The sequence below is a fragment of the Pseudarthrobacter sp. NCCP-2145 genome, from assembly GCF_023708005.1.
Taxonomy (GTDB): Bacteria; Actinomycetota; Actinomycetes; order Actinomycetales; family Micrococcaceae; genus Arthrobacter; species Arthrobacter oxydans.
In genome coordinates this window covers 1-109,425 of record NZ_BRCG01000016.1, presented here as the reverse complement: position 1 = coordinate 109,425, position 109,425 = coordinate 1, and the positions used below count along the sequence as shown (strand labels likewise).

99 protein-coding genes and 3 pseudogenes are annotated in these 109,425 nt (G+C 64.0%); 59 read left to right on the top strand and 43 right to left on the bottom strand.

The features are described 5' to 3' along the window. Positions 1-120: 120 nt before the first annotated feature. Positions 121-765: pseudogene (locus NFU08_RS14700) on the bottom strand (MFS transporter); the annotation flags it as partial. Positions 766-914: 149 nt separating this feature from the next. Between NFU08_RS14700 and NFU08_RS14695 the strand changes: the two are divergent. From NFU08_RS14695 to NFU08_RS20870, 3 genes are all read left to right on the top strand, one after another. Next, a complete protein-coding gene (locus NFU08_RS14695) occupies positions 915-1,784 on the top strand; it encodes a ribokinase (protein ID WP_251424371.1) in 870 nt (289 codons plus the stop codon). Beyond that, positions 1,781-2,275, top strand: coding sequence for an N-acetyltransferase (locus tag NFU08_RS14690; protein WP_251424369.1), 495 nt, complete (start codon positions 1,781-1,783; stop codon positions 2,273-2,275). The genes NFU08_RS14695 and NFU08_RS14690 overlap by 4 nt, the downstream gene beginning before the upstream one ends. 97 nt (positions 2,276-2,372) lie before the next feature. After that, a complete protein-coding gene (locus NFU08_RS20870; protein WP_285835602.1) occupies positions 2,373-2,495 on the top strand; it encodes a hypothetical protein in 123 nt (40 codons plus the stop codon). A gap of 308 nt (positions 2,496-2,803) precedes the next feature. Here the strand turns inward: NFU08_RS20870 and NFU08_RS14685 are convergent, their stop codons facing one another. Beyond that, positions 2,804-2,959, bottom strand: coding sequence for a hypothetical protein (locus NFU08_RS14685; protein WP_251424367.1), 156 nt, complete (start codon positions 2,957-2,959; stop codon positions 2,804-2,806). A gap of 283 nt (positions 2,960-3,242) precedes the next feature. Here NFU08_RS14685 and NFU08_RS14680 point away from each other — a divergent pair, with 283 nt between their 5' ends. The 8 genes and pseudogenes from NFU08_RS14680 to NFU08_RS21030 all read left to right on the top strand — a co-directional run bounded on the left by NFU08_RS14680 (position 3,243) and on the right by NFU08_RS21030 (position 19,004). Then, complete coding sequence (locus NFU08_RS14680) at positions 3,243-4,544, top strand: DUF262 domain-containing protein (RefSeq protein WP_251424365.1); 1,302 nt, start codon at positions 3,243-3,245, stop codon at positions 4,542-4,544. 320 nt (positions 4,545-4,864) lie between these two features. Further along, a pseudogene (locus NFU08_RS14675) lies at positions 4,865-5,134 on the top strand (DNA cytosine methyltransferase); the annotation flags it as partial. A gap of 45 nt (positions 5,135-5,179) precedes the next feature. Next, positions 5,180-5,980, top strand: coding sequence for a DNA cytosine methyltransferase (locus NFU08_RS14670; RefSeq protein WP_251424373.1), 801 nt, complete (start codon positions 5,180-5,182; stop codon positions 5,978-5,980). A gap of 328 nt (positions 5,981-6,308) precedes the next feature. After that, the gene (locus NFU08_RS14665) at positions 6,309-11,030 is read left to right on the top strand and encodes a DEAD/DEAH box helicase (protein WP_251424363.1); all 4,722 of its coding nucleotides are present in this window, start codon (positions 6,309-6,311) and stop codon (positions 11,028-11,030) included. Next, positions 11,027-12,628, top strand: a complete 1,602-nt coding sequence (locus NFU08_RS14660; protein WP_251424361.1) for an NERD domain-containing protein — start codon at positions 11,027-11,029, stop codon at positions 12,626-12,628. The genes NFU08_RS14665 and NFU08_RS14660 overlap by 4 nt, the downstream gene beginning before the upstream one ends. Further along, entirely contained in the window at positions 12,621-15,755 is a 3,135-nt protein-coding gene (locus NFU08_RS14655) for a helicase-related protein (RefSeq protein ID WP_251424359.1), read from the top strand. Before NFU08_RS14660 ends, NFU08_RS14655 begins: the two co-directional genes overlap by 8 nt. Next, the gene (drmB, locus tag NFU08_RS14650; protein ID WP_251424357.1) at positions 15,752-17,584 is read left to right on the top strand and encodes a DrmB family protein; all 1,833 of its coding nucleotides are present in this window, start codon (positions 15,752-15,754) and stop codon (positions 17,582-17,584) included. The genes NFU08_RS14655 and drmB overlap by 4 nt, the downstream gene beginning before the upstream one ends. Before the next feature lie 307 nt (positions 17,585-17,891). After that, the gene (locus NFU08_RS21030; protein ID WP_397425901.1) at positions 17,892-19,004 is read left to right on the top strand and encodes a NaeI family type II restriction endonuclease; all 1,113 of its coding nucleotides are present in this window, start codon (positions 17,892-17,894) and stop codon (positions 19,002-19,004) included. 198 nt (positions 19,005-19,202) lie between these two features. Here the strand turns inward: NFU08_RS21030 and NFU08_RS14645 are convergent, their stop codons facing one another. From NFU08_RS14645 to NFU08_RS14615, 8 genes are all read right to left on the bottom strand, one after another. Then, positions 19,203-20,837: a response regulator receiver domain gene (locus NFU08_RS14645; RefSeq protein WP_285835601.1), complete on the bottom strand. Its 1,635-nt coding sequence runs from the start codon at positions 20,835-20,837 to the stop codon at positions 19,203-19,205. Continuing rightward, positions 20,838-23,777, bottom strand: a complete 2,940-nt coding sequence (locus tag NFU08_RS14640; protein WP_251424353.1) for an ATP-binding protein — start codon at positions 23,775-23,777, stop codon at positions 20,838-20,840. It lies immediately after the preceding gene. Continuing rightward, positions 23,770-24,873, bottom strand: coding sequence for a DNA cytosine methyltransferase (locus NFU08_RS21025; protein WP_397425898.1), 1,104 nt, complete (start codon positions 24,871-24,873; stop codon positions 23,770-23,772). Before NFU08_RS21025 ends, NFU08_RS14640 begins: the two co-directional genes overlap by 8 nt. Next, positions 24,870-25,073 (bottom strand): helix-turn-helix domain-containing protein, encoded by a 204-nt coding sequence (locus NFU08_RS14635; protein ID WP_251424351.1) that lies wholly within the window; start codon positions 25,071-25,073, stop codon positions 24,870-24,872. Before NFU08_RS14635 ends, NFU08_RS21025 begins: the two co-directional genes overlap by 4 nt. Before the next feature lie 373 nt (positions 25,074-25,446). Then, positions 25,447-27,135: a hypothetical protein gene (locus tag NFU08_RS14630; RefSeq protein ID WP_251424349.1), complete on the bottom strand. Its 1,689-nt coding sequence runs from the start codon at positions 27,133-27,135 to the stop codon at positions 25,447-25,449. Positions 27,136-27,759: 624 nt separating this feature from the next. Then, positions 27,760-28,539 carry a carbon-nitrogen hydrolase family protein gene (locus NFU08_RS14625; protein ID WP_251424348.1) on the bottom strand — a complete coding sequence of 260 codons (780 nt, stop codon included), beginning with the start codon at positions 28,537-28,539 and terminating at the stop codon, positions 27,760-27,762. A 48-nt stretch (positions 28,540-28,587) separates the two neighbouring features. Continuing rightward, positions 28,588-29,937 carry an APC family permease gene (locus NFU08_RS14620; protein ID WP_251424346.1) on the bottom strand — a complete coding sequence of 450 codons (1,350 nt, stop codon included), beginning with the start codon at positions 29,935-29,937 and terminating at the stop codon, positions 28,588-28,590. 9 nt (positions 29,938-29,946) lie between these two features. Further along, a complete protein-coding gene (locus NFU08_RS14615; protein WP_251424344.1) occupies positions 29,947-30,825 on the bottom strand; it encodes a carbon-nitrogen hydrolase family protein in 879 nt (292 codons plus the stop codon). Positions 30,826-30,921: 96 nt separating this feature from the next. On the opposite strand from NFU08_RS14615, the gene NFU08_RS14610 reads away from it, so the two are divergent. The 8 genes from NFU08_RS14610 to NFU08_RS14575 all read left to right on the top strand — a co-directional run bounded on the left by NFU08_RS14610 (position 30,922) and on the right by NFU08_RS14575 (position 37,882). Then, a complete protein-coding gene (locus NFU08_RS14610; RefSeq protein WP_251424342.1) occupies positions 30,922-31,689 on the top strand; it encodes a FadR/GntR family transcriptional regulator in 768 nt (255 codons plus the stop codon). Between the two features lie 349 nt (positions 31,690-32,038). Continuing rightward, a complete protein-coding gene (locus NFU08_RS14605; RefSeq protein WP_251424340.1) occupies positions 32,039-32,953 on the top strand; it encodes an Ltp family lipoprotein in 915 nt (304 codons plus the stop codon). A gap of 118 nt (positions 32,954-33,071) precedes the next feature. Beyond that, positions 33,072-33,503: a hypothetical protein gene (locus NFU08_RS14600; RefSeq protein WP_251424338.1), complete on the top strand. Its 432-nt coding sequence runs from the start codon at positions 33,072-33,074 to the stop codon at positions 33,501-33,503. 404 nt (positions 33,504-33,907) lie between these two features. Continuing rightward, positions 33,908-35,086: an ROK family protein gene (locus NFU08_RS14595; RefSeq protein WP_251424336.1), complete on the top strand. Its 1,179-nt coding sequence runs from the start codon at positions 33,908-33,910 to the stop codon at positions 35,084-35,086. 113 nt (positions 35,087-35,199) lie between these two features. Next, complete coding sequence (locus NFU08_RS14590) at positions 35,200-35,658, top strand: PTS sugar transporter subunit IIA (RefSeq protein WP_251424334.1); 459 nt, start codon at positions 35,200-35,202, stop codon at positions 35,656-35,658. 40 nt (positions 35,659-35,698) lie between these two features. Next, a complete protein-coding gene (locus tag NFU08_RS14585) occupies positions 35,699-35,971 on the top strand; it encodes a PTS sugar transporter subunit IIB (RefSeq protein ID WP_251424332.1) in 273 nt (90 codons plus the stop codon). A 75-nt stretch (positions 35,972-36,046) separates the two neighbouring features. Next, positions 36,047-37,540 (top strand): PTS ascorbate transporter subunit IIC, encoded by a 1,494-nt coding sequence (locus NFU08_RS14580; RefSeq protein ID WP_251424330.1) that lies wholly within the window; start codon positions 36,047-36,049, stop codon positions 37,538-37,540. A gap of 57 nt (positions 37,541-37,597) precedes the next feature. Beyond that, positions 37,598-37,882: an HPr family phosphocarrier protein gene (locus tag NFU08_RS14575; protein WP_251424328.1), complete on the top strand. Its 285-nt coding sequence runs from the start codon at positions 37,598-37,600 to the stop codon at positions 37,880-37,882. 168 nt (positions 37,883-38,050) lie between these two features. Here NFU08_RS14575 and NFU08_RS14570 read toward each other — a convergent pair whose 3' ends face one another. Further along, positions 38,051-39,460, bottom strand: a complete 1,410-nt coding sequence (locus NFU08_RS14570; RefSeq protein ID WP_251424326.1) for an amino acid permease — start codon at positions 39,458-39,460, stop codon at positions 38,051-38,053. Positions 39,461-39,502: 42 nt separating this feature from the next. Beyond that, positions 39,503-40,600 (bottom strand): histidinol-phosphate transaminase, encoded by a 1,098-nt coding sequence (gene hisC / locus NFU08_RS14565; protein ID WP_251424324.1) that lies wholly within the window; start codon positions 40,598-40,600, stop codon positions 39,503-39,505. Between the two features lie 93 nt (positions 40,601-40,693). On the opposite strand from hisC, the gene NFU08_RS14560 reads away from it, so the two are divergent. The 3 genes from NFU08_RS14560 to NFU08_RS14550 all read left to right on the top strand — a co-directional run bounded on the left by NFU08_RS14560 (position 40,694) and on the right by NFU08_RS14550 (position 43,335). Next, a complete protein-coding gene (locus NFU08_RS14560) occupies positions 40,694-41,197 on the top strand; it encodes an Lrp/AsnC family transcriptional regulator (protein ID WP_251424322.1) in 504 nt (167 codons plus the stop codon). A gap of 119 nt (positions 41,198-41,316) precedes the next feature. Next, positions 41,317-42,975 (top strand): thiamine pyrophosphate-binding protein, encoded by a 1,659-nt coding sequence (locus NFU08_RS14555; protein ID WP_251424320.1) that lies wholly within the window; start codon positions 41,317-41,319, stop codon positions 42,973-42,975. A gap of 66 nt (positions 42,976-43,041) precedes the next feature. Next, positions 43,042-43,335 carry a hypothetical protein gene (locus tag NFU08_RS14550; RefSeq protein WP_251424317.1) on the top strand — a complete coding sequence of 98 codons (294 nt, stop codon included), beginning with the start codon at positions 43,042-43,044 and terminating at the stop codon, positions 43,333-43,335. An 8-nt stretch (positions 43,336-43,343) separates the two neighbouring features. Here the strand turns inward: NFU08_RS14550 and NFU08_RS20865 are convergent, their stop codons facing one another. Both NFU08_RS20865 and NFU08_RS14545 read right to left on the bottom strand, forming a co-directional pair. Beyond that, positions 43,344-43,466, bottom strand: coding sequence for a hypothetical protein (locus NFU08_RS20865; protein WP_285835600.1), 123 nt, complete (start codon positions 43,464-43,466; stop codon positions 43,344-43,346). A 618-nt stretch (positions 43,467-44,084) separates the two neighbouring features. Then, positions 44,085-45,338: an ROK family transcriptional regulator gene (locus tag NFU08_RS14545; protein ID WP_251424315.1), complete on the bottom strand. Its 1,254-nt coding sequence runs from the start codon at positions 45,336-45,338 to the stop codon at positions 44,085-44,087. A 151-nt stretch (positions 45,339-45,489) separates the two neighbouring features. Between NFU08_RS14545 and NFU08_RS14540 the strand changes: the two genes are divergently transcribed. From NFU08_RS14540 to NFU08_RS14500, 9 genes are all read left to right on the top strand, one after another. Then, entirely contained in the window at positions 45,490-46,968 is a 1,479-nt protein-coding gene (locus tag NFU08_RS14540) for a sugar ABC transporter ATP-binding protein (RefSeq protein WP_251424313.1), read from the top strand. Positions 46,969-46,970: 2 nt separating this feature from the next. Next, the gene (locus NFU08_RS14535) at positions 46,971-48,074 is read left to right on the top strand and encodes an ABC transporter permease (protein ID WP_251424311.1); all 1,104 of its coding nucleotides are present in this window, start codon (positions 46,971-46,973) and stop codon (positions 48,072-48,074) included. Between the two features lie 56 nt (positions 48,075-48,130). Next, entirely contained in the window at positions 48,131-49,189 is a 1,059-nt protein-coding gene (locus NFU08_RS14530) for a substrate-binding domain-containing protein (RefSeq protein ID WP_251424309.1), read from the top strand. A gap of 29 nt (positions 49,190-49,218) precedes the next feature. After that, on the top strand, positions 49,219-50,079 hold the full coding sequence (locus tag NFU08_RS14525; protein ID WP_159824383.1) for a sugar phosphate isomerase/epimerase: 861 nt from the start codon (positions 49,219-49,221) through the stop codon (positions 50,077-50,079). Between the two features lie 13 nt (positions 50,080-50,092). Beyond that, positions 50,093-50,638: a gluconate 2-dehydrogenase subunit 3 family protein gene (locus NFU08_RS14520; protein ID WP_251424307.1), complete on the top strand. Its 546-nt coding sequence runs from the start codon at positions 50,093-50,095 to the stop codon at positions 50,636-50,638. Continuing rightward, on the top strand, positions 50,635-52,368 hold the full coding sequence (locus tag NFU08_RS14515; RefSeq protein WP_251424305.1) for a GMC family oxidoreductase: 1,734 nt from the start codon (positions 50,635-50,637) through the stop codon (positions 52,366-52,368). The genes NFU08_RS14520 and NFU08_RS14515 overlap by 4 nt, the downstream gene beginning before the upstream one ends. Then, the gene (locus NFU08_RS14510) at positions 52,358-53,215 is read left to right on the top strand and encodes a mycofactocin-coupled SDR family oxidoreductase (protein WP_251424303.1); all 858 of its coding nucleotides are present in this window, start codon (positions 52,358-52,360) and stop codon (positions 53,213-53,215) included. Before NFU08_RS14515 ends, NFU08_RS14510 begins: the two co-directional genes overlap by 11 nt. A 29-nt stretch (positions 53,216-53,244) precedes the next feature. Then, positions 53,245-54,438, top strand: a complete 1,194-nt coding sequence (locus NFU08_RS14505) for a Gfo/Idh/MocA family protein (protein ID WP_251424302.1) — start codon at positions 53,245-53,247, stop codon at positions 54,436-54,438. 138 nt (positions 54,439-54,576) lie between these two features. Next, the gene (locus tag NFU08_RS14500) at positions 54,577-54,813 is read left to right on the top strand and encodes a hypothetical protein (RefSeq protein ID WP_251424300.1); all 237 of its coding nucleotides are present in this window, start codon (positions 54,577-54,579) and stop codon (positions 54,811-54,813) included. A gap of 259 nt (positions 54,814-55,072) precedes the next feature. Here the strand turns inward: NFU08_RS14500 and NFU08_RS14495 are convergent, their stop codons facing one another. Beyond that, positions 55,073-55,732 carry a dihydrofolate reductase family protein gene (locus NFU08_RS14495; RefSeq protein ID WP_251424298.1) on the bottom strand — a complete coding sequence of 220 codons (660 nt, stop codon included), beginning with the start codon at positions 55,730-55,732 and terminating at the stop codon, positions 55,073-55,075. 117 nt (positions 55,733-55,849) lie between these two features. Here NFU08_RS14495 and NFU08_RS14490 point away from each other — a divergent pair, with 117 nt between their 5' ends. Then, positions 55,850-56,068: a hypothetical protein gene (locus NFU08_RS14490; RefSeq protein ID WP_066274063.1), complete on the top strand. Its 219-nt coding sequence runs from the start codon at positions 55,850-55,852 to the stop codon at positions 56,066-56,068. A gap of 90 nt (positions 56,069-56,158) precedes the next feature. Here the strand turns inward: NFU08_RS14490 and NFU08_RS20860 are convergent, their stop codons facing one another. The 3 genes from NFU08_RS20860 to NFU08_RS14480 all read right to left on the bottom strand — a co-directional run bounded on the left by NFU08_RS20860 (position 56,159) and on the right by NFU08_RS14480 (position 58,044). Continuing rightward, entirely contained in the window at positions 56,159-56,284 is a 126-nt protein-coding gene (locus NFU08_RS20860) for a hypothetical protein (RefSeq protein WP_285835599.1), read from the bottom strand. Positions 56,285-56,381: 97 nt separating this feature from the next. After that, on the bottom strand, positions 56,382-57,152 hold the full coding sequence (locus NFU08_RS14485; protein WP_174175751.1) for a type 1 glutamine amidotransferase domain-containing protein: 771 nt from the start codon (positions 57,150-57,152) through the stop codon (positions 56,382-56,384). Between the two features lie 64 nt (positions 57,153-57,216). Then, positions 57,217-58,044, bottom strand: coding sequence for a hypothetical protein (locus NFU08_RS14480; RefSeq protein ID WP_251424296.1), 828 nt, complete (start codon positions 58,042-58,044; stop codon positions 57,217-57,219). Positions 58,045-58,185: 141 nt separating this feature from the next. Here NFU08_RS14480 and NFU08_RS14475 point away from each other — a divergent pair, with 141 nt between their 5' ends. Both NFU08_RS14475 and NFU08_RS14470 read left to right on the top strand, forming a co-directional pair. Then, positions 58,186-59,115 carry an NADP-dependent oxidoreductase gene (locus tag NFU08_RS14475; RefSeq protein ID WP_251424294.1) on the top strand — a complete coding sequence of 310 codons (930 nt, stop codon included), beginning with the start codon at positions 58,186-58,188 and terminating at the stop codon, positions 59,113-59,115. 199 nt (positions 59,116-59,314) lie between these two features. Then, positions 59,315-59,713: a hypothetical protein gene (locus tag NFU08_RS14470; RefSeq protein ID WP_251424292.1), complete on the top strand. Its 399-nt coding sequence runs from the start codon at positions 59,315-59,317 to the stop codon at positions 59,711-59,713. 74 nt (positions 59,714-59,787) lie between these two features. Here NFU08_RS14470 and NFU08_RS14465 read toward each other — a convergent pair whose 3' ends face one another. Further along, the gene (locus tag NFU08_RS14465) at positions 59,788-60,108 is read right to left on the bottom strand and encodes a GYD domain-containing protein (RefSeq protein WP_251424290.1); all 321 of its coding nucleotides are present in this window, start codon (positions 60,106-60,108) and stop codon (positions 59,788-59,790) included. A 315-nt stretch (positions 60,109-60,423) separates the two neighbouring features. On the opposite strand from NFU08_RS14465, the gene NFU08_RS14460 reads away from it, so the two are divergent. The 6 genes from NFU08_RS14460 to NFU08_RS14435 all read left to right on the top strand — a co-directional run bounded on the left by NFU08_RS14460 (position 60,424) and on the right by NFU08_RS14435 (position 67,688). Beyond that, positions 60,424-61,122, top strand: a complete 699-nt coding sequence (locus NFU08_RS14460; RefSeq protein WP_251424288.1) for a DUF998 domain-containing protein — start codon at positions 60,424-60,426, stop codon at positions 61,120-61,122. A 6-nt stretch (positions 61,123-61,128) separates the two neighbouring features. Continuing rightward, positions 61,129-61,701 carry a DM13 domain-containing protein gene (locus NFU08_RS14455; RefSeq protein WP_251424285.1) on the top strand — a complete coding sequence of 191 codons (573 nt, stop codon included), beginning with the start codon at positions 61,129-61,131 and terminating at the stop codon, positions 61,699-61,701. A 129-nt stretch (positions 61,702-61,830) separates the two neighbouring features. Continuing rightward, positions 61,831-62,148 (top strand): hypothetical protein, encoded by a 318-nt coding sequence (locus tag NFU08_RS14450; protein ID WP_251424283.1) that lies wholly within the window; start codon positions 61,831-61,833, stop codon positions 62,146-62,148. Between the two features lie 109 nt (positions 62,149-62,257). Next, positions 62,258-63,262 carry an IS481 family transposase gene (locus NFU08_RS14445; protein ID WP_251424281.1) on the top strand — a complete coding sequence of 335 codons (1,005 nt, stop codon included), beginning with the start codon at positions 62,258-62,260 and terminating at the stop codon, positions 63,260-63,262. Between the two features lie 17 nt (positions 63,263-63,279). Further along, positions 63,280-66,033 carry a PEP/pyruvate-binding domain-containing protein gene (locus tag NFU08_RS14440; protein ID WP_251424279.1) on the top strand — a complete coding sequence of 918 codons (2,754 nt, stop codon included), beginning with the start codon at positions 63,280-63,282 and terminating at the stop codon, positions 66,031-66,033. Beyond that, on the top strand, positions 66,030-67,688 hold the full coding sequence (locus tag NFU08_RS14435) for a SulP family inorganic anion transporter (protein WP_251424277.1): 1,659 nt from the start codon (positions 66,030-66,032) through the stop codon (positions 67,686-67,688). The genes NFU08_RS14440 and NFU08_RS14435 overlap by 4 nt, the downstream gene beginning before the upstream one ends. 44 nt (positions 67,689-67,732) lie before the next feature. Here NFU08_RS14435 and NFU08_RS14430 read toward each other — a convergent pair whose 3' ends face one another. From NFU08_RS14430 to NFU08_RS14420, 3 genes are all read right to left on the bottom strand, one after another. Continuing rightward, positions 67,733-67,876, bottom strand: a complete 144-nt coding sequence (locus NFU08_RS14430; RefSeq protein WP_174175771.1) for a hypothetical protein — start codon at positions 67,874-67,876, stop codon at positions 67,733-67,735. A gap of 1 nt (position 67,877) precedes the next feature. Further along, positions 67,878-69,272, bottom strand: coding sequence for an OFA family MFS transporter (locus NFU08_RS14425; RefSeq protein WP_251424276.1), 1,395 nt, complete (start codon positions 69,270-69,272; stop codon positions 67,878-67,880). Between the two features lie 132 nt (positions 69,273-69,404). Next, on the bottom strand, positions 69,405-70,628 hold the full coding sequence (locus NFU08_RS14420; protein ID WP_251424274.1) for a hypothetical protein: 1,224 nt from the start codon (positions 70,626-70,628) through the stop codon (positions 69,405-69,407). A 173-nt stretch (positions 70,629-70,801) separates the two neighbouring features. Here NFU08_RS14420 and NFU08_RS14415 point away from each other — a divergent pair, with 173 nt between their 5' ends. Both NFU08_RS14415 and NFU08_RS14410 read left to right on the top strand, forming a co-directional pair. Then, positions 70,802-73,441 carry a PEP/pyruvate-binding domain-containing protein gene (locus NFU08_RS14415; RefSeq protein WP_251424271.1) on the top strand — a complete coding sequence of 880 codons (2,640 nt, stop codon included), beginning with the start codon at positions 70,802-70,804 and terminating at the stop codon, positions 73,439-73,441. A gap of 13 nt (positions 73,442-73,454) precedes the next feature. Further along, positions 73,455-74,841: pseudogene (locus NFU08_RS14410) on the top strand (MBL fold metallo-hydrolase RNA specificity domain-containing protein). Between the two features lie 37 nt (positions 74,842-74,878). On the opposite strand, the gene NFU08_RS14405 reads toward NFU08_RS14410, so the two are convergent. Next, a complete protein-coding gene (locus NFU08_RS14405; protein WP_251424269.1) occupies positions 74,879-75,148 on the bottom strand; it encodes a hypothetical protein in 270 nt (89 codons plus the stop codon). 233 nt (positions 75,149-75,381) lie between these two features. Here NFU08_RS14405 and NFU08_RS14400 point away from each other — a divergent pair, with 233 nt between their 5' ends. Together NFU08_RS14400 and NFU08_RS14395 are read left to right on the top strand one after the other, a co-directional pair. Beyond that, on the top strand, positions 75,382-76,923 hold the full coding sequence (locus tag NFU08_RS14400) for a sodium:alanine symporter family protein (RefSeq protein ID WP_251424267.1): 1,542 nt from the start codon (positions 75,382-75,384) through the stop codon (positions 76,921-76,923). Positions 76,924-77,119: 196 nt separating this feature from the next. Further along, a complete protein-coding gene (locus tag NFU08_RS14395; RefSeq protein ID WP_251424265.1) occupies positions 77,120-78,124 on the top strand; it encodes a bile acid:sodium symporter family protein in 1,005 nt (334 codons plus the stop codon). Here the strand turns inward: NFU08_RS14395 and NFU08_RS14390 are convergent. From NFU08_RS14390 to NFU08_RS14375, 4 genes are read right to left on the bottom strand one after another with little or no spacing between them, the layout of a single operon-like run. Beyond that, on the bottom strand, positions 78,114-78,977 hold the full coding sequence (locus NFU08_RS14390) for a bifunctional 2-polyprenyl-6-hydroxyphenol methylase/3-demethylubiquinol 3-O-methyltransferase UbiG (protein WP_251424263.1): 864 nt from the start codon (positions 78,975-78,977) through the stop codon (positions 78,114-78,116). The genes NFU08_RS14395 and NFU08_RS14390 overlap by 11 nt on opposite strands. 10 nt (positions 78,978-78,987) lie before the next feature. Further along, positions 78,988-79,503, bottom strand: coding sequence for a GNAT family N-acetyltransferase (locus NFU08_RS14385; RefSeq protein ID WP_174175787.1), 516 nt, complete (start codon positions 79,501-79,503; stop codon positions 78,988-78,990). A gap of 23 nt (positions 79,504-79,526) precedes the next feature. Next, a complete protein-coding gene (locus NFU08_RS14380; RefSeq protein WP_174175789.1) occupies positions 79,527-80,420 on the bottom strand; it encodes an SDR family oxidoreductase in 894 nt (297 codons plus the stop codon). Further along, a complete protein-coding gene (locus NFU08_RS14375) occupies positions 80,417-80,866 on the bottom strand; it encodes a nuclear transport factor 2 family protein (protein WP_174175791.1) in 450 nt (149 codons plus the stop codon). Before NFU08_RS14375 ends, NFU08_RS14380 begins: the two co-directional genes overlap by 4 nt. Before the next feature lie 62 nt (positions 80,867-80,928). On the opposite strand from NFU08_RS14375, the gene NFU08_RS14370 reads away from it, so the two are divergent. Then, positions 80,929-81,621: a TetR/AcrR family transcriptional regulator gene (locus tag NFU08_RS14370; protein ID WP_174175793.1), complete on the top strand. Its 693-nt coding sequence runs from the start codon at positions 80,929-80,931 to the stop codon at positions 81,619-81,621. A gap of 149 nt (positions 81,622-81,770) precedes the next feature. Here NFU08_RS14370 and NFU08_RS14365 read toward each other — a convergent pair whose 3' ends face one another. Both NFU08_RS14365 and NFU08_RS14360 read right to left on the bottom strand, forming a co-directional pair. After that, positions 81,771-82,106 (bottom strand): cupin domain-containing protein, encoded by a 336-nt coding sequence (locus NFU08_RS14365; RefSeq protein WP_251424261.1) that lies wholly within the window; start codon positions 82,104-82,106, stop codon positions 81,771-81,773. An 84-nt stretch (positions 82,107-82,190) separates the two neighbouring features. Beyond that, positions 82,191-83,057 carry a DUF1295 domain-containing protein gene (locus tag NFU08_RS14360; protein WP_174175797.1) on the bottom strand — a complete coding sequence of 289 codons (867 nt, stop codon included), beginning with the start codon at positions 83,055-83,057 and terminating at the stop codon, positions 82,191-82,193. Between the two features lie 125 nt (positions 83,058-83,182). Here NFU08_RS14360 and NFU08_RS14355 point away from each other — a divergent pair, with 125 nt between their 5' ends. Genes NFU08_RS14355 through NFU08_RS14345 form a run of 3 tightly spaced genes read left to right on the top strand, consistent with a single transcriptional unit; the run spans position 83,183 to position 85,937 of the window. Next, complete coding sequence (locus NFU08_RS14355) at positions 83,183-83,644, top strand: MarR family winged helix-turn-helix transcriptional regulator (protein ID WP_174175799.1); 462 nt, start codon at positions 83,183-83,185, stop codon at positions 83,642-83,644. Further along, on the top strand, positions 83,641-85,509 hold the full coding sequence (locus NFU08_RS14350; protein WP_397425879.1) for a long-chain fatty acid--CoA ligase: 1,869 nt from the start codon (positions 83,641-83,643) through the stop codon (positions 85,507-85,509). The genes NFU08_RS14355 and NFU08_RS14350 overlap by 4 nt, the downstream gene beginning before the upstream one ends. Next, positions 85,506-85,937: a DUF2177 family protein gene (locus NFU08_RS14345; protein WP_251424259.1), complete on the top strand. Its 432-nt coding sequence runs from the start codon at positions 85,506-85,508 to the stop codon at positions 85,935-85,937. The genes NFU08_RS14350 and NFU08_RS14345 overlap by 4 nt, the downstream gene beginning before the upstream one ends. Before the next feature lie 74 nt (positions 85,938-86,011). On the opposite strand, the gene NFU08_RS14340 is transcribed toward NFU08_RS14345, so the two are convergent. Then, positions 86,012-86,587 carry a heme-binding protein gene (locus NFU08_RS14340; RefSeq protein WP_251424257.1) on the bottom strand — a complete coding sequence of 192 codons (576 nt, stop codon included), beginning with the start codon at positions 86,585-86,587 and terminating at the stop codon, positions 86,012-86,014. A gap of 70 nt (positions 86,588-86,657) precedes the next feature. Between NFU08_RS14340 and NFU08_RS14335 the strand changes: the two genes are divergently transcribed. Next, the gene (locus NFU08_RS14335; RefSeq protein WP_251424255.1) at positions 86,658-87,956 is read left to right on the top strand and encodes a hemolysin family protein; all 1,299 of its coding nucleotides are present in this window, start codon (positions 86,658-86,660) and stop codon (positions 87,954-87,956) included. A gap of 28 nt (positions 87,957-87,984) precedes the next feature. On the opposite strand, the gene NFU08_RS14330 is transcribed toward NFU08_RS14335, so the two are convergent. The 6 genes from NFU08_RS14330 to NFU08_RS14305 all read right to left on the bottom strand — a co-directional run bounded on the left by NFU08_RS14330 (position 87,985) and on the right by NFU08_RS14305 (position 95,002). Then, positions 87,985-89,001: a hypothetical protein gene (locus tag NFU08_RS14330; protein ID WP_251424253.1), complete on the bottom strand. Its 1,017-nt coding sequence runs from the start codon at positions 88,999-89,001 to the stop codon at positions 87,985-87,987. 50 nt (positions 89,002-89,051) lie between these two features. Continuing rightward, positions 89,052-89,885 carry a hypothetical protein gene (locus NFU08_RS14325; protein ID WP_251424250.1) on the bottom strand — a complete coding sequence of 278 codons (834 nt, stop codon included), beginning with the start codon at positions 89,883-89,885 and terminating at the stop codon, positions 89,052-89,054. A 53-nt stretch (positions 89,886-89,938) separates the two neighbouring features. Continuing rightward, complete coding sequence (locus NFU08_RS14320) at positions 89,939-91,135, bottom strand: glycosyltransferase (RefSeq protein ID WP_251424248.1); 1,197 nt, start codon at positions 91,133-91,135, stop codon at positions 89,939-89,941. Between the two features lie 37 nt (positions 91,136-91,172). Further along, complete coding sequence (locus NFU08_RS14315; protein WP_251424246.1) at positions 91,173-92,792, bottom strand: ABC transporter permease; 1,620 nt, start codon at positions 92,790-92,792, stop codon at positions 91,173-91,175. Then, a complete protein-coding gene (locus NFU08_RS14310) occupies positions 92,792-93,766 on the bottom strand; it encodes an ABC transporter ATP-binding protein (RefSeq protein WP_251424244.1) in 975 nt (324 codons plus the stop codon). Before NFU08_RS14310 ends, NFU08_RS14315 begins: the two co-directional genes overlap by 1 nt. Before the next feature lie 186 nt (positions 93,767-93,952). Further along, complete coding sequence (locus NFU08_RS14305; RefSeq protein WP_251424242.1) at positions 93,953-95,002, bottom strand: helix-turn-helix transcriptional regulator; 1,050 nt, start codon at positions 95,000-95,002, stop codon at positions 93,953-93,955. Between the two features lie 120 nt (positions 95,003-95,122). On the opposite strand from NFU08_RS14305, the gene NFU08_RS14300 reads away from it, so the two are divergent. Together NFU08_RS14300 and NFU08_RS14295 are read left to right on the top strand one after the other, a co-directional pair. Then, positions 95,123-95,521 carry a DUF1304 family protein gene (locus tag NFU08_RS14300; protein WP_104186288.1) on the top strand — a complete coding sequence of 133 codons (399 nt, stop codon included), beginning with the start codon at positions 95,123-95,125 and terminating at the stop codon, positions 95,519-95,521. Between the two features lie 131 nt (positions 95,522-95,652). Next, positions 95,653-96,087: an ester cyclase gene (locus NFU08_RS14295; protein WP_174175814.1), complete on the top strand. Its 435-nt coding sequence runs from the start codon at positions 95,653-95,655 to the stop codon at positions 96,085-96,087. Positions 96,088-96,190: 103 nt separating this feature from the next. On the opposite strand, the gene NFU08_RS14290 is transcribed toward NFU08_RS14295, so the two are convergent. From NFU08_RS14290 to NFU08_RS14270, 5 genes are all read right to left on the bottom strand, one after another. Next, the gene (locus tag NFU08_RS14290; RefSeq protein ID WP_174175816.1) at positions 96,191-96,568 is read right to left on the bottom strand and encodes a VOC family protein; all 378 of its coding nucleotides are present in this window, start codon (positions 96,566-96,568) and stop codon (positions 96,191-96,193) included. Positions 96,569-96,788: 220 nt separating this feature from the next. Next, complete coding sequence (locus NFU08_RS14285) at positions 96,789-97,301, bottom strand: mycothiol transferase (protein WP_251424241.1); 513 nt, start codon at positions 97,299-97,301, stop codon at positions 96,789-96,791. A 46-nt stretch (positions 97,302-97,347) separates the two neighbouring features. After that, positions 97,348-97,692, bottom strand: coding sequence for an iron chaperone (locus NFU08_RS14280; protein ID WP_174175820.1), 345 nt, complete (start codon positions 97,690-97,692; stop codon positions 97,348-97,350). A 48-nt stretch (positions 97,693-97,740) separates the two neighbouring features. Continuing rightward, entirely contained in the window at positions 97,741-98,067 is a 327-nt protein-coding gene (locus NFU08_RS14275; RefSeq protein ID WP_251424239.1) for a hypothetical protein, read from the bottom strand. A 57-nt stretch (positions 98,068-98,124) separates the two neighbouring features. Then, positions 98,125-99,048 (bottom strand): AraC family transcriptional regulator, encoded by a 924-nt coding sequence (locus NFU08_RS14270; protein ID WP_251424237.1) that lies wholly within the window; start codon positions 99,046-99,048, stop codon positions 98,125-98,127. A 277-nt stretch (positions 99,049-99,325) separates the two neighbouring features. Here NFU08_RS14270 and NFU08_RS14265 point away from each other — a divergent pair, with 277 nt between their 5' ends. From NFU08_RS14265 to NFU08_RS14240, 6 genes are all read left to right on the top strand, one after another. Next, positions 99,326-100,678 (top strand): sugar ABC transporter substrate-binding protein, encoded by a 1,353-nt coding sequence (locus NFU08_RS14265; protein WP_251424235.1) that lies wholly within the window; start codon positions 99,326-99,328, stop codon positions 100,676-100,678. A gap of 20 nt (positions 100,679-100,698) precedes the next feature. Continuing rightward, positions 100,699-101,667 carry a carbohydrate ABC transporter permease gene (locus NFU08_RS14260; protein ID WP_174175828.1) on the top strand — a complete coding sequence of 323 codons (969 nt, stop codon included), beginning with the start codon at positions 100,699-100,701 and terminating at the stop codon, positions 101,665-101,667. Further along, on the top strand, positions 101,664-102,596 hold the full coding sequence (locus tag NFU08_RS14255) for a carbohydrate ABC transporter permease (protein ID WP_251424233.1): 933 nt from the start codon (positions 101,664-101,666) through the stop codon (positions 102,594-102,596). Before NFU08_RS14260 ends, NFU08_RS14255 begins: the two co-directional genes overlap by 4 nt. Before the next feature lie 52 nt (positions 102,597-102,648). Then, entirely contained in the window at positions 102,649-103,710 is a 1,062-nt protein-coding gene (locus NFU08_RS14250; protein WP_251424231.1) for an NAD(P)-dependent alcohol dehydrogenase, read from the top strand. Between the two features lie 2 nt (positions 103,711-103,712). Then, on the top strand, positions 103,713-104,678 hold the full coding sequence (locus tag NFU08_RS14245; RefSeq protein WP_251424229.1) for a carbohydrate kinase: 966 nt from the start codon (positions 103,713-103,715) through the stop codon (positions 104,676-104,678). A gap of 109 nt (positions 104,679-104,787) precedes the next feature. Beyond that, positions 104,788-105,351, top strand: coding sequence for a dihydrofolate reductase family protein (locus tag NFU08_RS14240; RefSeq protein ID WP_174175836.1), 564 nt, complete (start codon positions 104,788-104,790; stop codon positions 105,349-105,351). Positions 105,352-105,450: 99 nt separating this feature from the next. Here the strand turns inward: NFU08_RS14240 and NFU08_RS14235 are convergent, their stop codons facing one another. Together NFU08_RS14235 and NFU08_RS14230 are read right to left on the bottom strand one after the other, a co-directional pair. Further along, entirely contained in the window at positions 105,451-105,900 is a 450-nt protein-coding gene (locus NFU08_RS14235; protein ID WP_251424227.1) for a hypothetical protein, read from the bottom strand. A 368-nt stretch (positions 105,901-106,268) separates the two neighbouring features. Beyond that, a complete protein-coding gene (locus NFU08_RS14230; RefSeq protein ID WP_251424225.1) occupies positions 106,269-106,841 on the bottom strand; it encodes an RNA polymerase sigma factor in 573 nt (190 codons plus the stop codon). Positions 106,842-107,178: 337 nt separating this feature from the next. Between NFU08_RS14230 and NFU08_RS14225 the strand changes: the two genes are divergently transcribed. Together NFU08_RS14225 and NFU08_RS14220 are read left to right on the top strand one after the other, a co-directional pair. Next, positions 107,179-107,556, top strand: a complete 378-nt coding sequence (locus tag NFU08_RS14225; protein ID WP_397425906.1) for a MarR family winged helix-turn-helix transcriptional regulator — start codon at positions 107,179-107,181, stop codon at positions 107,554-107,556. Beyond that, complete coding sequence (locus tag NFU08_RS14220) at positions 107,553-108,812, top strand: MFS transporter (RefSeq protein WP_251424221.1); 1,260 nt, start codon at positions 107,553-107,555, stop codon at positions 108,810-108,812. The genes NFU08_RS14225 and NFU08_RS14220 overlap by 4 nt, the downstream gene beginning before the upstream one ends. The last annotated feature ends 613 nt before the right edge of the window (positions 108,813-109,425 follow it).

Genomic DNA, 109,425 nt, shown 5'->3' with positions numbered 1-109,425 from the left:
CCTCCACATCCAAATACCCGCGTTGCGCGTCCTCGCGTCCCTGCATAAGACCAGTCTTAACCACCAGCCTCACCAGTCCAGCCGACGCGCCTAAACCAGCGGATATTTCAGCAGTCTCCTAGGCCGTCCGGCGGGCACCAGGCGGAAGATGCGGAGAGCGGCGATGGCGGTGAGGACGAGGACGACGACGAAGATGGACCGGAAGCCGAGGGTCTCGGCCATGAGCCCGCCCACGTAGCCGTCCACGCCGCCCACTCCCCCGTTGATGGCGGCGATGATGCCGACGGAGGTGCCGGAGACCTTGGCCTGCAGGTTCTCGCTGAGCACGATGTAGGCGAGCGCGAACACGGCGCTGGAGACGCCCTGCAGGAACCGGCCGGTGACCAGCAGCGGCAGGGTGGGCGCGGCGATGCAGAGGATGGTGCCGGCGCCCATGATGCCCAGGACCAGCAGCAGCGCGGCGCGGCGGCCGATGAAGTCGCTCCACCGGCCGATCACGGGCCCGGCGATGGCCCCGGCCAGGAAGAACATGGACTGGACGGGGGCGGCGCTGTCCGCGCTTTCGCCGAAGCTCGCGGCGATCTGCGGCAACGCGGGGGTGACCATGCTGGCGTTCAGCTGGAAGGACAGCACGCCCAGCAGCAGGGTGGAGATCAGCAGGGCGGCGCGTCGGCCCGAGAGCCTGGCTGCCTCGTCGTCGGGGATTACGACGGCGGCGCCTCCTTCAGTGGGCGGCGCGGCTGCGGCGGGGGTGGGGGTATTCACATCAAACTCCTTTGTTCGAGCAGAAGGGGATCGTCTTTCAAGGCGATTCAGGTTGTTATACAACCATGTATGACTCACAAGTACAACCATGCGCTACACTTTTTCGAAAACCCGGCCGCTTCCGGCCCTCCTCCTGAGAGAGTTTTCCCATGAACACAACACGTCCTGCCGTCACCGTGGTCGGCAGCATCAACCTGGACCTGATCGCTACCGCCGAGCGGCTTCCGACCGCGGGCGAAACCATCGGCGGCGCCGCCTTGTCCGAGCAGCCCGGCGGCAAGGGCGCCAACCAGGCCGCGGCCGCCGCACGCTTGGGTGGCAGTGCACGGATGGTCGGCGCCGTGGGCCAGGACGCGTCCGGGCAGCGGATGCTCGACGCACTGGCCGCCGCCGGCGTTGATACCCCCGACGTTGCTCGCCTGCCCCAGCCGACCGCGACGGCGCTGATCGTGGTGGACCGCGACGGCGAGAACCAGATTGTCGTGTGCCCGGGCGCCAACTCGCACCTGTCCTTGGACAGGGTGGAGTTCGGTCCGGAGGAGACGGTGCTGTGCCAGCTGGAGGTTGGCCTGGAGGTGGTGCTGGAGGCGGCCCGGAAGGTGCAGGGTTTCTTTGTGCTGAACGCCGCGCCGGCCATGGATCTGCCGGCGGAGCTGCTGGAGCGGTGCGACCTGGTGATCGTCAACGAGAGCGAGTACGCCCTGATCCCGGCCCTCGCGGAGGCGAAGCTTGTGGCAGTGACGTACGGCAAGGACGGTTCGGCGATGTTCGAGCACGGCCGGAAGGTGGCCGAGGCTCCGTCTGCTGCAGTAGCGGTGGCGAACACCGTGGGGGCGGGTGATGCGTTCTGCGCCGCCCTGGTCCTGGCGCTGCGCAGCGGGCTGGACTATGCGCGGGCTCTGGCCGTGGCAAACGCCGTGGGTGCCGATGCGGTGGGCGATCCGTCGTCACAGCCGGATTTGGCACAGCTGGGTCACTACGTGGAGCGGGCGGCTACTGCTTCGGGCGCTTCCTCGTGACTGTTGTTTTCCGGCGGGCGGTGCCGGCGGACTTTCCGGAGGTCCGGCGCATCACCCGCGACGCCTACCTTCGGGCCGGGCACTTCGCCGCGGACCATCCGTACATGAGCGTTCTCGAGGACGTGGAACACCGGGCCGAGCACGCGCAGGTGTGGGTGGCGGAGGCCGCCGGGCGCGCGGTGGCGGCGGTGACACTGACGTTCGCCGGCCAGCCGTACAGCGAGATCGCGCAGGACGGGGACCTGGAGTTCCGGATGCTGGCCGTTGACCCCGCGCAGCAGGCCCGCGGCGTGGGCAGGGCCGTGGTGCGCGAGATCATCGAGCACGCCCGGCAGCTGCCCGGCATCTCGGCGATCAGCATCACCAGCGCCACGTTCATGGAACGTGCGCACGCCCTGTACCGGTCCTTGGGCTTCCGCCGGGCGCCGGAGCGGGACTGGTACGTGCCGGGCGAGGACCTGCTGTTGTGGGTGTTCCAGGTGGAGCTTTGATATCCAATTGCACCACCCCGGACCAGCACAGCCCGCGGCACCTGCACGATGCGTCCCAGGTGCTGAGCTGCGACGGGGGCGCCAGCTGCAGGAGGTGATGCCGGCGCTGCAGGACCTGCTGACCGAAGAATCCAGTTTCAGCCCCCACCTGCTGGCTGCTCACCCGCTAACGGCGAAGTCCTTCGGGGGCGTCGGCGGCCCGGACGTGCCGGACGAGTGAGCGGCTGCGGTTCTCCGCGGGAGCGGCATCGAGGTGCGGATCGGCACCCATGAGGTCAGAAGGGCGCTGCTCACCGACGCTCCACGCGGCTACTCCCCTCGAACACTCACGGCTGGCTGCTGGCCGCGCTGGACGCCTTCGGGCCGAGGGACGACTCCCGGCCACTGGACACTACCGGGGCAAACGCCCGCGGTGGCGTGGTGCGCGGTCCATATTATGGAGTCCCTGCTGGTAACGTCCGACGACCGCGCCTGCCTCGACGCTTCGCCTTCCGCGCGTACATCCCGGCTTGGGATGCTCAGCCAGCCTCATGTTGCGATTTCGTCGCCGGGGCCGGCCAATGACCAGCCGGCCACGATGTTTGCCGACGGCAGCTGGTCGCTGCTGGATTCGTGGTCGCAGGGCTGGGGCGTCGAGGAACTCGCATACGCGCTGCCCGGTGACGCGGGCACGCCGCGGGTCATCTGGAACGAGATGTTTCGGATAGGTCGACGGGGTGGAGTTGAACCCGTACCGGCTGGCGGGTTGCACAGACTTGGAGTGTGAGATGCGGCTGCCCTGGGTGAAGTAGTCAAGGCTGTCAAGACTTCCGTGACCAACAAGGTCGGATCGAGCGTTATGGACCATTACATTTGACCATCGGATGTGATCGTCGCGAGAGTCACGACGCGGCGGCGTTGATGTAACCGGCGGAAACGCCGCCAGCCATGGGCCTTCTTTTGCCCATCGACTTGCTAGCGTGAGCGAATGGAATGCATCAAGAAGCCACTAAGCGTCGCTGAAATAAGCCGTGAGCGCCGCGTCATTAACATGGATCCCGTATATCAACGCGAAGGAGGGGTCTGGTCGAAGGACAAGAAACAGCTGTTTATCGACTCACTCGTTAACCGCTTCGATATCCCAAAGATCTACGTGCATGTGGTCAGCGCAGACGATGCCGGGTTCAAGTACGCCGTGGTTGATGGGAAGCAACGTATCTCAACTGTGCTTGCTTTCATGGATTCCTCACTCGAGTTTGCACCGGATTTTTCGTACTCTGGACGCCCCTGTGCGGAACCACCAAAACCAGGTCAAACGTTCAAAGACCTGACTGAAGAAGCCCGCGACATCATCAAGGAGATCTTTCTCGATTTTGTACTCGTGGAAGCCAACGACGAAGACGAGATTGAAGAGCTTTTCTCCCGCCTGAACAACGGTGAGAAGCTGAATGCAGCAGAGAGCCGGAACGCCTTCGGCGGCAACATGGCTCGATTGGTCCGCGCTCTTGCCGAGGAACCATTTTTCAAGGAAAAGATCGCCTTCGCCAACAAGCGATATTCCCACTATGAGATCACGTGCAAACTCCTTTACCTTGAGCATTCTCTTGCCAGGTCAGGGGGCGATGGACTCGTCGACCTGAAGAAGAAACACCTTGACCAGTTCGTCAATGACTATAAGAACATCTCGGAAGCCGATGGGAAAAAGCTCTTTGACGCAGTCGCGACGAACCTGAAAGCGATGTCACCAATCTTTGAGCTCCGAGATATCGAACTTTCTAAGCAGTCCTACCCGCAACTCATGTACGTCTTTACCCGACATATGTTGGGTCGTTACGGTGCGGCAAATCTGAAAGACAAGATAAAGACTTTCTTGGCAGAATTCAGATTGGACAGGATGACCAATCTGAAAAAGGACGAAGACAGCAGAGACGCGGAACTGACGGATTTCGGGCGGCTAATGCAGCAGGGAACCAATGACGCCAGCAGCATGACTAAGCGCCTGGAGATACTTGTGAAACGCTTCCTGCGCAGTCATCCTGACGTAGCCCTGAAAGATACTCGTAGAGGATTCAACACCGAAGAACGCTGGGCACTTTGGCAGCTCGCCGATAAGCGGTGCAGTCTTTGCGGCACTGAGCTGGAGTCTCTAAGCGAGCTCGACGCGGATCACATCCAGTGGCACGTCGAGGGCGGTCCTACTTCGCTGGCCAACGCTCGCGCTCTTTGCGTGCCATGCAACCGTGGCCATGCCGGGGTCTCGTCCAACCCAGACTCTGTCGGGGTACCGTAACAACCAGCTGGCCCATCCCGAGGAGCCGACGCGAGTTCGTGCGCTCCCCCATGCACTCCAACCCCCGGGAGCCCAACCGGTTATGTGTGTTCAAGGTGTGGACGCCTATATGGCGTATCAGACTTCCTCCTCAGTTTTCAATCTGCAATATTCGGCTTTGGCGAGGAAGGGCGATTCAAGTAACGCAGTGGAGCGGTCCGAAGGTGAGCGCGAGGGTTGAGGCGGGAACACGCACGAAAAGTACGCCCTTTTTCAATGTTCGCTTGAAAACCCGGGGTGATGGCCTGCTGGTGAGGTGTCGACCGATATGATCGTGTCCCATGACCTTCGTGCAATCGGACCCAACTCCTTCTGGCGCTCAAATGGTGGATCTCTTCGCCGGTCCGGGTGGATTGGATGTCGCTGCACGCTGGTTGGGATTGTCTGTGGCTGGTATCGAGTGGGACGCTAATGCCTGCGCAACCAGAAGGGCTGCAGGGCTAGAAACCGTGCAAGGTGATGTACGGGAGCACGGTCCTGCGGAGTTCCCTTATGCTTCTATTCTCGCAGGGGGGCCTCCGTGTCAGACGTACACTGTGGCCGGGGCAGGCGCAGGTCGTAAGGCATTGGACCAGGTCCTGTCTTTCATTGCTCGCATGGCCGATGGCGACGACGTCATGACCGAGCTAGCCGCGTTGGAGGATGAACGCACCGGCCTGGTGCTGCAGCCGTTGCGATGGGCTCTTGAGGCCCACCAGGCGGGCAACGCGTACGAGGTGATTGTCTTAGAGCAGGTGCCTGCGGTCCTGCCCGTCTGGGATGCCATGGCGAGGGTCCTGGGACCACTGGGTTATCAGACGGCAACCGGGATACTTCACGCTGAAGAGTACGGCGTTCCGCAGACCCGGCGCCGCGCGATCCTGATTGCGAATCGGTACCGGACGCCCGTTCTTCCTGCCCCGACGCACCAAAAATTCAGAAGAAAAGCGTTGAAGGAATCCACGGACCAATCGCTGTTGCTGCCGTGCCGGAGCATGGGCGAAACGCTGGCCCGAGCAGAGCCCTTCGAACTCGTGTCCAACTATGGGACCGGCGGTGATCCCAAGGCCCGCGGTAGACGCAGCTCCAGGGAGCCTGCTTTCACGGTTACTGGGAAGGTCTCAAGGAATCGCCTGTTCTCAAAAAAAGGTGAACTCGATCGTCTAAACGTGTCAGAGGCGGGCCGGCTGCAGACGTTCCCCGCTGATTACCCGTGGTCGGGTAAAGACGTCTCCCAACAAATTGGCAACGCCATTCCACCCCGGTTGGCCGCTCACGTTCTTGCAGCAGCGCTAGGTCGAGAACTTCCTGCAGATTTCCTCGACTCGATGACGAGAACAAAATGGACGGACATCGTCGATGAGGCTATAGATAGATCGCACCTCATTGCGGATGCCTACGACCCAGCGATGGTGTGACCCAAGAAGGTTAGAGTAGCGGTAGATCGAGTGGGGTCCTCGATTCCGAAGGGGCGCTTCCACATTCTTTAGCCGGTCCATATTCTCAAGGCTGAGACTTTCTCGCTCTGATGGCCTCGTCATCACGTAAAGAAGCGTCTTCATTGATGGCTTTCATTTTCTGCCGCATGCATAAGGACCTGATGCAGCCCAACCAGGAGCCTGCGCTGGTGGCTCCTCGAAGCGCTATGACAAACACGCCACACCCCAAATGTTTGGATGATCATCCGCGTGAAGTCTCCTCTGCATCGTTAGGATCGAGAAGTCTATTTGGGAAGGGAAATCAGCAGTGTCGCACGATTTTATTTGGAACGAGCCGAATGCTGTGCTCCTGAATTTTCTCGAGAACTGGCGTGCGGTGGTCCCTCGGATCTACCAAGAAGATCCCAAGATGCTCGAGGAGCACGTGGGGCAGGAGAACTCTTTCCGAACGAGTGGGTACTCTCGTCGTCAGGTCACAGAACTGGTCCAGAACGCAGCTGACGCAATTTTCAGGTCAGGAAAGACGGGAAGAATCAAGCTCATTCTGACCGATCGATACCTTTACTGTGCTAACGACGGCAAGGAATTCGACCAGGCAGGAATCGACGCGATTACTCATGCCTACCTCAGCGACAAGAGGGGCGAAGAAATCGGCCGGTACGGCAACGGGTTCAAGTCGGTCCTGGCCGTGACCGAAAACCCGCAGGTCTTTAGCCGTTCAGTCAGTTTCCAATTCGGGGCGCCGGAGGCTCGTGCGATCCTTGCTAGAGTTGCTGCGCGCGACAACGACCTGCCGATACTCCGCCTACCCACGGTCTTGAAGGCAATGGACGCGATTGGCGAAGATGCCACGCTTCAGGAACTGACGGAATGGGCGACCACAGTAGTACGGCTTCCGCTTCACCAGAATGTGGAGCTTGAGGAACAGCTACTCGGCTTCCAAACTCAGTTCCTGCTCTTCACGCCCCACGTGGAGAAGTTGACCATTACCATACGTCGGAATGGCGGTCAGCCGGAGGTTGAGCACTCGTGTCGATCAATTGGACGTTCGTCCTACGAACTGCAGGGGCCCCGTCTCGCGACGCAGAGGTGGGCGATCTTCAAAAGGGCACACGAACCCTCGCTATCGGCACGACAAGAGGTGGATGATGCGATCGCCCGGAAGTCGATCAACGTTACCTGCGCCATGCCTCTAGACAACCCCGGCAGAGAAGGGGAATTCTGGGCCAACTTCCCCCTGTCCGACCGGACCTCCGCCGTCGGCATTTTTAACGCGCCCTGGGCCCTGAGTGAAGACCGAAGCCATATTCTGACAGAGAAGAAATACAACGCCGAGATTTTTGACACCCTGGCTCAACTTTTCGTCGATTCCTTGCCGAACCTTCGCACAAAAGAGCAACCCGCTCGGCATCTCAGATACCTACCTAGCCGGCCCCAGGAGTACCACTCTCTGGCCGACAAGGCCTTAATCTCGCATATCCATCGCAAGGCTTCCGAATCCGCTCTAATCCCCGACGCCACCGGGCAACTCCACCACGGTTGCGATATCATCGCTCTAAACTACGGGGTGGTATTACCCGAGAGTGCCATGGCCGTGTGGGCTGCTGCCCCACATACACCCGACAATGTGCCTCACTTGTCGTGTTACCAAGACGACAAGAGCGGAACTATTAGGGTCCGCTTACGAGAATTGCATCGACGGGCGTTCGCCGACGCCGGGGCGCTCTTACAACGAGATTTGCCGGCGTCGAGAAACGAACTCCACCCCTCAAAGTGGTTGAATATGCTTGGCGATGTTGACGATCTCAGGTATTCACGAGCAGCCCTTGCTTTGATTCCCAGCATCGAGGTGGAGAAGGCACGCGTAAGCTTCTCCGCAGCCCGCATCGTTCCTACTGACAGGGGCCGAAGAGTCGCCCTGAACGAGTATGCGAACGTTTACCTTCCTCCCGATGGCGGACAGGAACTACCTGGCTATGAACTCGTTGCTGGCGACATTGCCAAAAACGTCTCCTTCCGCAAGATTCTCGAGAATTTCGGGTTCAAAGTGCTCGACGCTGAGGTCGTCTTTACCTCTATGCTCTCTAGCTTGGGGCCACGCTCCGCGGATCGTCAGTGGGAAGACCTTTGGGACCAGTCACTCAATCTCGAACCACGCCGCTTAGCCCTCATACTCAAAAGCTGGAGACATGGGGGCAACATCGTCAAAGTTATGACGCAGGCTTCGACGTGGCGCAATTCTGAAGAGGTCTTCGCTTTTCAGAACCCGGCCGTGGATATCCCCTGGCCGGATCGAGTGCTGCTACCTAACTTCCTTACCAAGGAACTTATTGAGGTCCTCGGCGTTGTCACCGGATTCTCGCCCCGGTATCCCGTTATCGAGGAGGCCGAGTTCTCGCTCTACCGCGCCTGGGCAGTCGAACAGGCCTGGGAGGCAGGCGCGGGGGACCAAAATTCAGCACCGGAAGATTGGTACTTCGCGGAAGAACGAGGGGGCGGGCCCATTGGGCTCCTCAAAGATCTGTTCCAAGTTAGCCCTCAACCAACCGTTCACTTGGTGCAGTTGACTGCTGCCCTGCTTAGGACCAATACGTCTCGAGAGTGGAATCTCCACAGCCCTGATGGGTCCGAGAGCTTCCTAGTCCTGGCCCCGCATCTTTGGGCGGTTATGACATGGGGTCTGGCAGACACCTCCTTCGGCAGTGTCCTCCCGGCCTCACGCGTGGTGTCTCCCCTCCTGCAACAGTATCTTCCCTGGGTACCCCTACCCAAGGATTCGCACTTCGGTATCCTGCCGCTGCCTGGGTCGATCGAGGAGATCGACCCTGAGGTTCTCGTCGAGGGCATGAAAGCAGGCCGGGGCATGCAGGCCACGGCTGCAGTCACCAGCTCCCTCGTGAGCTTCCTGTCCAAAGCTCTTCCGAGAACACATGACGAACAACGTTGGGCGGGCGAGGTTCCAGCGGTGGTGGGTACTGAGATCGAGCTGGTCCCCGCAGGGCAGATCTTCATCGCATCTCAAGAGGCGCAGGTCCAGGTTCTGAAACGATCAAAGAATCCGTATCTTTTCGTCGAGGACGACACTGTCCGAAACATCCTTTTCGAGCACGCTGACTTCCAGGACGCCGCGAGCGCCATTCAGTTCGAGTTGATTCCCCAGCAGCCTGCCGAGTCTGTGCTCCTTACAGACTGCATTCCGACCGTCTACCGTCTGCTTGACCGCAAAGATCGACGACTTACCATCACGGAATGCTCCGGAATCGTGGCCCGTCAGTTGACGCCGGCGGGTACCCAAGAGCAACTTCTGACGCGGGCCTTCCACGACGGGACGGTATATGTAACCAGTGACCCTTCCGTGAGGAAGAATGCTTACGACCTGCTTGCCTGGATCAATCAGGAAGTCGGTCTAGGGTTGAGTGCCGCGGACGCTCAGAGTGCTGTACAGGAGCTCTTCGACGCTGATTTAGACGAGTTGAGGCAGCGGTCTCGTGCCGCATCTTCTAACGAGGACCGCTTGAAAATTCTGGCGTCCCCCGATCAGCTGAACGCGAAGCTTCCTCCTGGTCTTTCGGATACTCTCAGGGCCATGGGAACCCCTGTCCAGGACGAAGATATGGCAGGCCTGTTCCTCGATTCCTTCGGGACTGACTCCTTGAGTCTTCTCACGGATGAGTTGAGGGCTCTCGGATTGACGCCACCTGACAAATGGGGTGGTCTGGGCCCTGCTCGCAGGTTCGTAACGGATTTGGGGTTTACGCCAGACTTCGCTGGGACGTCCAAGCCTTCGCGGCCACCAGCGGAGATCGTGATGGGCAAACCTGGACTGGGAGAGTTGCACGACTACCAGCAGGAGGCTCTGCGGGAACTCCGGTTTTGCCTTCGTTCAAACCCTGGCCATGCCGACAAGGCCCTGTTGGAATTGCCGACTGGTGCGGGTAAGACCCGCGTCGCCGTGGAGTCGTTGGTCAGGGCATTCCTGAACAACGATTTCGCGTCCATCGGCCCCGTCTTGTGGATCGCGCAGTCCGAGGAATTATGCGAGCAGGCAATCACCACGTGGAGTGAGGTATGGCGGGAGTTCTCCGATCAGCGGTCGTTAAGTATTAACCGATTCTTTGGTACCCATCGACCGCAGGCACCCGAACTGGAGTTAAGCGTGGTCGTGGCGACAGATGCAATGCTCTACGAGCACATCGATGATGATTCGTACGACTGGATCTATGCTCCTGTCGCTGTAATTGTCGACGAAGCGCATAGGGCGGCGGACAACAAAATGTACAGGAGGATTTTTCAGAGACTCGGTGTAGACCTTGGAAACCGCGAGCGTCCACTTATCGGTCTTTCGGCCACCCCGTACCGGGGACGGAACCCCGAGGTGACGAGTCTGTTGGCGAAGCGGTTCGGGAACAATCTTGTCCAGACGTTGGGCCCTGATCCAATCAAGGAACTTCAGGACCGTGAAGTTCTGGCACGTATTGATCATCAGGTCCTTCCCGGTACCCGCCTGGATGTCGGAATGTCGGAGATCGAACGCAAGAACTTGTCGCAGGACACTTTGAACCGAGTGGGTGAAGACCAAACGAGGACCAAAGGCATCGTCAATCACATCATGGCATTACCGGAGGAATGGAAGGTTTTGGTGTTCATGCCGTCGGTGCTCTCGGCGCAGGTCCTAGCGACCATCTTGAAGAGTAAGGGTGTGCAGGCGGGATCGGTAAGTGGCCGGAGTTCGCGCGGGGAGCGAGCGAAAGTGATCTCCGATTTCAAGCAAGGATCGCTCCAAGTCCTTGTCAATTGCGAGCTGTTAACGCAGGGGTTCGACGCGCCGCAGGTCCGGGCCCTTTACGTTGCCCGGCCGACCCTGAGCGAAAGCCAGTACGTGCAGATGGTCGGTCGGGGATTGCGTGGACCCAAGAACCGTGGTTCCGAGCGGTGTTTGGTTGTGAACCTCGAGGACACGATCGCGAATGTCGACGTTGATCTTGCCTACCGAGGGTTCACCCAGTACTGGGGGGTCGAGGGATCATGAGGTTAATCCCACCGACGGATTACATTGACGCCCAGAGTCGTGCGGAACGGAAAGTCGCGCAACTCCTCACAGCGATCCGCTCCGACGAAGGTGTCGCATATCATTCGGTCCACCTTCCTCGCCACCGCAAGCAGGTTATGGGTGAGGCGGACTTTGTTGTGCTGTGGAAAGGAACCATCCTCGTGCTGGAGGTCAAGGGTGGGCGAATCGGGCGGACCGATAACGGCCTCTGGTACTCGGTGGACCGTCAGGGCACCCGTCATCTTTTGAAACGCAGCCCGTGGGTTCAGGCAAAGGACGCTTCATTCGCCTTACTCGACATCCTCGCCGAGCACACGCACGAGGGTTTGCCGTTCGCATATGCCGTTGTGACCCCTGACCAGAACCTTCCCGCTGACGTCGAATGGGTTCCGCAGCAACACATCGGGTTGGAACGGATGACTCCGGCAGCACTGGAGCGGAGCCTGGACGCGCTAGCTCGCCTGGCGCGCACACCGCCAGGTAACTCCGACACCTCCCGTCACCTTCGTCCGATGGCAAACCTCTCGACTTTGATCACCTTCCTCCGTCGCGAGGTGGACGCTATGCGGACAGTGCCAGACACCGAAATGCTCATCGACCGAAACATTGTGACCATGACCGACGAGCAGGTCGATGCGATGCGGGCATTCGAACGAAATCCACGGGTCATGGTCCTTGGCGGCGCCGGGACGGGTAAAACAGTTGTGGCGATAGAAGCGGCTCGCCGTGCCGCGATCGACGGGAGTTCCGTCGCTTTCGTCTGCGGCTCCCCTGGCGTGTTGAAACTCGCCTCGGAATTGCTAATCAACAGCCCAGTGCAGTTGGTGTCCTTCGATTCGATTCCCAGCGAACCCGTGTTCGACGTGGTCGTAGTCGACGAGGCACAGGACCTTCTCAATCTGGAAGACATGAGCAGGCTTTCGGAATCCGTTCGCGGCGGATTGCAGGGCGGTAGGTGGTGGATCTTCCTGGACCCCAACAATCAGACTCACTTGAGCGGGGTGTTCGACGAGATGGTGTACAAGGAGATCCAGGCTAGTGCTGTCATTGTCGACCTGACGAAGAACGTCAGGAACGCCCGAACCATCGTGACTGCAGTGCAGTCCCATCTCGGGGCGGACCTCGGAAGTCCACGCATCGGCGAAGGACCGGACGCTTCGATCGTAAAGGCACGAAGCCCCGAGGAAGCCCTCCGCCTTCTTGACGCTCGCCTTAGTAACCTCCGTGACCAAGACGTCAGTCGTAAGAAGATCACCATCATCAGTGCCGCAAATGATCCCTCGTCGTCTGTCCTTGTGGTCGAAGGCCGCCTATCGGCGAGTTACACCTTGGGAAACCAGTCCTACGAGGTAGCCACAGCAGCGAACATTAAAGGCCTAGAGCGGGAGCACGTCATTGTCGTGGACGTCGGTGACCTGGAAACCACTGGAGGCCGGGCCGCCGCCTATGTGGCCATGACCCGGCCTCGTTACTCGCTCTACGTAATCAGTTCCCCCGGCGCCTACCAGATCATGGGACAAAATGCGCTGCGGTACCTACAGCAAGAGGTGGGAAAGGTCGGTGCCCGCAATGAATGAAGCTGTCGAACGCCAGAAGCGCGTAATCGAGCACCTTGAACAGCAATACCTGGGCCCGATTGATGGGCCGGAGGAGCTACTAAGGAACCGACCAGACGCCACCTACCTCGTCGGAGTCCTCTACCCCGCCGGTATTGGGGTAGAGGAGGAGCTACAAGCCTCAATCGAGGACACCCCCGGTGAAGAAGACCTCGATGGTAAGGAGGAATCCCCCATCGACATGGCAAACGCATACCAGCCCACGTCCAGCGCCCTGTCGTTCATCCATGATGGCGAGGCAGTAGACATCGATCTGGGATACGCCACCTACATCGAGGAGAAAACCGATACCCACAGCGCTTGGCGGCGCCAGGGGCACCAGTTCTCCGGTATCCGGTGCGATCAGCGAGCCATCGCGGTGGCCCCCGGAGACGGGCGTGTGGCATTGGACGTACGATCGCGGCCTTTCGGTCTAAACAGTTCCCTGGTCACCGTTGCCATCAGCAATACGCGAGTAGCCCCGAAGAACGACCAAGGAGAAGGACTACTACGCACCGAGGACTGTCTGTACCAAGTTGACATGACCGTACGCTCGATCGGGGGCCGGATCCTGCCCTACAGGTCGGTGGAGGATCTCCGACTAGATAGAGAACAGGAAGAACTAGCGGTGCGCTACCGACACCGGCAGGTCTTCGCTGTGGGCCACGGGACGTCGGTGCGCTGGGAACATGATGCGAGCAGCGGATGCTCCTCGGTGTCCCTGGACCCACTACCTCGCTATACAGTCCCAACCGTCAAGGCCATGGCAAGTGACTCCAGTATCTTGCGACTACATCGACTCATCCAGATTCAGGACGACACTGCAGAAGTTCTCGAGGAACTAAGAACCTTCGTCGACGAATACGGAATCTGGACCCAAGAACAACAGGACCAGGCACGAAGACTCGAAAAACACCACCAAGCGGCAGCCGGAAGGATTACGGACCGACAGCGCACCGCCGTCGAGCGTATGCACGAAGGAATCACTCTGCTCGAAGGCTCCTCGAGGTGCAGGGACGCCTTTCGTCTGGCCATGTCCGCCATGCACGAGCAAATGCTCCAATCAGATCGCGCGAAAGCCTCTGGTTCCGATGGAAACGAGCCTAGGCGGGAACCGGCATGGCGGCCGTTCCAGTTGGGATTCATCCTCGTCTCCCTCGCAAGCACCGCAGATGCCGATAACCCCCACCGGGACCTCGTAGACCTGATCTGGTTCCCCACTGGTGGAGGCAAGACAGAGGCCTACCTAGGTTTGGCGGCCTTCGAAATCTTCAGGCGCCGGCTCGAGCACGGGATCAGGGGCGGCGGTACTGCCGTCATCACCCGTTATACCCTGCGCCTACTGACTACGCAGCAGTTCCAACGCGCTGCGACCCTGGTGTGCGCCATGGAACGCCTCCGCGCGAGTGATCCACTGGTCCGGGGCATGGCACCGTTCACCATCGGACTCTGGGTCGGGAATGAGACCACTCCGGGGACCCAGAAGAAAGCCATCAAACGCCTAGAGCTCACCAGGAGAAGGGAGATCCCTGACAACCCCTTCCAGCTCACCGAATGCCCTTGGTGCGGCCACCGGATGATGCCAGAAACCAGGTCGGAACAGGCCGCGGACTATGGGGCCGTACACTCAGCCGGGGACATCTGGCTCCGCTGCCCCGATCGGAGCTGCCACTTCCACGAGCGGCTTCCCGTCGAAGTCGTCGACGAGAGGATCTACAGATATCCGCCCACTATCTTGCTCGCGACTGTCGACAAATTCGCGCGGCTCCCCTTCAAGCAGGAAGCTGGCGTTCTGCTAGGCGCCGGCACTACGGCGAACGACCCCCCCTCGTTGATACTCCAGGACGAGATGCATCTGCTCTCCGGTCCTCTAGGCACAACAGTCGCGATCTACGACGCCGCCGTCCTTGGCATCATAGGAGAGGTCGGCGGACGCCCGAAGATCGTCGCGTCCACCGCGACAATCCGTTCCGCGGAAGATCAGGTGAAAGGGCTCATGGCCAGGAACGTCCAACTGTTCCCACCATCTGGACTCAATGAGGAGGACAGCTACTTCGCCCGCCCAGTCCACGACCCCCACGCCCCTGGCAGGACCTACATCGGGCTCATGCCCCAAGCCTTTACCCAATCTACCTCGGTAGTACGTGCCATGGGCGCCATGCTCGAAGCACCTGGGCAAGCCGCCCAGGGACCACAGGACCTCAAGGGAACCGATGCCTACTGGACGGCAGTGGCTTATCACAACAGCCTGCGCGAGCTTGGGCGTACTGTGACCCTTGTCCGCGATGACGTCAACAGCCTGCTGGCTACCCGACGTGGACCAGAAGGCAGGTCACGGCAGATTCGCGGTGACGGCATAGTGGAGCTGACCAGCCACGTGGACGCCGAGGACCTTCCCAAGGCGCTGCGGCGCTTAGGGCGTGGCCTCGACAAATGCGATGCCGTGGACGTGGTCGCCTGTACAAACATGCTGTCAGTGGGTATAGACGTCCCACGGCTGGCCCTCATGCTAATGAACGGTCAACCTAAGACCACCTCCGAGTACATACAGGCCACTAGTCGTGTGGGACGCGGTGACGTTCCGGGGGTGATCGTAACGTTGTACCGAGCCTCACGCCCACGCGATCGTTCTCACTACGAGTCGTTCCTCGGCTATCACCAGGCGCTTTACCGCAGTGTTGAACCGACCAGTGTTACCCCCTGGTCCACCGCGTCCAGACACCGTTCCCTGGCAGCCGTTCTGGTGATCATGGTGCGGCACCTGAGCCCCTGGCGCGAGGATTCGCAAGCTGTACTCTTCCGGGCCGATTCCAACGTGGTCCGTAACGTCCGGGAGACAATCCTGGACGTCGTGGGACGTGCGGACCCTGACGAGTATAAGGCAACGCAGGAGCACCTCGAGCGATTGATCGACCAATGGCGTATTCGTACGTCACCGGATCCCGACACCGGGAAATCGACGCTGCGCTATCAGCCCCTACAAGCAAAGTATGGAGAGCCTGCCTTGATGCGCGCCTTCGACGAGGAACGAGATGGGTGGGCCGTGATGAATTCGATGCGCAGCGTCGATTCCAACGTCAACATGAAGATCATCGGGGAGAAGGCATGAGCTCGAAAGCCAAAGTCGCACAGGGCAACGCACCGGAGATGCGTCAGCTGAGACTGCAGGAGACCATCTACCCGTTCGGAGTCGGCGCCATCGTCGATATCAACAGCGAATCGTTCATCGGCATGGACACAGGTACGTGGAACGAGAAAACCTGCGAGCCCCTGTCCTGCCCACCTTTGGAACGGGCGTTGGGGGTTCTGCAGCTGCGTCGACCCCCGACGGCCAGCGAATACAGTAACAATTCCAACTTCGCCTTGCCCTACCGCAGGTTTCCCAAGTGGCGTTTCTGCCAGGACTGCGCACTAATGTCCAACCGGATCCATCACAAGAACGGGGCCAGCACGAACAGCTGTTCCAGATGTGCAGGGCCAATGGTCCCTATGCGTTTCGTCGCCGTCTGTGAGGCGGGAGGTCATATCCAGGATCTCGACTGGCGGCGGTGGTCCCACTTCGAGTCCTCAAACGATGAGCAGCGCCAGTGCAAGGATTTCGAGCACCTAGAACTGCGAACCACGCCAGGGTCCGGTGAAGGACTGCGCTCGTTGCGAGTCCTGTGTCGCTCCTGTGACGCCTCGAGGCACCTGGGTTCGTTGGGACGCAACACGTCGTTGTCCGAGGAGGGGTACAAATGCTGGGGCCTGCAGCCCTGGGAACCGCAGGACACCGCCAAGGAATGCACACAGGAACTGCGGGTTGTCCAACGGGGCTCCACTAGCGTCTATCAAGCGGAGACAGCTTCGGCTATCGACATCCCCGAAGTGGAATCGGCCATGGTAGCCCTTCGGGACAAAGTCCTCCAGAACGACATGTTTAAAGCTGTCTTCGGACAGCAAGCGGGACCATTGCTTGATCATGCCGTCCCCGTCGTCTCCATCCAGACCGGCGCCCCGGAACACATGGTCCGTCACTTGCTGACGACCGACCCGGCGACCGACACCGCCGAACTGCAGAGCAACTTGCACTCAGGCGAGTGGGCGGCGTTCGACAGGGTCCTGGCAGGGGACACACAAGTGACGAACCCCGATTTCGACGTTCGTCCATCCGACTACCCTGGAGAACCAGGCGTGCTGCCGTCCCTGGCGGGACTGGTTGCGGACGTCGGTCTGGTTCGCCGGTTACGGGAGGTGCGAGCCCTGAGGGGTTTCCGCCGCTACGAGCAAGAAGACTTCACACGGGTGGACCTCGGAAGCATCGACGGCCTCAAGTGGTACCCGGCTATCGAGCAGTTCGGGGAAGGCATCTTCCTCCGATTCAACGAGCAGGCCCTCCGTACATGGGAGGAGGACCCCGCCGTCCAGCGACGGACCCAACACTGGATCGATCGAGGGGCGAAGCTTGCTAACCGTAGGGGTGTCATCGCCAATCTGCATCCCCGCTACGTGCTCCTGCACACCCTGGCGCACCTGTTGATGCGGCGATTGGAGTTCCAGAGCGGCTACTCCGCGTCGTCTCTATCCGAGCGTATCTACGCCTCGAATGACGGTCCGGACCCTCAAGGCGGTCTCTTGATCTACACCAGCAGCGGGGATGTCCAGGGCACACTTGGAGGTCTTGTCCGGTTAGGCGAGGCGCGGTACTTCTCCCGGCTGCTCCTAGGTGCGGTCGAGGACGCAGATCGGTGCTCCAACAACCCGGTGTGCGCCGAGAGCCGGGGACAAGGTATGAACAGCCTCAACCTCGCAGCTTGCCACGCATGCAGTCTCATCTCTGAAACCTCCTGCGAGCGCAACAACATCTATTTGGATCGTAGGCTCCTTGTTGGCGATGAGTCCGTGCCGGGTTTCTTCCGTACAGTCCTGATGGATGCCCGGGCTAGTATCCAGGGATGAACTGCGGGGATGATTGGAGAGCAGTGCTGGTTCATCACCTGGGTCCCTCCCCGACCTCTCCGGTACGTGGGGATCTCAGGGACCGTGGAGCCCGTGTTCAAAGGCATGGGACCTTTGAACACCGCCGCGGAGGACTTGCGTTTGTTCCCTCAAGTCAATGAGACGTGTGAGCGGCTGATCCACATCCTATATCCAACGACCCTGATCAATGGGCCGGAGCAAGGCCGCCGTCATCAGTCTCCAACTGACTGGAAACATCTTCCCCGTTCGAGAATGAGCATCTCGATCACATGTAAGGTGTTGGACGATGGCTGCTGATGTCTATGATGACCCGTTCACTCTTTTTAGCGAGCCACAATGGGCCGCAGAGGAACAAAGGAGTGCGAGAGACACTGCTGGATCCCCGAGGGCACGACGGGCCCGACCCCCTTCCCCGGACCCTGGCAAACGTCCCGAGCCGGCGCTGAGGTCGCGTCCCCGCAGGACTACAGCCGTTCCACCCACTCCGACCCAGGACCCGGAAATCCACCACATCAAGGGCTCGATTCAAGCTGGCGACCCAGGGGGGGATCGGTGCGGACATGCCATCCGAAACGCTCTCGACCAAGCCTACGACGGGCGCCGGACGGGGAGGTGGGATTTGACCCAGCTGACAAAAGCAGAATCAGCCCATGTCGGACCACTCATCGAGGTCTGGCTCCAAAGGGTTCTAAATCTCGACGACGGCATCACTACCTCACTCCAGATCGCTGGAGTCGACGTGGCCTGCACATGGAGTGAGAGGCTCGACGGCTGGACACTCGACCGCCCAGGTCCCGAGCAACGTGAAATACCCTACTTGGTGACATGGGCCAACGAAGAGACCTCGCGGTTCAGCCTTGGTATCCTCCGCCCCGGCCCCGACTCGCGCGGAGTGGCATCTATGGACCGCGGACGCCCCCGTTTGTCTCAAGTGGGGATCGATCAGATTCTATGGGTCTTCGACGGATGTGTCTTACCAGCCAACGTACTTGCTAAACATCCCGGAACGGCCATGTCGGCCGTGACTCAATCCTCGGGCCAGAAAGCCGTCAACATGTTGTTCCGTCAGTTACAAGGTGAACTTGTGCAACATTCCGCAGTGGAGACGGTCGCCCAGCAGATAGACTCCTCCAAGCGGGTCCGTGAAGCGCGAGACCAGCTGAGAGCCGAGGGGATCGTCATTCTGGGCCCTTATCATCCTCAACCCGAAATCGCGGCCGCACTCGGAGTACCGTCGCCAAGAGCGGGGACTTTCGTGAGTCACCGTTTGGTCCCTATGGCGGCCGGGGAAGTCGGAACTGGCGCGATGATCGACGGTGGAAGGTGGCGTCTTGCCGTCCCAGGTGATCCGATTACCACGGCACCTGTGCTCCCCGTTCAAGGCAAAGAAAGAAAATGACCTTTGGGCGCTAAGCAGGTCGCACGGAAGTCTGCTCGACCTGCATACAGAATGTCGCGTGTGTACTGCGTGATCGAGGCACTTGTGGTCACCGCCGGAAAAGGTGGACGACCAGTATGCGTTGGTACATGCCCGAATCACCATTTGCAGAGTCTTGATCCTTATTCGACGCTTACGGGGACGTCTACCGCCGAGGCGTCAGAATCCCTGGCGTAGAACTTCGGCTTCCTCGAGGCCAACTCGAGAGAACTCGGCGGACAAGCGTTCCACCACCCTCTGCGCATGGTCGCTCTTAAGATCACCAACCCATCGCCAAGTCTTTGCTTTTCCTTTTCCGTTGACCACTGGAAACCGTCCGACATCCCGATACCAGCGGACCTGGACGGTTCCAGCAGCAGAGGCCTTGAACTCGTGCATCACGATTCCAGAGGGTTTCGGTACCACCCGCAGGCGTACGTAGCCACTCGATAGCCGAGGGTCGGATATTGTTACGTCACTCGGTCTACGGTCACCGTCCTCAACGATCTCAAGCGGCAACAACGGAAACATCCGGGATCCTACGATCCTGGCGCTGTCACAGAGCGGCTGGACGCATACAGCGTATGTTCCTCCTTGTTCGACTATCGTTCCAAGCTGAAGGACGGGGGCCGGTTTAGCGTATCTGCTCCGCAAGGACATGCGCATGGAAAACAATTGGTCGGACACAAGCTTCTCTTCCGCCGTCTTTACAAACAGATGAGTTGCCTCGGCCGTCAATTTTCTCTTGCTCACTCCCGCATTTGACAGCTTCTGCTGCATCTCTTCGCTGAAGCCGTCGGCAAGGAGCTGAAGTCGAAGGTCTGCCGTCATCGCTTCAATAGTTGAAGCACCTCGCGGACCAATCCTGCTGTTGTACGTCAACCATTCCCGTATCCGAGGTATGGCTACGTGGCTACCGACCTCGTGGTCTTGCACAATCGCCAAAAGCTCGGAGCCGATTAGGCTCTCTACTTGACGTTCAACGTCCTCGGGATGGGGCAAGGAGACCCGCTGCCCTAAAACTGCAGCATCGATCTCAGGGCCCAAAGCGGCCAGCAGCCGATGTGCATCATTTCTAATCCCCGCCAGTGCGGAGAGGGAGGCCGTGGTAACAAGGCCTAAACTATGGCGCCCAAACTCTTCCACAACCACCTTCGGCAGTTCGACTATCGCTCGCCGGCGATCGGCCAACTCCGGAGGGATATTCTGTACGTGCTCTTTTGCGAAAACGGCAACGCGCAGGGGACCACGACTGAATGCGACTTGCCGGTCATCGTCCCAAAGCAGCTCATCGTGGGCGAGACTTTCCTTCGTCACCTTCGCAACGCGATCAGATATTTTCCTTAGATCAGGCTCACCCGTGTAAATCAGAGTCAGCCGGAGGCGCCGCCGGGGAGACTTAGTGTCGTCCCGCAGCACCGCGCGAATCAGTTTCTCTGTGGTCGCCCCGTTGTCGTTATTAAGGTTCCAGTCAAGGATTAGTGCGTCCGCTCGCTTTGCTGCCCGCACAAAGGCGGGCTTGAACTCCTCGTTCTCCTCAGCAGTTTGAGGGGAGAGTATGGCGCAAGATAGTGCTGACTCGGCAAAGCTCCGCGACAAAGCTTGGACATCAAGTTCGTCAGCTTGAGCTGACGTTCCCGGGGCAGCGAGTTTCAGTACAGGTCCTAGTGACGGCACCTCTGCGTCATTCCAGTCGTCGTCGCTTTCTTCGTTGGGGGCCGGCTCCCGACGAAAGGCTTCGTCATCGACCATAAGGATGGTCTGCAAAAAATCCAAGACCTGTCGTTGCACATGAAGCTCAAACCTCGTTGGCATCTAAGCCTCACTTTCATCCGGAAGGAAAACTCTGAACCGTGCTCCTCGATCGGCACTTGGAGAGTCGAGACGGACGTCAGCACCGTCTCGCCGCAACACCTGACGTGCCACGTACAGCCCATAACCCGAGCCTGAAGGCTTCCGCGAGAAGCCCTGCTCGAAGACGGCCTCTTCATCCCCCAGGCTGACGCCCGGCCCTGAGTCCGTAACGGTGATCGCTCCTGGCACCTTGTCCAAAGAGACAGTTCGGTCCCCGGAGTAGCTGGCGAGCCAATACACGGCGTTGTCGATTAAGTTGACCAGTACTGGATACAAAGTCGAGGGATACATGCGGACACGCATCTCCTCGAAAGCAGTAGAAATCCTGAACTCAATTCGTTGTTCTTCGAAACGTTTATCGAAAACGTCGTGCAGATAACGCTGTACGTCTGAGCCGCGAATCTCGACGGGCTCGCGATAAAGCCTTCTATGAAGCGGAGTAAAGAGCTTGAGGTATCCATCCAGATGATCAAAAGAGACACGCAAGTCCGTATACAGCGGTCGTAAGCCGGGGTTCTGCTGCGCCCAAGTTCTGAGCCTTCGAAGGTTGTCTCTAACCGACTTGATGCTGTTCTCGAACTCGTGCGTAACGATGTTAACTGCCATGCCGATTTGCACAAGCTCAAAGTCCTGCGCTGCGCGGTCAGTCAGGGCTTCGACACGCGCTTCAAGCTGTTCGACCTGGTCCATCAAGGACACGTGGTCGGCGTCGATTCCTCCCGGCGACCAGTCAACAGCTCGCAATTGCTCCGCTATATCGCTAAGTTCGTCGGCTTGCGTAGCTGCCGCCGCCCTCACACGCCCCTCAAGTGCATTCCGCAATAACGTGAACTCATCGTCCGTCATGCTCGATAAATCTGTTGCTGAAGCCTCTTGAAGGACTTTGACGGCTATGTCTTCGAGTGCGCGATAAGCATCTCGGGCTAGCTCTTTGCCCCGTCTACCGACATCGTCCACGACCGCAGAAAGCTCGCGCCTGGTCTCCGCTGCCGCGTCCCGTGCTTCAGCAACTGCCTGACCGACTGCATGGTCAAACCTGAGACGTCTATGTAGTGCTGTGTCGAGGGCTAATCCTGCTTCGCCCAGCGCGGACTCGATCTCATGTTCGGCCGGCTCGATGATTGACGAGAGAACATCAGATCGAGTGGCTTCATAGGCTACCGAACGACGATTCAACTCAGCGCTCAGTGCAATACCACGAGGCCTCTTGACTTGGAGGGCTGACGCCAGGTCGCGAAGCTGCATGCGCGCGTCCAACTCAGCCCTTACAAGCCGGTCTGCACCTATTGCCGGGTCACCGTCCCGGTGGGCCGTTTCTATGGCAGCTAGGATGCCGCTACGTATTTCCTCAACTTTGGTTTCAGGGACTCGGGAATCAATGGAGTCGAAGAAGTTTTCTAGCGCAGTACTATATTCTGATCGACGCGCTCTGACCTGTTTGCTGCGAGCTCGGCGCGCCTTCTCCATTCGCTCATTTGCGACACGGCCCTCCTCATAAAGTTCGGCTTGAGCGCCCCCTTCGCGGAAAAACTCGGCAGCGACTTGCAAGAGAAAGTTTTGTAGGATGGCGCGAAACTGCCGATAGGCTTCGTTAGTTGCGAATCCTTCACGACCAGCCTTTTCGCGCAGCCGACTGTTGTTCTCACGCGAAATTTCCACTGCGCCAAACATTCGGCGGTAAGAGAAGAAGTGGTCTGAAGCTGATTTGGTACGTCTGAGCTCGACATCTAGCCAATCGAATCTGCTGTCACCGTACGGCAGGACCCGAATGCCATCACGGTAGATGTATAGACCCCCATACCTGTCAAGCTTCTCTGTTATAAGGAAGTAGTCGTTCGGTTCAAGCTTCGACTGTCTAGCCCTCCCTTGGATGTAGGCCAAGTTGAGCTTGAATGGCCCACACTGGGTTTTCACGCCACGGGCGGAACTCCAGGCGAGAGGGAATGGGATAGCGTCACCTCCGAAGATGGAAACTGTTCCCGAAAACTGCCCGTACTCGTCAAATTCTCCTTGGAAGTGGTGATCAGCGTTCAAGAACTCATCGACAGTGAAGAATTCTTGCTCCTCGATCAGGTCTCGTATGTTGTCCAGTGCACGATGATCTCGGAAGGCTGTCCGCAACTCGGGCATAGCATGCCCAGGAGTCATGGTATTGGCAAATCCGATCAAAGTTCTTAGTAATGGAGCTGCTTCCTTAGGCCCGGGAGCATCTAAGTCTGCCTCGAGGTCGGGCGAAGTCGGCAGAATAACAAAGGCGGTTCCAGCGTCAAAGTGGGCTAGGTCGAATCCCGCGAAGCGAGCCATCTCATCGAGATCCACATCGGCCCAGCGTTTTATGTCATCCTCGATGCGCTCGTACAGACCTTTGTCGTCTGCGGTAACAAGCTCGCGCAAGTTTGACAGGATTTGACTTCCCATCCCTACGACGTCAGGAAGGTCGCCCACTGCTAGCTCTTCAATCGGCACGATCAGCTGCGACAAGTCCGCGTGTGCAAGCTCAAAAACTCCCCAATGAATCAGCGCAGCAACGCGTGCGTGCCCGTCAGCCTTGGTGACCACAAGAGTCTGTGGGCCGATAGCAGCAATGGCGAGACGCCCAATCCCCTTTTCACCCAAAATTGCTCTTTTCGGGCGGGTCCGGCTTCGAGAGGAGGAGCTTTGTGCATATTTAGACGAGGTTCCAAGCGTGAGCCACCTTTGCTCAAAGTCTTGCCGTGACATTCCGTCGCCGTCATCCCTGACGATGAACGCATTCTGAAACCGGATGAAATCAGCTTCTGCATTAGAAGCGTATGCGTCATGGGCATTCTTAAATAGCTCGCTAATTGCACTCGGAATTCCCGCAATTTGCTGGCGTCCCAACATGTCGACAGCACGGGCACTCGTCCTAAACTCAGCCACAATTTTCTATCTTAGACGTTTGAAGGTGCTCGATGATGTGCTGTCCCATCGCCTTCGAAACAAGCACGGGAACCGCGTTTCCGATTTGTCGCGTCATGGATTTGAGACCTCCTAGGAACTTGAAATCCTTGGGAAATGTCTGCAGTAGGGCTGCCTCACGCGCGCTGATAGCGCGGTTCTGCGTTGGATGTCCGTATCGGCCGTTAGTAATGTCAGTGCATTTCGTAGTCAGTACAGGCGCCGTATCGTCGTACCGCATGCGTCCGTACGAATCTTGGTGCCCCTTACTCTTCCGATGACAGTCAAGCCAAAGTTCCGATGGCCATTCCGACCTACTTCCGCCTTCGGTAATTGCCATGATACGACGTAGATTTAAGTCCCCAAGTGCTCCTGAGCGATGAATAGGGTCACCTGAGTACGTCTCACCGGCCTGGATGGCGGGAAGATCTCCGATCCAGTCACGTACCGTGGAGTAGGGCAGCAGGTCCTTACCGTGGGTTTCCTCGGGAAAATCGATTGTGCCATGCCGGGATGCAAGCAAAACGAGTCTTTTGCGCCTTTGAGGAACACCGTAGGCCCTGCAATCAATTACTTCCCACCGTGTTGAGTACCCAGATCGTTCGAGGTAGCGCAGAAATCTGTTCCAGGTAGAACCTCCTGGAATTTTTTGGAGTCCCGGAACATTTTCGACAATAAGCGCGTCGGGCTTCAGCCGATCCATGAAGGGGATGAGGGTAAGCAGCAGAGAACGTTCTTGCGGACGCGATTTTGATCCAGAATGCCTCATAGAACTATACGGCTGACAGGGGGCGCAAGCAGAAAATACGAGGGGTGAGTCACTCGTTACTAAGTGGTCGAACGCGTTATGGTCAAGCTTACGAATATCCACTTCGTAGAATTCCGAATCAGGGAAATTTTTCCGGTAAGTCGCGGCCGCCGCCGCATCAAGATCTACTGCCGCAGCTATACGCATCCCGGCGGCACGTAGGCCCGCGCTTGTCCCTCCGCAACCTGAAAAAAAGTCAATAACCGCTGGCCGGGCAGGCGTTTTCTCGGATGCGGCGTACGGCGAGGTATCGAAAGACAACGCGGTCATTCAGCTTCTCCTGTCCGTCCACGCTGACTTTCAGTTCCTCGAACGAAGGAGAGCACATCGCTTCGCAAAAATCGCCACGCCCGCCCAACTTTCTCTCCAGCCAAAGCGCCTGAATTAGCAAGGGATAACACAGTCTTTGTGCTGACGCGGAGCAAGGCCGCTGCCTCCTCCGTAGTGAGGACCTCGTGCTGTTCTGCCATCTTCCCGCAACCTCTCACCCGCGACTGTAAGTTCAGTCTAACCACCTTGGGGGTGTCATGTTCGCTTAGTCCACACTGACTTAGCCCGTCAGCGCCTCCGCCAGCTCGATCACGAACAAATGCTAGGTGTCCAGTAGCCAAGCCAAAGAGCAGAGGTGGACTTCAGCGGGGGTTGCGCGGGCGCTTGGTGCTTTGTCTGCTGTTATCCGCTCGCTGGAGGACCTTTCCTCGCTGCAGGACTGGATCAACGCCGGCGCGAAGGGCACCTTCGTGGTCGACTGCCGGATCACCTCCTCCGTCCGGGCTCCGTGGTTGACCGAATGGATGAACGCATCCCGAGCTACGAAGGCGGATAGATCTAATCGACAAGCATTCAGCGATTGAAATCAGTTGAATCACGCATCACTCCATGCATGGGGAGTAAGTGATATTCCTCCACCCAATCAGTTAGTTGTTTCACTGCCTCGACCCCGTCTCGTGAAACGGAAACAGAGACTGGAAATACAATGTGCTCCTTGTCCGCCGCAGAAAGAGAAGCCCTGATTGCAAGGACCGGATCTGCCGTCCCGGCAGTAAGTTCGATATCCACTTGACTGGCCTGGCCAGTGTTCCCTGCACTAGCTATCCATCGATAATCAGCAAGCGAATGGAAGACTAGGAAGATACTCGCCTTAGCCAATTCTGACTGCCTGGGAAAGCTTAGATCTTGTATGCATCTTGTTTGAGTCTCAAACCAGCGAGCGAAGACCTCATCCCATTTAGGTTCAGAACTGTCGTTTTGAAGATCGCGCACTGCTCTTGTATATCTGCCCCGACGCTTCAGACCCTCGACGCCAATCATAGATAGAGCGGTCCTTGCATATTTTTTTAGATTTCCACCGTGGGCCAATCTGTCTCCACAGAAGCTCACAAAATTGTTAAGGGTACTAAGAGAGGAGCGGGCCTCCTCCATGGAGGGCTTGTAGCCAGCATGAACGACCCTGTGACGTATGGCAGCCACCTGTCGCTCCCAGTCCTGTACGGGTCCCGGCACACTTACATTCCAGACGCCCCCAAGCCTGTTGTGGAATGAGTTCTTAATACGATGTTCCAAGCTTGGTGACCACTCTTGAACGCTTAATTCCGGCGTAAGACACTCTTCCCACTGCATATGAGCAAGGAGTACATTGACGAAAGACTCCGCTGCAGTCGCCAGCATCACCACGCATTCCCTAGTGTTGCCGCGAGCGAGTGCAACACACCCTTGCCTGTAGAGGTCGAGGTGACGGGTGAACGGCGAGACAACACTCGACGCATGCCGAAATGTGAGCATTTCGTCTTCATTCAGGTCATGGACGGGACCTATGTGACTTGGCGTGTTGCCAGTCACAAACGCACTCGGTGTAACCGGCACCTCGTCATTTATGTCACGCAAGGAACGAACGGCAACAAGAATAACCGGAGGCAGCAACTCGTACTCCACCAGAGTCACTGCGCGTCTTGTTGCCTCATAGTACGCTGATTGCCACGACCGAAGCACCTCCAACGCGCGCTCAAGCGCCGAGCGCATAAACTCATGAGTAATGCTTCTCTTGTCACGGATTAGCATTCCCGAAATCGCGTCGCTCAAGTAAGCCTCATAAGCTAGATGATCCAGCGGTATCGCCACTTCAGCCACAGACCGGAAGAGGCTAGGAGCGTCAGGGCCGGGCGTCATATTCGCAGCTCCCTTCGCACCAGGCGTATGCCTAGCGAACATCTCAGCCATGAGCGGCAGATCCGAAATCTGTGCAGCGTCTGCTTTATACCGGCGAAATACCGTAGAACCAATCAGTAGCGCTGTATTAACAAGATTCACGGAATTCGGAAACCTCGAGTGCGTCGAGTCTCTTGGTGGCATTGGCCCAAACTCTTCAATCCACCGAATTACCGAGGAATCAATTGGGCGATAAGACGCCAAAATGGTGTTATCAGGAATCCGCATGAAGTCGGGTAATGGAATAAAGAAGGTGACTAAGAGTTCCTCCATATCGATCAGAACATCTGGCCCATCATCCGTCAGTTTCTGCCAGTGCCGTTCCACATGTCCCCCACATCATTATGCCTAACCGATTGAAAGCCGGCATCAAGTCTTCAAGAAAGATACATAAATCTCAACTGCGCACTATCCCTGGAGGTGCAACCGTCCGTAAAACACAGTCTCGTCCCGTACGCACAAAGTTTGCGGCCGGTACTGGCGGAGACGATGCGGTCCACCACTAGCTGCTGCGACTTCGTCACCCCAACATCCTGAGTGGCACCGCCGTGGTGAAGAAGTGGCAGACCCGGATCCCATCCACGGATACCGTGCCTGGATCCGCTCGGGCCGGGGCGGGTGAAATGGTGTTTACTCTTACGTAAGGAACTCGGCCGTCCGGCCTCCCACCGTCCGACATACGGCAGCGGAGAACCCCGCCGCACAGCACGCGATGAGGCGGCAATGACCATCACGACCCCCGGACCCACCTTCTGCCGCCCGGAAGCTGTGGCAACGGGTGCACTAGGAGCCACAGCGTCGCGGAAGCCGGAGCAAACGCGGGGCGAGGAGCGAAGGCCCCTAAGCTGGATGGCGAATGTTTCCGACGGAGCCGTCGCCGGAACCACGGAGACACCCTCAGCTAATCCCATCGGCAATGCTGGCCACACCTGGGACGTGGTGCCCTTGGCCCTACAACCGCCGTTGCCGGAACATCGGGAACGATTCCCGCACCCGCTCCACCGTCTCCAGCGAAACCTCCACCGCCCGCACCCCAGCGGCAAGCCCAAGGTCAGCTTCCACAACCCCCATAGGATCCACCAGCACACTCCGCCCCACGGACACCGGCGGCGCCTGGCACACCCCCGCCACGTACACGCTGTTCTCGATCGCGCGGGCCGCGTTCAGTGCCAGCCACTGCTCGGTCTTGTGCTCGCCCGGCACCCAGGACGAGCAGACCAGCAGGACCTGTGCGCCGGCGTCGCCCAATGACCTGGCGAGCTCCGGGAACCGCAGGTCGTAGCAGGTCATCAGCCCGAACCGCACTCCCCCGTGCTCGAACACCACCGGCTCCAGGGACTCACCCGGCTTGATAAACGTAGACTCCCCGAAGCCCTGCGCGTCGAAAAGGTGGATCTTCCGGTAGGAAGCCAGCCGGCCGCCGTCGGGCCCGAACGCCACCAAAGTGTTGTACGCTCGGCCCGGCTCCTCCGAGGTTTCCACCACGCCCGCCACCAGCGCGATGCGGTGGCGGCGGGCGATAGCGGCGAGCTCCCGGCAGACTGGCCCGTCCAGCGGCTCGGCCACCGCCGGGAACGACGAGTCCACCTTCTTCTTCTCGTAGGTGGCGTACTCCGGGAAGGCCACCAGCGCGGCACCGTCGCGCGCTGCCCCGGCGGCGAACCGGTCGATCACGGCGAGGTTGGCCGCGATGTCGGCGCCCGACTCCAGCTGCCCCAGCGCTACCTTCACGAGTGTTCCTTCCCTCGGCCCAACAGCCGGCACCAAACTAACCAAAACTCAGGCGGCGGCCTCGACCGTTGCCTTCTCCGTGGCCGTCATCTCCGGCGGCGCCGTCTTGAAGCCGCGGGTGATCAGGGCCAGGACCACCACGCCCAGCACCAGCCAGGACACCCCCAGCGTAATGGCGTTGCTGTCCAGCTGGGAGAGCAGGTAGGCGCAGACGACGGCGCCGATCACCGGAACCACCACGTAGGACACCACATTCAGCTGCTGCCCGGCCCGGCGCTGGCGCACATAGTGGAACACCACCGAGGCGTTCACCAGCGTGAAGGCGGTGAAGGCACCAAAGTTGATGAACGACGTCGACGTGGCCACATCCAGGAAGATGGCGATCAGGCCCACGATGCCGGTAATCACCAGGTTCGCCACCGGGGTGTGGAACTTCTCGCTGAGCCGGCCGAAGACGGCCTTGGGCAGGACGGAGTCGCGGCCCATCGCGTACAGCAGGCGGGAGGCGCTGGCCTGCGCGGCGAGGCCGGAGGCGAACTGCGCCACCACCAGGCCGGCCAGGAACACGGCGCCGAACAGCTGCCCGCCGATCTGCAGGGCGATGGAACTGGCCGCGGAGGCCGAGTCCTCGAACACGCCGCCCGGGTGCACCAGCTGGGTCACATAGGACACCGCCACGAAGATGCCGCCGCCGATCAAAGCCACCAGCATGATGGCGCGCGGCACGGTGCGGCGCGGGTTGATGGTCTCCTCGGTGAGGGTGGTGACGGCGTCGAACCCCAGGAACGAGTACGCGGCGATCGCCGCGCCGGCGGAGATGGTGGCGAAGCTGGCGGTGTCGTTAAAGAACGGCTGCCCGCTAACCAGTCCCCCGGCGCCGTTGGCGGACACCACGCCGCCGATGCCCAGCGCCACGAAGAACACCAGGACCAGCAGCTGGAACGCCATCAGCACGTAGTTGGCCTTGTCCGCCACCTTGATGCCCAGGATGTTCAGCAGCGTGGTGATCACGATGAAGCCCACGATCCAGACGCCGATGGGGATGCCCGGGAACTGGGCGCTCAGGTAGGAGCCGCCGATGAGCCAGATGACCATGGGCAGGAAGAGGTAGTCCAGCAGCACGGCCCAGCCCACCAGGAACCCGACCCGGGGATCGATGGAGCGGCGGACGTAGGTGTAGGCGGAGCCGGCCACGGGGTAGGCGATGGCCATCCGCCCGTAGCTATGCGCGGTGAACAGCATGGCCACGAGCGCCACGAGGTACGCGGCGGGCGCGGCGCCGCCGGTGGTTTCGGCGATGATGCCGAAGATCCCCAGGACGATGATGGGGGTCAGGTACGCCAGCCCGAACAGGACCAGCGAGGGCAGCTTCAGCGTGCGGGTGAGGGTGGTTGTCACGGTGTTTCCTTAGGGCTTGTAGGACGGCGGTGTCCAGGTGGCCGGGTTGATGCGGCCTTGGTAGACGGAAAGTTCGACGGCGGGCTCCCCCTCGCGGAACTGCGACCAGGGGCGGTTGAGGTTCTCCGTGCCGTGCGTGCGGACATGCTCGACGGCGGCAAGGTCCAGTTCCGCGGTGAGCAGCTGAGGTTGATCGTCCGGGGCCTCGGCGAGGGTGTTGCCCTCCGGGTCCACGATGATGCTCTTGCCCTGGCCGGTGGGGCCGGCGCAGTTGACGCTGACCATGAAGACCTGGTTCACGATGGCGTTGGCCTTGGCGAGGATCAGTTCCTGTTTCCGGTCCGGGGTCGTGGTTTTGACGACGTTAAGGATCACCTCGGCGCCCATCCAGGCGAGCTGGCGGGACACCTCGGGGTACCAGGCGTCGTAGCAGATGTTCAGGCCCACCCTGCCGATGCCGGGCAGGTCCACGGTGGTGAACCTGTCGCCGGGGTCGTAGGGCTCGAACGGGCGCCAGGGAAAGATCTTCCGGTAGTAGCCGGCGAGCTCCCCTTCCGGGGACAGGACCAGCTGGGTGTTGAACAGTTGGCCTTCCGGGCCGCGCTCGCAGACGCTGCCGGGGACCAGCCAAATGTTGAGGTCCTTCGCCAGTTGCTTGAGTTCCTTGACCCGTGGGCCGTCCAGGGGTTCGGCGGATGCCTGGAGTATTTCGGTTCTTTGCAGGTCAGGTTGTTCGTCGCCGAAGAGGTGCAGTTCGGGGAAGACGACCAGCTCGCTCTGCGGCTGGGCCTGGAGGGCTGCTTTGACCTCGTCGGCGAAGGCCGAGACGGGTTCGCCGATGAGCCGCGGCCGGGCCTGGGCAGCGATGAGGGGAAGGATGCGTTGCATGGGTAATCTCCGCGATTGGGTGTGATCCGGGTTATATTAGATCAGAATGATCCAATAAAGGGAAGGGGTGCGTGCGTGGGCCGTAAAGTAGCGGATATGACCCGTCAGCTGGAGGACACCGTCGAGCCCCCGCCCCTCGGCGCCGGCAGGATGTCCGGGATGGAACGTCGCAGTGCCATGGATGCCGTGCGAATGCGGATCGGGATGGCGATTTCGCTCGGGCTGCTGAAGCCGGGTGAGCGGCTGCCGGACCAGGAGGACGTTGCTTTGGGTCTCTCGGTCAGCCCGATCACGGCGCGGCGAGCTTTGGCGAGCCTGGCGGAGCAGGGCGTGGTAGTGCGACGGCGCGGACGGGCCGGCGGAACCTTCGTGGCCGATGCGCCGCCTACGGATGTTCTGGCGGAACTTTCGGCTTCCCCGGCTGAATCCCAGGCGGTGAACCGGCTGGTGGACCGAAGGCTGCTGTTCGAATGCGCGGTGACGCACTATGCGGCCGTCAACGCCTCGCCGGAGCAGCTGGATGAGTTGGAGCGGCTGACTCGTGAGATGGCCGAGGCGACCGACTGGTCCTACTACCACCGGATGGACGAGCAGTTCCATCAACTGGTGGGTACTGCGTCATGCCTGGACTCCGCCGTCGAGGTTTATCACGAGACCCTCGCCGAGCTCTACGACTACTTCATCCCCTACCCCATCGAGAAGCTGCACACGTCCAACCAGGATCACATCGCGCTTGTGGCAGCCCTCCGTGCCGGCCGTGTTGAGGAAGCTGTGGAGGTCTCCCGGAAGCACGTGGACATCCTGCACCGGACGATGTTTATGGGACTAGCTCAGGGCGAACCCTCAGCCACGATCTCGGACTGATAGTGGCTGCGATGGCTAGTATCAGTCGGCTATCGACGTACGAATTTCCAACCAGGGCTTGGAATGAGGGCCCAAAAAAAGCATCAATAAATCGTCAAGATTCGCGACTAACAATCAGGATTCGCGCAGTTTTCTCCCAGAAACCAAAAAGGCGGCATTTTCTCAGATCTAATGAAATGACTTTGACGCTATTGGGGGAAGCGAAAATGTTGTTTCTGTCGGCTGGCTCGGTGTACCGCTTCTGCGGTCCACGCTCCACGCTGGATTTCCTCCATGTGTGTCCATCACCGCACCCAACCCCGCACGCTTTTTATCGCACGTCGGTCAGGTGTCCTATGGAAGGACTCTCATGAGCCAGCAACCCTATACCGCCCCCTATCCTCCGAACTACGGCTATGGTCTACCGCCGGTAAGCAACAAGTCGTTCCTGGTGACCTGGCTGCTCTCGCTGCTCCTTGGTGTCTTCGGTGTTGACCGCTTCTACCTTGGCAAGGTGGGAACCGGCATCCTGAAGCTCGTCACCTTTGGTGGGCTTGGCATCTGGGCCTTGATTGACCTCATCTTGGTGCTTGCCAACAAGACCCGCGACAAGCAGGGGCTGCCGCTGGAAGGTTATGACAGGCATAAGAAGGTAGCCCTCATCGTCACCGGCGTTGTCTTTCTCCTCAGCATCGTCGTCAACTCGGCCCGCGCGGGCTCTGCACCCTCGTCAGCGCCCGTCGTCTCCACTCCCAAGGTCGCCACTGCAGCTCAGACCGCGTCTGCCACCCCAGCTCCCACAAAGGACCCCGCTGTTGCAGCGGCCGAAGCTGAGGCCGCTGCGAAAGCGAAGGCTGAGGCTGATGCAACGGCTAAGGCAAAAGCCGAAGCCGACGCTGCCGCCAAAGCGGAGGCAGATGCAGCGGCCAAGGCAAAAGCCGAAGCCGACGCTGCCGCCAAGGCCCAGGCTGAGGCTGAAGCCGCTGCCAAGAGGGGGACGGTCAGTCAGCAGAACGCTCTGCGTAAAGCTGCTGATTATCTCGACTACACCGCTTTCTCGCGCACGGGCTTGATTGAGCAGCTGGTGTACGAAAAGTATTCGGCCGAGGACTCTACCTGGGCAGTGGACCGCGTAACGGTTGACTGGAACGAGCAGGCGGCCAAGAAAGCCAAAGACTACCTCGACTACACCTCCTTCTCTCGCAGCGGCTTGGTCGAACAACTGCTTTACGAGGGTTTCACCCCTGAGCAGGCCGAATATGGAGTGAGCACCACCGGACTCTAGCTGGTCCAAAGACAATCCGTCCCATCGCGGCGCCGCGAAGAGGCTTCGGTGCCGAACTGGACAGCGAGCCGCAACGGGGCATCCAGATTTGCCAATACATTACGAGGGGAAATTAGGTTTGAAACTCACGACAACACTGGCCAGCGGCGCGCTCCTGTGCTTGGCCCTTTCGAGCTGCGCGGGATCACCGCAAGCAGCTCCGACCGTCACCCACACCGTAACTCAAACGGCCACGGCACCCGTCACTGCAACGGCAACAGTGACGGCGACCGCCACGGTCACCGCCGAACCTGTTGCTCCTGCCGTTGTGGCGGCCCCGGCACCGGCTCCTGCTGCACCAGCGACCGCCGTTATCCCGGCCAACGCCGCTGGAATGAATGCGGAAGCACTCGACGATGAATTGACCGCGCTTGGCTTCAAAAAGATCGTCTATAACTCTGACACCGGAAAGACCGTGCTGTTGCTCAGCAACTGGACAGTTACTGGAATCGACAACGCAGGAGCGGAACAAGCCGTCGATAAGGCAGTGGTAGTGCACGTAACCAAATAGCTCTGTCTCACGAAGGGGCGCGCCCGGCCAAAGCCGGACGCGCCCCTTCGTGGGCTCTGAACCCGCAACCGGGCCAACTCTACGACTACTTCATCCCCTACCCCATCGAGAAGCCCCACAAGTCCAACCAGCACCGCATCGCCCTCGGCACCGGCGATGTCCCTGACGCTCGCTCCCGACCCGCCTCCGCCGTCGTACTTCCCGCCGTAAGGCGTGCTGCTGCCGACATGTCCCGCCTCCCGCCTTCCATGCAGATTCCACCACGGGACAATGCCGCTCTCCGTGCACAGGCACGGCCCCCAGACTACGGCCAGGTGTCCCGGGTCACGATAGACTTTCGGTTACTAGTATGCATAAACGGAATCCGCTCGTATTCCTGCGTGGCGATCAAACGAGAGGTTGGAATGGCACAATCACTTTCGACAGGATCGGGCGTTGTCCTGGACCTGATCAGGTCCGGCCAGGCAACTACAAGGAATGACCTTCTGGAGCGGCTGGGGTGGTCGCGTATCACCCTTGCCCGGCGGCTCGAAGAGCTACTGAACGCCTCCATCATCATGAGCGTAGGTCAACTGGACTCCCGCGGCGGACGCCCACCCGAAACATTCGCGGTCAAGCCGGATTCCGGCGTGCTTCTGGCCCTTGATATCAGCGGCTCACACAGCATGGTGGCCATCACGGACCTGGTCTCCACCATCCTCAGCGTTGACGAGGCAGACATCGGGCCAAGCCAGGGGCCTGCTGAGATTTTCGAATGGGCAGGCCAGGTTTTCGACCACATGCTGCTCCGCCTGGGGAAGACCAGGGCTGACGTCGTGGGGATCGGCGTCGGCGTCCCCGGGCCCGTGGATGTCACAACCGGATGCCTGGCATCACCGCAAGTCGATAAGCAATGGGACGGCGTGGCTGTCCGCGACTACTTCGCAAGCAGATATGGACATGCCGTTCTGGCAGTTGACCGGGACGTAAACACCATGGCCCTGGCGGAAGCAAGGCGGGGCAGGGTGGGATACCGGGACATCGTGGGCGTGAAAGCCGGCATCGGGATCGGGCTGGGGTTCGTGCTGGACGGGGCCGTGTACCGCGGCGCGCGGGGAGGAGCCGGCGACCTGAGCCGACCCCGAATCGGTGGCGGGCGTCTCCAACGGCTAGAAACCGTAGCCAGCGGAGCGGTGATACGCGCCGAACTAGTGGCCCGCGGCTACAAAGTCAGGACAGGAGCGGACATTGTTGAGCTCGCGAACAACGGGGACCACCGGACCCTGACCCTCCTGGAGGAAACGGGAACCGCCCTTGGTCAGACGCTGGCCGACATCGTTGGACTGATCAATCCCGAGGCCGTCATTATCGGCGGAAGTCTCGCCGCAGCGGGCGAACCCTTCCTCAGACCCATCCGCGAGGCCATCTTCGCCGGTGCGCGTGAATTCGCCACCCAGGAGCTTGTCGTCGAACGCTCCGGCCTTGGAGATGTGGCCGGCCTGACCGGAGCATCGCTGCTTGCCCAGGACACACTCTTCGCACCCGACAGAATCAGCCGGCTTACCCACAGCGGAGCCAACTCTCTTGTCCTGGCATCCGGCTAAGAAGGCCCGTCAACAAAATACTTTGGTCTACTAATAGACTTAAGCCACTAACCCTTGCTACGGTGATATACCTCACATCGTCGTGATGTGATCCGTTACCTGAAGGATCCCCCGTGGCTTTAAACCTCGCTGAAGAACTCTCGTCCATCGCCACCAATGTCGCCGCTTCCGACTGGAGGGAAGCCATCCGCTGTGCCGGAGATGGCCTGGTGGCAGGCGGAGTCACAACAGAGGACTACACCGAACAGATGATCGAGGCCGTCGAAGAGCACGGCCCCTACATCGTCATCGCCCCCGGAGTCGCCCTCGCCCACGCACGCCCCTCCGAATCCGTCAAAAAGGGAGGGCTCAGCTGGGTCAGCTTGGCCTCCCCTGTGGAGTTCGGGCACAAATCCAACGACCCCGTCTCCCTGGTCATCGGCCTGGCAGCCCTTGACCACACTGCCCACATCGAAGTCCTCAGGGCGGTCGCCGGAATCCTTTCGAATCCGGCCACCCGTTGTGGCCTTGACGCCGCGGCGAGTCCGGAAGAAGTTCGCTCCCTCCTGGCACGCGCCGCCTCACCGAAATAAGCAACTCCAACATCACCCCTGAATTGAAAGGCAACGAACCATGAAGATCGTCGCTGTATGTGGAATGGGCATTGGGACATCAGTGCTCTTGAAAATGAACGCAGAAAAGGTTCTCCAGGATCTCGGCATCGAGGCCGATATTGAGGCCGCTGACATTGGGGTGGCCCGCGGTGCCGCCCAAACGGCGGACGTCGTGCTGACTTCCGAGGAGCTCGCACCTGAAATTGGCGACGTCCCCGCAGAAGTCATCGTTATCGAGAACTTCTTTGACCTCGATGAAATCCACAAGAAACTATCTGCCGCTGTCCGATAGTCACTGCCGGTGGTTCCGCCACCTGCAAGAACACAAGACCAATCAACTTTTCAGCAATAAGGGAGTGCCTACGGCATGGACTGGCTCGTAGTAGTACTGAATTTCATAGGGCAGCAAATTCTCAATGTGCCCGCGTACCTGATCGGCATCATCACCGCAGCAGGCCTGATCGCATTGCGGCGCAACTCGGGCCAGGTCATCGGAGGTGCGCTCAAGGCAACCTTGGGCTTCTTCATCCTTGGCGTGGGCGCCACCGTCGTCACCGGATCACTTGATCCCCTCGGTCAACTGATCCTCACCGTTACCGGCGCCCAGGGTGTCATCCCGACGAACGAGGTCATTACTGCAATGGCCCAGGAACAGTTCGGCGCCCAGAGCGCATACGTCCTGACCCTTGGCTTCCTCATCATGCTGGTACTGGCGCGCTTCACTCCGTTGAAGTACGTCTTCCTGACAGGTCACCACATGGTGTTCATGGCCACCATGCTCACCGTGATCCTGTCCGTTGGCCTGGGAGAAGGCCTTGACTGGCTGGTGGTTCTCCTCGGAGCTGTCCTGCTGGGCGTGATCATGGTGGTCATGCCAGCATTCCTCCACCCGTGGACAAAGAAGATCACCGGCAATGACACCATCGCAATCGGCCACTTCGGTTCTTTGGGTTACATCGCAGCGGGCGCAGTCGGACAGGCCGCGGGCAAGCGCAGCAAGTCAGCCGAAGACATCCAGTTTCCCCAGGGGCTGAAGTTCCTCCGCGACTCCATGGTGGCCACGTCGCTGTCCATGGTCCTCATTTACATGGTTTTCGCCATCTGGGGTCTGATCGCCCTTCCGCTTTCCGAAGCGCTGGCAATCTTTGACGCCCCTGACGCGGGAGCCTTCATCATGGCGGGCTTCGAACAGGCGCTGCTGTTCGGCGTCGGTGTGGCCGTCATCCTCTATGGCGTCCGGACTGTTTTGGGCGAGCTCGTTCCGGCCTTCCAGGGCATTGCAGCCAAGGTGGTCCCAGGAGCCAAAGCGGCCCTAGATATCCCCATCGTTTTCCCGTTCGGCGCCAACGCCGTGCTCATCGGCTTCCTGAGCTCCTTCACCGGCGGCCTGATCGCCCTCGGCATTCTTGCTCTCTGGCTGAACCCCGCCTTCGGACTGGCCCTGATCCTTCCCGGAATGGTGCCGCACTTCTTCACGGGCGGCGGCGCCGGTGTGTACGGCAACGCAACCGGCGGGCGCCGGGGAGCCATGCTCGGCGGTTTCGTGAACGGCATTATCATCACCATCCTGCCCGCCATCCTGCTTCTCGTTTTGGGCCAGTTCGGACTCGCAAACAGCACCTTCGGTGACGCCGACTTCGGCTGGTTTGGCACCCTCATCGGCGTCAGCCTGACCGGCGGCCCCGCACTCGGCGCCGTGCTTTGCATCCTTATTGCCACCGTCCTCGTTGCAGCCGCCATCGTCTTCCAACGGCGTGTTGTCAATACCGGATGGGTCCCGGGCGCGAGGCGTGATGCCTGGCTCGCGGAAGTCAAGGAAGCCGAAAAGAGCGAAACCGAACAAAAGAGTCCCGCCGCATAGCGGCACTCTCCCGGCCCTCCTCGCTAACCCCACCCGAACTCCGAAACAAGGAATCAAATGCCCGAACGTACCGCAACGATCGCCAGCCGCGTGGGCCTCCACGCACGCCCCGCATCAGTTTTCGCTGAAGCGGTCAGCCAACTCGGACTGGAGGTCACCATCGCCTCCGAAGGTGCGAGCCCCGACGAAGCACTCGATGCGGCCAGCATCCTCTCCCTGATGAGCCTCGGCGCTTCCTACGGCGACGTCGTCGTACTTCGTGCTGATGGGCCTGGATCGGATCAGGCCCTCAATCGCTTGGTTGCGCTTTTGGAGACAGACCTCGACGCAGAAGCGCACTAACCAGGACTGCGCTTTCAGGGGTGGCATGCACACGGTGCATGCCACCCCTGATGCTTTCCCCACGCTCCTGGAACGATGCCCCGCATTTACACCGAAGGGCGTGCCCGGCCAAGGCCGGACGCGCCCTTCGTGGGCTCTGATCCCGCAAGCCGGGTCAAAGCGGATTATTCAGTCGATGAGCACCGGCTGCTTGGCGTCCTCCGACGCTTCAACAGGCGCGACCCTCCGCTTTCGCTGGTTCAACCAGTTAGCCACCGCCAGCAGCGCCACGAGTCCGAACGTACTCAGGAGCTGGGGACGGGAATCCTCGCCGATGAAGCCCACCGTGAAGATCGCCGCGAGGATGAGCAGGCCGAACCCTGTGAGCCACGGGAAGCCGGGCATCCGCAGCGGAAGCTCCGTCCCCTCGCGGTCAGCGCGGAGGCGCAGCGCGAGCTGGGCCAGGAGCGCAGACGTCCAGACCAGCAGGCACGTCGAACCCACGATGTTCAGCAGGACGCCAAGGACCATCTCAGGGAACATCAGCTCCAGCACCACCGTGGCAACGCCGAAGGCGACGCTCGCCAGGACTGCGACCACCGGAACCCGTGCCTTGGACACCGCAGCAAGCACGCGAGGTGCTTCGCCCCGCTCGGCGAGGGAGTAGGCCATCCGGGAGGCACCGTAGAGGTTGGCGTTCAACGCTGACAGCAGTGCTGCCACAGCCACCAGGGTGATGGCCGTGGCTGCACCGGGCATGCCGGCAGCCTCCAGCACCGCGGCGAACGGGCTCTTCAGCCCCTCCGAACCAACCGGAACCACGGCCGCGATGATGAAGATGGCACCGATGTAGAACACCAGGATGCGCCACAGCACCGTCCGGACAGCCTTCTTCACGCTCCGGGCCGGCTCAGCGGTCTCAGCTGCCGCCACGGACACGATCTCGGTGCCGCCAAACGCGAACGCCACCACAAACAGTGCCGTGGCTATACCGGCAAAACCGCTCGGCGCGAAGCCCTCGCCCATGAAGTTGGACAGGCCCGGCGACGTCACGCCCGGTACCAAGCCGAAGAGCAGCGCGAAGCCCACCAGCAGGAACACGACGATGGCCGCCACCTTGAGCAGCGCGAACCAGAACTCGAACTCGCCGAAGTTCTTCACGCTTGTCAGGTTCACAGCCGTGAGCACCACGATGAACACGAAGGCCATCAGCCACACCGGCAGCGCCGGGAAGATGGTGGCCAGCAGGCCTGCCGCCCCCAGCGCTTCGGCGGCGATGACCACCACCAGCTGGATCCACCACAGCCAGCCGACCGTAGCGCCGGCCACCGGACCGTAGGCCTTGGCGGTATATACGGAGAAGGCGCCGCTGTCCGGGTTGGCCGCGGCCATCTCGCCAAGCGCCCACATCACCAGGATGATCAGGGTGCCGGCCACGAGGTACGAGATCAGTACGGCCGGGCCGGCAGCCTGGATGCCGGCGCCGGATCCGATGAACAGGCCGGCGCCGATGGCGCTGCCCAGTCCCATCATCGTGAGCTGGCGGGGTTTGAGGGCCGCGCCGAGGGCGCGGGCAGACGTCTTTGTCTGTTGTTCCATGGGGATTCCTCTTAGTTGTTGGTAACTGTTGGGGAGAAAAGTTCAGGACGCGTGGGCTGCCAGGATCCGGAGCACGCGGTCGTTGGAGGCGGCATCGGCAACAGTGATCCGAACGCCGTCGCCCTGGTACGCCCGGACCATGATGCCCGCGCCATTGAACGCCTCCACGAGCCGCACCAGGAGGTCCTCACCGGCACGGATCCACAGGAAGTTGCCCTGGCTCGGCTGCAGCTTCCAACCCTGGGCTTCAAGCTCCGCGGCCATCCGTGCACGCTCCTGCCGAACGGCGGCGACCCGCACTTCCATCTCCTCCCCCGCGTCCAGCGATGCGACGGCCGCCTTCTGGGCCAGCGCGCTCACGGCGAAGGGCAGGGCGGTCCGGCGCAACCCCTCGGCGATGGCCGGCGACGCCACGGCGTATCCCACGCGCAGGCCGGCGAGCCCGTAGGCCTTGGAGAAGGTGCGCAGGATGCAGACGTTGGGGTAACGGCGGTAGAGCGCCAGGGAATCGGGGCCGCTGGCCGCCTCGGCGTACTCCACGTAGGCCTCGTCGATCACCACGAGGATGTCGGAGCGGACAGCACCCAGGAAGGCCTCAAGGTGGCTGTGGCTGATCGGAACGCCGGTGGGGTTGTTGGGGGTGCAGAGCAGGATGACCTTGGTGCGGTCGGTGACGGCGGCGGCCATGGCATCGAGGTCGTGGCCCTCGAGATGATCCAGCGGGATGCGGACCGGCCGGGCGCCCGCCAGCTCTACCAGGATGGGGTAGGCCTCAAACGAGCGCCACGCGAAAATCACTTCGTCCCCGGCGTCGCACAGTCCGGTGATGATCTGCTGGAGGACGCCCACGCTGCCGGGTCCCACGGCAACCTCTTCGGCGGTGACGCCCAGGTGCCGGGCGATCCGTTCGCGGAGTTCGACGGCGGCCATGTCCGGGTAGCGGTTCATCCTGCCCGCCGCCTCGGCCACCGCAGTGATGGCTGCGGGCAGCGGCTCGTAATGGCTTTCGTTGCTGGCGAGGGCTGCAATGTCCGGGCCGGCGCTGCGCCGGCCCGGGACGTAGGACGGAAGGCCGGTGACGGCGCCACGAAGGGTGGGCAGCGCAGTGGCGGGAGCGGCCAAGAGTTGTTCAGCGGTCATGAGGACTGACTATGGAAGTGACCCGGCCCACATTGCAAGATACGCTCTAGCCATTGGGACTTCTGCTCAACTTCTAGTAACACGGGTGAAAATATGACCATCGCGAACTCTCGCACCCTTGATTCGCTCGACGGCCGGATCATCCTTGCGCTGGACAAGGATCCCGAAGCCAGCGCCCTGGCACTCTCCCGGACACTCGGCGTCGCACGCAACACCGTCCACGCCCGGCTGGCACGGCTGGAACGCAGCGGCGCCCTCCGCTCCTTCAGCCGCAGGCTGGACCCCGCCGCACTCGGCTACGAACTGATGGCCTTCCTCTCGCTGGAAATCAGCCAGACGCGGTTTGGCTCGGTGGAAAGCGGGCTCGCCGCCATCCCGGAGGTCATCGAGGTGCACGCCACCACCGGGGACGCGGATCTCATGGCCAAAGTAGTGGCCCGCGGCACCGCCGACCTCTACCGCATCACCAACCAGATCCTGGAGATCGACGGGATCCAGCGGACCAGCACCGCCATCTCCGTCATGGAACTCATGCCGCCACGCTACGACGGGCTCATCAGCCGGCTGTCCGAGCAGGAATCCCGCCCAGCGGACTAAGTGCGGGTGACGTGCACCACATTTGGGCATTTTGTCACTTCTCCCGCTTTATGCTGCCAAAAGTCCCAGCAGTATCCATGGGTATTGCAAATGTGGGATTCAGGCCCCACGCTTCCTGCATGACTACTCTCACCGTCTCCGGCCGCGTGGCACAGGTTCTCAGCAGCTATGTCAGCGACGTCTTCGGCGTCATGGGCAACGGCAACGTCTACTTCCTGGACGCCGCGGAGAAGCAGGGCCTCCGCTTCACGCCCGTCCGGCACGAGGGTGCCGCCATCGCCGCGGCCGACGCGTACTACCGCACCTCGGGACGGCTCGCCGCGGGCACCACCACCTACGGCCCCGGGTACACCAACGCGCTCACCGCCCTCGCGGAGGCCGTCCAGGCGCAGATCCCCGTGGTGCTGGTCACCGGGGACGCCCCCACCTCCGGCGCCCGGCCCTGGGACGTGGACCAGGCGGCCATCGCCGCCGGCCTCGGCGCGGCCACTTTCACCGTCACCCGCGACGCCGCCGGCGCCATCACCCGGCAGGCGGTGGAGTACGCACTCACCCGGCGCACCGCCGTCGTGCTTGCCATTCCCTACGACCTCGCGGCTATCGAGGCTGGGGACGAGGAGCTTCCGGTGCCGCTCGCCCCGAAGGTGACGGACGACGTCGACGGCGGCCTTGGGCAGATTGTCCGCCTGCTCGCCGGTGCCAGGCGGCCGCTGATCCTGGCCGGCCGCGGTGCGCACCTCGCCGGTGCCGGCCCGGAGCTCCGCGAGCTCGCCGACCGGCTCGGCGCACTGACCGCCGGAACCGCCCTTGCGCTCAACCTCCTCAACGGCGAGGGGTACCTGGGCGTGGCCGGCGGTTTCGGCCCCGACACCGCGGCCGGGCTCATGGGCGAGGCGGACGTGGTCCTGGTGGCCGGGGCGAGCCTGAGCCCGTTCACCATGCGGTTCGGGCACCTGCTCGGCCCGGACAGCACGGTCATCCAGATCGACGCCGGCCTGCAGCCGACGCACCCGCGGGTGGACCTGTTCGTCAGCGCGGACGCGAAGACGGCTGCGGCACGCCTACTGTCATTGCTTGATGGCGAGGCTGCGGCGGAAGGCTGGCGGGCGGAAGCCTCTCGGCGTCTGGCCGTCGGCCCGGGGCACCACCCGGGCTCTGAGGAGACCCCGGACGGGCGGCTGGACCCGCGCGCCCTTGCCACCGCGCTGGACGCCGTGCTGCCGGAACGCCGCACGGTGGTCCAGGACGGCGGGCACTTCATCGGCTGGGCACCCATGTACTGGAACATCCCGCGGCCGCAGGACCTGGTGATGGTGGGCACCGCGTTCCAGTCCATCGGGCTGGGACTTGCGAGCGCCGTCGGGGCAGCCCGTGCCGTGGAGGACGGCCGCACCCTGGTGCTGGCCTCCGGCGACGGTGGTTTCCTGATGGGCCTGGCCGACCTCGAATCGCTGATCGGTGCGGCCCGAAGCGCGATTGTGGTGATCTACAACGATGCCGCCTATGGAGCCGAAATCCACCAGTACGGCTCCCAGGGCCTGACCGAAAAGCCCATGCTGATCCCCGAGGTGGACTTCAGCGGTGTTGCCCGCGCGTTGGGTGCAGAGTCGGCGGTCATCCGGTCTCTTGCGGACTTGTCAGCCCTGCAGGCGTGGATCGACGCCGGCGCCCAGGGAACCTTCGTGGCCGACTGCCGGATCACGTCCGCCGTCCGCGCCCCGTGGCTGAGCGAGTGGATGCAGGCCTCCCGGGCAGCGAAGGCTGAAGTTCCTGGGTAGCTGCACAGGTACTATCGAACTCAACTGGCGCTTTCCCGGCGGGTGGCCGAATTATCGGGATTGCACATGAGAGGCACGGCCGATGAGGGCATCGACCGGGCTGCGACTCGGACGCATACGTCGAAATGCGGAGATCAAAAGTACCCACAGCGTTGGCCTGCCGCGGCCGGGCTCACCGCCTTCCAGGTGCTTAACCGGCTGGGCCTGAAGGCCGGCGAGACGGTCCTGATCCACGGCGGTTCCGGCGGTTCCGGCGGCGAAGGCTCGCTTGGCATTCAGATCGCCGTGGCCCTTGGCGCCCGCGTCACCGCAACCGCATCGGAGAGGAACCACAAATTCCTCCGCTCCCTGGGCGCCTAACCGGTGGCCTACGGGGACGGCTCGCGGACCGCGTCCGCGCGCTGCGCACTGACGGTGTGGACGTCGGGGCCGTCTTCGTGGGCAGAAACCTCGAGTCCACCCAGGCCGTCCTGACCGGCGGAGGACGGCACGCCTCCATGCTGAAAGTGAAGTGGAACCGCATGGCGGCGACTCGATGTGGGTCGACCCAGTGGCAGCGGACTTGCAGGAACTCGCGGGCCCGGTGGACAGCCGCAAAATGCGGGTGAAAGTTGCAGGGTTCGTCCCGCTGGAAAAGGCGGCAACGCCTTCCAATCCAAAATGGAGGGGCACACCCGCGGCAAGATCGTTGTGTTCGTAGACCAGGATTCCTCATTGTTTGGCTAAATGAATGCCCCGCCCCTGGCGACCAAGCCTTTGTTGTTTCCAGCGACTCACCCCGGGTCCTTTCCCGACTACACGGAGACTGGGAAAACTGAAATCAGCGACCCTGAGGGCGGCAGGCGCCCCCAGATCCCAACGGGCCACCGGCAATGTACGTTCAGGTCCTTCGGTCTGCCAGCGGCGTGCTATGCACATTGCGACCCGGCGCATGTGAGGTTTGACACCCCATCTCGTAAACGCTTACGATCGCTCCGTAAACGTTTACGGAGCCGTGACTTTACAACTGACCCATTCAAGGATGAAGGAGCGAAGTATGCCTGGCTGTATTGCAGACTCACTTCCGCTTGACCTCTCGTCCAGCCCTCGAAATTCTCGCCCAGCGCCGGCTAAAGTCCAAGCGGCTGCATCGTCGAGCCGGCTGGGCGGGTGTGGTATGCGATCCCTCGCGGGGACAGCACCTGTTCGATTCCCGAGATCATCCCCCCAATCAGGCCCGCTTCGTTACCCAAAGTGCTGTGCACCAGGGACAGATTGCGTGTCGCCAGGGGTTGTGCCTGCTGGTAAACGACGCTCCGGACTTGGGCAAGTATGTCTTCGGTGCATTGCGTGATCGCACCTCCCAGGACAATGCGGGCCGGATTACAGAAGTTCACCAAATCGGCAACAACCTGCCCAACAAGGGTTGCACTGTCCCGCACCACGCTTACGGTTGCGGGGTCACCCCGTACGAGCAGTTCAAAAAGTTGCTCCTCCCTTACGTCCTCGTGGCGTACGGCTGACACACGCGCAGCCATTGCACTGATTGACGCCACCGCCTCCAGGCAGCCGTGGCTGCCGCAGCGGCAAAGCAGGTCCTTCATGTCAGGTACTTTGCTGTGGCCGATGTCAGCAGCCGCGCCGTCGGCTCCGTGGAGAAGATGGCCACTCTCGCTTACAAACCCTCCGCCCACTCCTGTGCCGATACTGATCATCAGGAGAGGCAAATGCTCACCCCGATACGAGCGGGCCTCGCCGAGGGCCATCAAGTGAACGTCATTATCCACGATCACATCGCATCGGAAATGACGAGCAAAGTAGCCGCAGACCCCGAAACCGTCCCAGCCCGGCATCAGCGGAGGGCGAACGGCCATTCCAAGCTTGGCATCAACGGGTCCTGGCAGGCCGACCGAAATGACGAGAACATCCTGCGCACCCAGACCGCCTTCCGCGAGCATGGCCTCGAAGGCCGATGCTATCTCGCCCAGCAGCTGGTCAGGACCGACGGTGACTTCCATGTTGATTTCGCCACGCGAAACGACCTGCTTGTCCAAGGTGGTAACAGCCAACCTGGTGGTGCGCGAGGAAACGTCGGCCACGAGGACCACGCCCTTGCCGGGGCTGACCCGAAAAGCCTGGGCGGGCCGCCCCCGGCTGCCCTGCGGGCCAGGTCCGGCGTCTTCAATCAGCCCGTATTCCAGCAAGGTGCTGAGGTGGTTCTCGATGGTAGAGCGGGCGAGCCCAGTGGCTTTAACCAGATCCGTTCGCGTCACTTGTTCGTCATCGGCTATCAACCGGGCAACGACGCTGCGCGCAGCCACAGCATCTGGCGCCAGGTTCGGATCCTGATGCAGGAGGCCGACTTCCGTCCATAAGGATCCCACAGGCACGCTCCATTTTTCGTTGTAATTATGTCGAAAATAAAATTAATCAGGCAGTTTTTTTCAGTTATCGAGCTCTTTTAGGGTGAACTCATGACCTATTCGATGATAGACGCAGTCGTCTACACCATCCAACGGCCCACGGAGGTGTGAAATGGCCCCACGTTTAGCCGTTCAAAATCTTTCCAAGCACTTCCTAGGCGTCCAGGCCCTCCACGACGTAAGTTTCGAACTTCATCCAGGCCAGGTTCTGGCCCTCATCGGCGAGAACGGTGCCGGCAAGTCCACGCTGATCCGTATCCTTTCCGGAGCCCACCAGCCCGACACAGGTGAGGTGAAGATGAATGGAAAACCTGTCCAGATCCACGGCCCCAAAGACTCTGAAGCACACGGCATCGCCACCGTCTACCAGGAGCTAAATCTTTTCCCGGACCTCACGGTCGCGGAAAACCTGGTGTTCGGTGCATACCCGCGCAAAGGCGTCATCGACTGGAAGGCCGCAAAGCGCGAAGCCCGGGATTTCCTGGGAAGCCTTGGACTCAACGTCGACGTCAACCTTAAGGTGCGTGAGTTGAGTGTGGCCGAGAAGCAGATGCTGGAGATCGCCAAATCGCTCCACCGCAACGCCCAGGTTCTCATTCTGGATGAACCCACCGCTGTGCTCGGCGGTGACGATGTAGACCATCTTCTGCAGCTGGTCCACGGTCTAAAGGAACGCGGCGTCAGCATCATCTTTGTATCTCACCGCCTGGAGGAAGTCTTCGACCTGGCCGACCGCTACATAGTCCTGAAAGACGGCAAACTCACCGGCGCCGGAAAGATCTCAGAGACCGATCACGACGACCTCGTCTCGAAAATGGTGGGCAGAAACTTCACTCGCGGGGAGCGTGAAGTCTCGGGAACGCTGGGAGAGACCGCTCTCGAAGTCAAGAACCTGACCCGCGAAGGCGTCCTGAACGACATTTCCTTCAATGTTCGATCTGGAGAAGTAGTCGGTGTGGCCGGCCTCAGAGGCGCAGGACGTACGGAACTGGCACGGGCGATCTACGGCGCCGATCCCTACACCAGCGGCGAAGTCATCGTTAAGGGCCGGAAACTGAAAGCCGGAAAGCCACTTCAGGCCATCGACGCCGGGATCGGCCTCGTGCCCGAAGAGCGGAAAACCCAAGGACTGTTCACCGCCTTGTCCACCGCCATGAACATCCCCCTTGTCAGCATGCTCAAGAACCGCACAGCCACGGCCTCGCCCAGCCGGGACCGGAGCCTGGCGAAGGGCTACGTCGACAAACTGCGGATTAAACTCCCGGACGTGTCCTCGCCCGTGGCGACACTTTCGGGCGGAAACCAGCAGAAGGTTGTACTGGCGAAGTGGCTGGAAGCCGGTGTGGACGTCCTCATCCTTGATGAGCCCACCCGCGGCATCGATATCGGTGCCAAGCAGGAAATCTACGAATTGATCCACGAACTGTGCCGTCAAGGCCTGGCCATCATAGTCATCTCCTCGGAACTGCCCGAGGTCCTGGCCCTTAGCAATCGCATTCTGGTCATGTACCACGGCGAGGTTGCGGCCGAACTCGAAGGCGCCACAGCCACAGAAGAACAAATCATGTTTTACGCCGTCGGAGGTAAATAGAAGTGACAACCCAAGCGCCAACGGAGCCCTGGGCCAAAAGCCTGTCCCTGAAACTGCGCAGTAACCTGCTGCCGATCATCATCCTGCTGGTTATGGTCGCCGCCGTGGCCCTATTGGTCCCCTCGTTCTTCCAGCCCAGCAACTTGCTCAATGTCGGCCGCCAGTCAGCAATTGTGGGGATCATTGCGGTCGGCATGACGTTCGTCATCCTCACTGGGGGAATTGACCTTTCGGTTGGTTCCATCCTCGCCCTATCCGGCGTTACCACCGCGATCCTGATCAACAACGGCCTGATCGTTCCATTGGCCATTGTTGCGGGCATGCTTGTGGGGGTGGTTGCAGGCATCATCAACGGTATCGGCGTTGCAGTTCTAAAGGTGCAGCCGTTCATCATGACCCTGGCCACCATGGTGGCCATCCAGGGGCTTTCGCTCCGCCTCACGGACGGAGGACCCCGGCAGTTCTCCAACCGTGAACCATTCTTCAACTTCATCGGAAGCGGCAGCTTCCTGGGCGTACCCGGGCCGTTCATCGTGTTCCTGTTGATCGCCGCCGCCGGAATCCTTGTCCTGCGCTACCTTGCCTTCGGACGGTACATCTACGCCATCGGCGGCAGCATAGAAGCCGCGCGCCTTTCGGGAGTCCGGACCACCCGCACCGTCATTCTGGCCTATTCAATCAGCGGGTTGTGTGCCGGCCTGGCCGGAGTCATGACCGCGGCCCGCCTCGGCGTCGGAGATCCGACGGCCGGCAGCCTGTCCAACCTGGATGCGATCACCGCCGTCGTCATCGGCGGAACCAGCCTCATGGGTGGCATCGGCGGTGCTGTTGGAACCGTGTTCGGGGCCATCCTGCTGGCCATCTTGTCCAACGTCATGAATCTTCTCGGGATCTCCCCGTTCGACCAGCAAGTGGTTAAGGGAGCGGTCATCGTCATAGCCGTCCTGGTCGCCGCCAAAGCAACCGTGAAGCGGTTCAAAGAGCGGCGCACTGACTCCCCGAAGGCGGCCACCACCCAACAACCCGCCATCCCCACGTCTTCAGCAAGTCCGCACTTCCCTGAGCGGGACGAATCCTCACCCGCTGAACAGACGTCGCCCCGCTGAGTTCATCCCATTCCAAACGCAGTCCCACTACCACTACAACGAAAGTGAAAAATGCAATGACGCACGCCACAAAACAGCGCACCCGGTCTTTTGCCGCCATGGCCGCCGCAGGAGTCGCAGCGACTCTACTTACCGCCTGCACCGGCCAAGCCACCGCGACATCTTCAAACGAAGCCGTCGGCGACAAGCTTGCTCCGAGCATCTACTGCGGTGATACCTGCCAAGGGCAGCTCGAGTTGAAGGCTGATCCGGCGGGCATTGAGTGTAAGGTCGGCGTCTCCTGGAGCAGCGCTTCCTTCCCCTACGGAGCGAAATCAACGCAGCAGATTCCTGAATTCGCAAAAGCCTTCTTCCCAAAAATGAACGTGACCGTCAGTGACGGGCGCGGGGATGCGACCAACCAGTCAAACCAGGTGTCAGAGATGATCGCCCAGGGAATCAAGGTGCTCATCCTTTCGCCCCAGGATGCGAACGCGCTGGCAGGAGTTGCGAAACAGGCCACGGCAGCCGGCATCAAAGTCATCGCCGCCGACCGCCAGGTCAACGCAGAAGTCTCCACCTACATCGGCTCGGACAACGAGGAAGCCGGAGTGGTCGATGGCAAGGCCGTGGCGGAGGCCCTTGGCGGAACCGGCAGCGTCGTGGAACTCTCTGGAAGCCTTGGCGCATCCCCGACAATCGCCCGGGCGGCCGGATTCCGCAAGGGACTTGAAGGATCAAACGTCGAGGTCATCGCGTCCCAGACCGCAAACTACGACCGCGCCACAGGTTTGAAGGTCATGGAGGACCTCCTGCAGCGCTTCGGAACAGGCAAGATCCAGGCAGTCTACGCACACAACGACCAGATGGCCTTCGGCGCCATCCAAGCGATCAAGGAAGCCGGCCGCGAAGGCGAAATCAAGGTGTTCGGCATCGACGGAGAGGCCGAAGCGCTGGATCTGGTCAAGGACGGAAGCTATGCAGCCACCGTCGGCTACCCGCTCGTGGTCAAGGAATCCACTATTGCCGCAGCCAAGCTCTGCGCCGGCGAGCCCGTCGAGCCGCGCATCAAGCTCGACTCCACCCTTATCGACCAAACCAACGTGGACCAGTACCTGGGCAAAGCACCCCAGTAAACCCCTGACTGCCAAGAAAAGGAACCGTAATGAAAATTTCGTACAACACCTGGGCCTATTCCAGCTTCTTCGTCTGGGTCCCCTCCTACACGCTGGAGGAGACCATCAAGCGGATCGCCAAAATGGGCTACGACGGCATTGAGATCGGCGGTGCAGCCCCGCACGCCTACCCGGCCTACCTGGGAGCCGAACGGCGGGCTGAGATCAAGGATCTCCTCGACGAACACGGTCTGTCGCTTTCCAGCATGTTGCCCGCTCCGTCCGGCGGCCCGGGAAACAACCCGGCCTCGCCCTACATTGAGGAACGCCGCGCCACCATCGAACACTACGTCGAGCTGGCCGAACTCACTGCCCAGTGGGGCGGCAAGACCTTGATCTACCTGCCGGGTTGGATGATCTTCGGCACCAGCCGCAGGCAGGCCTGGGCGTGGACCCGTGAATGCCTCACGGAGATCGCGGACCGGATCGCGCACACGGGCGTGACCTTGGTGATCGAACCGACCTCGCACGACACGAACTTGTGTGAAAGCGCCGACGACGCCATCGAGCTGATGGAGGACGTCAACCGGGACAACGTGAAGCTGATGTTCGACACCTTCCACGTCATGTACCGCCGCGAAGTCAACACCGACTACGTCTACAAAATGGGGAAAAACCTGAAGCACATTCACATCTCCGACAACGACCGGCTGCCGCCTGGTAAAGGCATCGGCGACTGGCCGGCGCTGGTGGACGCAATGCTCGACATCAATTTCGACGGATACCTGACCATGGAAACCGGCTTCCACCAGCGTGGAATTGAACCGGATGAGGACGCGCGGTCCAGCATTGAGTTCCTGCGCCCCCTCGTAGAGGAACGCAAGAAGTTGCGCCTCGGCGCGCAGGTATAGGAGGACGGCGTAGATGGCGTCGAAGTTTGTGCTCGACTTTCCGTTGACGTTCCTCAACCCTGAGGAGGCGTCCGTGATCGATGCCCTTGCGGCTCACATCATCCCGTCCGAACCCGGTTCGCCCGGTTCCAGGGAAGCAGGAGTAACGGAATACATTGACAAAGCTCTTGGTGGGTTCCTTCGGGAGCTGCAGCCCGTGTATCGCAGCGGACTGATCGCATTGGCGGATTTCACAGCGGGCGTTACCGAAGGACGGTTCCACGAGCTGTCCGACGAGCAGCAGGAAGAGGTGGTCCGCCAGTTGGCTGAGCTGAGCGAAAGGGATCCTTCGGACTTCGCCGGCCAGTTCTTCCGCATCGTCCGGGAACACACGGTGCAGGGCTTCTTTGGGGACCCGGCCTACGGCGGCAATCGCGGGCTGGTCGGCTGGGAGCTAGTCGGTTTCCCGGGCGCCCAGTGGGGGTACACGGCTGAGCAGATGGCGCCGGACTTCAACACGCGGACCATTCCGATGCTGACCATCAAGGATCTTTACTCCCGTATTGGAGGAGCACAATGAGCGAGAACTTCGACGCCATCATCGTCGGCATGGGGTCCACTGGTGGAATCCTGGCCGAACAACTGACTAAAGCCGGCCTGAAGGTTCTGGGACTGGACAAGGGCCAGGACTACACTCAAGAAGATTTCGCCATCAAGCAGGACGAAATCCGGTACTACCAGCGGGGAGCCATCGTCGCCGGCGTGAACGTGGACCCGGTGACCTGGCGCGCCTCAGACGGCGAGACCGCGCGCGTCCTGCCCTGGTCCGCCGGCGCCCTGGGCAACGACGAGCCCTTGTACGGCCTCCCCTCCATTGGAACCGGTGGAGGCACCCTCCACTGGGGGGCCGCCGCCTACAGGTTCAGGGAAGCAGACTTCCGGATGAAGAGCGCCATCGCCGAGCGTTTCGGCGCTCAGGCGCTGCCGGAGGGCTCCACGCTGAAGGACTGGCCCATCAGCTACGCGGACCTGGAACCCTACTACGACCGGGTGGAATACGAACAGGGCATCTCCGGGCTGGGCAACACCGGCGGCGTGGTGCCCCCAGGCGGTAACCCGTTCGAACCCCCGCGCAGCCGGGACTACCCGATGCCGCCGGTAACACAGGGCCCAGGTGACGTGCCGTTCGTGGCGGCGACCAAGCGGCTGGGGCTGCACCCCTTCCGCCAGCCCCTGGCCATAAACTCCGAGGAATACAAGGGGCGGCCGGCTTGCGTGAACTGCGGCTTCTGTCACGGCTACCCGTGCCACGTCAAGGCGAAGTCCACAACACAGGTCACGTCGGTGCCCGCCGCCAAAGCCACCGGCAACCTGGACCTCCGCCCCCTTAGCCGCGTCCTGCGGATCAACCGGACTGCAGACGGCAAGCGCGCCACGGGTGTGAGCTACCTTGACAGCACTGGCACGTACCGGGAGGCGACAGCCGACAAGGTCATCCTGACGGCTTACTCCCTTGAGAACGTCCGTCTGCTGCTGCTCTCGGACATCAACAGCAACGGGCAGGTGGGCCAGCACTTCATGACCCACAACTTCGGCTGGTTCACTTCCATCCTGCCTGAGCCGACCAACCCGTTCCTGGGCACGTTCAACGCCTCGAGCGCGGTGGATGACTTCACCTCGGAGCTTGTCCCCGACAACGACCTTGGAGTCCTTTGGGGTTCCCCGATCATCAGCGTCGTAGGGGACCTTCAGCCTATCGAGGCTTACCACAACATGGATCCGCGGACCCGCAAGTGGGGCCTGGACCTCAAGCACTGGCTGCGGGACAACTACACGCACATGCACCGCATGTACTCCCAAACCACAAACTTCCCCTACGCCCGCCATTACGCGGACCTTGACCCGATTGTCAAGGACCGCTGGGGGCAGCCGGCGCTGCGCATCACCCATGACTGGGACGACCATGACGCGAATTCAGTCATTCTGATGGGCCGGTACAAGGAGAAAATCGCGCGCGAGATGGGGGCGAAGGATTACTGGATGGATTCGCCGCGACCCCCGTACCACCTCTCAACGCACGACGTCGGGGTGCACAGGATGGGCGAGGACCCGGCCACGTCCGTCACCGACATCTACGGCGAGGTCCACGAGTGCGCGGGGTTGTATGCCATTGGCGGCGGCGGATTCGTCAGCTATGGCGGGTACAACCCGAACCAGACCATCCAGGCGTTGGCTTACTTCAGCGCCGAGCACATGCTTAAGAAAATGGGTGTGAACGGCGCGGACATGGGACTCGTTCGTGCCTCCTGAGCGCGTCGACGGGCCCATCGCTCCATCCGCGCCACCCAGGTTTTCAGGCAAGGTCGCGTTCATCACGGGCGGGGCGCGCGGACAGGGCCGAAGCCATGCCCTGCGCCTGGCACGTGAGGGGGCCGATATCGCCTTGGTGGATATGGGTTCGGCGGGCCGCGTGGACGATCCAACCTATAACACGTCCACCAGCGCCGACCTGGAGCAGACCCGGGAGGACGTCCTCGCCCTGGGCCGGCGCTGCCTGTCCTTCGAAGTAGATGTGCGTGACTACGACGGGCTTGCCCTGGCGGCGAAAGACACCGCAGCCCGACTGGGCGGGATTGATCATGTCATTGCCAACGCCGGCATCACCGACAGATTCCACCGCACGTGGGAGCTGCCGGTCGAGAACTGGCAAACGATGATAGACATCAACCTCACCGGAGTCTTCCATACCTGCAAAGCAACCGTGCCGCACCTGATAGAGCGGGGAGCAGGTTCGTCGCTGGTGTTGATCAGCTCAGGGGTTGGCTTGAAGGTCGTACCCCGCCTGGCCCACTACGTGGCCGCGAAGATGGCCTTACGGGGCCTGAGCACTTCACTGGCGCAGGAGCTGGGGGAATACGGCATCCGCTGCAACACCGTCCTTCCCGGGGGCATCAATACGGAGATGACCACGGCGATGGTGGAACTGAATGGAGTGCCTCGGGAGCAACTGCTGGCGGGCTTCCGCGCCGGGCAGTTGATCAATGAAGACCTGGAAGTAGCGGACACCACCGCTGCCGTCCTGTGGCTGCTGTCCGACGAAGCGCGCCTGGTCACCGGCCTGGAAATGACCGTTGATGCGGGCGAGAGCAAAAAATAACCACTTGTATTATCAGAAAGGGGCACCCTGTGTCATCCGAAAAAGTCCTTAAGGTCGGCATCGTCGGCTTGGAGTTCGGCGCCGAATTCATTCCTATTTATCAGCAGCACCCGAACGCTGAAATGTATGCGATCTGCCAGCGCACCGAATCCAAGTTGAACGAGGTCGGTGACCAGTACGGGGTCGAGGTCAGGTACACCGACTACGACAAAATGCTGGCCGACCCCAATATTGACATCATCCACATCAACACGCCTCTGCAACTGCACGCCGACCAGGTGGTCGCGGCACTGGAAGCCGGCAAGCACGTTGGCTGCACCATCCCGATGGCCACCTCCGTGGAGGACTGCAAGCGCATCGTCGACGCTCAACAGCGCACCGGGCTGACGTACATGATGATGGAGACCACCCTCTACAGCAGGGAATTCCTGTACCTCCAGGAGCTCTACCGGACGGGCGCCCTCGGGAAAGTCCAGTTCCTTCGCGCCTCACACCATCAGGACATGACCGGCTGGCCTTCCTACTGGGATGGCATGCCGCCCATGTATAACGGCACGCATGCCATCGGACCCACCCTTGGGCTGGCCGGAAACCAGGCCGAGTACGTCCAGTGCCTGGGTTCCGGGAGCGTCTTCGACCGTATGAAGGAACAGTACGGCTCCCCCTTCGCCCTCGAATCGACGCACATCAAATTCCTTGACAGCGATACAGGTGCGGAAGTAACAAGGCACCTTTGGGCCGTAGCCCGTGAATACCGCGAAAGTTTCGACGTATACGGTTCTATCCGGTCCTTCGAATGGGCACAGACAGAAGATGCAGCACACGTGCTGTATCTCGGAGAAACACCTGAACGCATCACGGTTCCCGACTTTGCAGACCGTCTTCCCGAACCCATCCGGCACTTTACGACAGCCGGGGTCTACACCGCGGGAGGCGAAACGGAGCACCGTTCCTTCGTTCAGGGTGGAGGCCATGGCGGTTCCCACCCGCACCTGGCCGACCGTCTGTTGCAGGCCGTCCTCGGCACCGCGGAGCCGTTCCCGAACGCCGTTCAGGCGGCGAACATCACCTGTTCGGGCATCCTCTCGCACGAATCGGCGATGCGGGGCGGTGAACGCGTCTACCTTCCGGAGTGGACCCTGACCGACGCGAAGGCCACCGTGATCGAACTTGACCAGGACGTACAGCCGCCCTGGGCGAAGGAAGATGCGTTGACCCGCTAACAGAACCTCGAAGCCGGCCGCTCTGAGGAAATCGCGCTTTCCTCAGAGCGGCCGGGCCTCGGGTATTTGCCACCAGCTCCTATCGATGTAACCGACTGGGGCGCCAGCCAATTGACGCAGAGACAAGGAAGAGACACCATGCCTGGTAGCCATGCTGCAACTGCTGACCTCGGCCGTTTTCCGGGGATGATTGAGGTACAGGTGGAAAAGGCGGCAGAACTCGACCAAGCCCTGGCTAAGGCTGTCGACATCATTTCGAAAGCTGCGCACGAACACCGCACCGGAATCATGATCACCCGTATAGGCGCAGGCCAATACGTAGTACGCGCTCACCCTGACGTTCCGTTCGGACTGACACGCCAGGTTTACACCTGACAGCATGCGACCCCGGTGCCGCCGCTCCCCCCATGCAGAGCACACGCTTAGACAGAGCGTGAAAAATAGTCCAACACCCAAGCTTCCTTCGCCGCTGCCCCGGCTGCCATCCTCCAGGAGCTCCGCGCCGGCCAGGTGGTCTGGCAAGCCGGGCGATGCGTTCCGGATGAACGAGATGTTGCGGGGAACAGAAGCAGTGGTGGAAGAAGCGCCGGGCGCATATGTACCTGAAGGCGAGCGCCCACAGAAGGAGCCCTGTCTACACCACCGCGCGGCGGGTGAAGACCAGATGCACCACCCCGCTCGGGGACGGAGTCGCTTCAATGTCGAAGCGTTCTTCGAGGCCCTCGAGTCCGTCCCAGAGCCGTTCACCCCTGCCCAGCAGGATCGGCACGAGGACACAATGCATGTGGTCTATGAGGCCGGCCTCGAGGAACTGCCGGACCGTGCTGGCGCCGCCGCCAATCCTGACGTCCATGCCGGGTGCAAGGGCACGGGCCTGTTCCAGGGCGGAGGCAGGGTCCGCGTCAACAAAATGGAAGGTTGTCCCGCCTTCCATTTCGAGGACCGGCCGGGGATGGTGTGTCAGGACAACCACTGGCGTGTGGAACACAGGGTTATCGCCCCACCACCCCTTCCAGTCCTCGTTTTCCCAGGGACCGCGCTGGGGACCGAACTTGTTGCGCCCCATGATTTCGACGCCGACCCCGGGTCCCCACTGGCTGGCGAAAGCCTCGTCGACGCCGAAGGATCCCTCCGACTCCCCGTGGAGGCCCATCGCGCGGAAGGTCCGCGTCTCGAAGGCCCACTCAAGCAGCCGCGTGCCCGCGTGGCCGAAGGGAGCGTCCAGCTGCTGGCCTTCGCCGGTGCCGAAGCCATCGAGGGAGACCGAGAAGTTATGTACGCGGACAAGGGACATGGCGTCTCTCCTGAAGTGGTCGTTGGCTGTCACTGTAGGGCGGGCGGCGCCCACCATTCAAGGGCTAATGCAGGACTCTTTGGTGCTGCTGATCCCGGCGCCGGTACCCTGTTTCCCATGAGCACCCGAGACACCCCTGCACAGATCGGGGACCTGCCTCCCCTGGGCCGACCGGCCAACAGCGCCCTGCTGCAGGCAGGCATCACGACGCTGGCGCAGGTGGCGTCGCACGGTCCTGGTGAGCTGCTCGCCCTACATGGCGTGGGACCCAGGGCAATTCGACTCCTCGAAGCCGCGCTGAAAGAGCGCGGACTCGAGTTCACCGACCCTTCCTAGCGGACAAACGGACGTCACAGCGCCCCCCGCTGCTAAGCCCCCGGGCCGCTGTACCGGCGGCACCCAACCCGTGCGCCGCCGTCGTGCTTATTAGTCCTTGGGTTCGTCGGCCCCTGCCTCACGGTCATTCGTGACTGGCTTGTCGTGGACCTTTTTCGGGATCTTGCCCTCAACGTCAGCGGGGACGGGAGGGTCCTTCTCTTCATCAGTAGACATAGGCCAAGCCTAGGGCTGCACCCCGGCTGCCGCCGCCCGGACGCAAAACTGACGGCCACCTCATCCGGGTGGCCGCCAGTTTCAGTGCCTGCTGGTGTTACTGCTCAGCTTCCGCGGCCGCAGCCGCCTTGACGGCGTCCTTCTCGGCCCGGAGCGCCTCAGCGTCGTGCTGTTCCTCGGCCTTTTCCTGGTGGATGACCACTGCGAAGAGCTTCTCCATCTCCTTGGCCACACCCGCAGCCGACGCCGGGTTCTGCCCGGTCACCAGGCGCTCGTCAACAACAACCTTTTCCTCGAAGACACCCGCGGAGACGTGGGTGGCGCCCTGCTCCTCAAGCCGGTCTGCCAGGAAGAACGGAATGACCTTGTCCTTGCCTGCAGCAACTTCCTCGTCATTGGTGAAGGCGGCCACCTTGCGGCCCTCCACGAGGCGGAGCCCGTTCTCCAGCTCCACGTTCAGCAGGCCGGCCGGCCCATGGCAGACCGCGCCCACCAGCCCGCCGTTGTTGTAGACGCTGGCCACCAGGTTCTGCAGGCCTTCGCTGTCCGGGAAGTCCCACATGGTGCCGTGTCCGCCCACGAGATAGACGGCGTCGTACTGTTCCGGATCAACAACGTCCACGCGGGCCGTGTTGTAGAGGCCGGCGCGCGTGGTCTCATCCTCCGTAAAGGCGACCTGGATGGGATCCTTCGTGTCCACCTCGTCGCGCGGCGGCTGGCCGCCCTGGATGGACGCAAAGTCGACGAAATGCCCGGAATCCTTGAACACCTTCCAGGGATGCGCAGCCTCGGCCACGTTGTAGCCGGTCTTCTCTCCCGTATCGCCGATCTCGGAAACGCTGGTCAAAACCATGAGGATTTTCTTCATGAAATGCTCCTTTCGTCCGCCTCCCACCCTACGCCCAGGCCGGTCCGCGGCCCCCGGGCTGGGTTTAGGGCTGGCCTGTGGGGACGAGCCGGTACGCGAACCGGCTGTCCAGGCCGCCGGGTCCCATCGTGAGGTCGGCACCCTCGGTGGGCAACACCACCGGCGCCTTGAACACGCTCCCGCTGCAAGGGACCTGCACGGGGGCGAGGACTTCCGCTCCGTTCCAGGTGGAAACGGACAGCTCGGCTACCGGCAGTCCGGCACAGACCAGGTGCAGTTCATACTGGCCCGGCGGGGCCGACAGGCCGGCGGTGGTGGTGGTGTTCCCGCGGCTGGTGCCCCGCAGTTCGCCGGGCAAACCTGGTTGCAGCTGCTGTGCTGCCCAGTCTGAAAGGTCTTCGAGCTCCGATGCCCTGCGGTCAGGGTTGACCTGCACCTTGACGCCCGTTGCGGCGGGCCTGCCCGTGGGCGGCACCGCGCTGATGGTGAGGGCCCCGCCGTCGTGCCTGACAAAGCGGTCCAGCGTGGAGGTGCACTCGAAACTGGTCACTTCGGGGACGCCGTCCGCCTTCACAAGGGTGAGCTTGGCCCCGTAGACCCCTGCGCAGGCGCCGGTGACCAGGTAGTCTCCGGGCGCCAGCTCAAGGGACAGCTTCCCGGCAGGTTCAGCCTCCGACGGCATGCCGGGGTCCGTAGGGGACGCCTCGAGCAAACGGGCCACTTCGCTGACGTTGTCCTTGAAGGACGCGGCCGACGGCGTTGCGGGCGGCGGGGATGAAGGTGCCGGCGGCTCGTCCGGGCCGCTGTACTCACACCCCGCCAGCGACATGGCCAGAACGGCCGCAACCATGGACATTTTTATGCGCCGGACCGGCATCCCCCCAAGAGACATGACCCCGAGTCTACGGGTCCTGCCTCGCACGCCCAGGCGCGGACTCCATGCCCGCTCCGTTGCCCGTCCCTGTCCCGTGCGGTTCGCCACTTTGCGCGGGGAACCGGAATACCGAAGCGCCGCCATGCCGTTGTGGCAGTCATGAAGGCAATTACTTACAACACTTACGGAAACCCGGACGTCCTCGAATTTGGCGATCAGCCGATGCCAAAAGTGGGGCCCGGCATGGTCCTGGTCAAAGTCAAGGCAGCCGCTGTGAACCCGGTGGACTGGAAGATCATGGCCGGCGGACTCGACGCCGTCATGGACCTGGAGTTCCCCGCCATCCCCGGCTGGGATGTGGCAGGGGTAGTGGAGTCGGTGGGCATCGATGCCCGGCAGTTCCAGCCCGGCGACGAGGTCATCGCCTACGGCCGCAAGGACTACGTCCACGGCGGAAGCTTTGCCGAGTACATCGCGCTGCCGGAGCGGCTCCTGGCCCGGAAGCCGGCCTCTCTCGGGTGGAACGAATCGGCAGGGCTGCCGCTGGCCGGACTGACCGCCTACCAGGTCCTCAACCGGCTGGGCCTGAAAGCAGGCGAAACCGTCCTGATCCACGGCGGTTCCGGAGGCGTGGGCTCCCTGGGCATCCAGATCGCGGTGGCCCGCGGCGCGAGTGTTATAGCCACAGCCTCGGAGAAGAACCACGAATTCCTCCGCTCCCTGGGAGCCGAGCCGGTTGCGTACGGGGAAGGGCTCGTGGAGCGCGTGCGGGCACTGCGCCCGGACGGCGTGGACGTGATTGCCGACTTTGTGGGCGGGAATCTCGACGCGACGCTGGCGGTGCTGGCCGAGGCAGGCCGGCACGCCTCGATCGCGGACAGTGACGTGGAACAGCACGGGGGCGACTGGATGTGGGTCAATCCCGTGGGAACCGACCTCCAGGAACTCGCCGATCTGGTGGACAGCAGGAATATCCGTGTGGAGGTTGCCGAGGTCTTCCCGCTGGACAAGGCCGCGGATGCCTTCCGCTCAAACATGGAGGGGCACACCCGCGGCAAGATTGTGGTTGCGGTAGACCAGGTTTCCTGAGTCCAGCAACAGGTTGGCGCCGCCGGGGCCACCGCCCGGGCCGCCGTCGTCAATGTACGACGGCGGCCCGCTGGCCGGGTGCCGGGCCGCCCGGTGTCCGAGTGCCATACTGAGCCATGGCTTTAGGGATGACCCGGGTGGAACAGCGCTGAGGTACGCCGCGGTCTCGGTCCTGCTGATCGCGGCCCAGGTGGGCAGCATGTGGTTTCACTCGGCCGGTGTCTACCAGGGCGACGCGAACGTTCCGCTCAGGAAATTCCCGGAGGACCTGGACGTCTTCTTCGTTCTGACTTTCGCCCCCACGATCGTCGGCCTCAAATACCTTGCCTACGACGCAGCCGTGAGGGCGTTCACCAAGGACTACAGGACCCCTGCACTGCTCCTCTGCTTCGGTGCCAGCTACGCGGCCGCCTTCGCGATGGACGTTGCCTGCCTGTTCGCGGCGTCCAGGCCCGTGTCCGATTCAGGGCTGGCCATCCTGGGCACAATCCTGCAGAGCCCGCTGGCCCTCGTCGCAGCCGGGGGCGTCATCGCCGCGACTGTCCTGCTGAAGGACAGGCCCCCGCACACCGGAGCCACCCGCCCTTACAGACCCTAGGCAGCCGCCGTCGTAAATTTGCGACGGCGGTCCGCTGGGTCGTGTGCCAAACTGCGCCCTGCTGTCCCGGCCCTTTACTGTCCCGGCGCCCGGTAGGTCGGCGTCTTCTTGGCGGCTTCGTCCAGGTCCTCCACCGTCAGGAGCGGCTTCAGGCGGACGTTGACGTTCCCGCTCGAATTGATCAACAGCGACAGGGCCGCGGCACTTGCCTCGTCCGGCGCCTCGAAAACGCCCAGGACGTCGTAGTAGCCAAAGGCGTAGTAAAAGCTCTCCAGCGTTCCGCCGACGGACTTGAGGGCCTCCACCAGCGCCTCGCGCCGCTTGGTGCCGCCCTCCTGCATGAGCCCCTTGATTCCCTGGCCCACGTAGGTCGCTTCAAACAGATACTTCGGCATGATTTTTTCCTCCTGTGTTCGCGGTGCAGGAGCGGCCCAGATCCGGCCCTATATTCCGTGGAAACGGGGTGTTGGACCCCGCTACCGCAGAAACTATTCCTCTGGCCCTTGGCCGTCAATATGCCGCGGAATACCACCACCTGACTGCCTGCTGATTCCGGGACTGCCCCGCGTGACCGTATGGCAGGGACACTTGGCCCTACCCGTATCCGGCACCCCCGGCACAGACTGAAACACACAGGCCATCAGGGCCTCACGCCCGCGGGCCCTGCACCAAATGCTTACCAAGCTGCGGGCTCTGAGGAACGTTCCACAATGCCAATCGCAGAAGGGCGCCACCCCCACCAAGGGCGGGCCGCAGACACCAGGAGCGTACGGGACGGCACCCTCCGGAGGGTCCTCCTGGCAGCCGGGCCGGTCTCCTCGCTGCTCTACGTGGTTGCCACGGACGGGCTGGCGGCATCCCGATGGGACGGGTACCTCCGCACCGAACAGATGGTCAGCGAACTGTTCGCGGTGGGATCCCCCGGCCGCGAAGTCCTGGTCCCGTTCACGTGGCTCTACACAGCCCTGTTCGTCGCTTTCGGAGCAGGCGTGTGGATGGCCGTCCACGGGAACCGCGCCCTGCGCATCGCCGGCGGCCTGCTGACCGCGTACGGGCTGTGGAACATCATGGGAGCGTTGTACCCGCTGACGCTGGGAGACGAGACGTCCGTTCCCATGCACATCCTCGCCACCAACATCCAGCTCGCGCTGATGGTGGCCGCGATGTGCTTCGTGGCGGCGGGGTTCCACGGGCGGATGCGGTGGTACTCGATCCTCTCGCTCCTTGCCTCTGCGCTCATGGGCATGGTGGCGTTCATGGCAGCCCCGGGGCCGAACCCCGTGCTCGGCATCGGGGAGAGAATCAGCATCGGGGCGTTCCTGCTGTGGGTGGCAGTCCTCGCGGTGGCGCTGTGGAGGGGGCCGCTGCCCGCCCCTGCGGAGGAACGGCGCCACCAGTCCGCTCGTTGAGGTGTTATGGGAAAGCGCGCTGCCATCCTGGCGGGTTTGTTTGTGGCTGCAATTGCGGTGGCTGTGGGACTCTACCTGTTCCAGCCCTGGCGGATCTTCACCAGCTCCACCGTGACCGAGGACATCCCGTCCGCTGCCCCGCTCCCCGTGTCGTCCCAGGCGCCAACGGCGGAGCCCAGCGCCCCTGCTGCCTCCGCCACGCCCGACGCACCGGCCGGACCCGCCGCCCCGCGGGAACTGGCGACCGGCCAGCTCATCAGCCACGAACATGCCAGCTCCGGAACGGTGAGGATTCTTGAGCTCGCCGACGGGAGCCGGATCCTCCGGCTCGAGGGCCTTGACACGTCTGACGGGCCGGACCTGAAGGTGTGGCTGAGCGACGCCCCCGTCATAGCGGGCCTCGCAGGCTGGCACGTCTTCGACGACGGCGCCTACCTGGACCTGGGCGCGCTCAAAGCCAACAAAGGCGACCAAAACTACGAGATTCCGGCCGCAGCTGTTCTGGGCGACTACACCTCGGTCAGCATCTGGTGTGCCCGTTTCGCTGTGTCCTTCGCAGCTGCCGAGCTGAAGACATGACCTGCCGGCCGCACAGACCGCACAGCATCATCCGGCTGCTGCCGCATTAGGGCACTTCTCCCCTGTGCACCGGCCGCGTTGGGGGCTAGCCTGTTCGGCATCAGCGTCCACCGCCGTCGAGGAGCCGTTATGCCCGGGTTTGTGCAGATCATCGAATTCAGGACCTCCCGCATCGAGGAGATCGAGGAGCTGGGCCGTCCTTCACGAACCGGCGGAAGCACCCCGGCCACGTTCCGCAGCATTGTTGCCACCGCGGACCGGGACCACCCGGGGACCTACTTCACCATCGTCGAGTTCGATTCCTTCGACTCTGCCATGGAGAACTCCGGCCGGCCCGAGACGTCCGAGTTCGCGGCCAAGATGGCCAAACTCTGCGACGGACCCGTGATCTTCCACAACCTGGATGTCCTGTGGGAGGACACCGGCAACGGTGCGGACCACGGCTAGGTGTACTGTCCCGGCTGGTTGATGACACGGGGATTGATTTGACGCAATAAGAGGACCTCCGGGTGTTGTGTGGTGCTTGTCGAGAGCGAACACAAACCAGGAGGTCCTCGTGTCCCACCGTAACGCGTTTTTGGCCTATTCGGGGCGTCTTCAGCTGGCCCGGTGCATCGTGGTTGATGGTTGGCCTTTGCGCCGTGCTGCCGAGAGATTCAACGTTTCCGTCCCGACAGCCGCGCGCTGGTCCCGCCGCTATCGGGAGTTGGGTGAGGCTGCGCTGGAAGACCGCAGGAGCCGGCCCCTGACGTGCCCGCACCGGACCCGGATGCGCACCGAACGGCGTGTGCTGGGACTGCGCGTGAACCGTCGCTGGGGTCCGGCCCGGATCGCGTACCACCTGCACCTGAATGTCTCCACGGTCCACCGCATCCTGACCCGCTACCTGTGTCCGCCGCTGCGCTTCACCGACCCGGCCACAGGGATCAGGATCCGCGGCCGAGACCACGCCCGCCGATACGAATATGCCTGGCCCGGGGAAATGATCCACGTGGACATCAAGAAGCTCGGCCGCATACCCAACGGCGGCGGACACCGCGTTCAGGGCCGGGTACAAGGCGAAGCGAACTCCCGGGCCAGGAACCTCGCAGAAGGCCGGTCCAAGGACCGCGGCCAGGTCCGGGGCTATACCTTCCTCCATCACGCAGTGGATGACCATTCCCGATTCGTATACTCCGAGATCCTGCCCGACGAAACCAAAGAGACAGCCTCGGCGTTCATGCGCAACGCCATCACAGCGTTCACCGCCCGGGGCGTCAAAATCCAGCGGGTGCTCACCGATAACGGCTCCTGCTACCGCTCCCGCGCCTTCGCCGCTGTCCTGGCCGAGGCCGGCATCAAGCACAAACGCACACGCCCCTACCGGCCCCAAACCAACGGCAAGGTCGAACGCTTCAACCGCATCCTCCAAGAGGAATGGGCCTACGCCAAGGCCTACAACTCAGAAGCCGAACGGCAAGCCTGTTACCCAGACTTCATCGAGTACTACAATCAGCGCAGGCCCCACACCGCACTCAAAGGCGCCTCACCGGCCAGCCGTGTCACCAACCAACCGGGTTAGTACAGCTAGGGCCGGCCATGGCCTCTGAAAGTGCCGGGCAGGGCGGCGACGGCCCGGGCCTGGTTGTTGATCTCAGCCGGCTGGCATCAGCCTCGCTGGCCACGGCGGGCGGCAAGGCCCTCAACCTTGGCCGGCTCGCCGCTGCGGACTTTCCGGTCCCGCCGGGTTTCTGCCTCACCACCGCCGGCTACCGGGCCGCCGCGCCCCCGGAACTGGACGCCATCGCAGCCCGCCTGGACGGCGCCGGGCTCGATGGGACTGGAGCGGGAAGCTTTGACGGGGCGCGGAGTCCTGAGGAGACGGGAAGGTACGACGGCGGCCGCGGACTTGCCGACGACGACCGGAACCATCTCGCGCGGCAGGCACGTGAGGCGGTGCTGGCGGCGCCTGTACCGCCCGGCGTCGAGGCCGCCGTCCGCGGCGCCTACGCCGCGCTGGGCAGCGGCCAGGTGGCGGTGCGCTCCTCCGCCACCGCCGAAGACCTCCCCTTCGCCAGCTTCGCAGGGCAGCAGGACTCCTTCATGGACGTGGACGGGGCTGACGCCGTCGTCCAGGCTGTCCGGCGCTGCTGGGCCTCCCTCTGGACGGACCGCGCCGTGGCCTACCGCTCCACGAACGGGATCAGCCACCGCGAGGTGGGCCTCGCCGTCGTGGTTCAACGCATGGTGGACGCAACCACGGCCGGCGTGCTGTTCACCGCCAACCCCGTGACCGGCACCCGGCCCCAGACAGTCATCAATGCCAGCGCGGGGCCCGGACAGGCGGTGGTGTCCGGGGCCGTGAACCCGGACCACTTCGTGGTGGAAACGGCCTCGGGCCGGATCCTGCAGCAGCCAAAGGACCAACCGCCCACCCTGACCGGGGCGCAGCTTCGCGAACTGACCTCCCTCGGTGACGATGCCCAGCAGCTGTTCGGCGCACCCCAGGACGTGGAATGGGTGATCGACGGCGGCGGCAAGGCCTGGCTGACCCAGTCGCGGCCCATCACCACGCTGTACCCGCTGCCGGACGACGATCCGCTCAACGGGCAGGCCGCCCCAGACGCCACGGACGGCGCAGATACCCGCGTTTACCTGTGCGGGACACTGCTCCAGGGCCTCACGCGCCCCATCACCCCGATGGGCCTCCATGTTTTGGGCCTCATGCGGGGCAGCAACAAGGGCCCGTGGAAATACGCGAACCCTGGATTGCGGATGTACGTGGAGCTCACGCCGATCTTCCGCAACAAATCCGGCCGCCAGGCACTGGAAAAAATGCTGCCCCTCGCGGACGGACGATCAGCCGCCGTCCTCCCTGCCCTCCTGGAGGATCCGCGGTTCAGCGTTACCCGGCCTCCCCGCAGGAAATCCGGCCGCAGGGGCAAAGCCGCACCGGCACGGAAGCAGGCCAAAGGCAGCGAAGGCACCCAGAGCCTGGGCCTGGTCCTGGGGCTCATCCCCGCCATGGTCCGGGCGCTGCTGTGGCCGGACCGGGAACTGCGGCGCGCGCAGCGGTACCAGGACCGCCTGGCGGACCAGCTGGTCCTCCCCCTGCCGGCCACCGCGGCCAGGCGGCTCCAGCACACCGAGGACATCCTGGCCACCTCCATCAATAAGCTGATCCAGGCCACGCTGCCGGCCCCGTCCGTGGGCTACCTGACGCTGGCCATGGCCCGCAGGCTGCTGCGCGGAATTGCCAAGCCGCGTGAGCTTGAGGCTGTGCTGCGCGGGCTCCCCCACAACGTGACCACCACGATGGACCTGGAGCTGTGGCACCTGGCGGTGTCCCTGGGCCGTGATCCGGAGGGCCGCCGCGCCTTCATGGAGCTGAAGCCCAGAGAGCTTGCCGCCCGCTACCGGGCGGGCACACTCCCTGTCCCAGCCCAGTCCGCGCTGCAGGCATTCCTGTCCACGTACGGCCACAGGGCCGTGGCGGAGATCGACCTGGGCATGCCCAGGTGGTCCGAGGAACCGGACCACATCCTCGGAATGGTCTCCAACTATCTCCGTGTGGAGGACCCCGAACTGGCCCCGGACCGCCAGTTCGCCAGGGCCGCCGAGCACGCAGAAGCCCGCATCAGCGAGCTGGTGGAGCGTGCCGGGGCAAAGAGCCGGCTGCGGGGGCGGCTGGTGGCGCTGTGCCTGCGCCGCACACGGCAGCTCGCCGGCCTGCGGGAACTGCCCAAATACTGCATCGTGCTGGTGCTCGCGGAGATGCACCGGCAGCTGGCGGAGGTGGGCGCCGAACTGGTGAAGAACGGCACCCTCGGCGCCGCCGGCGACGCGTTCTTCCTGGACTTCGACGAACTCCTCGTGGGCCTCCGCGGCGCGGACCTGAGAGGCATCGTCGCCGCCCGCCGCCGGCTGTACGACGTCGAACTCCGCCGGCGGCGCGTCCCGCGCCTTCTGCTCTCGGACGGCACGGACGTGGAAGCCGCCATGATGGCGGCAGAGGCCGCCAAGCCCCGACCGGCTTCCGCGGACCGCCTGGCCGGGACGCCGGCTTCCGCGGGCACCGCCACCGGGAAGGTCAGGGTGGTGATGGATCCTGTGGGCGCCCGCCTGGAACCCGGGGAAATCCTGGTGGCGCCCTCCACCGATCCCGGCTGGACGCCGCTGTTCATGACCGCAGGCGCGCTGGTGATGGAGATGGGCGGCGTCATCTCGCACGGTGCGGTGGTGGCCCGCGAGTACGGCATCCCCGCGGTGGTGGGTGTTGCCGACGCCACCACGCGGCTGCACGACGGCCAGAGCATCACAGTGGACGGTGCGGCCGGAACCATTACATGGTGAGGCGGTTCACCGGTCATTCCGGCTCCCGATCCTGGTGGGTTCCGCCAGCCCTGCGCGGTTACCGGAGGGAGTGGCTGCGCCACGACCTGCTGGCAGGCACCGCGCTGTTCGCGATCCTGGTCCCCGCGGGCATGGCGTACGCCCAGGCCGCCGGCCTGCCACCGGTGACCGGCCTCTACGCGACGGTGGTGCCCCTTATTGTCTACGCAATTGTCGGGCCGTCACGCGTGCTGGTGCTGGGGCCGGATTCGTCGCTGGCCCCGATGATCGTTGCAGCCCTTGTTCCCCTGGCCGCGGCCAACGACCAGAAATCCGTGGCCCTTGCGGGCCTCCTGGCCATTCTGATCGGCGCCATTCTGCTGTGCGGTTCGGCGCTGCGGCTGGGAATCGTCACGGGACTCCTGTCCAAGCCCATCCGGCTGGGCTACCTCAACGGCATCGCCTTGCTGGTGGCCGTGTCCCAGGTTCCCACCCTCCTGGGGATCTCCGTGGAAGGCGGCACGCCCTGGGAACGACTCATCGCCGCGGTACCCAAGGTTCTCGCCGGTGAGACCAACATGGTGGCACTGCTGATTGGCCTGGCCTCGCTGGCGCTCATCGTGGTCCCCCGCTGGCTGAAATGGAGAATACCGGGCGTGCTCCTTGCCGTGGTCGCGTCCTGCATCGCAGTGGCCCTGCTGGAGCTCCAGGGGCGCGTCAAGGTGACGGGCGCCCTCCCGCAGGGGCTCCCCGCACCGGCCCTCGGCGGCATCGGTTGGGCCGACGTCCTGGCTTTGCTGCCCGCGGCCGCGGCCATCGCCCTCATTGTCTTTGTGGATACCGGAACCCTGTCCCAGTCCCTCGCCGCGGCGGAGGACAAAAGGGTCTCCGGCAACCATGAGATGGCTGCCCTGGGTGCGGCCAACGCCGCCAGCGGGCTGCTGGGCGGCTTCCCGATCTCGGCCAGTACGTCCCGCACGCCGGTGGCCGTGGAGTCCGGGGCAAAAACCCAGGTCACCGGGGTGGTGGGCGCCGTCCTGGTGCTCGGCTTCATGCTCCTGGCGCCGGGCACCACCGAGTTCCTGCCGGCCGCCACCCTCGCCGCCATTGTCATCGCCGCAGCCGCAGCACTGGCCGACCCTGCAGGCGTGCGGCGGCTCATCGGCATGAGCCGCAGCGAGTCGCTGGTGATGCTCGCGGCGTTCCTGGGCGTCACGATCCTGGGTGTCCTCACGGGCATCGCGGTTGCGGTTGGCCTGGCAATCCTGGACTTCCTGCGCCGGGCCTGGGAGCCCTACCGCGCTGAACTGGTGGACGTGCCCGGGGTGCCCGGCTACCACGACGTGAGCCGCCATCCGGACGGGGAACGCATTCCAGGCATGCTGATCCTGCGCTTCGACGCACCGCTGTTCTTCGGCAACGGGGCACTCCTGGGGTCCTTCGTGCGCAACAAGCTGGACCAGGCGCCGCCCGGCACCGAACGCGTGGTGCTGGCGGCAGAGCCCGTGACCGGAATCGACACCACCGCACTGGATGAGCTGGTGCAGCTTGACGAATGGCTGGAACGGCACGGCGTGGACCTGGTGTTTGCCGAACTCAAGGGTCCGGTCAAGGACAGGCTGTGCAGTACGGCATGGGCGCCCGCTTCTCGCCCGAGCACTTCTACCCGACAGTGAGCGAGGCTGTGCGGGCGTTCCAGCGGCGCTGACCGCAGGATCCCCTACCCGAACAGCGCCGCCACCCGGGTCAGGGTCTGGTAGATCCCGTACGCCAGCGGGACACCCACCAGCGCCCAGGCCACGGCGAGCTTACCGGTGGACATTGTGGCGGGCGCCTTCGCGCCGGGGTTGTGTGCGGTGCTCATCTCAGGCCTCCATGGCAGGTTCGTGTGTCCGTCCGCGGTCCGGGCGGGGTTCGTGGAATCGTGCGTCCACCGGTTTGACCATCAGGTTGGCCAGGAAGCCGATCACCAGCAGCACCACCATGGTCAGCAGAGCCGGCTGGTAGGACACGGCGTTCAGCTGGCCGGGCTTGCCCTGGGCGTCCAGGAACGCGTTGACGATCAGCGGCCCGGCCACGCCGGCGGCGGACCAGGCGGTCAGCAGCCGGCCGTGGATGGCCCCCACCTGGTAGGTCCCGAAGAGGTCCCGCAGGTAGGCCGGCACGGTGGCGAAACCGCCGCCGTAGAAGGAGATGATGACGAACGCCAGCGCGACGTAGAGGACCGTGGTGGTGGACCCGGCCAGCGCCAGCACCGTGTAGAGCACGGCGCCGACGCCCAGGTACACCATGTAGATGCGCTTGCGGCCGGTGACGTCGGAGGTGGCGGACCAGGCGAAGCGTCCTGCCATGTTGCCGATGGAGAGAAGCCCCACGAAGCCCGCGGCGACGGCGGCACTCACCAGGGAGACGCCGTCGGACTGGCGGAAGAAGTCCTGGATCATGGGCGCTGCCTGCTCCAGGATGCCGATGCCCGCGGTCACGTTGCAGAACAGCGCGATCCACACCAGCCAGAACTGCCTGGTCTTGACGGCGTTCTTGGCTGAGACGTTCTCCGTGGTGACCAGCTTGGCGGCCTTGACCTTGGCGGGGTCGAACCCGGCCGGCCTCCAGCCGTCCGCGGGGACCTTGATGGTGAAGGCGCCGAACAGCATGTAGGCGAGGTAGACGACGGCGAGCGTCAGGAAGAGCCTGCCCACGGCATCGCCGCTGGCCACCCAGTCCTTGGCGCCGGAGTTGGGATCGTACATTTTGAGCAGCGCAGTGGAAACGGGGCTGGCGATAAGCGCGCCGCCGCCGAAGCCCATGATGGCCATGCCGGTGGCCAGGCCCGGGCGGTCCGGGAACCACTTGATCAGGGTGGACACCGGCGAGATGTAGCCGATGCCCAGGCCGATGCCGCCCACCACGCCGTAGCCGAGGTATACGAGCCAGAGCTGCTGCGTGAAGATGCCAAGCGAACCGATCAGGAAGCCGCCCGCCCAGAACATGGCGGACGTGAACATGGCCTTGCGCGGGCCGTTCCGGTCCACCCAGGTGCCCATGATGGCCGCGGACAGGCCCAGCATCACGATGGCGATGGAGAAGATCACGCCGATCTCGGTCAGGCTGGCGCCGAAATGCTTGACCAGTGCCGTCTTGTACACGCTCGTGGCATAGGCCTGGCCGATGCAGAGGTGGACGGCGAGCGCCGCTGGCGGCACCAGCCAGCGGTTGAATCCCGGCGGGGCAACGGTTCGTTCTCGGTCCAGCCAGCCCATGGTGCTCCCTTGCTCGTCAAAGACGTCAGTGTCCTGTAGCTGCCGCAGCGCATACCCCTCCAGAGGCGAAAGTCCCTCTTACGCCGCTGCGGCCTCCGGCAATCATGGGGCAGATAGTAAGCAAACGTATCTTTAATGCGGTGGGCGGTAGGTAATCCGCGACGAACGGCGCCGCCGGAGTCCGGCGACAAGGAAGGTGGCTCCAGCCAGCACCAGCGCACCAGCACCGGCGGCGACAGCAGGAAGCCCAATATCGAAGGAACCCCTGGCGACGACAGCGCCCTCGGATGGATGCGCTGAATTAGTGGCGGTGGCCGCCTCCGGGTCTCCCCTGCCCGCGGCGGCCGCAGCGGCGGAGCCGTCCGATCCGCCGTCGAACACGGTGACTGTCCTGCTTCCCCTGTTGACCACGGCCACCGAACCATCGGCCCCAATCGCCAGGCGGCCGGGGTCCCTGCCCGTGGGAAGCGTTTGGGCCACTGCATCAGCGCCGGGCGGGATCACCGAGACTGTGTTGTCCACACTGTTGGTCACGTACACCGTCCCGTCTGGACCAACCGCCACCTCCTGCGGTCCGCGGCCCACCCGGATCCGCTGCGACACGGTGGTGCCGGCCGGCTCGATGACGGCGACGTCGCCGGAAAGGACGTTCGCCACGTAGACAGTTCCGTCCGGCGCGACGGCGATGCCGTGCGGGCTGGACGTCCTGCCCACATCAACGGTGTGCGAGGGGCCGGCGGCACCGGCGGGAATCACGGCGACGGTCCCGGCGTGCTGGTTGGCAGCGTAGGATGTGCCGTCCCTGGCCACCGCCACCTCCACCGGGAAGGGGCCGGCGTCCAGGACGCGCTCCACATGGGTTCCACCCGGCGGCACCACCGAAACGGTCCCCTCGGAGGGGCTGGCCACATACAGCGACCCGTCCGGTGCTGCCGCCAGCCAATGGCTGCCCTGCGTCAACGGAATGGTCGCGGACACCCCGCTGGCACCGGGCGCCACGACTCCCAGCTCCGTCTGCTGGGACTCGGTGTGCTGGAGCACGTATACCGTTCCGCCGGCAGTGACGGCCAGGGACGTTGAAAAATGGCCCACCGTGATGTGACGGGAGGCCTGGGCCTCCCCCGGCTGGTGGACGCTGACGCCGCCCACCCAGTTGTAGTCGCTGACATACAACGCCCCGTCAGGACCGTACGCAATGCCCAACGGCTGCCCGACGGCGTCAATCACCGTGGCATCGGCGGCGGACGCCGGAACGGCTGCGACGGCGGATGCGAGCACGAGTGCGGCGCCGGCCAGCAGCGCCGTCCGCACGGAAGAGACCATGCCGGCGGCACGGCGGAACAGCTTGTGAAGCACGGTGTTTCCCCCAAAACTGCTGCCGACCCCCGCGGCAACCCTCCGATCCTACCGCCGGCCGCCGGGTTCGGAACCTGACTTTGGACCCATGGCCAGCCGCCGACTGCAGTGCCAGTATGTGAGCATCAGGTTCACCCCCAGGCGCCCCAGCCGGGCAGCAAGGACGCACGGCCATGACCTATATCAGGGACCTCAGCGACGTGGGGCCAGGCGACGTCGCCGTGGCGGGCGGCAAGGCTGTGGGCCTGGGCGGCCTCCTCCGGGCCGGGCTGCCGGTCCCGCCCGGGTTCGTGCTTACCACCGCCGCGTACTCAAGGTTCGTGGACGCCAACAACCTCGCTGCCGGCATCCAGGAACTTGCCGCCCTGCCACCGGACGCGGAGCCGCAGGCGTACGAGGATGCCTCCCGGCGGATCAGCGCCCTGTTCACCACCGGCACCATGCCCGCCGGGATCGCCGCAGAACTCGGTGCCGCCTACGGGCGCCTCGGCAACGGAACACCCGTGGCAGTCCGCTCCTCGGCCACTGCCGAGGACCTCGCCTCGGCCAGTTTCGCGGGGCAGCAGGAAACCTCCCTGAACGTCCGCGGCCTGGTGGAACTGGCCACGGCCGTGATCGGCTGCTGGGCCTCGCTCTGGACGGCGCGCGCCATGTCCTACCGCGCGCGTGAAGGCGTGGAACCCGGCCAGGTGCGCCTCGCCGTCGTCATCCAGCAGATGGTGGAGGCCGACGCCGCCGGGGTCATGTTCACCGCCAACCCCGCCAACGGCCGGCGGGAGCAGACGGTGATCAGTGCCGCGTGGGGCCTGGGCGAGTCGGTGGTCAGCGGGACGGTCACCAGCGACGACGTGGTGGTGGACGCCGGGACCGGGTCCGTGCTGTCGCGGCGGACAGCGGACAAGGACGTCATGACTGTCTATGCGGAGAACGGCACCCGGGAGCAGCCGGTGGCGGCAGCCCGCCGTCGCGAACCCGTGCTCGATGACCGGGAGGCGGCGGAACTTGCCGGCCACGGCCGGCGGGCCGCCGCGCACTTCGGCGCCCCGCAGGACATCGAATGGGCGCGGGCCGGGGGCAAATTCTTCATCCTGCAGTCCCGCCCCATCACCGCGCTGCCCGAACCGACGGCAGACACCCCGGAGGCGTGGCCCGTGCCGTACCCGAACGGGCTCTACTTCCGAGCGAGCATCGTGGAACAGCTTCCGGACCCGCTCTCGCCGCTGTTCGCCGACCTGGTGGACGGCTCCGTGGCAAGGTCGCTGCAGGCCCTGATGGCGGAGGCCCTGGGCAAGAACGTCATCCGCGAAGGCGACGTCGGGCTGCCCACCGTCAACGGCTACGCCTACTACTATTACCGCAGCTCGGGCATGTGGCGGATGATGGGCAGACTGCTGACGGCGGTGCGTGCCCTGGCCCGCGGCAAGGCGCACATGGGCATCGCCGGCTGGCGCGAGTTCTCCCACCCGCGCTACAAACAGGCCATCAAGGACTGGCAGGAAAAGCCGCCGGCGGAACTCACCGGGGCGGAATTGCTGGCGGGCGCGCAGGCGCTGCTGGACGCCGGTACCGTCTACTACACGGCCGTGCAGTCCATCATTCCGCTGGCCACCAGCAGCGAGCTGGCCTTCCGCACCTTCTACGACAAGCTGGTCCGTCGCGCCGGGGACCCGCCGGCCCAGACGTTCCTCCTGGGGTACGACAGCGAACCCATCCGGGCGGAGAAGTCGCTCTGGGACCTGGCCGCCTGGGCCCGCAGTGACCCCGGGCTGGCATCAGTGCTGCTGGAACGGCCGACGGCGGAGCTCGCCGAGTGCCAGCGCACCGGATCGCCGCCCGCAGGGGTGGACGACGCCCTGTGGCAGGAGTGGCGCTTCGCCTTCCGGGAGCACCTGGACCTCTACGGCCACGCGGTCTACAACCTGGACTTCGCCACCCCGGTGGCCACGGATGATCCGTCCACCCTCCTGGCGACGGTGAAGTTCTACCTGCGGGGGCAGGGCACCGACCCGCACGAGCGGCAGCGGCTGTTGACCAGGCGCCGGGAAGAGCTGACTGAACAAGTGGCCGCCCGGCTGGGGCCGCGCCGCCGGGCCGCCTTCCTCCGGCTGCTCCGGTGGGCCCAGGACACCGCGCCGGTCCGCGAGGACGCGCTGGCCGACGTCGGGCTCGCCTGGCCGCTGCTGCGGCAGATGCTGCTGGAACTCGGGCGCCGGCTGGTGGCATCCGGCGTCATCGCGGAGCCCGCCGACGTGTTCTGGCTGCGCTTCCAGGAGGTGCGGACCGCCGTCGAGTTCGGCCTCGCCGCCCCCGGGGCGCACGCCGCCATCACCGGAGCGGACCGCCCCGTCCGCGCCGCCGCCGTCGAGGAACGCAGGATGCTGTGGCGGGGCCAGGCGAGGGCCGCCGCCCCGCAGATGCTCCCGGAGCGCCCGTGGATGGAGAAGGCCTTCGGGTCCATGATGCCGGCGGCGTCGCAACGCCAGCACGGCGACGTGATCAAAGGCGTGGGTGCCAGTTCGGGGCGGGTCACCGCTCCGGCCCGCGTCCTGAGCGGGCCCCGGGACTTCGGCCGGATGGAGCCCGGGGACGTCCTCGTTGCCCGGATCACCACGCCCGCCTGGACCCCGCTGTTCGCCATGGCCTCCGCCATCGTCACCGACGTGGGCGGCCCGCTGAGCCACAGCTCCATCGTGGCCCGCGAGTACGGCATCCCCGCCGTCCTGGGCACCGGCGCGGCCACGCAGCGGCTGGCCACCGGCCAGCAGGTCACAGTTGATGGCGACGCCGGCACGGTCACTATCGAGCACCCATGAGTAAGGAGCCGGCATGAGGGAGCAGCATCCTCCGACCCTGCGTTTCCTGGGGGCCAACGGACACCGTAACCGGATCCCGGTACCTGGTCCGGTCCCAGGGCCGGCACGTCCTGGTGGACTGCGGGCTCTTCCAGGGATACAAACGCCTCCGCGACCGCAACCGCGTGCCTTTCCCGGTCAATCCCGCAAACATCGACGCCGTTGTCCTGACGCATGCGCACCTGGACCACACCGGGTACATCCCCGCGCTGGTCCGGGACGGTTTCCGCGGCCCCGTGTACGCAACGGCCGGCACCACCGAGCTGTGCAAGCTGCTGCTTCCGGACAGCGGATACCTCCAGGAAGAGGAGGCCCGCTACGCCGACCACACCGGATCCACGTCGCACCACCCTCCCGTGCCCCTCTACACGGCAGCCGACGCCGTCCGGTCCCTCGACAGTTTCATCACCCGCGACTTCGACGCTTTGTTCCAGCTGCCCGGAGGCATCGAGGCAACGTTCCTGCCCGCCGGCCACATCCTCGGCGCGGCACAGGTGCACCTCAAAGTGGGCGGCCGGACCGTCCACTTCACCGGGGATCTGGGCCGCGCCCAGGACCCCCTGATGTACCCGCCCCGGGCACTGGAACCGGTCAACGTGCTGGTCGCCGAGTCAACCTACGGCAACCGCGAACACCCGGCGGGGAATCCGGAGGCCGAACTGGGCGAGGTCATCACGCGGGTGGCCAAGCGGCAGGGGGTCATCATGATCGCAGCGTTTGCGGTGGGCCGGGCAGAGACGGTGCTGCTGCACCTCTCACGCCTCCTGGCCAAGGGCGCCATTCCGCCGGTCCCCGTCTACCTGAACAGCCCTATGGCCATCGACGCGTCCGGCATGTACCAGCGGCACCGCGAGGAACACCGGCTCAAAGACCAAGAATTCGAGGCCATGTACAAAGTGGCCGTCCCGGTCCGCAGCCCTGACGATTCCAAGCTGCTCAACCTCCGGGGCGGGCCCATGATCATTATCTCCGCCAGCGGCATGCTCACCGGCGGCAGGATCCTCCACCACCTGGCAAGCTATGGACCCGACAGGCGGAACGCCATCATCCTCAGCGGCTACCAGGCAGGCGGCACCAGGGGCGCCTCCCTGGCCGCGGGCGAAAAGTACCTGCGCATTTACGGCCAGGAAGTCAGGGTGGAGGCGGAGGTCATCCAGATGGAAGGACTGTCCGCGCACGCCGACGCCAACGAAATCATCCAATGGATGAAGGCTGCCCCCCAGGCGCCGTCCATGACGTACATCACGCACGGGGAACCGGATGCCTCGGACACCCTCCGGGCACGCATCAAGCACCAGCTCGGATGGAAAGTCCGCGTCCCGGAACATCTGGAGACGGTCTCGCTCGAGAACCCCCGCTGACCAACCGCCGGCAGGCCACATCCCGGGCGCGGGTGTCCTACTCCTTGCTCATCCCGGGGTGCACCGGAACAAAATCGATCTTGTTGCCCGAGTTCGAGCGGCCTGCGGTCGTCCGGGAGTACCCGCGCGCGTCGAGGTTGTTCTTTGCCCGGAATTCGGCAAGGGCGGCGTCGTAGGCGTGGTTGAGGGCCTTGCCTGAGAACTCGCCGGTGCTGCCGTCGTTGAAATTGATCCTGATGCGGACGCTGGCGGGGTAGAGCCGGTTCATCCGGATGAAGCCATCTGCGTCCTGCTGGAGAGTAATCACGGAGAAACTGCTTTCGTTGTGGCCGGACTCCAGTCTGGCGCATAGTGCACCGATTACCACAAATTCGCCAATGTGACCTGGGGAACAGTCTGGGCGATGACCAAATGGACTCGCACCAGCGTTTTGTGCGACACTTCACAAGTTTTCGTGTGGTGTGCGCCACTCCGTTCACCCAACATCGTGCACCACCGAACCGCACCACCCGCGCTCTTCCATGGAGGGAACCCACACTTATGAGCGATGTCTTATCAGCCATCAACGGCGTGATCTGGAGCGACTGGCTCGTCTATCTCTGCCTCGCCACCGGCGTCTACTTCTCCATCCGCACCCGCTTCCTGCAGGTCCGGCACGTCAAGGGGATGTTCCAGCAGCTGGTCCACGGTGAAAAGTCCGCCTCCGGCGTCTCCTCGTTCCAGGCCCTGGCAATGTCCCTGTCCGGCCGCGTCGGCACCGGCAACGTCGCCGGCGTCGCCACCGCGATCGCCTTCGGCGGACCGGGCGCGCTGTTCTGGATGTGGACCGTCGCCTTCCTCGGCGCGTCCACATCCTTCGTTGAGTCCACCCTCGGCCAGATGTACAAGACCCGCGACCCGCTGACCGGCGAATACCGCGGCGGCCCGGCCTACTACTTCTCCCGCGCCTTCGCCCACACCAAGGGCGCCGGCTTTTTCAAGGTCTACGGCTACGTCTTCGCCGCCGTGACCGTCCTGGCCTGCGGCGTCCTGATGCCCGGCGTCCAGACCAACTCCATGGCCACCGCAATCAGCGGCGCCTGGACCATCCCGTCCTGGGCTGTGGCCGTAGGCTCCGTCATCCTCCTGTCCCTCGTGGTCATGGGCGGCGTGAAGCGCATCGCCAGCGTTGCGGCGTTCGTGGTCCCGTTCATGGCCGCCGGCTACATCATCCTCGCCCTGATCGTCGTCGTCATCAACGCCGCACAGCTCCCGGGAATCCTCTCACTGGTGTTCCGCAGCGCCTTCGGCATGGATTCGGCCCTCGGCGCCATCATCGGCCTGGCCGTGATGTGGGGCGTCAAGCGCGGCGTCTACTCCAACGAGGCAGGCCAGGGCACCGGCCCGCACGCCGCTGCCGCCGCCGAGGTATCCCACCCGGCCAAGCAGGGCCTGGTCCAGGCCTTCGCGGTGTACATCGACACGCTGTTCGTCTGCTCGGCCACCGGCTTCCTGATCCTCTCCACCGGCGCCTACCGCGTCTTCTCCGGAGGCAGCGAAGACGGCGAAGTGCTCGCCGAGGGCGGCCTGCTGTCCGCAAGCGCCGTGGTGGGGCCGCAGTACGTGCAGACCGGATTCGACTCCGTCTTCCCCGGCGTCGGCGCCGCGTTCATCGCCATCACGCTGGTCTTCTTCTGCCTGACCACCGTCATCGCCTACTACTACATGGCCGAAACCAACCTGCGCTTCCTGCTGGGCAACTCGTCGAGCAGGAAGATTCCTGGCCTCGGCACCAGCCTCGGCCGCGCCACCACCGTCGCCCTGCAGGTGGCCATCCTCGTCGCCGCCGCCTACGGCTGCGTGAACACCGCCGCTGACGCCTGGGTGATGGGCGATATCGGCGTCGGGCTCATGGCGTGGCTGAACATCGTGGGCATCCTGGTCCTGCAGAAGCCGGCCTTCAAGGCGCTCAAGGACTTTGAGCGCCAGCAGAAGCTCGGCCTCGACCCGGTCTTCGACCCCCGGCCCCTCGGAATCACGGGGGCAACCTTCTGGGAGTCCTACAAGCCGGCCGAGCGCGAGAAGGAATCCGCCCGCGTCTAGCACGCACCGCGCAGTAGCACTGGACCAAGTACACACTGGGCCTGGTACACACTGGACCGTGCGCCGCGCCGCTTGCGCGGCGCGCGGTCACACCCCCATCAGCAGGACGCCATCAGGGCGCAGCCTCACCAAGGCCCGGCGTCATCAAGGACCCCTGATTCTGGAACGCAACCTCCGCTGTGATAATCCGGTAGGTATGTCTTCCTTACCCGAATCTTCGACGACGGCTTCAGCCGCCGAAGAGCGCAGCGCCCGCATCGCCGTCACACTCTTCCCCGTGCTGATCCTGGCCGGAGGTGCCGTGGCGCTTGCCACCCCCACCTCCTTCACCGGACTCGGCCCCTGGATCAACCCCCTGCTGGGGCTCATCATGTTCGGCATGGGGCTGACCCTCACTCCCCCTGACTTTGCCGTCATCGCCAAACGCCCCATCCCGGTCGTCATCGGCGTGGTGGCGCAGTACGCAATCATGCCGCTCCTGGGCTGGCTGATCGCGGCGGCCCTGGGGCTCCCGCCGGCGCTGGCAGCCGGCGTGATCCTGGTGGGCTGCTGCCCTGGCGGTACAGCCTCCAACGTGGTCTCCTACCTGGCCCGGGGCGACGTCGCCCTGTCCGTGGCCATGACCACCGTGTCCACGCTGCTTGCTCCGCTGCTGACCCCCGTCCTCGCCCTGTGGCTGGCCGGCCAGTACATGCCGGTGGATGCAGGCTCCATGGCGTGGTCCATCGTGCAGATTGTGCTGTTCCCCGTGCTGCTGGGGCTCGTTATTCGGCTCTTCCTGCCGCGCCTGGTCAACAAAGCGCTGCCCGCCCTTCCCTGGATTTCGGTCCTCGCCATCACGGCCGTGGTGGTTGCGGTGGTTGCCGCCAGCGCGAAGGCGATCTTCGCCGCAGGGCTGCTGGTCCTTTTGGCCGTGATCCTGCACAACGGCCTGGGCTATGCCCTCGGCTACGGCGCCGCCCGCCTGTTCAAGCTGCCGGTTCCTTCCCGGCGCACAACCGCCATTGAGGTGGGCATGCAGAACTCCGGCCTCGCGGCAGGTCTGGCCCGGCAGTACCTCACCCCCGAATCGGCACTGCCCGGCGCCATCTTCTCCGTCTGGCACAACGTGTCCGGCGCCGTCCTGGCCGCCTACTGGCGCCGCCGCAGCACTCCCGCTTCCCGCGCCGGCGAGCCGGCTCCCGTGGCAGTTACGGAGTAGGCAACTCCCCCGTCTTGCGGGCGACGATGGTGTAGGTGCAGGGCACGAGGTCGCGCTCAGCTTCGGGCCAGGCGAAACCGTCCGGCACCTCCATCATGCGGGGCGAGAACTTCCACGGAAGGGTTTTCCCCTCCTCTAGGCGGAGAATCTGCAGGCCGGCTCCTATAAGGGAGTTGATGATTTCGGACAAGGGTTGCGCCCACTCGTAAGTCCGCGGGTGGGCCACCTTGCCGTCACCCGCGTAGGTGCTTTCGTCGTCCCATATCAGCGCCTCGCCGGTGCCGAAGTACGGGTAGCGGAGCTGCAGCCCCTCGGCGTTCTCATCAAGGGCGTACAGGATGGGATGGCCGTCCCGGATGTAGAAGGTGCCTCCGGCCCGCAGAAGCCCTGCCACCTGGGCAGCCCAGCGGTCCAGGTCCGGCAGCCAGGTGATGGTTCCGATGCTGGTGTACACCAGGTCAAAACAGCCCACGACGGCGGCCCGGGCGTCGAGGACGTCCGTCTCCACCCACGTGGCGTCAAGGCCAAGACGCGCGGCCAGGTTGGCTGCGGACGCCAGTGCGGCCGGGGAGAAGTCGACGCCGGTGACCCGGGCCCCAGCCCTGGCCAGGGACAGCGTGTCCGTTCCGATGTGGCACTGAAGGTGGCACACATCCAGGCCTGAGACCGTCCCGTCCGGGAGGAACGGCGCCAGTGCAGCCAGGTCCGTCCGGACCACGCTGGTCAGGTGGTCCGGATCGTCCAGAGCACCGGTGCCGTACGCCTCCTCGTGCAGGGGGACCCGGTCCTCCCAGTTGGCCAGGTTGCTGGCACGTGCGGAATCCCAGTCGATGTCACTGTGGCCTTCACTCATGCTGGCGAGTCTATGCCGGGCCTGCAGGACGTGTGCCGTCCCGGACCATGCGGAATTCAGGCAGCGACTCCCACTCCGGTGGCAGCGTGTTGCGCTTACCGTCAGGCCGGAAGCCCTGCTTGACGTAGAAGGCCAGCGCTCGCGGGTTGTCCTCCACCACCCAGAGGTAGGCCGGTCCGTCGCCGATGGCGGCACGCATCAGCGCTGCGCCGAGCCCTGTTCCGTACGTCCGGCGGAGGGTGTAGATCGAGTACAGCTCCAGCGCTTCGGGGCCGTCGTCGTCGCGGCCGGGCCCGGCGTCCGCGAAGCCCACCAGTTCGTTGTTGGCATCCACGGCGATGATCCGCGGATCGGGAACGGCCAGGTGCGGCCGGCGCCGTTCCACCCGTTCCGGGATGCTGGCCCTGCGTCCGCGGAAGAAACCGGGTGAGAGCAGGTGCGGGTAGCACTCCTCATGCGCCAGCGTCTGCATGAGGACCACTGCCTCCGCGTCCTCCGCCGCGGCCTGGCGAAGCTGAAAGTCCATGGCGCCAGCCTAACCAGTAGCGGTCACGCCTTATGAACCGCCCCGGCCGGAGAGCCGGAAGACTCCAGTACAAAGCGGTGCGCCCAGGACCTGAGACGTGTAGGCACCACTCCGTATTGCGCGGCCAGATCTGCCACCTCCAGCCGTGAATCGTAGGTCTCCAGCAGCGCAAGGAACCCGGCCAGCAGGTCCGGCATGCCGGGGATGGGCTGACCCGGGGGAACCGTCCGCACCGGAATACTGCGCCTGAGCTCCTGCTCAAAAGCCTCCACCACATCACGCCAGGACACCGCCTCCGGCCCGCCGAGGACCAGTACCCGGCCGTCCCATTCCGGGTGTTCCACCGCCGCCAGCACGTACTGTGCCACATCCCGCATGGCCACCAGGGAATGCTGACGCCTGCCCTCCCCCACGAGCGTGACTGGCTGGCCGGAAAGAGCCGGTATCCCCACCACGAGGACCGGCAGCTTATCCATGAAAAGGTTGGGCTGGATGATGGTCCAGGACATCGTGCTGCCGCGCAGCAGCAGCTCGGTCTCACCTTTGGCGGCCATGAAGGGGTTCGGACTGGCGGGGCTGGCGCCGAGGTTGGACACAAAGATAAAACGGCCGACGCCGGCACTGCTGGCTGCCTCAATAAGGTTCCGGTTGCCGAGGCGGTCCACGGAGTCCACAGTGTCCCCGCCGCGGCGGGCAGAGGAATTGGCTGTGGTCACCACGGTGTCCACCCCGTCACAGGCCACCGCGAGGGAGGCAGGGTCCTTCAAATCACCGGTGACTGGCTCGGCGCCGGCCATCACCAGGGCCTCCTGCGCCGCCCCTTGACGGACCAGGATCCTCACCCGGAACCCTTTGGCGAGCAATGTATGGACAATCAGGCCACCCAACTGGCCGGTGGCCCCCGCGACAAGAATCATGATGGTGCCTGCTCCCTGGAGTCCGGGGTGTTCCCCAGCACCCGGCTGACTGCTGCGTTGACGTCGCCGCTGGCGTCCTCCACCGGTTCGAGGTAGAACCGGGCGGACGAAACGAGCCCGTTGGTGACGCTGAAAATGACCACGCCGCGCATCAGGAAGGGAGCGCCGTCGTGCCGTGTCCCGGCCATCTCCCACTCGGTCCACAGGGTGTCATCCTGTAAGGCGGTCCCGCGGACGCGCGCGCGAATATCCGGAACCTGGGAGAAAATCTCCACCCAGTTCTTGCGGACCTGGTCCTGACCGCGGAAGCCGCGCTGCGGGTGGGCGGGGGTCTCATTGAAGTAGTCCGGGGAGAAGCAGGCCGCAAGATCGTCCAGCCGGTGGGCGTTCACGGCACCGAGCAATCGCTGCAATACCTCTTCCGCGGGAGCTGCCGTTCCCATCATTCCCACTCCTCGAATGATTTGATACAGTCGCCTGTATCTGATACTCCAGCATGGAACGAATAATGGCAGACGTCAAGGGTAAGCGCCGGTACAACGCCAGCGGGCGGCAGGAGCAGGCCCGGCGGAACAGGGCCGCCATCCTCCAGGCAGCCGAGCGGCAGCTCAATAGGGGTGGTTACGCCGGCACCACGGTTGCAGCCGTGGCCGGCGAGGCCGGCGTTTCGGTGGAAACGGTATACAAGGCCTTCGGCGGCAAGGCGGGCCTGGTCCGTGCCCTCTACGAGCGGAATCTGGCCGGCGCCGGCACTGTTTCCGCGTATATGCGCTCAGATGCCATGCGGGAACGTGAATCCGAGCCGGCGGCGGTCCTGCGGGAGTGGGGCCTCCTTACCGCCGAGGTGGGTTCGATGGTTACGCCGGTCCGGCTGCTGATGCGTGCGGCCGCCGTCAACGACCAAGAAATGGCTGCGCTTCTCGAGGACATCGAGCATGACCGCCTCAGACGAATGCGGCACCACGCCCGGTATCTTAGGGCCCGCGGCTACCTCCGCGATGGCGTCTCAGCGGCTGAGGCAGCCGACGTCCTCTGGGTCTGCAGCTCGGCCGAGCTTTACGAGCTCCTCGTGCTGAAGCGCGGCTGGTCCCAGCCACGCTTCGCCCGGTACATCACCAGCTACATGTCGGCTTCCCTGCTGCCGGTGACCGCCCAGGGCGGGCCCGGCGGAAGGCCTGCCCCGCCCGAAGAAACCACGTAAGGCGAAAGCCCCGGTTCAGCACCCACCTGGTTGTCATCGTCCCCAGTTCCCCGAGGCCGGTATCTCATTGGTGCCGGTGCTCGGGCTGGCCCTCGTCTGGTCCGTCCCGCGAACAGTATGGCTGTTCGCGCGGCTTCGCGTCACCGAGACTACCGGTCGGTCTTGACCACCGTGAACAGCACCGCTGAGTCCTCCTCGGCCTCGAGACTGTGCAGCCCGTCCGGAACGATCAGGAGGTCCCCGGCTTTGCCCTGCCATGCCTCGCCGCCGGACTTCAGCCACACAGACCCCCTAATCACGTACACCGTGGCCTCTCCCGGGTTCTGGTGTTCGCTGAGCTGGGTGCCGGCGCGGAAGGCCATAACGGTCTGGCGTAGCTTTTTCTCATGGCCGCCGAACGCCGTATCCGCCGCCCGCCCGCTGGAAGCCGCCACCGCTGCCTCAAGCTGTTGGCGTGCCAGGGCATCAATCGATATCTTCTGCATGCGGACACCGTACCCATCAGGGACAGCCAGAGCTAGGGCCCAGCGTCCCTATCACTGGCCTTAGCAAGCTTGTCCGCCAGCCCCTTACAGCTTCGGGATCAGGACCGGGGTATTTTTCTTATATTCCTCGTACTCGCGCTCGCCGCCCCACTTCTTGTCCGCCTTCTTCTCCAGGAGCGGGATGCCGCTGCCCTTGATCAGCAGCAGCGCCACGAACACCGGGGACAGCAGTGCCACCCACTGCCAGCCCTCCAGCACCGGCACGGCGATCAGGAGCACCCCGACCCAGAGCACAATCTCGCCGAAGTAATTGGGGTGCCGGGACTTTGACCACAGGCCCGTGGAGATGAACCTGCCCTCATTGGCCGGGTCGGCCTTGAACCGGCCCTTCTGGTTGTCCGCCACAGCCTCAATGCCGAAGCCAACAGCCCACACCAGGAAGCCTGCCAGCGCCCACCAGTCCAGCCCCACCCGGGTGGCGGAGGTAATCGCGATCCAGGCCGCTGCCGCGGTGAGGACAACCCACAGGCCCTGCACGGTCCAGGTGTTCAGGAAGCGGAGGAAGGACGGCTTGATTTCGTCGAAGCGGTCGTCCTTGCCGTGCTTGCTGACGCGGCGGAAGAGGAAGCTTCCCAGCCGGAGGGCCCACACCACCACCATGGCCGCCAGCAGCAGGCCGCGCGCATCGACGCCCGGCGTGAGCAGGACCAGGAGGACGGTGATGGAGATGTAGGTCAGGGCGCCGGTGAGGTCGTAGTACTTCTCGGTCTGCGCCTTGAACGCGGGAATAAAGGCCAGCCATTGAATGAGGAACGCCGCCGCCACCCCCAGCGCAAAGAGGGGGAAACCGCCCACGGCGGCACCACCCTGGCTGCCGGCGACGGCAACGAGAGCCCCCACCAGCACCGCAATGACAAAAATGATGAGCGCCTTACGGTCCGAGTCCTTCATGAGGATGTTCCTTTCGCACGCCGGGCCGGAAGCCGCAGGAGGCACCGGCGCAACCGCCTATTCAAACTGATTTGATTACAAGCTTATCTAATTACTATATAGACTAGCGAAGGAGAGGAGGAACCATGAGCGCACGCACGTACCATCCGGCCGCCCTTGCCCTTCAGGCAGTGCTGGCACTGGCCAACGAGACCGAACGCGAAGTGGCAGGCAGGCTGGGGCTGAACCTCACCGACTACCGCGCCCTCTCCGCCCTGTCCCAGTCCGGACCCCTGACGGTGGGGAACCTCGCTGTGAAGCTGGGCGCCACGGCCGCCACCACCACCGCGATCGTCAACCGGCTGCAAACCCGTGGCTACGCCGAACGCCTCCGGGGCGGAGGCGACCGCCGCCATGTCAACGTCAGCGCCACCGCCGCCGCCTCCCGGGACATCATGCACCTGATGCGGCCCCTCATGGACGCCACCAACCGGCACATCGAATCGCTGCCCGCCGCCCAGCAGGACGCCGTGGCCGGGTTCCTCCACACCGCCCAGCGCCTCATGCAGGACCACCTGCACACGCTTACACCAAAGGACACCGCTTGAGAGAGTTCTCCACCCCGCTGCTGGTTGAACCGTCCAGCCACCGGAACGCCACGGAGCTGCTGATGCAGCGGTTCCGGACGTCCCCGGACCACGTCGCCTTCGAGGTGCGCGCTTCCGAAGGCGCCATCACGGACCCGTGGCGCCAGGTGACCACCCGGCAGTTCGTCGGGGAGGTGCGCGCCCTTGCCAAAGGCCTCATCGCCGCCGGACTGCAGCCCGGCGAATCCCTCGCCATCATGTCGCCCACCCGGTACGAGTGGGCGGTGGCGGACATGGCAGCGTGGTTCGCCGCCGCCGTCGTGGTCCCCGTCTACGAAACCTCCGCCCTGCCCCAGGTGGCCGCGGTCCTCGACGACGCCGCCGTCCGCCTGGCCATCGCTGGCACCGCCGGGCATGCCCTCCTGCTGGAACAGGGCTTTGAACAGGCCGGACGGACCAGCCTGGGCGTCTGGACCATGGACCCGCGCCCCGGCGCGGACCTTGCCGAGCTGACGCAGCGCGGCGCCGGCGTCCCGGACAGCGCCGTCGAGGAGCGGCGCCTGCTGCCGGACCTCGACTCGGTGGCCACCATCGTCTACACCTCCGGCACCACCGCCGCCCCCAAGGGCGCCCTTATCACCCACGGCAACTTCGTGGGCCAGGTGCTCAACGTGGGCGCCGCCTACACGGGCGTGGTCCGCGAAGGCGGCAACACCGTCATCTTCCTGCCCATGGCCCACGTGCTGGCCCGCGGCCTGCAGCTGATCTGCCTGGCCAACGGCATGCGCATCGCCCACCTCTCCGATCCCAGGGACGTGGTGCCCGCCCTCGGCGTCCTGAAGCCCACGTTCCTGGTGGTGGTCCCCCGCGTGCTCCAGAAGATCCAGGCGTCCGCTGCCGCCGCCGCAGCCCGTAAGCACCTGGGGCGGGTGTGGGTGGTGGCGCAGCAGACCGCGGTGGAGTGGGGCCGGTTCGCCGAAGCGCACGACGCCGACCCCTCCGTCCGCGCCCCGCTCGGCCTGCGTGCCAGGCATGCAGTGTTCGACCGCCTTTTCTACGCTCGGCTGCGCGCGCTGGTGGGCGGCCGCCTGGACTACCTGCTCTCCGGCGCCGCCGCACTGGACGCCGAGCTGTCCCTGTTCTTCCGCGGCCTGGGCCTGCCCGTCATCGAGGGCTACGGCCTCACGGAAACCACCGCGCCGCTCACCGGGAACATGCCGGACGCCATCAGCGCCGGAACGGTGGGCGTCCCGATGCCCGGAACCACCGTGCGCATCTCGGACCGCGGCGAGGTGCTGGCCCGCGGCGTGGGCGTGTTCGCCGGCTACCGCAGGCCGGCGGACAACCAGGACGCGTTCACGGACGGGTACTTCCACACAGGGGACCTCGGAGAGCTCGACGAGCTGGGACGGCTCACCCTCAAGGGCCGGATCAAGGACGTGATTGTCACCGCCGGCGGCAAGACCATCACCCCGGCCATCTGGGAAGGCTATGTGGAGGGCGATCCGCTCGTGGCCCACGCCGTCATGGTGGGCGAGGGTAAACCGTACCTGGGCGGCCTGGTGCTGCTGGACCCCGAGTCGGTCACGGCGTGGGCCGAGCGCGAGGGCATCAACGATCTCGCCGGGCTGCGGGTCCCGGACGACGGTTGCGCCGTCCAGATCGAGGACGCGCGCCTCCTCAGCACCATCGGCAAAGCGGTCAGTGCCGCCAACGCAAAGCTGGCCCGCTCCGAGCAGGTGCGCACGTTCGTGCTGCTGCTGGCCGACCTCAGCGAAGCCAACGGAATGGTCACACCCACCATGAAACTCAAACGCACCGCGTTCACCGAACGCGCCCGCCACATCGTGGAGAACCTCTACGCCGAGTCAAGGAGCCAAGCATGAACACCCGGACCAAAAGATGGCTGCTCTCCTACGCGGTCACCGCCGTGATCTTCGCTGTGCTGGACCTCGTCTGGATCAGCTTTGTGGCGAGCAACCTCTACCAAAGCCAGATCGGCCACCTGATTGCCCCCAGGCCCAACGCTGCCGGAGCCGTGGCCTTCTACCTCATCTTCGTGGCCGGGATGGTGCACTACGGCGTCCGCCCCAACGACGCGCACGCCACCCTGCGGCAGCGGGTCACGGGCGCGGCGCTGTTCGGCTTCTTCACCTATGCCACCTGGGCGCTCACGGCGTTTGCCGTGCTCAAGGACTTCCCCGCCGTCGTCGCCGTGACGGACATCCTCTGGGGCGCCGCGGCCTGCAGCCTGGTCACCTGGCTGACGGCCACCGTCCTGCGCCGGTTCCTCGCGAGGGACCGCGCGTCCTGACGCACTCCTGGCCAAAGCAGCAAGCACCGGTGCGGGTCCGACGGCGGCACGCACCCTCCGCCGTCGTCCTTTCCTTAGGCGTCAACGACGTCCTGCAGCACCTCGTTGTGGCGGAGGAACCACGGCTTGAACGGCGGATCAAAGCGGGCGAACCGGGGCGGACCCACGGGCGCCAGCCCTACCAGGTTCAGCGCGGCCTGCAGCCCCTCGTTGTGCCGGGCAAACGCAGCCTCCGAACCGCTGCCGGAGAACCGGACAACCGCTGTCAGGGAGCCGGGGACAGCACGGATTTTCACGTCGGGATTCTGCGGCACGGGCGCCGTCTCTGCGGTGACCCCCGCGGGCAGCACAAAAGCAACGGAAAAATCAGTGGGTGCACCGCCCTGCAGCGGGCCGCTTTGGAGCACGGGGGCGGTCATCGCCAGCTTCTGCGAGGCCCCCGGCGCCTGGATGACGGACGCCGTCATGGCGAGCTTCTGCCGCGCGGTGTTGCTGCCGCTGATGTAGTTGAAGAGGTGCCGGAATGCGGCGTTCCCGGCACGGTCAAAGGTCGCCTTGACCTGGACTTCCGCCACAGCATAGGCGGGATAGCGGCGCAGCTCGAAGTGCGGGTAGCGCCTCACGAGCTCATAGGGTTGCTGTTCAGTCATGGTCCCTCAGACCCTACGCCGCAAAGCCCCGAAGCGTAACCCGCGCGGCGCCATTGGGTAGTGTCTGATCATGGACAGCGACACCCTGCTCAACTTCCTGTTGGTCCTCTTCTTTGTGCTGCTGGGCGGGGTGTTCGCGGGCACGGAGATGGCGCTGGTGTCCCTCCGCGAGAGCCAGGTCCGCCGCATGGAAAAGTCCGGCAAGCGCGGGGCGCGGATCGCCGCCCTGGCGGGCAACCCCAACCGGTTCCTGTCCACCGTCCAGATCGGCGTCACGCTGTCCGGGTTCTTCTCCGCCGCGTACGGCGCGTCCACCATCGCGCCGGACGTCGAGCCCCTCCTGGAAGGCATCGGCTTCGGCTCCGCGGCCGAGCCGGTCGCCTTCATCGGCATGACGCTGCTGGTGGCGTACCTCTCCCTGGTGCTCGGCGAACTGGTGCCCAAGCGCCTGGCCATGCAGAGCGCCGTCGGCTTTACCAAGGTCCTGGCCCCGCCGCTGGGCGTCCTCTCCGAGATCATGCGGCCCGCCGTCTGGCTGCTGTCCGTCTCCACGGACGCGGTGGTGCGGCTCTTCGGCGGCGACCCCCATGCCAAGCAGGAAAGCATCAGCTCCGAGGAACTGTGGGACATGGTGGCCGAGAGCGACATGCTGGAGGAACACAGCCGCGTTATCCTCAGCGACGTGTTCGGCGCCGGCGAACGCTCGCTGCAGGAGGTGATGCGCCCGCGCACCGAGGTGACGTTCATCAACGGCAGCCTGAGCATCGCCGAGGCACGCAGCATGGTGCGGGACGGCCCGTTCTCGCGCTATCCCGTCATGGACAAAACGCCCGACGACGTCCTGGGGTTTGTCCACATTCGTGACCTTATGCCCCGCGAGGGAGGGTACGACGACGGTCCGGTGCGGGGCATCGTGCGGGAGATCCTTCCGCTGCCGGGCACCAACAAAGTGCTGCCCTCGCTGTCCCGGATGCGCCGCCTGGGCCAGCACATCGCGCTGGTGCTGGACGAGTACGGCGGCACGGACGGCATCGTCACCCTCGAGGACCTGGTGGAGGAGCTGGTAGGCGAGATCTATGACGAGTACGACACCGGTGTGGACGCCGAGGACCGGATCACGCGGGCCAACGGGACGGTGGAGGTGGACGGCGCCCTGATCCTGCAGGAGTTCGAAACGGCGTCCGGCATCGAACTGCCGGAGGGCCACTATGAGACCGTGGCCGGATACGTCATCGACCGGCTGGGCCGGCTCCCCCGGGTGGGCGACAGCGTTGAGGTGGCCGGCCACGTGCTCACCGTGGCGGCGATGGACCGGCTGCGCATCTCCCGGATCCGGGTCACTCCCGCGGAAGGGCAGGCGGCATTCTAGGGGCCGAAGATGGTGTCCTCTGTCCTCATCATTGTGCTCGAATCCATTCGTCGCGATTCGAGTCTCGCTGCCATTGCTGCCGGGGTCCGATCCATTCACGCGCTACGTCCGTCAGCCAGATCGTGCTGTCGGGGTCCCAGCCCGCAATGACCGTTGCTGTTTCAGGATCGACCTGAAGTGGGCGCCCCGCGGCATTCAGGTAGCCCATGACTGTAAGGTGCATGGCGTCCCACTCGCCGGTGGCTTTTTCCCAGTCCGGGATTACCCATCTTCCATGCCGTCCGGTGGTGTGGAACCAGTCATGCCGCCTGGACGCTGTGACTTCCAAAGGGAACTTGCGGCAGAGGTCTACCCAGTCCCCTGCCGTATTTATCTCAAGTACCTTGCCGGATCCGCGAACGGGAACCGTCGTCGCGTGCTCCCACCCCAGAGAATCTTCCACCAAACTAAGCCCAGCCGGGAGTTGCCCGACGGTTTGGATCAAACCGTGCGGGATGGACCACCACGTTCCCGAAACATTAGCGGTGGGGTCGCTGGGGCGTTCTCGCGCCGCCGCTACTTCCTCCGCGCGTTCCTTACGCGCCCATTCTGCCAGCGTCTTTCCTGGGTTTTTCGGTAGGGGTGCTGGATCGTCGGCAAGGCGCCAGTCGATCGCCCACTGCTCTATCTGGCGGGGCTGCCAGCACCACTGCATATGGCGTGCAGCCATGAACTGTTCGGCGACCGGGGACAACGCCTCAGCTACTACCGGGAGTCCAGCCAGGACGTCTTCTCCATCGGGTGGTTGCCAATACTTTGCACTGTCAACGGACCGCTCAAGAGCGGCCTGCATCAGGTTGTCATCGAGGTTTGAGAAGTCCGTGAATTTGAGCCTTTCCGCAAAGCTCTCCACAGACGGAGCAGGGGGCCGAGGCTCGGTGTCACCGGCGGGAGCAGCGTTCAAAAGAACCCGTGATACCCCTCTGCCGCCTTCAAGTTCCTGGGCTAATCGGAACGCCGCATAGCGGATCTCCGAATCCACCTGCATGGCCAGTTCAAGACACATGCGGCGGCCTCGGGGCCCCTGGAGAATTCTGTGACGTTTGGCCGGGAGCATTAGCTCTCCAAAGGCGCCGGCGGAATGAGTCCATGAAAGGACTTCATCCGGGACTCGAATTCGTTGCGGTCTTCCGCTGCCAGAAGACCGTTAGCTCCGTAGCTCAACGCCATCGTATTCATCTGCCACTGTGCTCCTTCTGGCGGCCGAAGCCGTTCTGTGAAGGTGCCCGTGGCGTCCTTCGAGAGATCCTGGAACCTGAAGGCCAGCCACTGACCGGCACGGCCCAGCGCCACACCGGAAACAATAACCTGTTGGTCGGGAGTGAGACCTCCAAGATCCCGGATGCGGTCTTCGGCAGACCAGCTTTCCAAGCCATCGATTGCCGGCGCGTCAAAGCCGTATCTGCGGGCCACCTCTTCGATGATGCTGATTGCCCTTTGCTTTTCCTCCCACGTCTGCGGCACGGTGATGCTCTGGGATTCGGGACCGTTGACATTTACTAAGAGAGACTCGCCTCCGTAGTGGTTCTCGATAGGCCTATGAAACGGGCTGCTGCCCTTGTCGGCCACCGGGGCCCATTGGAGCCGGAGTTCCTCCGAGAGAGCAGCCTTAATCTCGGTGATCATCGTCTGCCCGGCGTCGTAGCCCTGCTGCGGAGTGGGGCCGTCCAAAACCTGTTGGGGATCGATCCCCGCGACACCCGGATATCCTCGCCAATACACGGTTCGTTCTGTACCGTCGGCGTTCTTGGCTACTGTGGTCCGCCCAACGGCGTTATCAAACATGTGGTGAATGACGCTGGCAACGGGAACCGCAGCTATCACGCCAACAATCAGGATCGCCGCAAGGATCCACCAGCGCCGGTGGCCGCGCAACCTGGTCTGTGACATCTACCAGCACCCCCATACTGTAGTAGCCACGACACTACAGCGAACCGGGGCGCTTACGCACCCGCCAGGTTTTCCAGGACACCAAGCGCGACGGCGGTCCCGTCCTCTGCGCGCACCAGCTCACCGGTGCGCGCGGCCTGACCACGGCAGCTTCCTGCCTCGCCAAGGACACGGGCCAGCGTGTCCGCGGTGAGTTTCCGGTACGGGACCGGCTGCGGGCCGAGGCCGCGCCGGTGCAGGACTGCTCCCCAGAACGGCTGGTCAGCGATGAACGGCACCACCACGGACGGAACCCCTGCCCGCGCCACGGCATGGACCGTTCCCGCCCCGCCGTGGTAGATCGCGGCCGCGGCGCGTGGCAGGACCAGGTGGTGGGCCACCGATTTTCTGACCAGGACATCACCGCCCATCGCAGCCGCCGGAATGTCGATCCCTCCCCAGCCCGTGGCAACAAGCGCCCTCAGGCCGTTCCTCCGGGCCGCCTCAATGATCGCTTCGCCGCGGGCCCGGGCGTCGCCGGCCTTCATGGACCCGAACCCCGCGTACACAACATCCCCGCCGTTGAGGAAAGCTTCCAGCTCGTCGTCGATTTCCGTGGCCGCGGGTTTGTCGGCCCAATGGCCCGTCAGGTGCACCGATTCGGGCCAATCGGACGGGCGGGGAAGCAGGTGGGGACTGACGGGGATCAGTGTGGCGCGGGTTTCCGTTGCCGGTGTGCGCCCTGGCGGCAGCAGGTCCAGCGCAGATTGCAGTTCCCGCCTGAACATCAGGGTGGCCGCCCGGGCCGGGGCGTAGCTGGCCCGGTTCAGCGGGCCCAGGCTGGCCGCGGGGATGATGGGCGACGGGAACTCCCTGGTGGGCGTCAGCGCGGGCACGGTCTCCACCAGCACTGACGGGATCCCCAGCCTGCGGGCCGCGGCCGGAGCACTGAGGACCTTCGGGTGATAGACCACCACATCCGGGGCGAACGCCACGATATGCTCCACGGCCGCGGAGAGAAGCTGGCCGACGGCGGGCCGGATCACTGTCCGGAAGGTCCTGGCTGCAGCCCGGGGCGAAACCCCCTGGTCACTGACGAGCCGGGCGAAGTCCATGCGCAGGCTGACGGTGTCCAGGCCGGCGGTGTCCGCGCCGGAGTTCTCCGGAATGGCGATCCGGACCTGGTGCCCCCGGGCCGCTGCGGCCCGGGCCAGGGCAAAGAAGGGTTCCACGTCGCCGCGCGTCCCGGCGGTCAGCAGCATCACCTTCATGGCACGAGGGTCCTTCCCCCGGTGGGGAGTGTTGGCATCATGCTGCCAGGTCCCGCCGGCGCAGGAAGTAGGCGGCCAGGGACGCCCCGGCCGCCGCCACGAGCAGCAGGCCCACCGCCCCCGCTTGGTTGAAGGATTCCACCGGCATGGCGGAGGAGTGCCGGAACGGGCTCGCGTCCTGCAGCCACGCCGGCAGGCCGAACAGCTCCCCGAACTCGCCCAGGACTATGGCCACAGCAAGCACGCCCCACGCCACCAGGATGCTCAGCCGAGGTGCCAGCGCGAAGGCGACAGCGGCCGCGGTCGCGAACACCAGGGCTGCCGGGACGTGGGCCAGCGCCGCCGGCACCAGTGACCAGGCGGGCCCATCGGAGGTCCCTGAGACAGCCAGGCCGACGGCGGCCGCGGCTCCCGCCGTCGTGGAGACCACGGCGGCGGAGACCGCGGCGACGAACAGGTTGGCGCCCAGCCAGCGGGCACGGGATACCGGCGCTGACAGCAGGATCTCCGCCCTGCCTTCCGCCTCCTCGGCACGCATCCGGAGGACTGCCTGGATCCCGGCTGCGGCCGCGAACACCCCTGCCATGCCCAGCAGCGCCGTGACGAACACGTCGATCAGTCCGGTCTGGCCGCCCGGCACCAGCCTGGCAATGAGCTCCCTCAACGGTGCAATGCTGGAGACTGTTTCGGAGGCCATGGGACTGAGCACGCCTGCCACCGCTCCCAGGGCGGCGGCCCCCACACACCATCCGGCCAGGGTGGAACGCTGCAGCCGCCAGGCCAGGCCCACAAAGGACTGGCCGCCCACGCCCGCACGCTCTTTGCCCACACGCTCGGGCAGCAGGCTGGCACCCACGTCCCGCCGTCGTCGGATCACTACCGCCAGTGCCGCCAGGACGGCCGCGGCAGCCAGGGGCACCAGCAGGACCGCCAGGTCCGGGCTGGTGAACGGCCGGGTGCGCTGGCCCCAGCCGATGGGCGAGAGGAGCGAAGGCCAGGCACTTGTGACGTGCAGCAGGTCCGCTGACGGTGTCCCCAGCGCGTCCCCGATGCCGCGGACAAGGTAGGCCACGCCGACCAGTCCCGCGGCGGCACCGTTCGTGCTCCGTCCCGACGGCAGGGCCTGGGCGGCCACGGCCGCAAGTGCCACGAAGAAGATGCCCACGCTTCCGACGGCGGCGCCCGCCGCAGCCGAACCGGCCGCGGGCAGTCCGGCCGCGATAAAGGCGCCGGCCACAAAGACGGCCAGCACCAGGTTCGCGGCGGTACCCAGCAGCAGCGTTGTCGCCAGGGACGCGGCCCGCGGGATGGGCACCGAGCCGAGGAGTTCCGCCCGTCCCAGCTCTTCGTCCGAGCGCGTGTGCCGCACCACCAGGAAGGTGCTCATGAGGCCGGCCAGGACTGCCGTGAACGCATAGCCCTGGAAGAACACCACCGCGCCCACGCCGGTTCCGTCCGGCAGGCCGCGGAGGAACAGGAACGCAGGATTCGCTGCTGCCAGGGTGAGGATGGCAACCTGCGCTGCTTCATCCCCGAACTGGGTGGCGACGGCGGTGGAGGTGGCGAAACTGAGCAGGGTGATGCCCAGGATCCAGACGGGCACCGCCACCCTGTCCCGCCGGGCCTGGAACAGGAGCAGCCGCAGCACCCCGGACATCACAGCACCCCGCTGTCCGTGCGCTCGCTGCTGTCCTTGCCGTTGCCGGCCCGCTTTCCACCCGTCCGCTGTCCCCCGTTACCGTCGCTGTAGTGGCGCAGGAACAGGGACTCCAGCGACGGCGGAGCCACCGACAGGCCGCTGATCCCCGGTTCCGCGATGCCGGCCAGGACAGCCCCGAGGTCCCCGGGGTCGGCGTCGAACTCTGCGGCGCTGCCGGCGATACTCACCCCGTGGGTGCCGGGCATCCCAGCCAGCCGTGCCGGATCAGCCAACCCGGTGACGCGGAAATGCGTGCGCTGCAGGTGCCGCAGTTCGCCCAGGGTGCCCGTTTCCACGGCTGTCCCGGCGCGGATGATGGTCACCCGGTCGCAGAGCTGTTCCACTTCGCTGAGGATGTGGCTGGACAGCAAAACGGTGGCTCCGTCCCGGCTGACCCGCGCAATCTGGCGCCGGAATACGGCATCCATCACCGGGTCCAAGCCGGCGCTCGGCTCATCCAGCAGGTACAGCCGGGCGGGGCGGGCAAACGCCGCTATCAGGGCGACCTTCTGCCGGTTGCCCTTCGAATACGTCCGGGCCTTCTTGCGGGGATCGAACTCGAACTCCGCAATGAGGTCGCGGCGCAGTTTGTCGTCGGCACCGCCGCGCAGGCCTGTGAGGAGGTCGATGACTTCGCCGCCGGAAAGGTTCGGCCACAGGCTCACGTCACCCGGAACGTAGGCAACGTCCCGGTGCACTGCCACCGGGTCGGCCCACGGGTCCAGCCCGAAGACGCGGGCGGTGCCCGCGGTGGGACGGATCAGGCCCAGGAGGATTCGGAGCGTGGTGGATTTGCCGGCGCCGTTGGGACCCAGGAATCCGTGGACCTCCCCCGGCGCCACGCTCAAAGTGAGACCGTCCAGCGCACGGGTTCTGCCGAAGTGCTTAGCCAGGCCGTGGGCTTCAATAACGGGTTGTGCTGCTGCGTTCATCGGCAGTCCGCTCCTTGGCTCGTCACGCGAACGCCCTTGGCGGCGCCAAGGCGTTCCGCAGGCATTGACTGCGGGCCGACCAGGCTTCCCGGCTCTCCGATCCACAGCATACAAGCGCCCGCGCCGGCGAGGAAGAGCCGCAGAGCACTGGCGCCGTGGCGCGTTTCCAGGGCGGCGCAGGGGCCCTCAGGCCACCAGCTTGGCCACCAGTTCGCCGCGGCTGCCCACACCCACCTTCTCAAAGAGCGACTTCAGGTGGTCGTGCACAGTGTGCGGGGAGATGAACAGGTGCCGGGCGATGTCAGCCGTCGGGTTTCCGGACAGCACCTCCAGGCAGACCTGCTGCTCGCGTGCCGTGACGCCATACGCGGCCAGCAGCAGGGTGGCCAGGTCATGGGTGGTGGCGGGTTCCACGGTGACCACCATCTGCTCGGGATCGTCGCCGGTGATCAGGCGGCTGGCCTGCAGCACCACCCAGTTGTTCCCGGCGTCGCGCATCCTGGCCCGAGCCGTGCCCGAAACGGCCGCGGAGGCCTGGGCCACCACCGAGTACAGCACCATGCTGAAGCGGCCCGGCGCGGCGTCCTCCACCTCGGCGAGCCAGGAAGCGGCCGCGGGGGTTGCCGCCTTCAGTTCCCCGTGCCGGCCGGCGATGACAATCACGGGTCCGACGGCGGCGGCCCGGGTTGGGTGCCCTGCCCTTACCGCGATCCTGGTGGCGGCCGCCAGGGTGGCTGTCACCGCCGCCAGGAACTCCACCTCGCGGTCCGTGAAATCCCGGCCGGCATCGCGGAAGATGCTGCCAACACCCCAGCAGGTGTCGTCCACGCGGAAGGCCGCCCGCAGTTCGTGCTCCAGGCCCTGCGGCTTGAGCAGGTCATTGATCCGGATGCTGCGGACCACCTCCCGGTGCGGGGCGTCGGACATGCGTGCGATGGGACGGGGACGCCGCAGCAGCTGGGCGAAGGTGTTCGGTTCGTTGCCCGCATATTCAGTCTCGGCGAAGCGGGCCGAGTACTCCACGTACTCCTCTTTCCGCACCGGCCAGGGCTTCCAGTTGGTGATGGACGTCATCACCAGGGTGTGGGGGTCGACGCCGGCCCAGCACCCCTGCTCGAACGGCACCGTGCGCTGCACCACCGCGAGCGCCGCAGGGTAGAGGTCCGCCAGGTTCATTCCGCTGGTGGCCAGGGCGGCGATGTCCCGCCGGGCACGCTCAGCGCGCTCCTCCCACATAGCTCCAGTATCCGCCCGGGGGGCCGCAGCGCAATCCCCCAAAGTGGGTATTCCCCGGGCACCCCGGAACCCCCTGGCAGGGGATGGGGAAGGTGCGCACCGCCGTCGTACTCTTCCCTCATGAACGCCGTATCCCAGATCTTCGCGGTCCTCGCCGCCGTGGTGTACATCGCGGTGTTCCCGCTGGAAAGCTTCCTGATGCACCGGCCGTGGGCGCAGAAGTTCCTGAGTACCCCGCCGCGCAATGTTCCGGCCGTGATGATGTGGGCCATCCCCACCGGGTTCCGGAACCTGGTGATCGGCCTGGGAGTCCTGGCGGGGGTGGCCGCGGTGAACATGGGCTACCTGGTGGTGGGCTACACCCTGGTGGTCTACTGCTGCCTGAACATGGTGTTGACCGCTCCGGCCATGTTCCTGGCGGACATGCTGGGCCACTACCCGAAGAAGGGCGACAGCATCCCGGGCACCCTGGGCGCCACCGTTCCGGCCCTGCTGGCACTGGTGACGCTGCCCTTCTGAAGCAGGGTAGCCCTGTCCGTTGACAGCAAATTGCGGCGGACGTGCAATTAAAGTGGTTCCGGCAGCAGCCGAAGCCAATCCACGAAGCGGCCCCCGCTTCCGTGAGGCCGCCCAAAAATTGGAGGTCCACAATGGGACAGGCACGCGAAGTCATGGACCGTCTCACCACGGCCATGGACGAAAAAGACAAAGAGACGCTGGCCCGGTGCTACGCAGCAAACGCTGTTGCCTACACCCCCGACGAAGGGGAACTGACCGGGCGCGACGCCATTACCAACTACCTCTTCCACTTCTGGGAGTCCATGCCCGACGTCCGGTACGAGCACGGTGACAGCTACGAGGCCGGAAACGTGGCCATTGACGAGGGCTTCGTCATCGGGACGAACACCGGGCCGCTGAGCCTGCCCACCGGCGAGACAATACCGGCCACGGGTAAGCAGGTCAGGGTCCGGAGCTGCGATATCGCCCGGGTTGAAGGAGGGGAAATTACGTCCCACCACTTCTACTTCGACCAGACGGAGTTCCTTGGACAGCTCGGACTGATGCGCGAACTGACGTCGCACTGACAGTGGGACGCCGGGACCAACTCACGGAAATGCCGTGGACACCCTGCGAGGGTATCCACGGCATCGTGTTGCGTCGTTGTCCTCTTCGGGAACTGCCCCTGAACTACGCGCGCTGGGCGATGTTGAGGATGTTCCCCTCGCTGTCCAGGAACCAGGCGCCCTTTCCGAATGAGTCGGTGGACACGCCGTTCTCCGTCTTCAGGCCAGGGAAGTCGTAGTCTTCGAAGACCACCCCGCGGCCCCGCAGTTCCTCCATGTCCCGTTCAAGGTTGTCCGTCTCCCAGCCCATCTGGGTGTTCTTTGCAGTGCCGGCGTTGTCGGTCTGGTAGATGAGGAAGCTGGTTCCCTTGCCGCAGCGGTACAACAGGCTTTCCTCGATGGTTTCAGAGGGTTCCAGTCCCAGCTTGTCCCGGTAGAAATCCTTGGCCCTGTTGATGTCCTTCGCGGGAAGAACAGCCATGATTGCTGAATCCTTGAGCATGGTGATTCCTTTATGCGTTGTGCGCACTGATGGCGGTTGCTCTCCCCCGGCTGCGCTCCCCCGGGACATCCCGGTGAGGGGCGCATGGCCGCCCGTCGCGCCACTTCCGGGGCGGCCACCTGGAACCGTGCGTGCCCCGCCAGCCATCAATGGCGCGCGTGTCCCCGAAGCCTACGTGGCCATTATGGAACCGAATTGCGCCCACGGAAATAGGGAAATGTTATTGACCCCGCGTAGGTTTCAGGCCCTTGGCGTAGGCGGCTTGTCCAACGTGCTGGAGGCAGTCGGCGAGGGTGCTGACAAGCCGCACACCGAGCGTGACGGGCGGGTCCCAGCGGGTGTCGACAACACGGTCAAGGTCACCATCACCGAGGGTCTCCAGGAAGTCCACGGTCTGCCGGTGGACGGCGTTGTAGTAGTCCAAAAGCAGTTGCGGCTCGGCGCGCACCGCGTCCACCTGCTCACTGGAATGTCCATACCCGGTGTCTTTCCGGGGCAACGGCAGGGCGAAGCGGCCCACGAAATCCTGCGCGGTCCACACCTGCTCGCGACCAGCGACGTCCGCCACCTGCGCATCCTCCACGCGGCCCAGGTGCCATAGCAGCCAGGCGATCGAGTTGCCGGTGCCGCCTGGCCGCAGGGCCAGCGCACCGCCGTCGAGCCCTTCAAGGGTGGCCTCCACGGTCTCTCGGATCCGGACAAAGGCGTCCAGCAGCAGTTCGTTGGTTTTCACGGTTCCCTTCCTGCGTTTTTCCCCAGGGGCGCGTGGGCCCCGTGCGTTACTTCCGGATCTCCGCCTGCCGCAGCCGGACCATCTCCTCCACCACGTCATCCGGGACGGGGTGGTCCGGGGTGAACCGGACGGTGCCCTTCGACAGTGAAAAGCCCTCCAGCCTGGGCGCGACGGCGTCCACCACCCCGGGCGAGAACGGGAAGATGGACAGGTGCTTGGCTGCCGCCGCCACACCGATCAGCGGCTTTCCGTCCAGCTTCAGGGCAGGCATCCCGTAGCTTCGGCCTTCCTCGGCGTCCGGGACAATGCGCCGCGCGGCCGCGATAACGCGCTGCAGGCAGCCGCGCGCAGGTTCAGCCAAGGCGGCAAGGGAATCGTCAACGTCACCCATGCGGTCAGTCTAGACCCGTGCGCAGCCCGGTGCCGCCAGGCTTTCCGGCTACGCTTTCGAAGCCCGGATCGCCTTGCGCACCGCCGCTCCGACGGCCGAAATGACTGGCACCAGGCAAACCAGTGCCACCACGGTGTTGGGCCGGAAGGACACCTGCCCGCCGACGTTCCGGTACACACCAAGCGGCAGCACCATTCCGCCTCCCCCGCCGCCGGAGGCGCCGTCCGGCCCGGCTTCGCCGCCTCCACCGAACCCGAAGGACACCAACGCCACCGGGATAACCTCTTCCCCTCCGAGCTGGACCGGGGAACCGTACGCCCTGGAGACGCTGACGTTCTTGAATGCTTCGATCAGTGTCGGGAATGCATCAGCCATGGCCCCACCCTATGGGCGTTGGTCCGGCGGCAACAGACCTGCCACCGGGCTTTCCGGTCAGGTTTGAACGCGCCGGCGGTAGTTCCTCGGCGTCTCCCCCGCGTCGTTCAGGAAGTGCCGGTTGAAGTTGGACAGGTTTGAGAAGCCCACTTCGTAACAGATGTCCGAGATGGGCTTGTCCGTCCGCTCCAGCAGGCGCCTGGAGTGGGCAAGACGGAGCTTGCGCACAAGATCGCTGAAGTTCTGGCCGGTGGCGCGCTTGAAGTACTTGGAAAAGGTGGGCTCGGGCATACCCACCAGCGCCGCTGCCTCGGACATTTTGACACTGCGGGCGTGGTTGCTGAACACATACTCCAGGACAAGGTCGACGACGGCGGCGGCCTGTCCGTCCAGCTGCGGCCTGAACCATTCCTCGGCAAGGTAGCGCCGTTCCTCCCGGGGTGCCCGGGTCAGGATTCCAAAGAGGGCGAACAGGTGCTGGAGCCGCTGCAGCCCGCTCGTAGCGCCCATCGCCTCGATGGCCGCGGCTGCCTCCTCCGCTGAACGTCCCAGGAACTCGATTCCCCGCCGGGACTGCTCCAGCAGCGGCCCCACCTCGGCCAGTTCGGGAACCAGGGCCGCCGCCTGTTCAACCCATCTGCCGTCGAACTGGATGACGGCATCCCGGTTCTCAAGCACCTCACCTGGCTCAAGGTCACTGACCCAGTCGTGCGGCAGGCCGGACCCCACCAAGGCAACGTGCCCCGCCTCGAACGTGCCGATATGGTCACCAACAATGAACTTTCCGGTCCCCTTGCGGATCAAGTGGATCTCGTACTCGGGATGGTAGTTCCACCGTGCCAGCGGGCTGGGGTAGCTGTGCTGGTGCCACCGGACCGAATGGTTGGGATCAGGCGGGATGACCTCGCGGTTTGCCCGCATCCCCAGCAGGCGTTCGGCGAGCCGTGCCGTGGCTCCGTCAGCTATTTCCGCGGCTGTCATCGAGGTGCTCCATAGGGGTGGCCGGTTATGAACTCGGGACAGGCATTGGTGGTCCTGGTCCCAGAGTAGCGCCTTCACGGGGGTGCACGGCGGGAAAATAAGTATCAGAAAACGGCAACCAGGGCGCTAGTTGTTACCTCAGCCTCCCGCCTAACCTTGAACTACATCAGCGAGGCACCCCGGAATCTCCGGTCCCAGCCCTCGCCCAGGTCCAGCACCCCGGCACGGCAGTCGAGGTGCGGTGACTGTGCACCCCTGAAGAACAAAGGAGTCCTTAATGCGCCCAAAAATACGTGCTGCGACCCTGGCCGCCGGCGCTTTGTGTGTCGCGCTGAGTGCCTCGGCCTGTGCAGGTGCCGGCGGCGGCAATTCCGCCGGAGACCCGAACAGCATCAGTGTCCTGATGGTCAACAACCCCCAGATGGAGGACCTGCAGCGGCTCACGGCAGAGAACTTCACCAAGGAAACCGGGATCAGGGTCAACTACACGATCCTGCCGGAAAACGACGTACGGGCCAAGATCAGCCAGGAGTTCTCCAGCCAGGCCGGCCAGTACGACGTCGCCTCCCTCTCCAACTACGAGATCCCGTTCTACTCCGCCAACGGCTGGCTGGCGCCGCTGGACGATGTCGCTGCCGATCCCGGATTTGACCAAAACGACATCCTGCCCGCCTACACGGCGTCCCTCACCGGTGAGGACGGCAGGCTCTACGGCGAACCGTTCTACGGGGAGTCCTCTTTCCTGATGTACCGGAAAGACATCCTGGACGCCAAGGGCCTGGCCATGCCGGCAAAGCCCACCTGGGATGAGGTCGCTGACATAGCGGCAAAGGTGGACGGCGCGGAACCGGGCATGAAGGGCATCTGCCTCCGCGGACAGCCGGGCTGGGGCCAGGTCTTCGCACCCCTGACCACCGTGGTGAACACCTTCGGCGGAACCTGGTTCGACAAGGACTGGAACGCCCAGGTCAATTCCCCCAAGTTCACCGAGGCGGTGGAGTTCTACACAACTCTGGTGCGCGAGCACGGTGAAGCAGGCGCCGCGCAGGCAGGGTTCACCGAATGCCTGAACAACATGAGCCAGGGCAAAGTGGCCATGTGGTACGACGCAACGTCCGCCGCAGGGGCACTGGAAGCCGAGGATTCCCCGGTCAAGGGCAAGATCGGCTACGCCCAGGCGCCGGTCAAGGAAACCGCCTCTTCCGGCTGGTTGTGGACGTGGTCCTGGGCCATGCAGGCTGCGTCCAAGAAGCAGGACGCTGCCGAGAAATTCATTGCCTGGGCCAGCTCAAAGGACTACGAGGAACTCGTCGCCTCCGAGCTCGGCTGGGCAAAGGTCCCGTCCGGCAAGCGCATCTCCACCTACGAAAACGCGGAATTCCAGAAGGCCGCCCCGTTCTTCGAGGCAGAACGCTTCGCCATCGAAAACGCCGACCCGAAGAACCCCGGCGCGCAGGAACGTCCCGCCGTCGGGATCCAGTTTGTGGGCATCCCCGAATTCGCAGCCCTGGGAACGAACGTGTCCCAAGGCGTCAGCTCCGCCATCGCCGGCCAAGGCTCCGTGGCCGACGCGCTGGCCAAAGGCCAGGAAGCCGCCCAAAAGGTCGGCGACAAGTACAAGCAGCCCTAACCGAACCGCAGGAGAACATCATGACTACCGCAACGGCGCGCATCTCCCGCCCGGGACGCAATGCAGCCACACCTTCACTCAACGCCCGGCAACGGGAACGTTCCCTGGCCTGGGCACGGCGTGCACCGCTGCTGCCGGCCCTGGTCTTCCTTATCCTGGTCACCCAGCTTCCGTTCGTGGCGACCCTGGTCATCTCGTTCATGAACTGGAACAGCCTCAGCCCGGACAAGACCGCCTTTGCCGGGCTGGAGAACTACGCCACGGTCCTGACCGACCCTGACCTGCGCCAGGCCATCTTCACCACCATCCTCCTGACCGTCTCCGTCGTGCTGATCAGCCTGCTGATCGGCCTGGGACTTGCCCTGCTGCTGGACAAGAAGTTCATTGGCCGCGGCCTCGCCCGGACCCTGCTGATCGCCCCGTTCCTGGTGGTGCCGGTGGCGGCGGCCCTGATCTGGAAACATGCCCTGCTCAACCCCACGTACGGGCTGATCAACGGAATCCTGACCTGGGTCTGGTCGCTGTTCGGCAGCACGGCGGCGCCGCAACTGGACCTGCTCTCGCAGGCTCCCATGATGGCCGTGATCCTCTCCCTGGTGTGGCAGTGGACGCCGTTCATGATGCTGATCCTGCTGGCCGGGCTGCAGTCCCGTCCCATGGACACCGTGGAAGCTGCCCAGATGGACGGCGCCACGCCCTGGGGGATCTTCCGGCACCTGACCCTGCCGCACTTGCGCCAGTATCTGGAACTGGGCGGGCTGCTCGGCGCCATCTACATCGTGCAGAACTTCGACGCCGTCTTCACCCTCACCGCCGGCGGACTGGGCACAGCCAACCTGCCCTACGCCATCTACCAGACGTTCTACTTCGCCAACGAATACGGCCTGGCCTCCGCCGCCGGCGTCGTGGTGGTCATCGGCACCATCATCGTGGCCACCTTCGCACTCCGTACCGTCTTTTCACTCTTCAAGAAGGAGGCAGCACGATGAGCACCCTCACCCCCGCTGCACCGCAAAGCTCAGGCCCGGCCCGTTCCACCTCCCCCGCCGCACGGGCAACCGGCCGCGCTCCACGCCGCGGCAAGGCGCGCATGGACCCCACCCGCAACAACACCGCCGCCGGCATTGCAGCATGGCTGCTGGCGCTTCTCTTCGCAGTCCCGGTCCTGTGGATGATCCTCACCTCGTTCCACTCCGAGACCGACGCCGCGACGAACCCGCCGTCCATCGCCGCGAACCTCACCCTGGATGCGTACCGGGAATTTTTCGGCGAAACGTCCGGCGTCAGCCCGTGGCCATCGCTGATCAACTCCGCCACCGCCTCGATCCTGTCCACGGTCCTCGTGCTGCTCCTGGCCTTCCCGGCAGCGTACGCGCTCTCCATCCGGCCGGTGAAGAAGTGGACGGACGTCATGTTCTTCTTCCTTTCGACCAAGATGATGCCCGTGGTCGCGGCGATCCTTCCGCTCTACCTTTTCGCGCGGACCGTGGGGGCACTGGACAACATCTGGTTCCTGATCCTGATGTACACCTCCATGAACCTGCCCATCGCCGTCTGGATGATGCGGTCCTTCCTGGCCGAGGTGCCTGAGGAAATGCTGGAGGCAGCACAGATCGACGGCGCCAACCTCCTGCTCATCCTCCGCAAAATCATCGCCCCCGTGGCCATGCCCGGCATCGCCGCCACCGCCCTGATCTGCTTCATCTTCAGCTGGAACGAACTGCTCCTGGCCCGGGTCCTCACCGGCGTGGTGGCAGGCACAGCGCCGGTGTTCCTGACCGGCTTTGTCTCCGGCCAGGGCCTCTTCCTCGCCCAGGTCTGCGCGGCCGCCGTCGTCATCTCCCTGCCGGTGCTGTTCGCAGGGTTCGCCGCCCAGGACAAACTCGTCCAGGGACTCTCCCTCGGCGCCGTGAAATAACAGGCCATGAAATAGCCCGCCGCCCCACCAAACTCTTTCAAGGATCACGTCAATGACAACACCAACCGCCCAGACCGTGCCCGCCACCGATCAGGCGCTGCCCGCCACCATGCGCGCCAACATCCTCAAAAGCCAGGGCGAGATGACCATGGAAACCCTGCCCCTCCCTGGGCTGGACGCCGACCAGGTCCTGGTGCAGGTCGCGGCCGTCGGCGTCTGCGGCAGCGACGTGCACTACTACGAGCACGGCCGGATCGGCCCGTATGTGGTGGACCACCCGCTCATCCTCGGCCATGAGCTTTCGGGGCGGATCGCCGCCGTCGGAAGTGCCGTGGATCCGGCCCGCATCGGCCGGCGCGTCGCCGTCGAACCCCAACGCCCGTGCCGGACCTGCAAGCAGTGCAAGGCCGGGCGGTACAACCTCTGCCCGGACATCGAGTTCTACGCCACCCCGCCGGTGGACGGCGCGTTCGCCGAGTACGTGACCATCCAGAGCGACTTCGCCTACGACATCCCGGACAGTGTCAGCGACGAGGCAGCCGCCCTTATCGAACCGCTCTCCGTCGGTCTCTGGGCCTGCGAACGTGCCGGGATCAAGCCCGGCAGCCGGGTGCTGATTGCCGGTGCCGGGCCCATCGGCATCATCGCCGCCCAGGCCGCCCGCGCCTACGGCGCCACCGAAATCTACATCAGCGACATCGCCGAAGGCCGCCTGGCCTTCGCGCTGGAACACGGCGCCACCCACGCGCTGAACGCGAAGACGGACAACGTGGAAGGGCTCGACGTCGACGCGTTCATTGACGCGTCCGGGGCACCGCAGGCGGTCCGTTCCGGCATCAAGGCCGTTGCCCCCGCCGGAAGGGTCATCCTTGTCGGGCTGGGCGCGGACGACGTGGAACTGCCCGTCTCCTTCATCCAGAACCGCGAAATCTGGCTCTCCGGCGTGTTCCGCTACACCAACACCTGGCCCCTGGCCATCCAGCTCATTGCCGACGGGAAAGTGGACCTGGACATCCTGGTCACCGCCAGGTTCGCCCTCGCCGAGTCCGAACAGGCGCTCACGGCGGGCAGGCAGCCCGGCCAGCTCAAAGCCGTTGTCTACCCCGGCCGCTGACCATGTTCACCGTGATCGGCGAGTCACTCGTTGACATCGTTGACTCCCCTGACAGCGAAGGCGCGGCCAGGGCAAGCTGCCGTCGGGTCCATCCCGGCGGCAGCCCCCTCAATGTCGCTGTGGGCATTGCCCGCCTCGGCCAGGCAGCCACGCTCGTCACGCACTATGCCGACGACCCGCACGGCCACGTGATTGCCGGGCACCTCCGCGGCAACGGCGTCGAGGCGATTGTGGGAGGCGCCTCTCCGACGTCGTCCGCGGTGGCGCGCCTGGACAGCACCGGGGCGGCGGAGTACAGCTTCTCCATCACCTGGGACATCACCGGCGCCTCCATCCCGGCCCTTGCGGCAGTGGAGAGCTCCCTCCATGTCCATACCGGGTCCATCGCCACCGTCCTGGGTCCGGGCAACCAGATGGTCCGGCGGCTGGTGGCGGCTGGGCGCACGCACGCCACCGTCAGCTTCGATCCCAACTGCCGGCCCGCGATCAGCGCAGAGGCGGACGCGGTCCGGGGCGACATTGAAGGCTTGGTTGCCGCCAGCGACATCGTCAAGGCCAGCGACGAGGACCTGCGCTGGCTGTACCCGGGCAGGACGCCGGACGAATCCCTGGCTGCCTGGCTGGAGCTGGGACCGGCGCTGGCTGCACTGACGCGCGGCGCGGACGGTCCGGTGATCCTGACCCGGCGCGGACGTGTTGAAATGCCCGGGGAAGTTACCACCGTTGCGGACACCGTGGGGGCCGGCGACTCCTTCATGGCGGGCCTCATCTCCGGCCTGGCGCAGCTGGACGCGCTGGGCGCCGGCGGACGCGAACGCCTGCACAGCCTCTCCCCCGCGGAACTGGCTGCCCTGGCGTCCTATGCGAACCGGGCGGCCGCCATCACCTGTTCCCGGCCCGGCGCCAACCCTCCCACCTCCGCCGAGCTCGGCTCCCTGGCCGGCACGCCCGCGGCCGCGGCTGGCTAGCCCGTGCGAGCCCCGCGGTAGTCAGCTGGTCTGCGTGTCCCTGGCCCTATGAGCCTTCCGCACCGTGCCGGTCTGTACAACGGATAAGGGCTCACGGGAGACTGACCCCATGCGCAAACTGGCCTTCGCCATGAACGTAAGCCTGGACGGCTACACCGCAGCCCCCGGCGACAATCTCGGCTGGAGCGCACCAAGCGACGAGCTGTTCCAATGGTGGTCCGACCGGGTGGGTTCGACGGGCCTGGCGCTGTACGGGCGCAAACTGTGGGAGACGATGAGCTCCCACTGGCCGACTGCTGACCAGCAGCCCGACGCCACGCCGGCGGAGATCGAGTTCGCCCGCCGCTGGCGGGACATGCCGAAGGTGGTGTTCTCCTCGACAAAGAGCACGGTTGACTGGAACACCCGCCTGGTTACCGGCGACGCGGTCACCGAGATTACCCGCCTCAAGGCCGACGACGGCGGCTCCATGGATATCGGCGGTGCCACACTCGCCGCGGCAGCCATGCGGGCAGGGCTGATCGACGAATACGCCATCGTCACCCATCCGGTCCTGGTTGGCGGCGGCACTCCGTTCTTCACCACCCTGGACAACTGGGTGAACCTGAGCCTGATTGAGACCCGGATGTTTCCCGGCGGTGTGGTCCTGACCCGGTACGAGACCAGGCGCTGACTGCGGCGCCGGACAAGTATGCGGGACAAGTTTCCGCCGCGTTCTTGGGAAGGCAGTAGAGCGCCTCGTTCGGGTGAATAGGATGATAGGCCGCGTCACTCAGAAGTTAAGTAGTTGAGTCTCGGTTGTGCCATTGGTGTAGGTCACGTTGACGGGCAATCCTTGATTAGAAGCATTTTGCATTTCGTTTCCAGGTAGCCAGAAGGCAAACTGACCTTTTGCGACAGTTGCGAGCACCTCCTCATTAGCAGCGCTGGTGTAGCTAACGGCTACAACATCGGTTCCCACGCGACCTGACGCGATTGAAATGGGCTTATCGGCGATTGTTCCGGTTCCGAGTTGGGTAGCAACGATGCCTCGGGCCGGGAGTGCCGTCGCGTTACTTGGATTTCCGATGGAACCGATCATTCCTTTGCGGAACCAGGGTGCTGTGGCGTCGGTGGTGCATGTTGCCTCAAAACCGTCAGGGCCACTGAGGACGACAGTCACCCAGGCTCCCCGCCGCTCGGCGATGGCTACTTCCGCTGTTGAAAGTTCGGTTGAGTACATGCCGCCGCCTACATGTTGTTTTGAGTTGAGGCAGTCCGAGACAGCGGTGTCACGTTCTGAGCCAGTAAGTGTCCCGGGTGCTGCGGTCCACGTGGCGAAGGCCGGGTCACCTCCGGAAAGTGCCGGCATGACAAGCAACCCGGCTGTGACGGCTGCCAGGCCCCCAAGAGTGACTGCTCGTCGTCGGCGGTTGGCCTTGGGTTTGGACAGCTCGCGGCTAACCCCCAACCGGCTGTTTGGGGCTGCGGGAATTGGTGGAGAGCTGAGTATGCGGGCGAGGTCTGCTTGTGCCCGGGCAGGGTTCGGCTGTGAGTTTTGCTCTGCTGCGTCCATTGACCGCAGCAGTAAGTCGAGGTTCTGGTCACTTTTCATAGCGTTGATGCCTTTTCGGGTGATGCTGCCGGAACGTCGGACGCATGGTGAGGGAGGTAGTCGAGGAGGAGCCGCAGCGCCCGCCTGGCACGGGTCAACCTCAGCCGGAAAGCCACGGGCGAGATGCCCAGGACTTTGGCTGCCTGCGGCGCGGCAAGGTTCTCGAAGATGGCGAGTCCCAGGGCTTCTTGATGGACTTCAGAAAGAAGCGTCCAGGCGCGGCTTAGATCGATGCGACTAGTGACCCGATCAGCATGAGAATCGCTGCACAGCTTTGGTGTTGTCGTTTCAGCGAGCCGGACGCCCAACGCATGACGCCGTTGTTCTCCGCGCTGAGCGTTCAGCATGAGATTCCGCGTAATTCCGAAAACCCAAGCCCGGGCGTCACTCTCGCCTGCCGGCGCTTCAGAGAAGCGCCTCCAGACGACAAGAAATGCCTCAGCCACCACGTCCTCAGCATTCGCCGGCTCAGTGCGGCGCTGAACGAACTTCAGCAGGTCGGCGTATGAGGATTCGTATAGCGACCGGAAGGCGTCCGCCCTGTCAGGGGCCCTCGAAAGATGCTTCATACCTATACCTGTCCGCCACATGACTGGGTGTGTCGCAAACGATCAAACAATTTTCGCGCTACTCTCCGAGCTGGCCGAGCACCGTAAAGCCTAAACGCGCGGCCCGCTTTTCCGGATGAGCACGGAACTATCGGAACATGCCAAAGCCCTGTTAGGCCCAGCACACTTCCTTGCCGGAGACGAGGAACAGGAGCATACTTATTAGCAGGACTAATTAGCAGTGCTAAGTATTTTCAGGAGGCGCAACCCGGGCGTGACCACCACCGACACCCAGAACCCGAAAACCACCGGATCGGCCGGCCCGGACAGCCTGGCCATTGATCTCCGCACGGCAGTCATGCGCACCTCGCGCCGGCTCCGCGTCGAGGCCACCGGAGACGCCATCACTCCGGGGCAGTACACGGTCCTGGCGCTCCTGAACGGCAACGGCCCCAGCACCCTCCGCGCGCTGGCCGACAGCGAGCACGTACAGGCTCCGTCCATGACGCGGATCGTCAACGCGCTCGCGGACCAGGGCTTCGTGTCCAGGGCGGCAAACCCCGACGACGGGCGCCAGGTCCGCGTGGACATCACCGACGCCGGCCGGGCAGTCCTGGCCGAGGCCCGTAACCAGCGGACGGCATGGCTGGCGCAGCGGGTGGCCGGGCTGAGCGAAGAGGACCGGCAGATCCTCAGCCGCGCGGCGCACATCATGCAGGAAATGAGCGGCAAATGAGCGCCATGTTCCGGGCCCTGGAGAACCGGAACTACCGGATCTGGGCCAGCGGCGCGCTGGTGTCCAACATCGGCACCTGGATGCAGCGAATAGCCCAGGACTGGCTGGTGCTGACTGTCCTTACCAACTACTCGGGCGCCGCCGTCGGGATCACCACCGGCCTGCAGTTCCTTCCCATGCTGCTCCTCGGACCGTACGGCGGAGTGCTGGCGGACCGCTACCGCAAACGGGTGATCCTGCTGTGGACGCAGGTGGCCATGGGCCTGACCGGGCTGGCGCTGGGGCTGCTGGTGGTCACGGGCACCGCGGAACTGTGGCACGCCTACCTCGCCGCCCTCTGCCTGGGCATTGCCAGCGCCGTGGACGCGCCCTCCCGGCAGGCCTTCGTCTCCGAACTCGTGGGCCAGGACAACATCTCCAACGCGGTGGCACTGAATTCCGCGTCCTTCAACACGGCCAGGCTTACCGGCCCTGCCATCGCCGGCGTGCTGATTGCCTGGGTGGGAACCGGCCCGGTGTTCCTGCTCAACGCCGCCAGTTTTGGCGCAGTCATCATCTCGCTGTTCCGGATCCGGACCTCCGAACTTGCCCCCGCGGCGCCCGCCAGCAGGGGCAAGCACCAGGTGGCGGAAGGCGTCCGCTATGTGCGCAACCGCCCGGATCTGGTGCTGATCATGGTTTTGGTGGGCATCCTCGGCGCGTTCGGGATGAACTTTCCCATCATCAACGCCCTGATGGCCACCACTGAGTTTGGGGTGGGCCCCGGCGAGTTCGGGCTGCTGGGATCCATTATGGCGGTGGGCACCCTGGCCGGGGCACTCCTTGCCGCACGGAGGGCCGGTCCGCGGCTGAGGTTCCTGCTGGGCGGTGCGCTCGGGCTTGGTGCCTTTACCCTCCTGGGCAGCGTGTCGCCGTCGTTCTGGCTGTATGCAGCGGTCCTGATCCCGGTGGGCCTGGCCTCCATCACGTTTCTGAACAGCTGCAACACCAGCATCCAGCTCTCGGTGGAGCCCCAGTTCCGCGGGCGGGTGCTGGCCCTGTACCTTGCCGTGCTCCAGGGCGGAACCGCTGTGGGCGCTCCGCTCATGGGCTGGATCGGCTCGGAGTTCGGCGCCCGCTGGTCCGTGGCGGCCGGAGGGATCATCGTGCTGCTGGCGGCCGTGGCCGCCGTGGTTGTGGTCAGCAGGCGGAACAGCCTGAGCTTCCGGGACAACCTCCGCATGGTGTTCCGGCGGCGGCGCGAGCCTGCCGTCTAGGTCAAAGCACCAGGCAACGGACGACGGCGGCGCCGGACTATGCCTTGGAGGCACCCATGATGGGCCTGCTTCGGCGGCACGCACCGCCGTCGTTCGCTCTCCGCCGGCAGTAACGCCGCTGTAACGCCTGCAGGGTCTAATTCCAGTGGACGCAATGATCTCCTGGCGGTCCATGCTTTCCGTGGCCTGCCGGGACCCTACCCAAGGCTGGAACCCGGGCAGCACAGATAGTGATGGTGCGAGATGCACTCCTGCAGCCGTCACCCGATCGCCCTCACCTGGGCGGTCACCCTGGCGCTGCTTTTGTCTGCGTGCATGGCAACCGGCGGCGATGGTGAGCCGGCTCCCAGCAGCAGCACGTCACAATCGAGCCAGCCCATAGAGTCCGGCGTTCCTGGCGACACCCCCACCAGCGGCGGAGCGGGCAGCCAGTCCACAAGTCCGGAACAGGGCCAGGAACGGCCCGTACCCGGAGGGCAGCAGCAGCCCGATCCGGCACCGCCGCCGGCTCAGCCGCCTGGCCCGCCGGCACCAAACCAGCCACCTGCCCAGCCGCCGGGCCCGCCCGCACCGGCCCAGCCGCCTACCGCACCTGCCCCGAACCAGCCACCCG

Excerpts from the sequence above, each read along its gene's own strand:
- NFU08_RS14645 (WP_285835601.1), bottom strand. The coding sequence starts at position 20,837 with ATGCCAACGAGGTTTGAGCTTCATGTGCAACGACAGGTCTTGGATTTT.
- NFU08_RS14695 (WP_251424371.1), top strand. The coding sequence starts at position 915 with ATGAACACAACACGTCCTGCCGTCACCGTGGTCGGCAGCATCAACCTG.
- NFU08_RS14335 (WP_251424255.1), top strand. The coding sequence starts at position 86,658 with ATGGACAGCGACACCCTGCTCAACTTCCTGTTGGTCCTCTTCTTTGTG.
- NFU08_RS14305 (WP_251424242.1), bottom strand. The coding sequence starts at position 95,002 with ATGTGGGAGGAGCGCGCTGAGCGTGCCCGGCGGGACATCGCCGCCCTG.
- NFU08_RS14530 (WP_251424309.1), top strand. The coding sequence starts at position 48,131 with ATGACGCACGCCACAAAACAGCGCACCCGGTCTTTTGCCGCCATGGCC.
- NFU08_RS14575 (WP_251424328.1), top strand. The coding sequence starts at position 37,598 with ATGCCCGAACGTACCGCAACGATCGCCAGCCGCGTGGGCCTCCACGCA.
- NFU08_RS14340 (WP_251424257.1), bottom strand. The coding sequence starts at position 86,587 with ATGACTGAACAGCAACCCTATGAGCTCGTGAGGCGCTACCCGCACTTC.
- NFU08_RS14385 (WP_174175787.1), bottom strand. The coding sequence starts at position 79,503 with ATGGACTTTCAGCTTCGCCAGGCCGCGGCGGAGGACGCGGAGGCAGTG.
- NFU08_RS20870 (WP_285835602.1), top strand. The coding sequence starts at position 2,373 with ATGCCGGCGCTGCAGGACCTGCTGACCGAAGAATCCAGTTTCAGCCCC.
- NFU08_RS14635 (WP_251424351.1), bottom strand. The coding sequence starts at position 25,073 with ATGGCAGAACAGCACGAGGTCCTCACTACGGAGGAGGCAGCGGCCTTG.
- NFU08_RS14370 (WP_174175793.1), top strand. The coding sequence starts at position 80,929 with ATGGCAGACGTCAAGGGTAAGCGCCGGTACAACGCCAGCGGGCGGCAG.
- NFU08_RS14580 (WP_251424330.1), top strand. The coding sequence starts at position 36,047 with ATGGACTGGCTCGTAGTAGTACTGAATTTCATAGGGCAGCAAATTCTC.
- NFU08_RS14570 (WP_251424326.1), bottom strand. The coding sequence starts at position 39,460 with ATGGAACAACAGACAAAGACGTCTGCCCGCGCCCTCGGCGCGGCCCTC.
- NFU08_RS14540 (WP_251424313.1), top strand. The coding sequence starts at position 45,490 with ATGGCCCCACGTTTAGCCGTTCAAAATCTTTCCAAGCACTTCCTAGGC.
- NFU08_RS14320 (WP_251424248.1), bottom strand. The coding sequence starts at position 91,135 with ATGAAGGTGATGCTGCTGACCGCCGGGACGCGCGGCGACGTGGAACCC.
- NFU08_RS14460 (WP_251424288.1), top strand. The coding sequence starts at position 60,424 with ATGCCAATCGCAGAAGGGCGCCACCCCCACCAAGGGCGGGCCGCAGAC.
- NFU08_RS14560 (WP_251424322.1), top strand. The coding sequence starts at position 40,694 with ATGACCATCGCGAACTCTCGCACCCTTGATTCGCTCGACGGCCGGATC.
- NFU08_RS14290 (WP_174175816.1), bottom strand. The coding sequence starts at position 96,568 with ATGCTCAAGGATTCAGCAATCATGGCTGTTCTTCCCGCGAAGGACATC.
- NFU08_RS20860 (WP_285835599.1), bottom strand. The coding sequence starts at position 56,284 with ATGTCTACTGATGAAGAGAAGGACCCTCCCGTCCCCGCTGACGTTGAG.
- NFU08_RS14605 (WP_251424340.1), top strand. The coding sequence starts at position 32,039 with ATGAGCCAGCAACCCTATACCGCCCCCTATCCTCCGAACTACGGCTAT.
- NFU08_RS14310 (WP_251424244.1), bottom strand. The coding sequence starts at position 93,766 with ATGAACGCAGCAGCACAACCCGTTATTGAAGCCCACGGCCTGGCTAAG.
- NFU08_RS14500 (WP_251424300.1), top strand. The coding sequence starts at position 54,577 with ATGCCTGGTAGCCATGCTGCAACTGCTGACCTCGGCCGTTTTCCGGGG.
- NFU08_RS14455 (WP_251424285.1), top strand. The coding sequence starts at position 61,129 with ATGGGAAAGCGCGCTGCCATCCTGGCGGGTTTGTTTGTGGCTGCAATT.
- NFU08_RS14595 (WP_251424336.1), top strand. The coding sequence starts at position 33,908 with ATGGCACAATCACTTTCGACAGGATCGGGCGTTGTCCTGGACCTGATC.
- NFU08_RS14265 (WP_251424235.1), top strand. The coding sequence starts at position 99,326 with ATGCGCCCAAAAATACGTGCTGCGACCCTGGCCGCCGGCGCTTTGTGT.
- NFU08_RS14360 (WP_174175797.1), bottom strand. The coding sequence starts at position 83,057 with ATGAAGGACTCGGACCGTAAGGCGCTCATCATTTTTGTCATTGCGGTG.
- NFU08_RS14480 (WP_251424296.1), bottom strand. The coding sequence starts at position 58,044 with ATGTCTCTTGGGGGGATGCCGGTCCGGCGCATAAAAATGTCCATGGTT.
- NFU08_RS14520 (WP_251424307.1), top strand. The coding sequence starts at position 50,093 with ATGGCGTCGAAGTTTGTGCTCGACTTTCCGTTGACGTTCCTCAACCCT.
- hisC (WP_251424324.1), bottom strand. The coding sequence starts at position 40,600 with ATGACCGCTGAACAACTCTTGGCCGCTCCCGCCACTGCGCTGCCCACC.
- NFU08_RS14240 (WP_174175836.1), top strand. The coding sequence starts at position 104,788 with ATGCGCAAACTGGCCTTCGCCATGAACGTAAGCCTGGACGGCTACACC.
- NFU08_RS14440 (WP_251424279.1), top strand. The coding sequence starts at position 63,280 with ATGGCCTCTGAAAGTGCCGGGCAGGGCGGCGACGGCCCGGGCCTGGTT.
- NFU08_RS14670 (WP_251424373.1), top strand. The coding sequence starts at position 5,180 with ATGGCCGATGGCGACGACGTCATGACCGAGCTAGCCGCGTTGGAGGAT.
- NFU08_RS14380 (WP_174175789.1), bottom strand. The coding sequence starts at position 80,420 with ATGATTCTTGTCGCGGGGGCCACCGGCCAGTTGGGTGGCCTGATTGTC.
- NFU08_RS14585 (WP_251424332.1), top strand. The coding sequence starts at position 35,699 with ATGAAGATCGTCGCTGTATGTGGAATGGGCATTGGGACATCAGTGCTC.
- NFU08_RS14490 (WP_066274063.1), top strand. The coding sequence starts at position 55,850 with ATGAGCACCCGAGACACCCCTGCACAGATCGGGGACCTGCCTCCCCTG.
- NFU08_RS14220 (WP_251424221.1), top strand. The coding sequence starts at position 107,553 with ATGAGCGCCATGTTCCGGGCCCTGGAGAACCGGAACTACCGGATCTGG.
- NFU08_RS14270 (WP_251424237.1), bottom strand. The coding sequence starts at position 99,048 with ATGACAGCCGCGGAAATAGCTGACGGAGCCACGGCACGGCTCGCCGAA.
- NFU08_RS21030 (WP_397425901.1), top strand. The coding sequence starts at position 17,892 with ATGGCTGCTGATGTCTATGATGACCCGTTCACTCTTTTTAGCGAGCCA.
- NFU08_RS14555 (WP_251424320.1), top strand. The coding sequence starts at position 41,317 with ATGACTACTCTCACCGTCTCCGGCCGCGTGGCACAGGTTCTCAGCAGC.
- NFU08_RS14430 (WP_174175771.1), bottom strand. The coding sequence starts at position 67,876 with ATGAGCACCGCACACAACCCCGGCGCGAAGGCGCCCGCCACAATGTCC.
- NFU08_RS14365 (WP_251424261.1), bottom strand. The coding sequence starts at position 82,106 with ATGCAGAAGATATCGATTGATGCCCTGGCACGCCAACAGCTTGAGGCA.
- NFU08_RS14260 (WP_174175828.1), top strand. The coding sequence starts at position 100,699 with ATGACTACCGCAACGGCGCGCATCTCCCGCCCGGGACGCAATGCAGCC.
- NFU08_RS14255 (WP_251424233.1), top strand. The coding sequence starts at position 101,664 with ATGAGCACCCTCACCCCCGCTGCACCGCAAAGCTCAGGCCCGGCCCGT.
- NFU08_RS14395 (WP_251424265.1), top strand. The coding sequence starts at position 77,120 with ATGTCTTCCTTACCCGAATCTTCGACGACGGCTTCAGCCGCCGAAGAG.
- NFU08_RS14465 (WP_251424290.1), bottom strand. The coding sequence starts at position 60,108 with ATGCCGAAGTATCTGTTTGAAGCGACCTACGTGGGCCAGGGAATCAAG.
- NFU08_RS14515 (WP_251424305.1), top strand. The coding sequence starts at position 50,635 with ATGAGCGAGAACTTCGACGCCATCATCGTCGGCATGGGGTCCACTGGT.
- NFU08_RS14250 (WP_251424231.1), top strand. The coding sequence starts at position 102,649 with ATGACAACACCAACCGCCCAGACCGTGCCCGCCACCGATCAGGCGCTG.
- NFU08_RS14525 (WP_159824383.1), top strand. The coding sequence starts at position 49,219 with ATGAAAATTTCGTACAACACCTGGGCCTATTCCAGCTTCTTCGTCTGG.
- NFU08_RS14230 (WP_251424225.1), bottom strand. The coding sequence starts at position 106,841 with ATGAAGCATCTTTCGAGGGCCCCTGACAGGGCGGACGCCTTCCGGTCG.
- NFU08_RS14355 (WP_174175799.1), top strand. The coding sequence starts at position 83,183 with ATGAGCGCACGCACGTACCATCCGGCCGCCCTTGCCCTTCAGGCAGTG.
- NFU08_RS14655 (WP_251424359.1), top strand. The coding sequence starts at position 12,621 with ATGAATGAAGCTGTCGAACGCCAGAAGCGCGTAATCGAGCACCTTGAA.
- NFU08_RS14550 (WP_251424317.1), top strand. The coding sequence starts at position 43,042 with ATGAGAGGCACGGCCGATGAGGGCATCGACCGGGCTGCGACTCGGACG.
- NFU08_RS14325 (WP_251424250.1), bottom strand. The coding sequence starts at position 89,885 with ATGTCACAGACCAGGTTGCGCGGCCACCGGCGCTGGTGGATCCTTGCG.
- NFU08_RS21025 (WP_397425898.1), bottom strand. The coding sequence starts at position 24,873 with ATGACCGCGTTGTCTTTCGATACCTCGCCGTACGCCGCATCCGAGAAA.
- NFU08_RS14345 (WP_251424259.1), top strand. The coding sequence starts at position 85,506 with ATGAACACCCGGACCAAAAGATGGCTGCTCTCCTACGCGGTCACCGCC.
- NFU08_RS14400 (WP_251424267.1), top strand. The coding sequence starts at position 75,382 with ATGAGCGATGTCTTATCAGCCATCAACGGCGTGATCTGGAGCGACTGG.
- NFU08_RS14375 (WP_174175791.1), bottom strand. The coding sequence starts at position 80,866 with ATGATGGGAACGGCAGCTCCCGCGGAAGAGGTATTGCAGCGATTGCTC.
- NFU08_RS14330 (WP_251424253.1), bottom strand. The coding sequence starts at position 89,001 with ATGTGTCTTGAACTGGCCATGCAGGTGGATTCGGAGATCCGCTATGCG.
- drmB (WP_251424357.1), top strand. The coding sequence starts at position 15,752 with ATGAGCTCGAAAGCCAAAGTCGCACAGGGCAACGCACCGGAGATGCGT.
- NFU08_RS14475 (WP_251424294.1), top strand. The coding sequence starts at position 58,186 with ATGAAGGCAATTACTTACAACACTTACGGAAACCCGGACGTCCTCGAA.
- NFU08_RS14680 (WP_251424365.1), top strand. The coding sequence starts at position 3,243 with ATGGAATGCATCAAGAAGCCACTAAGCGTCGCTGAAATAAGCCGTGAG.
- NFU08_RS14245 (WP_251424229.1), top strand. The coding sequence starts at position 103,713 with ATGTTCACCGTGATCGGCGAGTCACTCGTTGACATCGTTGACTCCCCT.
- NFU08_RS14415 (WP_251424271.1), top strand. The coding sequence starts at position 70,802 with ATGACCTATATCAGGGACCTCAGCGACGTGGGGCCAGGCGACGTCGCC.
- NFU08_RS14685 (WP_251424367.1), bottom strand. The coding sequence starts at position 2,959 with ATGACCCGCGGCGTGCCCGCGTCACCGGGCAGCGCGTATGCGAGTTCC.
- NFU08_RS14470 (WP_251424292.1), top strand. The coding sequence starts at position 59,315 with ATGTGGTTTCACTCGGCCGGTGTCTACCAGGGCGACGCGAACGTTCCG.
- NFU08_RS14300 (WP_104186288.1), top strand. The coding sequence starts at position 95,123 with ATGAACGCCGTATCCCAGATCTTCGCGGTCCTCGCCGCCGTGGTGTAC.
- NFU08_RS14610 (WP_251424342.1), top strand. The coding sequence starts at position 30,922 with ATGACCCGTCAGCTGGAGGACACCGTCGAGCCCCCGCCCCTCGGCGCC.
- NFU08_RS14425 (WP_251424276.1), bottom strand. The coding sequence starts at position 69,272 with ATGGGCTGGCTGGACCGAGAACGAACCGTTGCCCCGCCGGGATTCAAC.
- NFU08_RS14660 (WP_251424361.1), top strand. The coding sequence starts at position 11,027 with ATGAGGTTAATCCCACCGACGGATTACATTGACGCCCAGAGTCGTGCG.
- NFU08_RS14450 (WP_251424283.1), top strand. The coding sequence starts at position 61,831 with ATGCCCGGGTTTGTGCAGATCATCGAATTCAGGACCTCCCGCATCGAG.
- NFU08_RS14615 (WP_251424344.1), bottom strand. The coding sequence starts at position 30,825 with ATGCAACGCATCCTTCCCCTCATCGCTGCCCAGGCCCGGCCGCGGCTC.
- NFU08_RS14225 (WP_397425906.1), top strand. The coding sequence starts at position 107,179 with ATGCGCACCTCGCGCCGGCTCCGCGTCGAGGCCACCGGAGACGCCATC.
- NFU08_RS14315 (WP_251424246.1), bottom strand. The coding sequence starts at position 92,792 with ATGTCCGGGGTGCTGCGGCTGCTCCTGTTCCAGGCCCGGCGGGACAGG.
- NFU08_RS14235 (WP_251424227.1), bottom strand. The coding sequence starts at position 105,900 with ATGTACTCAACCGAACTTTCAACAGCGGAAGTAGCCATCGCCGAGCGG.
- NFU08_RS14390 (WP_251424263.1), bottom strand. The coding sequence starts at position 78,977 with ATGAGTGAAGGCCACAGTGACATCGACTGGGATTCCGCACGTGCCAGC.
- NFU08_RS14495 (WP_251424298.1), bottom strand. The coding sequence starts at position 55,732 with ATGTCCCTTGTCCGCGTACATAACTTCTCGGTCTCCCTCGATGGCTTC.
- NFU08_RS14295 (WP_174175814.1), top strand. The coding sequence starts at position 95,653 with ATGGGACAGGCACGCGAAGTCATGGACCGTCTCACCACGGCCATGGAC.
- NFU08_RS14280 (WP_174175820.1), bottom strand. The coding sequence starts at position 97,692 with ATGGGTGACGTTGACGATTCCCTTGCCGCCTTGGCTGAACCTGCGCGC.
- NFU08_RS14275 (WP_251424239.1), bottom strand. The coding sequence starts at position 98,067 with ATGGCTGATGCATTCCCGACACTGATCGAAGCATTCAAGAACGTCAGC.
- NFU08_RS14485 (WP_174175751.1), bottom strand. The coding sequence starts at position 57,152 with ATGAAGAAAATCCTCATGGTTTTGACCAGCGTTTCCGAGATCGGCGAT.